The organism is Pseudomonas sp. TMP9, assembly GCF_037943105.1.
GTDB lineage: Bacteria > Pseudomonadota > Gammaproteobacteria > Pseudomonadales > Pseudomonadaceae > Aquipseudomonas.
This window is the reverse complement of sequence record NZ_CP149803.1, coordinates 2,718,635-2,832,477: the sequence shown is the minus strand read 5'-3', so window position 1 is coordinate 2,832,477 and position 113,843 is coordinate 2,718,635. Positions and strand designations below refer to the sequence as shown.

At 58.7% G+C, this 113,843-nt stretch carries 106 protein-coding genes and 1 tRNA gene (1 of these 107 cut by a window edge); 61 read left to right on the top strand and 46 right to left on the bottom strand.

Annotated features, from left to right (window positions below):
- The 10 genes from gcvT to WF513_RS13455 form a co-directional block, all read right to left on the bottom strand.
- Positions 1-26, bottom strand: partial view of a glycine cleavage system aminomethyltransferase GcvT gene (gcvT, locus tag WF513_RS13500; RefSeq protein WP_339079900.1) — the start only. The gene continues 1,099 nt to the left of window position 1, outside the view; 26 of the gene's 1,125 nt are visible here — the first part of the coding sequence; the start codon lies at positions 24-26; its stop codon lies beyond the left edge, outside the window.
- A 131-nt stretch (positions 27-157) separates the two neighbouring features.
- Positions 158-1,534, bottom strand: a complete 1,377-nt coding sequence (locus WF513_RS13495) for an L-serine ammonia-lyase (RefSeq protein ID WP_339079899.1) — start codon at positions 1,532-1,534, stop codon at positions 158-160.
- Positions 1,535-1,825: 291 nt separating this feature from the next.
- A complete protein-coding gene (gene gcvP / locus WF513_RS13490) occupies positions 1,826-4,678 on the bottom strand; it encodes an aminomethyl-transferring glycine dehydrogenase (RefSeq protein ID WP_339079897.1) in 2,853 nt (950 codons plus the stop codon).
- A 9-nt stretch (positions 4,679-4,687) separates the two neighbouring features.
- Positions 4,688-5,071 (bottom strand): glycine cleavage system protein GcvH, encoded by a 384-nt coding sequence (gene gcvH / locus WF513_RS13485; RefSeq protein WP_339079896.1) that lies wholly within the window; start codon positions 5,069-5,071, stop codon positions 4,688-4,690.
- A gap of 311 nt (positions 5,072-5,382) precedes the next feature.
- Entirely contained in the window at positions 5,383-6,186 is an 804-nt protein-coding gene (locus tag WF513_RS13480) for a transglutaminase family protein (RefSeq protein WP_339079895.1), read from the bottom strand.
- Positions 6,187-6,327: 141 nt separating this feature from the next.
- Positions 6,328-6,588, bottom strand: a complete 261-nt coding sequence (locus WF513_RS13475; protein WP_339079894.1) for a YebG family protein — start codon at positions 6,586-6,588, stop codon at positions 6,328-6,330.
- Positions 6,589-6,819: 231 nt separating this feature from the next.
- Positions 6,820-9,456 (bottom strand): DEAD/DEAH box helicase, encoded by a 2,637-nt coding sequence (locus WF513_RS13470; protein ID WP_339079893.1) that lies wholly within the window; start codon positions 9,454-9,456, stop codon positions 6,820-6,822.
- Between the two features lie 186 nt (positions 9,457-9,642).
- Complete coding sequence (locus tag WF513_RS13465; RefSeq protein ID WP_339079891.1) at positions 9,643-10,521, bottom strand: AraC family transcriptional regulator; 879 nt, start codon at positions 10,519-10,521, stop codon at positions 9,643-9,645.
- 92 nt (positions 10,522-10,613) lie between these two features.
- The gene (locus WF513_RS13460; RefSeq protein ID WP_339079890.1) at positions 10,614-10,847 is read right to left on the bottom strand and encodes a thioredoxin family protein; all 234 of its coding nucleotides are present in this window, start codon (positions 10,845-10,847) and stop codon (positions 10,614-10,616) included.
- Positions 10,848-10,862: 15 nt separating this feature from the next.
- Complete coding sequence (locus WF513_RS13455; protein WP_339079889.1) at positions 10,863-11,867, bottom strand: permease; 1,005 nt, start codon at positions 11,865-11,867, stop codon at positions 10,863-10,865.
- Positions 11,868-12,078: 211 nt separating this feature from the next.
- On the opposite strand from WF513_RS13455, the gene WF513_RS13450 reads away from it, so the two are divergent.
- The 6 genes from WF513_RS13450 (at position 12,079) to WF513_RS13425 (ending at position 17,199) form a co-directional block, all read left to right on the top strand.
- Positions 12,079-12,435: a metalloregulator ArsR/SmtB family transcription factor gene (locus WF513_RS13450; protein WP_339079887.1), complete on the top strand. Its 357-nt coding sequence runs from the start codon at positions 12,079-12,081 to the stop codon at positions 12,433-12,435.
- A 24-nt stretch (positions 12,436-12,459) separates the two neighbouring features.
- The gene (arsH, locus tag WF513_RS13445) at positions 12,460-13,170 is read left to right on the top strand and encodes an arsenical resistance protein ArsH (RefSeq protein WP_339079886.1); all 711 of its coding nucleotides are present in this window, start codon (positions 12,460-12,462) and stop codon (positions 13,168-13,170) included.
- A gap of 68 nt (positions 13,171-13,238) precedes the next feature.
- Complete coding sequence (locus tag WF513_RS13440) at positions 13,239-13,571, top strand: YnfA family protein (RefSeq protein ID WP_339079885.1); 333 nt, start codon at positions 13,239-13,241, stop codon at positions 13,569-13,571.
- 22 nt (positions 13,572-13,593) lie between these two features.
- Positions 13,594-14,598, top strand: coding sequence for an ArsJ-associated glyceraldehyde-3-phosphate dehydrogenase (locus WF513_RS13435; RefSeq protein ID WP_339079884.1), 1,005 nt, complete (start codon positions 13,594-13,596; stop codon positions 14,596-14,598).
- A gap of 159 nt (positions 14,599-14,757) precedes the next feature.
- The gene (gene arsJ / locus WF513_RS13430; RefSeq protein ID WP_339079883.1) at positions 14,758-15,978 is read left to right on the top strand and encodes an organoarsenical effux MFS transporter ArsJ; all 1,221 of its coding nucleotides are present in this window, start codon (positions 14,758-14,760) and stop codon (positions 15,976-15,978) included.
- 318 nt (positions 15,979-16,296) lie between these two features.
- Entirely contained in the window at positions 16,297-17,199 is a 903-nt protein-coding gene (locus WF513_RS13425) for a DMT family transporter (RefSeq protein ID WP_339079882.1), read from the top strand.
- Positions 17,200-17,333: 134 nt separating this feature from the next.
- Here the strand turns inward: WF513_RS13425 and WF513_RS13420 are convergent, their stop codons facing one another.
- Positions 17,334-19,697: a DNA polymerase II gene (locus WF513_RS13420; protein WP_339079881.1), complete on the bottom strand. Its 2,364-nt coding sequence runs from the start codon at positions 19,695-19,697 to the stop codon at positions 17,334-17,336.
- Positions 19,698-19,968: 271 nt separating this feature from the next.
- Between WF513_RS13420 and WF513_RS13415 the strand changes: the two genes are divergently transcribed.
- On the top strand, positions 19,969-21,966 hold the full coding sequence (locus tag WF513_RS13415; protein WP_339083581.1) for a U32 family peptidase: 1,998 nt from the start codon (positions 19,969-19,971) through the stop codon (positions 21,964-21,966).
- An 89-nt stretch (positions 21,967-22,055) separates the two neighbouring features.
- The gene (locus WF513_RS13410) at positions 22,056-22,769 is read left to right on the top strand and encodes a transporter substrate-binding domain-containing protein (RefSeq protein ID WP_339079880.1); all 714 of its coding nucleotides are present in this window, start codon (positions 22,056-22,058) and stop codon (positions 22,767-22,769) included.
- Between the two features lie 28 nt (positions 22,770-22,797).
- On the opposite strand, the gene WF513_RS13405 is transcribed toward WF513_RS13410, so the two are convergent.
- From WF513_RS13405 to yaaA, 4 genes are read right to left on the bottom strand one after another with little or no spacing between them, the layout of a single operon-like run.
- The gene (locus tag WF513_RS13405; protein WP_339079879.1) at positions 22,798-23,175 is read right to left on the bottom strand and encodes a hypothetical protein; all 378 of its coding nucleotides are present in this window, start codon (positions 23,173-23,175) and stop codon (positions 22,798-22,800) included.
- Positions 23,176-23,186: 11 nt separating this feature from the next.
- On the bottom strand, positions 23,187-24,017 hold the full coding sequence (locus tag WF513_RS13400; protein ID WP_339079878.1) for an SDR family oxidoreductase: 831 nt from the start codon (positions 24,015-24,017) through the stop codon (positions 23,187-23,189).
- Positions 24,018-24,049: 32 nt separating this feature from the next.
- Positions 24,050-24,514 (bottom strand): multidrug transporter, encoded by a 465-nt coding sequence (locus WF513_RS13395; protein WP_339079877.1) that lies wholly within the window; start codon positions 24,512-24,514, stop codon positions 24,050-24,052.
- A 3-nt stretch (positions 24,515-24,517) separates the two neighbouring features.
- Positions 24,518-25,297, bottom strand: coding sequence for a peroxide stress protein YaaA (yaaA, locus tag WF513_RS13390; RefSeq protein ID WP_339079876.1), 780 nt, complete (start codon positions 25,295-25,297; stop codon positions 24,518-24,520).
- A 292-nt stretch (positions 25,298-25,589) separates the two neighbouring features.
- Between yaaA and moaC the strand changes: the two genes are divergently transcribed.
- Genes moaC through moaE form a run of 3 tightly spaced genes read left to right on the top strand, consistent with a single transcriptional unit; the run spans position 25,590 to position 26,803 of the window.
- A complete protein-coding gene (gene moaC / locus WF513_RS13385) occupies positions 25,590-26,066 on the top strand; it encodes a cyclic pyranopterin monophosphate synthase MoaC (protein ID WP_339079875.1) in 477 nt (158 codons plus the stop codon).
- Positions 26,063-26,305: a MoaD/ThiS family protein gene (locus WF513_RS13380; RefSeq protein WP_339079874.1), complete on the top strand. Its 243-nt coding sequence runs from the start codon at positions 26,063-26,065 to the stop codon at positions 26,303-26,305. The genes moaC and WF513_RS13380 overlap by 4 nt, the downstream gene beginning before the upstream one ends.
- Before the next feature lie 36 nt (positions 26,306-26,341).
- Entirely contained in the window at positions 26,342-26,803 is a 462-nt protein-coding gene (gene moaE, locus WF513_RS13375) for a molybdopterin synthase catalytic subunit MoaE (RefSeq protein ID WP_339079873.1), read from the top strand.
- Here moaE and WF513_RS13370 read toward each other — a convergent pair.
- The 5 genes from WF513_RS13370 to WF513_RS13350 form a co-directional block, all read right to left on the bottom strand.
- Positions 26,800-27,228, bottom strand: coding sequence for a group II truncated hemoglobin (locus tag WF513_RS13370; RefSeq protein ID WP_339079872.1), 429 nt, complete (start codon positions 27,226-27,228; stop codon positions 26,800-26,802). The genes moaE and WF513_RS13370 overlap by 4 nt on opposite strands.
- Positions 27,229-27,452: 224 nt before the next feature.
- Positions 27,453-28,622, bottom strand: a complete 1,170-nt coding sequence (locus WF513_RS13365) for a GGDEF domain-containing protein (RefSeq protein WP_339079871.1) — start codon at positions 28,620-28,622, stop codon at positions 27,453-27,455.
- A 153-nt stretch (positions 28,623-28,775) separates the two neighbouring features.
- Entirely contained in the window at positions 28,776-29,699 is a 924-nt protein-coding gene (locus tag WF513_RS13360; protein WP_339083579.1) for an FAD:protein FMN transferase, read from the bottom strand.
- Positions 29,689-31,911, bottom strand: a complete 2,223-nt coding sequence (locus WF513_RS13355; protein ID WP_339079870.1) for a PepSY domain-containing protein — start codon at positions 31,909-31,911, stop codon at positions 29,689-29,691. The genes WF513_RS13360 and WF513_RS13355 overlap by 11 nt, the downstream gene beginning before the upstream one ends.
- A gap of 15 nt (positions 31,912-31,926) precedes the next feature.
- Complete coding sequence (locus tag WF513_RS13350; protein WP_339079869.1) at positions 31,927-32,394, bottom strand: DUF2271 domain-containing protein; 468 nt, start codon at positions 32,392-32,394, stop codon at positions 31,927-31,929.
- 194 nt (positions 32,395-32,588) lie between these two features.
- Here WF513_RS13350 and WF513_RS13345 point away from each other — a divergent pair, with 194 nt between their 5' ends.
- Together WF513_RS13345 and WF513_RS13340 are read left to right on the top strand one after the other, a co-directional pair.
- A complete protein-coding gene (locus WF513_RS13345; protein ID WP_339079868.1) occupies positions 32,589-32,909 on the top strand; it encodes a GIY-YIG nuclease family protein in 321 nt (106 codons plus the stop codon).
- Positions 32,910-32,974: 65 nt separating this feature from the next.
- The gene (locus WF513_RS13340) at positions 32,975-33,910 is read left to right on the top strand and encodes a glutathione S-transferase family protein (protein ID WP_339079867.1); all 936 of its coding nucleotides are present in this window, start codon (positions 32,975-32,977) and stop codon (positions 33,908-33,910) included.
- Here the strand turns inward: WF513_RS13340 and WF513_RS13335 are convergent.
- The 5 genes from WF513_RS13335 to yjeH all read right to left on the bottom strand — a co-directional run bounded on the left by WF513_RS13335 (position 33,897) and on the right by yjeH (position 39,365).
- Positions 33,897-34,760, bottom strand: a complete 864-nt coding sequence (locus WF513_RS13335; RefSeq protein ID WP_339079866.1) for a DUF4344 domain-containing metallopeptidase — start codon at positions 34,758-34,760, stop codon at positions 33,897-33,899. The two genes, WF513_RS13340 and WF513_RS13335, sit on opposite strands and share 14 nt — an antisense overlap.
- A complete protein-coding gene (locus WF513_RS13330) occupies positions 34,757-35,575 on the bottom strand; it encodes a PPK2 family polyphosphate kinase (protein WP_339079865.1) in 819 nt (272 codons plus the stop codon). The genes WF513_RS13335 and WF513_RS13330 overlap by 4 nt, the downstream gene beginning before the upstream one ends.
- A gap of 2 nt (positions 35,576-35,577) precedes the next feature.
- A complete protein-coding gene (gene yejK, locus WF513_RS13325) occupies positions 35,578-36,585 on the bottom strand; it encodes a nucleoid-associated protein YejK (RefSeq protein ID WP_339079864.1) in 1,008 nt (335 codons plus the stop codon).
- A gap of 36 nt (positions 36,586-36,621) precedes the next feature.
- Complete coding sequence (locus WF513_RS13320) at positions 36,622-37,956, bottom strand: TAXI family TRAP transporter solute-binding subunit (protein WP_339079863.1); 1,335 nt, start codon at positions 37,954-37,956, stop codon at positions 36,622-36,624.
- 146 nt (positions 37,957-38,102) lie between these two features.
- A complete protein-coding gene (gene yjeH / locus WF513_RS13315; RefSeq protein WP_339079862.1) occupies positions 38,103-39,365 on the bottom strand; it encodes an L-methionine/branched-chain amino acid transporter in 1,263 nt (420 codons plus the stop codon).
- Between the two features lie 125 nt (positions 39,366-39,490).
- Here yjeH and WF513_RS13310 point away from each other — a divergent pair, with 125 nt between their 5' ends.
- From WF513_RS13310 to WF513_RS13295, 4 genes are all read left to right on the top strand, one after another.
- On the top strand, positions 39,491-39,910 hold the full coding sequence (locus WF513_RS13310; RefSeq protein WP_339079861.1) for an Lrp/AsnC family transcriptional regulator: 420 nt from the start codon (positions 39,491-39,493) through the stop codon (positions 39,908-39,910).
- 8 nt (positions 39,911-39,918) lie between these two features.
- Positions 39,919-41,139 carry an exonuclease subunit SbcD gene (sbcD, locus tag WF513_RS13305; protein ID WP_339083577.1) on the top strand — a complete coding sequence of 407 codons (1,221 nt, stop codon included), beginning with the start codon at positions 39,919-39,921 and terminating at the stop codon, positions 41,137-41,139.
- A complete protein-coding gene (locus WF513_RS13300) occupies positions 41,136-44,573 on the top strand; it encodes an AAA family ATPase (RefSeq protein ID WP_339079860.1) in 3,438 nt (1,145 codons plus the stop codon). Before sbcD ends, WF513_RS13300 begins: the two co-directional genes overlap by 4 nt.
- Before the next feature lie 110 nt (positions 44,574-44,683).
- On the top strand, positions 44,684-46,003 hold the full coding sequence (locus WF513_RS13295) for an AarF/ABC1/UbiB kinase family protein (RefSeq protein WP_339079859.1): 1,320 nt from the start codon (positions 44,684-44,686) through the stop codon (positions 46,001-46,003).
- A 36-nt stretch (positions 46,004-46,039) separates the two neighbouring features.
- Here WF513_RS13295 and WF513_RS13290 read toward each other — a convergent pair whose 3' ends face one another.
- A complete protein-coding gene (locus WF513_RS13290) occupies positions 46,040-46,834 on the bottom strand; it encodes a transporter substrate-binding domain-containing protein (protein ID WP_339079858.1) in 795 nt (264 codons plus the stop codon).
- Between the two features lie 209 nt (positions 46,835-47,043).
- Between WF513_RS13290 and WF513_RS13285 the strand changes: the two genes are divergently transcribed.
- Positions 47,044-48,411 carry a hypothetical protein gene (locus WF513_RS13285; RefSeq protein ID WP_339079857.1) on the top strand — a complete coding sequence of 456 codons (1,368 nt, stop codon included), beginning with the start codon at positions 47,044-47,046 and terminating at the stop codon, positions 48,409-48,411.
- Between the two features lie 240 nt (positions 48,412-48,651).
- Here the strand turns inward: WF513_RS13285 and rlmF are convergent, their stop codons facing one another.
- From rlmF to WF513_RS13250, 7 genes are all read right to left on the bottom strand, one after another.
- Positions 48,652-49,692 (bottom strand): 23S rRNA (adenine(1618)-N(6))-methyltransferase RlmF, encoded by a 1,041-nt coding sequence (rlmF, locus tag WF513_RS13280; RefSeq protein ID WP_339083575.1) that lies wholly within the window; start codon positions 49,690-49,692, stop codon positions 48,652-48,654.
- A gap of 112 nt (positions 49,693-49,804) precedes the next feature.
- Positions 49,805-50,101: a winged helix-turn-helix domain-containing protein gene (locus tag WF513_RS13275; RefSeq protein ID WP_339079856.1), complete on the bottom strand. Its 297-nt coding sequence runs from the start codon at positions 50,099-50,101 to the stop codon at positions 49,805-49,807.
- 53 nt (positions 50,102-50,154) lie between these two features.
- Positions 50,155-51,528 carry a sodium:proton antiporter NhaD gene (nhaD, locus tag WF513_RS13270; protein WP_339079855.1) on the bottom strand — a complete coding sequence of 458 codons (1,374 nt, stop codon included), beginning with the start codon at positions 51,526-51,528 and terminating at the stop codon, positions 50,155-50,157.
- Between the two features lie 271 nt (positions 51,529-51,799).
- Positions 51,800-54,646 carry a valine--tRNA ligase gene (locus tag WF513_RS13265; RefSeq protein ID WP_339079854.1) on the bottom strand — a complete coding sequence of 949 codons (2,847 nt, stop codon included), beginning with the start codon at positions 54,644-54,646 and terminating at the stop codon, positions 51,800-51,802.
- 424 nt (positions 54,647-55,070) lie between these two features.
- Positions 55,071-55,454 (bottom strand): DNA polymerase III subunit chi, encoded by a 384-nt coding sequence (locus WF513_RS13260; RefSeq protein WP_339079853.1) that lies wholly within the window; start codon positions 55,452-55,454, stop codon positions 55,071-55,073.
- A 9-nt stretch (positions 55,455-55,463) separates the two neighbouring features.
- Positions 55,464-55,883: a DNA polymerase III subunit chi gene (locus WF513_RS13255; protein ID WP_339079852.1), complete on the bottom strand. Its 420-nt coding sequence runs from the start codon at positions 55,881-55,883 to the stop codon at positions 55,464-55,466.
- Between the two features lie 186 nt (positions 55,884-56,069).
- Positions 56,070-57,560 carry a leucyl aminopeptidase gene (locus WF513_RS13250; protein ID WP_339079851.1) on the bottom strand — a complete coding sequence of 497 codons (1,491 nt, stop codon included), beginning with the start codon at positions 57,558-57,560 and terminating at the stop codon, positions 56,070-56,072.
- A gap of 142 nt (positions 57,561-57,702) precedes the next feature.
- On the opposite strand from WF513_RS13250, the gene lptF reads away from it, so the two are divergent.
- Positions 57,703-58,824: an LPS export ABC transporter permease LptF gene (lptF, locus tag WF513_RS13245; protein ID WP_339079850.1), complete on the top strand. Its 1,122-nt coding sequence runs from the start codon at positions 57,703-57,705 to the stop codon at positions 58,822-58,824.
- On the top strand, positions 58,817-59,878 hold the full coding sequence (lptG, locus tag WF513_RS13240) for an LPS export ABC transporter permease LptG (RefSeq protein WP_339079849.1): 1,062 nt from the start codon (positions 58,817-58,819) through the stop codon (positions 59,876-59,878). The genes lptF and lptG overlap by 8 nt, the downstream gene beginning before the upstream one ends.
- 139 nt (positions 59,879-60,017) lie before the next feature.
- Here the strand turns inward: lptG and WF513_RS13235 are convergent, their stop codons facing one another.
- Together WF513_RS13235 and WF513_RS13230 are read right to left on the bottom strand one after the other, a co-directional pair.
- Entirely contained in the window at positions 60,018-60,512 is a 495-nt protein-coding gene (locus WF513_RS13235; protein ID WP_339079848.1) for an RDD family protein, read from the bottom strand.
- 343 nt (positions 60,513-60,855) lie between these two features.
- Positions 60,856-60,940: transfer RNA gene (locus WF513_RS13230), tRNA-Leu, on the bottom strand.
- Positions 60,941-61,052: 112 nt separating this feature from the next.
- On the opposite strand from WF513_RS13230, the gene queA reads away from it, so the two are divergent.
- The 6 genes from queA to WF513_RS13200 all read left to right on the top strand — a co-directional run bounded on the left by queA (position 61,053) and on the right by WF513_RS13200 (position 67,118).
- Positions 61,053-62,102 (top strand): tRNA preQ1(34) S-adenosylmethionine ribosyltransferase-isomerase QueA, encoded by a 1,050-nt coding sequence (gene queA / locus WF513_RS13225; protein WP_339079847.1) that lies wholly within the window; start codon positions 61,053-61,055, stop codon positions 62,100-62,102.
- Between the two features lie 14 nt (positions 62,103-62,116).
- On the top strand, positions 62,117-63,232 hold the full coding sequence (tgt, locus tag WF513_RS13220; protein WP_339083573.1) for a tRNA guanosine(34) transglycosylase Tgt: 1,116 nt from the start codon (positions 62,117-62,119) through the stop codon (positions 63,230-63,232).
- Between the two features lie 38 nt (positions 63,233-63,270).
- Positions 63,271-63,606 (top strand): preprotein translocase subunit YajC, encoded by a 336-nt coding sequence (yajC, locus tag WF513_RS13215; RefSeq protein WP_339079846.1) that lies wholly within the window; start codon positions 63,271-63,273, stop codon positions 63,604-63,606.
- A 62-nt stretch (positions 63,607-63,668) separates the two neighbouring features.
- Positions 63,669-65,537 (top strand): protein translocase subunit SecD, encoded by a 1,869-nt coding sequence (gene secD / locus WF513_RS13210; RefSeq protein WP_339079845.1) that lies wholly within the window; start codon positions 63,669-63,671, stop codon positions 65,535-65,537.
- A 9-nt stretch (positions 65,538-65,546) separates the two neighbouring features.
- On the top strand, positions 65,547-66,452 hold the full coding sequence (secF, locus tag WF513_RS13205) for a protein translocase subunit SecF (RefSeq protein ID WP_339079844.1): 906 nt from the start codon (positions 65,547-65,549) through the stop codon (positions 66,450-66,452).
- 126 nt (positions 66,453-66,578) lie between these two features.
- Positions 66,579-67,118 (top strand): glycine zipper 2TM domain-containing protein, encoded by a 540-nt coding sequence (locus WF513_RS13200; RefSeq protein ID WP_339079843.1) that lies wholly within the window; start codon positions 66,579-66,581, stop codon positions 67,116-67,118.
- A gap of 68 nt (positions 67,119-67,186) precedes the next feature.
- Here WF513_RS13200 and suhB read toward each other — a convergent pair whose 3' ends face one another.
- Positions 67,187-68,002: an inositol-phosphate phosphatase gene (gene suhB / locus WF513_RS13195; protein ID WP_339079842.1), complete on the bottom strand. Its 816-nt coding sequence runs from the start codon at positions 68,000-68,002 to the stop codon at positions 67,187-67,189.
- A 144-nt stretch (positions 68,003-68,146) separates the two neighbouring features.
- Here suhB and trmJ point away from each other — a divergent pair, with 144 nt between their 5' ends.
- The 20 genes from trmJ to WF513_RS13095 all read left to right on the top strand — a co-directional run bounded on the left by trmJ (position 68,147) and on the right by WF513_RS13095 (position 85,961).
- Entirely contained in the window at positions 68,147-68,926 is a 780-nt protein-coding gene (trmJ, locus tag WF513_RS13190; protein WP_339079841.1) for a tRNA (cytosine(32)/uridine(32)-2'-O)-methyltransferase TrmJ, read from the top strand.
- Positions 68,919-69,695 carry a serine O-acetyltransferase gene (cysE, locus tag WF513_RS13185; protein WP_339079840.1) on the top strand — a complete coding sequence of 259 codons (777 nt, stop codon included), beginning with the start codon at positions 68,919-68,921 and terminating at the stop codon, positions 69,693-69,695. Before trmJ ends, cysE begins: the two co-directional genes overlap by 8 nt.
- A 143-nt stretch (positions 69,696-69,838) precedes the next feature.
- On the top strand, positions 69,839-70,330 hold the full coding sequence (gene iscR / locus WF513_RS13180; RefSeq protein WP_339079839.1) for a Fe-S cluster assembly transcriptional regulator IscR: 492 nt from the start codon (positions 69,839-69,841) through the stop codon (positions 70,328-70,330).
- Positions 70,331-70,378: 48 nt separating this feature from the next.
- A complete protein-coding gene (locus WF513_RS13175) occupies positions 70,379-71,593 on the top strand; it encodes an IscS subfamily cysteine desulfurase (protein ID WP_339079838.1) in 1,215 nt (404 codons plus the stop codon).
- Between the two features lie 47 nt (positions 71,594-71,640).
- Complete coding sequence (gene iscU, locus WF513_RS13170) at positions 71,641-72,027, top strand: Fe-S cluster assembly scaffold IscU (RefSeq protein ID WP_339079837.1); 387 nt, start codon at positions 71,641-71,643, stop codon at positions 72,025-72,027.
- Positions 72,028-72,039: 12 nt separating this feature from the next.
- Positions 72,040-72,363: an iron-sulfur cluster assembly protein IscA gene (gene iscA / locus WF513_RS13165; RefSeq protein ID WP_339079836.1), complete on the top strand. Its 324-nt coding sequence runs from the start codon at positions 72,040-72,042 to the stop codon at positions 72,361-72,363.
- A gap of 7 nt (positions 72,364-72,370) precedes the next feature.
- Complete coding sequence (gene hscB / locus WF513_RS13160) at positions 72,371-72,892, top strand: co-chaperone HscB (protein WP_339079835.1); 522 nt, start codon at positions 72,371-72,373, stop codon at positions 72,890-72,892.
- 48 nt (positions 72,893-72,940) lie between these two features.
- Positions 72,941-74,806: a Fe-S protein assembly chaperone HscA gene (gene hscA / locus WF513_RS13155; RefSeq protein WP_339079834.1), complete on the top strand. Its 1,866-nt coding sequence runs from the start codon at positions 72,941-72,943 to the stop codon at positions 74,804-74,806.
- A gap of 2 nt (positions 74,807-74,808) precedes the next feature.
- Positions 74,809-75,150, top strand: coding sequence for an ISC system 2Fe-2S type ferredoxin (gene fdx / locus WF513_RS13150; RefSeq protein ID WP_339079833.1), 342 nt, complete (start codon positions 74,809-74,811; stop codon positions 75,148-75,150).
- A gap of 14 nt (positions 75,151-75,164) precedes the next feature.
- Positions 75,165-75,365 carry a Fe-S cluster assembly protein IscX gene (iscX, locus tag WF513_RS13145; RefSeq protein ID WP_339079832.1) on the top strand — a complete coding sequence of 67 codons (201 nt, stop codon included), beginning with the start codon at positions 75,165-75,167 and terminating at the stop codon, positions 75,363-75,365.
- A 93-nt stretch (positions 75,366-75,458) separates the two neighbouring features.
- Positions 75,459-75,890, top strand: coding sequence for a nucleoside-diphosphate kinase (gene ndk, locus WF513_RS13140; RefSeq protein ID WP_339079831.1), 432 nt, complete (start codon positions 75,459-75,461; stop codon positions 75,888-75,890).
- A 23-nt stretch (positions 75,891-75,913) separates the two neighbouring features.
- Positions 75,914-77,062 carry a 23S rRNA (adenine(2503)-C(2))-methyltransferase RlmN gene (gene rlmN, locus WF513_RS13135; RefSeq protein WP_339079830.1) on the top strand — a complete coding sequence of 383 codons (1,149 nt, stop codon included), beginning with the start codon at positions 75,914-75,916 and terminating at the stop codon, positions 77,060-77,062.
- Positions 77,063-77,075: 13 nt separating this feature from the next.
- Complete coding sequence (gene pilW, locus WF513_RS13130) at positions 77,076-77,834, top strand: type IV pilus biogenesis/stability protein PilW (protein WP_339079829.1); 759 nt, start codon at positions 77,076-77,078, stop codon at positions 77,832-77,834.
- Positions 77,834-78,817 carry a RodZ family helix-turn-helix domain-containing protein gene (locus tag WF513_RS13125; protein ID WP_339079828.1) on the top strand — a complete coding sequence of 328 codons (984 nt, stop codon included), beginning with the start codon at positions 77,834-77,836 and terminating at the stop codon, positions 78,815-78,817. The genes pilW and WF513_RS13125 overlap by 1 nt, the downstream gene beginning before the upstream one ends.
- Before the next feature lies 1 nt (position 78,818).
- On the top strand, positions 78,819-79,928 hold the full coding sequence (gene ispG / locus WF513_RS13120) for a flavodoxin-dependent (E)-4-hydroxy-3-methylbut-2-enyl-diphosphate synthase (RefSeq protein WP_339079827.1): 1,110 nt from the start codon (positions 78,819-78,821) through the stop codon (positions 79,926-79,928).
- An 18-nt stretch (positions 79,929-79,946) separates the two neighbouring features.
- Complete coding sequence (gene hisS / locus WF513_RS13115) at positions 79,947-81,236, top strand: histidine--tRNA ligase (protein WP_339079826.1); 1,290 nt, start codon at positions 79,947-79,949, stop codon at positions 81,234-81,236.
- Between the two features lie 37 nt (positions 81,237-81,273).
- The gene (locus WF513_RS13110; protein WP_339079825.1) at positions 81,274-81,918 is read left to right on the top strand and encodes a tetratricopeptide repeat protein; all 645 of its coding nucleotides are present in this window, start codon (positions 81,274-81,276) and stop codon (positions 81,916-81,918) included.
- Positions 81,911-83,062, top strand: coding sequence for an outer membrane protein assembly factor BamB (gene bamB / locus WF513_RS13105; protein ID WP_339083570.1), 1,152 nt, complete (start codon positions 81,911-81,913; stop codon positions 83,060-83,062). The genes WF513_RS13110 and bamB overlap by 8 nt, the downstream gene beginning before the upstream one ends.
- A 126-nt stretch (positions 83,063-83,188) precedes the next feature.
- A complete protein-coding gene (gene der / locus WF513_RS13100; protein ID WP_339079824.1) occupies positions 83,189-84,661 on the top strand; it encodes a ribosome biogenesis GTPase Der in 1,473 nt (490 codons plus the stop codon).
- 151 nt (positions 84,662-84,812) lie between these two features.
- Entirely contained in the window at positions 84,813-85,961 is a 1,149-nt protein-coding gene (locus WF513_RS13095) for a pyridoxal phosphate-dependent aminotransferase (RefSeq protein WP_339079823.1), read from the top strand.
- Between the two features lie 158 nt (positions 85,962-86,119).
- Here the strand turns inward: WF513_RS13095 and WF513_RS13090 are convergent, their stop codons facing one another.
- Positions 86,120-87,220 (bottom strand): alkene reductase, encoded by a 1,101-nt coding sequence (locus tag WF513_RS13090; RefSeq protein ID WP_339079822.1) that lies wholly within the window; start codon positions 87,218-87,220, stop codon positions 86,120-86,122.
- Positions 87,221-87,340: 120 nt separating this feature from the next.
- On the opposite strand from WF513_RS13090, the gene WF513_RS13085 reads away from it, so the two are divergent.
- Entirely contained in the window at positions 87,341-87,709 is a 369-nt protein-coding gene (locus WF513_RS13085) for a helix-turn-helix domain-containing protein (protein ID WP_339079821.1), read from the top strand.
- 57 nt (positions 87,710-87,766) lie between these two features.
- Here the strand turns inward: WF513_RS13085 and leuA are convergent, their stop codons facing one another.
- From leuA to WF513_RS13070, 3 genes are all read right to left on the bottom strand, one after another.
- Entirely contained in the window at positions 87,767-89,437 is a 1,671-nt protein-coding gene (gene leuA, locus WF513_RS13080) for a 2-isopropylmalate synthase (RefSeq protein ID WP_339079820.1), read from the bottom strand.
- A gap of 316 nt (positions 89,438-89,753) precedes the next feature.
- Positions 89,754-90,575, bottom strand: coding sequence for a peptidoglycan DD-metalloendopeptidase family protein (locus WF513_RS13075; RefSeq protein WP_339079819.1), 822 nt, complete (start codon positions 90,573-90,575; stop codon positions 89,754-89,756).
- A 155-nt stretch (positions 90,576-90,730) separates the two neighbouring features.
- On the bottom strand, positions 90,731-91,765 hold the full coding sequence (locus tag WF513_RS13070) for an AraC family transcriptional regulator (RefSeq protein WP_339079818.1): 1,035 nt from the start codon (positions 91,763-91,765) through the stop codon (positions 90,731-90,733).
- 110 nt (positions 91,766-91,875) lie between these two features.
- Here WF513_RS13070 and WF513_RS13065 point away from each other — a divergent pair, with 110 nt between their 5' ends.
- Positions 91,876-93,084 (top strand): alkane 1-monooxygenase, encoded by a 1,209-nt coding sequence (locus WF513_RS13065; RefSeq protein ID WP_339079817.1) that lies wholly within the window; start codon positions 91,876-91,878, stop codon positions 93,082-93,084.
- The gene (locus tag WF513_RS13060; protein ID WP_339079816.1) at positions 93,085-93,252 is read left to right on the top strand and encodes a rubredoxin; all 168 of its coding nucleotides are present in this window, start codon (positions 93,085-93,087) and stop codon (positions 93,250-93,252) included. It begins immediately after the preceding gene.
- Here the strand turns inward: WF513_RS13060 and xseA are convergent.
- Positions 93,238-94,617: an exodeoxyribonuclease VII large subunit gene (gene xseA, locus WF513_RS13055; RefSeq protein ID WP_339083568.1), complete on the bottom strand. Its 1,380-nt coding sequence runs from the start codon at positions 94,615-94,617 to the stop codon at positions 93,238-93,240. The two genes, WF513_RS13060 and xseA, sit on opposite strands and share 15 nt — an antisense overlap.
- Before the next feature lie 115 nt (positions 94,618-94,732).
- Here xseA and WF513_RS13050 point away from each other — a divergent pair, with 115 nt between their 5' ends.
- The 5 genes from WF513_RS13050 to tadA all read left to right on the top strand — a co-directional run bounded on the left by WF513_RS13050 (position 94,733) and on the right by tadA (position 100,642).
- Entirely contained in the window at positions 94,733-95,284 is a 552-nt protein-coding gene (locus tag WF513_RS13050; protein WP_339079815.1) for a sugar ABC transporter ATPase, read from the top strand.
- Between the two features lie 117 nt (positions 95,285-95,401).
- On the top strand, positions 95,402-96,871 hold the full coding sequence (guaB, locus tag WF513_RS13045) for an IMP dehydrogenase (RefSeq protein ID WP_339079814.1): 1,470 nt from the start codon (positions 95,402-95,404) through the stop codon (positions 96,869-96,871).
- Between the two features lie 153 nt (positions 96,872-97,024).
- Complete coding sequence (guaA, locus tag WF513_RS13040; RefSeq protein WP_339079813.1) at positions 97,025-98,605, top strand: glutamine-hydrolyzing GMP synthase; 1,581 nt, start codon at positions 97,025-97,027, stop codon at positions 98,603-98,605.
- A gap of 181 nt (positions 98,606-98,786) precedes the next feature.
- The gene (locus tag WF513_RS13035; protein ID WP_339079812.1) at positions 98,787-100,157 is read left to right on the top strand and encodes a multicopper oxidase family protein; all 1,371 of its coding nucleotides are present in this window, start codon (positions 98,787-98,789) and stop codon (positions 100,155-100,157) included.
- 2 nt (positions 100,158-100,159) lie between these two features.
- Positions 100,160-100,642 (top strand): tRNA adenosine(34) deaminase TadA, encoded by a 483-nt coding sequence (tadA, locus tag WF513_RS13030; RefSeq protein WP_339079811.1) that lies wholly within the window; start codon positions 100,160-100,162, stop codon positions 100,640-100,642.
- Here the strand turns inward: tadA and mltF are convergent.
- Positions 100,639-102,099 carry a membrane-bound lytic murein transglycosylase MltF gene (gene mltF, locus WF513_RS13025; RefSeq protein ID WP_339079810.1) on the bottom strand — a complete coding sequence of 487 codons (1,461 nt, stop codon included), beginning with the start codon at positions 102,097-102,099 and terminating at the stop codon, positions 100,639-100,641. The genes tadA and mltF overlap by 4 nt on opposite strands.
- A 165-nt stretch (positions 102,100-102,264) precedes the next feature.
- On the opposite strand from mltF, the gene purL reads away from it, so the two are divergent.
- Together purL and WF513_RS13015 are read left to right on the top strand one after the other, a co-directional pair.
- Positions 102,265-106,161 (top strand): phosphoribosylformylglycinamidine synthase, encoded by a 3,897-nt coding sequence (gene purL / locus WF513_RS13020; RefSeq protein ID WP_339079809.1) that lies wholly within the window; start codon positions 102,265-102,267, stop codon positions 106,159-106,161.
- Between the two features lie 391 nt (positions 106,162-106,552).
- Complete coding sequence (locus WF513_RS13015; protein WP_339079808.1) at positions 106,553-106,870, top strand: YqfO family protein; 318 nt, start codon at positions 106,553-106,555, stop codon at positions 106,868-106,870.
- A gap of 55 nt (positions 106,871-106,925) precedes the next feature.
- Here WF513_RS13015 and WF513_RS13010 read toward each other — a convergent pair whose 3' ends face one another.
- Entirely contained in the window at positions 106,926-107,429 is a 504-nt protein-coding gene (locus tag WF513_RS13010) for a L,D-transpeptidase family protein (RefSeq protein ID WP_339079807.1), read from the bottom strand.
- A 15-nt stretch (positions 107,430-107,444) separates the two neighbouring features.
- Positions 107,445-108,002 (bottom strand): NUDIX hydrolase, encoded by a 558-nt coding sequence (locus tag WF513_RS13005; RefSeq protein ID WP_339079806.1) that lies wholly within the window; start codon positions 108,000-108,002, stop codon positions 107,445-107,447.
- A 171-nt stretch (positions 108,003-108,173) separates the two neighbouring features.
- Here WF513_RS13005 and WF513_RS13000 point away from each other — a divergent pair, with 171 nt between their 5' ends.
- The 5 genes from WF513_RS13000 to WF513_RS12980 are packed head-to-tail and all read left to right on the top strand — an operon-like array spanning position 108,174 to position 111,466.
- Positions 108,174-108,779, top strand: coding sequence for a CoA pyrophosphatase (locus tag WF513_RS13000; protein ID WP_339079805.1), 606 nt, complete (start codon positions 108,174-108,176; stop codon positions 108,777-108,779).
- A gap of 21 nt (positions 108,780-108,800) precedes the next feature.
- The gene (locus WF513_RS12995) at positions 108,801-109,325 is read left to right on the top strand and encodes a gamma carbonic anhydrase family protein (RefSeq protein ID WP_339079804.1); all 525 of its coding nucleotides are present in this window, start codon (positions 108,801-108,803) and stop codon (positions 109,323-109,325) included.
- Positions 109,325-109,513: a DUF1289 domain-containing protein gene (locus tag WF513_RS12990; protein ID WP_339079803.1), complete on the top strand. Its 189-nt coding sequence runs from the start codon at positions 109,325-109,327 to the stop codon at positions 109,511-109,513. Before WF513_RS12995 ends, WF513_RS12990 begins: the two co-directional genes overlap by 1 nt.
- 34 nt (positions 109,514-109,547) lie before the next feature.
- The gene (purT, locus tag WF513_RS12985) at positions 109,548-110,729 is read left to right on the top strand and encodes a formate-dependent phosphoribosylglycinamide formyltransferase (RefSeq protein WP_339079802.1); all 1,182 of its coding nucleotides are present in this window, start codon (positions 109,548-109,550) and stop codon (positions 110,727-110,729) included.
- A gap of 26 nt (positions 110,730-110,755) precedes the next feature.
- The gene (locus WF513_RS12980; RefSeq protein WP_339083566.1) at positions 110,756-111,466 is read left to right on the top strand and encodes an SGNH/GDSL hydrolase family protein; all 711 of its coding nucleotides are present in this window, start codon (positions 110,756-110,758) and stop codon (positions 111,464-111,466) included.
- Here the strand turns inward: WF513_RS12980 and WF513_RS12975 are convergent.
- Together WF513_RS12975 and ccsA are read right to left on the bottom strand one after the other, a co-directional pair.
- Positions 111,432-112,721: an HlyC/CorC family transporter gene (locus tag WF513_RS12975; protein WP_339079801.1), complete on the bottom strand. Its 1,290-nt coding sequence runs from the start codon at positions 112,719-112,721 to the stop codon at positions 111,432-111,434. The two genes, WF513_RS12980 and WF513_RS12975, sit on opposite strands and share 35 nt — an antisense overlap.
- A gap of 9 nt (positions 112,722-112,730) precedes the next feature.
- The gene (ccsA, locus tag WF513_RS12970; protein ID WP_339079800.1) at positions 112,731-113,531 is read right to left on the bottom strand and encodes a cytochrome c biogenesis protein CcsA; all 801 of its coding nucleotides are present in this window, start codon (positions 113,529-113,531) and stop codon (positions 112,731-112,733) included.
- Positions 113,532-113,843 lie beyond the last annotated feature (312 nt).

Below are 113,843 nucleotides of genomic sequence, written 5' to 3'. Positions count from 1 at the left end.
GTTTTCGCCAAAGTTTCACTGGTCATGCAGTTCTCCATAAATGTGGTGGGTGGGGTCTACATCGCCCCTCTCCCTAGCCATCACCCCAGAGGGGCGAGGGGGATGGTTTTTGTGTGACAGTTCAGAACGCGGCAAATCGTGGGCGCACTATGGCGAATCAGCATTCGACAATATTGACGGCCAAGCCACCGCGGGCAGTTTCTTTGTACTTGTTGTTCATGTCGGCACCGGTCTGACGCATGGTGCGGATCACTTTATCCAGGGATACAAAATGCTGGCCATCGCCCCGCAGAGCCATACGCGCGGCATTGATGGCTTTCACTGAGCCCATGGCGTTGCGTTCGATACAGGGTACCTGCACCAAGCCACCAATGGGGTCGCAGGTCAGGCCAAGGTTGTGTTCCATGCCAATCTCAGCGGCGTTTTCAACTTGGTTAACGTTGCCGCCGAGCACTTCACAGAGCGCGCCAGCGGCCATGGAGCAGGCGACGCCGACTTCACCTTGGCAGCCGACTTCGGCGCCAGAGATCGAGGCATTCTCTTTATATAAAATGCCGATTGCCGCAGCGGTCAGCAGAAAGCGCACGATGCCGTCGTCGTTAGAACTGGCAATAAAGCGGCTGTAATAATGCAGCACCGCTGGCACGATACCGGCTGCGCCATTAGTTGGCGCTGTGACCACGCGGCCGCCGCTGGCGTTTTCCTCATTCACCGCCAAGGCATACAGGTTGACCCAGTCGAGCACGCTCAAGGCGTCACGCAAGCTGGTTTCCGGGTGCTTGCACAGTTGCCGGTGCAGGGCAGCGGCGCGGCGCTTGACCTTAAGCCCGCCGGGCATGATGCCTTCATTGCGGCAACCCGCTTCAACGCAGTCCTGCATCACTTGCCAGATATGCAGCAGGCGTGTGCGGGTTTCAGCTTCCGGGCGCCAAGCCGCTTCGTTGGCCAACATGACTTGGCTGATCGACAGGTTGTGTGCGCTGCAATGCGCGAGCAGCTGTTTGCCGGTCGTAAAGGGGTAGTGCAGCGTCGTGCTGTCTTCGACAACTCTGCCGGTTCCTGCCGCCTGTTCATCGACCACAAAGCCGCCGCCCACCGAGTAGTATTCGCGCGAACAGAGCTGCAAACCCGCGGCGTCAAACGCGCGAAAGATCATCCCGTTAGGGTGAAACGGCAGCGGTTTTCGGACCATGCTCAGGTGCTGTTTTTCCACAAAGGCGATGGGTTTTTCACCGAGCAATCGCACTTGACCGCTGTTGCGGATCTGCGCCAGACGCGCGGGCACTGAGGCGGTTTCGACTGTATCCGGTTGTTCGCCTTCCAGGCCCAACAGCACCGCTGTGTCGCTGCCGTGGCCTTTGCCGGTTGCGCCCAGCGAGCCGTATAACTCGACCTTGATGCGCTCGGTGCTGGCCAGCAAGGCGTCGCGGCGCAAGCCTTCGGCAAAGCGCCCGGCGGCGAGCATTGGCCCGACGGTGTGCGAGCTGGAAGGGCCGATGCCGATCTTGAACAGGTCAAAAACGCTAAGTGACATGCGTTGCTCCGGGGTGCGCCATTGCCCTAACACCAGCCTCGATTCGTAATGACCAGAGGATTCACGCTAACGGTGTCTGCAGCTTAGCAAGCTGCACTGCGAAGGATGTCTGGTTCAGGCTTATTGTTTTTGTGGGTGCAGCCGACCCGCCTCGGCTTGAGGTGAATCGAAAATACTTGGGGTTAACCGAGCGTGTAGCCCGGATGAAGTCCGGGGAAGTTTTCGAAAGCTTCTCGGATTTCATCCGGGCTACGGTTGCCGCTCACCTTCGGGGTCAGCGGCACAGGCTCCTCACGCCTCCTGGTACGCCTCGATGGACGGGCAAGCGCAGATCAAATTGCGATCGCCAAACACGTTGTCCACGCGGCCGACCGGCGGCCAGTATTTACCGTCGATCAGGCTAGCCAACGGGTACACCGCCTGCTCGCGGCTGTAGGGGTGGCTCCACTCACCCGCCAGTTCTAGGGCGGTATGCGGGGCGTTCTTCAGTGGGTTGTCGGTGGCATCCAGCTCACCGCGCTCCACCGCACGAATTTCTTCGCGGATGGCGATCATGGCGTCGCAGAAGCGGTCCAGTTCTTCCTTGGATTCGCTTTCGGTCGGCTCGATCATCAGGGTGCCGGCTACTGGGAAGGACATGGTCGGGGCGTGAAAGCCGAAGTCGATCAAGCGCTTGGCCACGTCGTCAACACTGATGCCGCTGCTGTCCTTGATGGGGCGGATGTCGAGAATGCACTCGTGCGCCACCAGGCCATTGCTGCCTGAATACAGCACAGGGTAGTGCTCTTCGAGGCGGCGGGCGATGTAGTTGGCATTAAGAATGGCCATCTGCGAGGCAAGCTTAAGACCTTCGCCGCCCATCATGCTGATGTACATCCAGGTGATTGGCAGGATGCTGGCGCTGCCAAACGGTGCGGCGCTGACGGCGCCTTCTTTACGGGCCATGCTGGCGTGGCCGGGCAGGAACGGAATTAGATGCGACTTGACCCCAATCGGGCCAACACCTGGGCCGCCGCCACCATGGGGGATACAGAACGTTTTGTGCAGGTTCAGGTGCGATACATCGCCGCCGAACTTGCCCGGTGAGCACAGGCCGACCATGGCATTCATGTTGGCGCCGTCGATATACACCTGGCCGCCGTGATCATGAATGATTGCGCAAATCTCGCGAATGCCTTCTTCGAACACGCCGTGGGTGGACGGGTAGGTAATCATCAGTGCGGCGAGGCGGTCTTTGTGCTCCTCAGCCTTAGCTTTGAGGTCGGCGATGTCGACGTTACCGCTGCTGTCACACGCCGTCACTACCACACGCATGCCGACCATGCTCGCGGTCGCCGGGTTGGTGCCGTGAGCCGATTGCGGGATCAGGCAGATATCGCGCTGATCATCGCCACGGCTCAGGTGATAAGCACGAATCGCCAGCAGGCCGGCGTACTCGCCTTGAGAGCCGGCATTCGGCTGCAGGGAAATACCGTCGTAACCGGTGGCGGCGCAGAGCATGGCCTCCAGCTCGGTGGTCAGCTGGGTGTAACCCTGGCTTTGCTCGGCAGGCGCAAAGGGGTGCATGTTGCCAAACTCAGCCCACGTCACCGGGATCATCTCGCTGGCGGCGTTGAGTTTCATGGTGCACGAGCCCAGCGGGATCATGCTGCGGTCCAGTGCCAAGTCCTTGTCGGCCAGCTTGCGCAGGTAGCGCATCAGCTCGGTTTCGCTGTGGTAACGGTTGAACACCGGGTGGGCGAGGATTGCCGATTTGCGCAGCAAGCCATGGGGCAATTGGGCGGTGACGCCGGCTGCCAACTCATTGAAAGCGGGTGTCGCTTTGCCTTCGGCGAATACTACCAGCAGGGCTGCAACAGCGGCTTGGTCGGTGGTTTCGTCGAGGGACAGGCCCAGGCGCTCGCTGTCGATTTCACGCAGGTTGATGCCGGCTGCGCGGGCTTTATTGTGCAGCTCAGCGGTTTTGCTGCCGGTGGCCAAACTCAAGGTATCGAAGAAGCCTTCCTGCTCGACGTGGTAGCCCAAGGCGCGCAGGCCCTTGGCTAAAATGGCGGTGAACTGGTGCACGCGCTGGGCGATCTGCGTCAGACCTTTCGGGCCGTGATAAACCGCGTACATGCTGGCGATGTTGGCCAGCAGCACTTGGGCAGTACAGATGTTGCTGGTGGCCTTCTCGCGGCGGATATGTTGCTCGCGGGTCTGCATGGCCAAGCGCAGGGCCGGCTTGCCGAAACGGTCAATCGACATGCCGACCAAACGGCCTGGCATGTCGCGCTTGAATGCATCACGGGTGGCAAAGTAGGCCGCGTGTGGGCCACCGAAACCCAGTGGCACGCCAAAGCGCTGGGCGCTGCCCAAGGCGACGTCGGCACCGAATTCGCCCGGCGGGGTCAGCAGGGTCAGGGCCAGCAGATCTGCGGCCACGGCAACCAGTGCATTGCCGGCGTGGAAGCGCTCAACCAGTTCGCGGTAATCGAAGATATCGCCGTTGCTCGCCGGGTACTGCAGCAGCGCGCCGAAGTAAGCGCTGGCGTCAGTAATTGCGGCTTCATCGCCAATGACAACCTCAATACCCAGCGGCTCGGCACGGGTGCGCAGCACGTCAAGGGTTTGCGGGTGACAATGCTGGGAGGCGAAGAAGGCGTTGCTGGCCTTGTTCTTTGACAGGCGCTTGCAGAAGGTCATGGCTTCGGCAGCGGCGGTGGCCTCATCAAGCAAGGAGGCATTGGCGATCTGCATGCCGCTAAGGTCGGTGATCAGCGTCTGAAAGTTCAGCAGGGACTCAAGGCGGCCTTGGGATATTTCTGGCTGGTAGGGGGTGTACGCGGTGTACCAAGCCGGGTTTTCCAGCAGGTTACGCAGGATTGGGCTTGGCGTGTGGGTGCCGTGGTAGCCCTGGCCGATGTAGGTTTTGAATTGCTGATTTTTGCCAGCAATGGCTTTGATTTTGGCTAGGGCGTCGGCTTCCGACAGGCCCGGCTGAGAGCCCAGTACGCTGGTGCCCTTGATGGTCTCGGGGATGACGTTGTCAGTCAGCGCGTCGATGCTGGCATAGCCGAGCAGGTCGAGCATGGCCGCGGTATCGGCCTCGCGTGGGCCAATGTGCCGGGCGACAAATTCGTTCTGGGTGGTCAGCGTGGTCATATCACTCTCTCAGGCGTCAGCATTGGCATTGAGCAGGCGTTCGTAAGCAGCTTGGTCGAGCAACTCGGCCATGGCGCTGGCATTGGCCGGGCGGAAACGGAAGAACCAGCCCTTACCCAGGGGGTCTTCGTTGACCAGTTCAGGGCTGGATTCTAACTCGCCATTGACCTCGACCACCTCACCGTCCAGCGGCATGGCGATATTGCTTGCCGCTTTTACTGATTCCAGCACGGCCACTTCATCGTCTACGGCGTAGGCCTGAACCTCTGGCAGCTGCACAAAAACCACGTCGCCTAGGGCTTCTTGGGCGAAGGCGGTAATGCCTACCGTAATCAGGCCATCAGCATCCTGACGCAGCCATTCGTGCTCAACAGTAAAACGCAATTCGCTCATGTGAACTCCTCAAGGGGTATGACTCGCCCTTTCTGTTGTGGGCGATGTGCGGGACGCTTACGTTTGCCGGCAAGCGTTCGAATACAGCTAAAGCAAGCTAGGTGCCATTATAAAAATAGTTAATTAAAACAATGGTTTATGTTTTTTATAGGAGGCGCTGGGTATGGCGACTGTATCGATATAAATACGCTTCAGGGGGCTGTGGCGACTTAGGCGTTGGCAGGCGCCGAGAATACTGATGCGGAGGCCTTGTATCTATTTCAATACACTGCTCGTAAATCGTTACAGTTGGGCAAGGGCAAGGGCAAGGGCTAGTGCAGCGCCGGGCCGCGTTCCAGTTGGCGCAAACGCTGACTGAGTTGCAAGCGTTGGCTGGGGTCGTCGCACAGCAACAGGGCATGGTGCAGATCAAAGCGCTCACCTTGCGGGCAATCAAGCCGCTGATAGATTTCAGCGCGCGCCAAGTGATCAGGTACGGTCGCGGGGCCAAATTGCAGCACCCGCTCGGCATCTTTTAGCGCCGCCAGTGGCTCGCCAGCGTTCAGGTGCAGTTGGCGCAGGTTGCGCGACAGGCGTTGCAGCATGCTGTGCGCATCACAGGCCTCTAGGTAGTTGGCCTGCAGTTCGCTATTGGGCCCCATGTGCTGTTGCAGCAAATCGCGGCATTCGCGGGTGTACAAGCGGCGGCCACTGCAGGGGTCGAGCAGGTGGTCGGCGCCTGGCGCACGCACTAGAAAGTGACCCGGGAAACTCACCCCGTGGAGCGCTATCCCTAAGCGTTGCGCCAGCTCCATAGCCACGATGGCCAAGCTCAGGGGCTGGCCGCAGCGACGTTGCAGCACCCTGTTAAGCAGCGCCGAGTGCGGTCGCAGTGGGTACTCATCATCTTCTTGGAACTGTAATGCGTTCAGGCGCTGTAACAAGGGCTGGGCCAGTTGCCGGCTCGGCAGATCCGGCAAGCCCTGGCGCACCTGCAGCAGCAAGTCATTAAAGCGCTGCAAAACCTCCAGCGGCTGCAAGGTAGGCTGATGCTCCGCCGCGAGCCACAGTGCAGCTTCCAAAAGCCGCGGCGTGGGTGGCTGTAAGCAGGCTAGGCAGGCGGCGCGAGGGTCCATGACAATCTCCAAGTGGCTCTGGCACTTGTAGCCAAGTGCGTGCACTTCGTCCAGCACCGTTATTCCATGGGCCAATCCTGCTTAGCCTAAAACGACAAAACCCCAGCCACAGGGCTGAGGTTTTGTTAAGCGCTGCGCGTGTTACTCGGCGGCAGGCTCGCTCAATTCACTCAGGGCATCGGGCTGATTCTTAAATGCCTTGGCGAAGATTTCGCGGTTTTTCGCCATGTAGATACCCAGCTCTTCACCTTGGGCGTCATTCAGCGAAGGCACCGCTTTTTGCAGCACCTCGGTGAGCAACTCGGCCAGTTCGAGCATTTTGTCATGACGGTCGGCTTCGGCTTTATCCATGAATAAACGCTCCAAATCCCGGCTGCTGCGGTACACCACTTCGACGGCCATTCATCACCTCTACGCCTTCACGCTAATGGGTTGCAATAAACTGTTTATTTGTACAGTGGTTGCGAGCATAAAGAACTTGCTCGCATTTGAACAGCAGCAATTGCTGTGCCGGTCAGTACCCTAGTCGAATCTGTAACCTGTGCGTGCGTATCCTCACGCTGCGCAGGTGCGTTATGGCGCGCTCGAGGCGCTAAAAAATTGCGGCCTGATGCAGTGAAGCAAGCGGCAGAATTAGTTGCTTAAAGGTGCAAGCAGGGCCTGCAAGTCATCTTCGCTAAGCTGCAGCTGGGATTGGCTGCCGCCGGATAGCACCCCACGCGCCAAGTCAGCTTTGGCTTGCTGCAAGTGCTGGATTTTCTCTTCGACGCTGCCGCGAGCGATCAACTTATAGACGAACACTGGCTTGTCCTGGCCAATGCGATAAGCGCGGTCGCTGGCTTGAGCTTCGACGGCGGGGTTCCACCACGGGTCAAAGTGGATCACCGTGTCTGCAGCGGTCAGGTTTAGCCCCGCGCCACCGGCTTTAAGGCTGATCAGGAAGATCGGCAGCGTACCGGCCTGAAACTGCTGCACCGGGGCGCGCCGGTCTTTGGTGCTGCCGGTGAGTTTGGCGTAAGGGATGTTGCGCGCGTTCAGCTCGGTTTCGATCAGCGCCAGCATTGAGGTGAACTGCGAGAACAGCAGCACGCGACGACCTTCGGTAAACAGCGCATCAAGCAGCTCCAGCAAGCCGCTGAGCTTGCCCGAATCTGCGCTGGTTAGGCGGCTGTCGGCCTCATCACCCAGCAAGCGCAGGTCGCAGCAGACTTGGCGCAGGCGTAAGAGTGCTTCGAGAATGACGATTTGGCTGCGGGCCAAACCTTGGCGGGCGATCTCGTCACGGACCTTTTTGTCCATGGCCAAGCGCAGGGTTTCATAACGGTCACGTTGCGCTGCACTGAGTTCGACATAGTGGGTGATTTCAGTTTTCGGCGGCAGCTCGCTGGCCACCTGCTCCTTGGTGCGGCGCAGGATAAAAGGTTTGATCCGCCCAGTCAGGTGCGCCAAACGCAGTTCATTCGCGTTCTTCTCAATGGGTGTGCGGTAGTCGCGGGTAAAGCTTTTGCTGTCGCCGAGCCAGCCAGGCATGAGGAAGTTGAACAGCGACCACAGCTCGCCGAGGTGATTTTCCAGCGGTGTGCCGGTCAGGCACAGGCGTTGCCCGGCCTGCAGTTGCCCGGCGGCGATGGCGGCTTTGCTGCGCGGGTTCTTGATGTTCTGCGCTTCATCAAGGATCAGCAGGCGGTAGCTGTAAGCCGAGAGCGCCTTGAGATCGCGCGGCAGCAGGGCGTAGGTGGTGAGGATGATCTGGTGTTCGGCGATCTGCTTAAACAGCGCCCGGCGTTTCGGCCCATAGAGAGCCAGCACCTTCAGCTGCGGGGTGAAACGCGCCGCTTCGTCCTGCCAGTTAGGGATCAGGCTGGTGGGCATGACGATCAGCGCGGGTTGCTGCAAGCGCCCGGCTTGATGCTCGCAGAGGATGTGCGCAAGGGTTTGCAGGGTTTTGCCCAAGCCCATGTCATCAGCCAGCAGGCCGCCCACGCCCAGCTCGGCCAGCCCCTGCATCCAAGCCAGACCTTGCAGTTGGTAACCGCGTAGCTCTGCCAGCAGGCCGGGTGGTGGTTGCAGCGTGGCACCGTCTAGACGTTGCAAGCGCTCGGCGAAGTCGCGCACCTGGCTGCCGCCTTGCCAGCTTAGGGCGGGGCCTTCTTGCAGATGATTCAGCCGCGCGGCGTCCAGGCGAGACAAACGTAGACGTTGGTTGGATTCGCCAGGCTCGCGCACAAACAGCTCGCCAAGGGTGGCCAGCAATGGTTTCAAACGGGCCAACGGTAAGGCCGCACGCTTATGGTTGTTGGGCAGGCTGACCAGCAGCACCTCTTCGTCGTCACGTTTACTCAGCGCCTCGCCGTTGAGCAGCCAAGGCTTATGACGGATGGCTTGCAGCAGAATCGGCAGCAAGCTGATGCGCTGGCCTTCGACCTCAATGCCCAGTTCCAAGTCGAACCAAGTCTGCTCGGGGTCTTCCTCGACCTCGGCGTACCAGTCATCGACCTGGGCTAGGTTGAATTGGAAGTCCGGCTGCATCCGAATCTGCCAGCCTTCTTCGCGCAGCAGCGGTAACTGCTCGCGGACAAACAGCAGCCAGGCGGCATCGTTGCCTTGCTCATAGGCTTCGCCGGCGCTTTCCGGCAGCGCCTCGCTCTGCCTAAGCGAGACCTGCAAGCCTGCCTGCTGCAGGCGTTTGCGCAGCTGCGCTTCAGCGTCGAGATCGCGCACGATCCGCAGGCTTTGGTTCGGGCTTTGTTTAATCAGCAGGTCCTTGCCTTGTTTGCCCGCTACCGGATGGCCCTGGTAGTCGAAGGCCAAGGCGGCGCGGTGCTGGGTTTGTTCCTGCATGCGGCCCTTGCGCGCGTCGAAGTGCACCCGTATCAAGCTGCCCAGACTCAGCACGGGACTCGGTTGCAAGCCCTCCAGGCGCTCCTCGCGTGCTTCTGGGTTGCTGACGATCAGCGGCGAAAGGTCGACGCCCTGCGCTTGCTGGCTTTGCAGGGTGAGCAGGGCACTGGCGACATGCTTGCAATTGAAGCCCACCGGGCAGCTGCATTTGCCGCTGACGCTCCACCCTTGGCCGAAGTGATTCAGGCTGATGCGCTGCTGATAGGTTTGGCTGCCTGAGCCCCGGCAGCTGGCCAGCAGGGTGCTGTCCTTGAGGCTGAGCAGGCGGCTGCGGCCTTGCGCGGCGTAACCTTGACCGCGCTGCAGATCGCCCACGCCGAATTCAGCGCGCCAGTCGTCCAGACGTAAATGCAGGATATCGATGGCCATCAGATGACCCGGCTGAGCGCAAAAGTGAATCGTGGCATGGGCAGCTTTCTCAAGAGCAGCCGATGATTCTTGCACAGCCAGCATGGGTTTAGCAGGCGCTTCTCGGTTGCTGGGCGCGAACCTATGCGCCCTCTATGTCTGGAATTAAGCCGTAGCGCTGTCGTTTGGCGCGCAAAGGCGAGCGTTCTAGCGACGTTGCAGCGCCGCGCGGTACTGCCCCGGTGTGGCCTTAAACGCTTGGCGGAAGCGGTTGTTGAAGTGGCTGGCGCTGGCAAAGCCGCAGTTAAGAGCCACCTCGGTCAGGGGTAGGTTGCTGTGATGGAGCAGTTGCTGACCATGGCGCAAGCGCTGAGCCTGCACATAGCGGTGGGGCGGCAAGCCGAAGCTGAGCTGGAACATCCTGGCGAAGTGGTATTCGGAGAGGGCGCATAACCCGGCCAGCTGTGCCAGGCTCAGCGGCTCACTGAGGTTGGCCTGGATAAACTCGCGCAGCTGTCGGCGCTGGCTGGGTGCAAGGCCGCCAGTCACACGCAGGCCTTCACGGCGGCTAACCTGTGACAGCAGTGCGTGGTTGATCAGGCCATGCGCCAAGGTGCTGCTGAGCAGGCGGTCGGCCGGCTCGGCCCAGTCAAGCTGGCTGAGCTGGCGAAAACGTTGGGCCTGCTGCGCATCATCAAGGAAGGTACCTTCGCGCAGTTCCAGTTCGCGCGGTTCGCGGTCCAGCAGATGAACGGCGGCGAGGGCGAACTGCTCTTGGCTGATGTACAGGTGCGCCAGTTGGATCTCACCATTGATCACCCAGGCCGACTGATGCCCGGCGGGCAGGACGCATAGTTTGTCCGACGCGCCTCTGCTGTGCGGACGTTCGCGGCGGAAGGTGCCAGTGCCGCCGGCCAGGTAGCAGGACAGGGTGTGGTGGCTGGGGGCCTGATAGTCGCGGGCGTCATGGCGGTTACTCCACTCGGCAGCCGCCAGCCCATCGCCCAGCTCGGCGCTGCGGTGCAGGCGAGTGTGCGGTGAACTGTACATGCTCTGGAAAACCTGTAAGTGCTCAAGTTGCGACATAAATCCTCCGTCGCAGCATGCTACGCCGAGCGTTGCGCGGTGCCAGCCCATGAGCGCAGAAAAGCGCAAGGTTGTGCAAGGCGGCACATGACTCAGGCACTCAGCAGTTTTTCTACATCGCTGGTGCTCAGGACCTTGCCGACTGATACCACGGTGCCGTCAATCACCAGCGCGGGTGTCGACATCACGCCGTGGGCGGCGATTTCGGCGATGTCGGTCACCTTGAGTACCTGTGCCTCGCGGCCAAGGTTGGTGAGCGCCGCTTGGGTGTTTTCGCTCAGGGTGATGCATTTCTTGCAACCGGAACCGAGGATTTTGATGATCATGCTGTGCTCCACTCGTTAGATAAACAGATAGGCGAACGCGTTAAACAAATAGCCGATCAGCACAATGCCAACCGTCACAATGCCGAAGAACAATGCCAGCAGCGGCGTCTTGACCACTTTTTTGAGCATGATCAGTGACGGCAGCGACAGCGCCGTCACTGCCATCATAAAAGCCAGCGCCGTGCCCAGGCCGATGCCTTTGCCGACCAGCGCTTCGGCAATCGGCAGGGTGCCAAAAATATCCGCATACATCGGAATGCCCAGCAGCGTCGCCAGCGGCACCGACCACCAATTTTCCTGGCCGAGCAGCGCTTCGATCCAGCCTGTGGGAATCCAGTTATGGATGGCCGCGCCAATGCCAACGCCGATCAAGACGTACAACCACACCCGGGTGAAAATATCGCTGACTTGCGCCCAGGCGAACTGGGCGCGGTCGCGGCGCGTCAGCTGCTCTTGTGGGATGTCGAGCACCGGGTTGTGCATCACAAAAGCTTCGACATAGCGCTCCATCTTCGCGCGGCCGATCAGTGTGCCGCCAAGCACTGCCAGCACCAGGCCGATCAGCACATAGGCGATGGCAATCGACCAGTTGAAGATACTCGCCAGCAAAATCACCGAGGCCAGGTCCACCAGCGGCGAGGAGATCAGAAAGGCAAAGGTCACGCCCAGCGGAAGACCGGAACTGGTAAAGCCGATAAACAGCGGGATCGACGAACAGGAGCAAAAGGGCGTGATGGTGCCGAGCAGCGCGCCGGTGAGTTTGGCCTTAAAGCCGCTCATGCCGCCGAGAATGCGCCGGGTACGCTCGGGCGGAAAATAACTCTGCACCCAGGAAATGCTGAAAATCAGCACGGCGAGCAGGATGAAAATCTTGATCACATCGTAGATAAAGAAATGCAGGCTGGCACCGACGCGGCCGGCCATGTCCATGCCGAAGCCGTCCTCCAGCAGCACACGCACCAGCCAGGCCAGCCAGTCCATGCGCAGCAGTTGGTCATTCAGCCATTTGAACAGTTCCATGCGCAGTCCTTTTTATGTGCTCACGGGTATCGGCCCTTTTGGAGATTGAGCTTACGCGCCCGGCAGAGCCTGTACGGTATCTGGGTCAACGAATACTCAAGTTCTTGCTGATTGCAGAATATTCGTTTTACAGCATATGCATATTTTCATATATTCGCCGAATCGAATTTAAGCGTCGCGGTTTTCCCCGCGCGCAAACGATGAGGTTTGCATGCTCGAAATCTTGAGACCCACCGCGGTCTTCAAATGCTTGGCAGATGAAACCCGCGCACGTATGACGCAGTTGATCGCCCAGGAAGGTGAGCTGTGCGTTTGCGAGTTGACCGCGGCCCTGCAGGAAAGCCAGCCGAAAATCTCCCGCCATCTGGCGCAACTGCGTAGCAGCGGCTTGTTGCAGGATCGCCGAGCCGGGCAGTGGGTGTATTACCGCCTGCATCCGCAGCTTCCGGCCTGGATCAACGAGGTTCTGACGCAGGTACTCAAGGCGGATGACCCGCAACTGGCGGAGGACCGCCTGCGCTTGCACTGCATGCGTGACCGTCCGGACCGCGCTTCACTGTGCAGTTAAGGCCCCTTTCCTCGGAGTAAGAGCATGATCGCCGAACTGCCTAATATTGATGCCGCTGTGCTCGATTTGCTGACGCATGAGCGACCGGCCAAGCCTGTTGTGCTGCACAAGCCGCGCATCCTGCTGCTGTATGGCTCGAACCGGGCGCGCTCCTTCAGCCGTTTGCTGACCGAAGAGGCCGTGCGTCTGCTTGAGCAATTCGGGGCCGAGGCACGCATCTTTAACCCCAGCGGCCTGCCGCTGCCGGATGACGCCCCCGAGGATCACCCCAAGGTTCAGGAGTTGCGCGAACTGGTGCTCTGGAGTGAAGGCATGGTCTGGTGCTCGCCGGAACGCCACGGCGCGATGACCGGCGTATTCAAGGCGCAGATCGATTGGATCCCCCTGACCCTGGGTGCCGTGCGGCCGACCCAGGGTAAAACCTTAGCCTTGATGCAGGTCAGTGGCGGCTCGCAATCGTTCAACGCGTTGAACCAGATGCGTGTGCTCGGGCGCTGGATGCGCATGTTCACCATCCCCAATCAGTCCTCGGTGGCCAAGGCTTTTCTTGAGTTTGATGAGGCGGGGCGGATGAAACCCTCAGCCTATTACGACCGAGTGGTGGATGTGATGGAGGAGTTGGTCAAGTTCACCCTGCTGCTACGCGCGCAAGCGGACTACCTGGTGGACCGCTACTCCGAACGCAAAGAGACGGCTGAGCAGTTAACCAAGCGCGTCAATCAGACCGCCATCTAACAGGTAACCGCCATGTTTCAGCCCTTCGATATTACCAGCATCCCCGCTGGCCCCGTTTTGAGGTTTAGATGAGCATGCTCAACACCCTCGGCCTGTTCGCGCTCACGGCTGTGGCTGAAATCCTAGGCTGCTACTTGCCGTATCTGTGGCTCAAGCAAGGCAAGACAATCTGGCTGTTGCTGCCGGCCGCCGCTTCGCTGGCGTTGTTTGTGTGGCTGCTGACCCTGCATCCGACTGCTACCGGGCGGGTGTATGCGGCGTATGGCGGGGTGTATGTGGCGACGGCAATCGTTTGGTTGTGGCTGGTGGATGGCATTCGGCCAAGCCACTGGGATTTGCTCGGGGCCGCTGTAGCCTTGTCCGGCATGGCGATCATCATGTTCGCCCCGCGTTCTGTTTAATCACTTAGCGAGACCATCACCCATGGCTATTAAAGTAGGTATCAACGGTTTTGGCCGTATCGGCCGTCTGGCATTACGCGCCGCCTGGGGCTGGCCGGAATTCGAGTTTGTGCAGATCAACGATCCGGCCGGCGATGCCGCGACCCATGCGCACTTGCTCAATTTCGACTCGGTGCATGGCCGCTGGCAGCATGAGGCCAGCAGTGCAGGCGAGACCATGTTGATCGACGGTCAGGCGATCAAGGTCACGGCCAATAAGGCCATCGCCGATACCGACTGGTCCGGCTGCGATCTGGTCATCGAAGCCAGCGGCAAGATGAAGACCGTGGCGATGCTGCAGGGCTATCTCGATCAGGGGGTGAAACGTGTGGTGGTCAGTGCGCCGGTGAAAGAGGCCGGGGCGCTGAATATCGTCATGGGCGTTAACCAGCAGCTGTTCGATCCGGCTGTGCACCGCATCGTCACCGCCGCGTCCTGCACCACCAACTGCCTGGCCCCGGTGGTTAAAGTGATCCACGAAAACCTCGGCATCCGCCACGGCTCGATCACCACCATTCACGACCTGACCAACACCCAGAGCATTCTCGATCAGCCTCATAAAGACCTGCGCCGCGCGCGGGCCAGTGGCATGAGCCTGATCCCGACCAGCACCGGTTCGGCCACGGCGATTGCCGAAATATTCCCCGAGCTGCGCGGCAAGCTGAATGGCCACGCCGTGCGCGTACCGCTGGCTAACGCTTCATTGACCGATTGTGTATTTGAAGTGGAGCGGGCGACCACGGTGGAGGAGGTTAACGCCCTGTTCAAGGCGGCCGCCACGGGCCCGTTGGCCGGGATTCTCGGCTATGAGGAGCGCCCGCTGGTGTCCATCGACTACCGCACCGACCCGCGCTCTTCGATCATCGATGCACTGTCGACCCTGGTCATCAACGGCACTCAGGTGAAGTTGTATGCCTGGTACGACAACGAATGGGGCTACGCCAACCGCACGGTGGAGTTGGCGCGGATGGTCGGAGCGGCGGATTGATCTGAAGGGTGGATGGCGCTTTATCCATCCACCATCGCTGTCTGGTGGATGGATAAAGCGCCATCCACCCTACGGTCTGGTTTGTAGGATGGGTCGGGCCGCGTAGGTTGAACACAGCGCTCCCCATCGACTTTTGCCAATCGCCATAAGGTTTCCTCGATGTACGCCTTATCCCGCCTCGCCCCCGACGTGCGCCAATACCTGCTGATCACTGGCAACTATTGGGCCTTTACCCTCACCGACGGCGCGCTGCGCATGCTGGTGGTGCTGCATTTCCATAGCCTCGGTTATTCACCGTTGGCGATCGCCGCGCTGTTTTTGTTCTATGAAATTTTCGGTGTGGTCACCAATCTGCTCGGCGGTTATCTGGGCGCGCGGCTGGGGCTGAATCGCACCATGAATATCGGCCTGGGTCTGCAGGTGGCGGCCTTGCTGATGCTGACGGTGCCAGCGGTCTGGCTGACCATCCCGTGGGTAATGGGCGCGCAGGCACTATCGGGAATCGCCAAAGACCTGAATAAAATGAGCGCGAAAAGCTCGATCAAGCTGCTGGTGCCGAACAGCCAGCAGGGCACTTTGTACAAGTGGGTGGCAATCCTTACCGGTTCAAAGAATGCGCTCAAAGGCGTGGGCTTCTTTATGGGCGGCGCGCTGTTGGCGCTGCTCGGTTTCGGTGGTGCTGTTTTGTTGATGGCCGCCATGTTGGCGTTGATCTGGCTGGCCAGCTTGCTGCTGTTGAAAAAAGACCTGGGCAAGGCCAAGGCCAAGCCAAAGTTTCGCGACATGCTGTCTAAGAGCCGTGCGATCAACCTGCTCTCGGCGGCGCGGCTGTTCCTGTTTGGTGCCCGCGATGTGTGGTTTGTCGTCGCGCTGCCGGTCTATCTGTCCAGCGTATTGGGCTGGGACGTGTGGCAGGTGGGCATCTTTCTCGCGGCCTGGGTGATCGGTTACGGCATCGTGCAGTCCTTCGCTCCTGCCATCACCGGTAAAGCCAGCGGCCAGTTACCGGATGGCCGCGCCGCGTTTATCTGGGCTGCGCTATTGGCCGGGTTGCCAGCGACGATTGCGCTGGGTTTGCACAGTGACTTATCCGCGCAGTGGGTGCTGCTCGGCGGGCTGATGCTGTTTGGCGTGCTGTTCGCTGTGAACTCCTCGCTGCACAGCTACCTGATTGTCAGCTACGCCAAGGAGGACGGCGTATCGCTGGACGTGGGCTTCTATTACATGTCCAACGCCGCCGGCCGGCTGCTCGGCACGCTGCTGTCGGGCTGGGTCTATCAGGCCTATGGCCTGGAGGCTTGTCTGTGGATTTCCTCGGCTTTTGTCCTGCTGGCGGCGCTGATTTCCATTGGTTTGCCACGGCATTCAAGGGATTGTTGACGGGTAGGTTGGGTTGAGGTGCGCAGCGCAGAAGCACCAACGGTGCGTGCCAATCTCTGTTGGGCTTCGCTTCGCACAACGCCAACCTACCCCGGCCATCAACCTGCCTTGCGCGGCGGGTTACGTTGGGCGGCGATTCTTCGTAGGGTGGGTCAGCCGCGCGCGGGATTGCCGAGCCTCAACACCACTCAGCAGGCGGCATAACCCACCATCGGCGCAACATTGTTCGTCAGGCTGGCGGATTAAAAGCGCAAGTTTGTGCAAGAACATCCAGGCTGACCTGGCGCAGACTCCTGAGCATTCAAAGGGAGTCTGTTGATGAACCTGTCGCTCTATCTGTTGACCGTACTGATCTGGGGCACCACCTGGATCGCCCTCAAGATGCAATTAGGTGAAGTGGCGATTGCCGCGTCCATCGCTTATCGCTTTGCCCTGGCCTCGCTGGTGCTGTTTACCATTCTGCTGCTCAGTGGTCGTCTACAAAAAGTCGATAAGCGCGGCCAGTTAATCTGTCTGGTGCAGGGGTTGTGCTTGTTCTGCCTGAATTTCATGTGTTTCTACACTGCCAGTCAGTGGATACCCAGCGGTTTGGTCGCGGTGATTTTCTCCACCGCCACGCTGTGGAACGCAATCAACGCGCGGGTGTTTTTCAAGCAGAAGATCGCTGCCAATGTGCTGGCCGGTGGCGCGCTGGGCCTCGGTGGTCTGGCGTTGTTGTTCTGGCCGGAGTTGGCTGGGCATGAGGCCAGTCATGAAACCCTGCTGGGAATTGGTTTGGCGGTCATCGGCACGCTGCTTTTTTCCGCCGGCAATATGCTTTCCAGCCTGCAGCAGAAAGCCGGGCTCAAACCGCTGACCACCAACGCCTGGGGCATGCTCTATGGCGCGTTGATGCTGGTGACGATTTGTTTGGTCAGCGGTACGCCGTTCGGCTTCGAGTGGAACAGCCGCTACATCGGTAGCTTGCTGTACTTGGCGATCCCCGGCTCGGTGGTCGGCTTTACCGCCTACCTAACCCTGGTCGGGCGCATGGGGCCAGAGCGCGCGGCGTATTGCACCGTGCTGTTCCCGGTGGTGGCGCTGAACATCTCGGTATTTGTTGAAGGCTACCAATGGACGGCCCCGGCGTTGTTCGGCCTGTTTCTGGTGATGCTGGGTAACGTGCTGGTGTTTCGTAAACCCAAGGCCGTGGCGCCGGTGGCTCCAGTCAGCGTGGCGTAAGCTGGGGGCTGGTTGGAGGATAATCTGGGAGGCTCTAGCCGCGATTCAGATGTAGGGTGGATGACGCTCTTTTCATCCACCATGTTGATCACCGTAGGGTGGATGGGTGAAGCGTCATCCACCCTACGGTGCGTTTAAAACAAGCCCAATTGCCCACCAATCAGGGTGGCGAAATCATCGTCGACAAACGGCAGGATGGCATCGGCTACGGGTTGCAGTTGGCGGGTCAGGTAGTGGTCGTAATCGATGGCGGCGTTGCGCGCTTCTAGCGGTTGTGGGCCAGCGGTGGTGATCACGTAGCTGATCCAGCCGCCGCGCTGGTATTGCAGCGGCCGACCGTGCGCTGCGTTGTATTCGTCGGCCAAGCGCGCGGCGCGTACATGGGGCGGCACGTTGCGCTCGTAATCGCTAAGCGTGCGACGCAGGCGTTTGCGATACACCAGCAACTCATCCAGTTCGCCATTCAAGGTGCGCTCAACATAGTCGCGCACATAATCCTGATAAGGCTGGTTGAGGAAGATGCGCTCATACAGCTCGCGCTGAAACTGTTGAGCCAGTGGCGACCAATCGCTGCGCACGGTTTCTAGGCCTTTGTAGACCATCTCGTGGCTACCGCCGGCGCGGCTGACTAAGCCTGCGTAGCGCTTCTTGCTGCCTTCCTCGGCGCCGCGAATGGTCGGCATCAAAAACCGTCGGTAATGGGTTTCGTATTGCAGCTCTAAAGCGCTGCTCAGGCCGTACTCGCTGTGTAGATGTTCAGCCCACCAGGCATTCACTTTAGCCACCAGCGCGCGGCCGATCTGCGCCGCGTCAGTGTCGTCATGCAGGCGTTGTAGCCAGACGAAGGTGGAGTCAGTGTCGCCGTAAATCACCCGATAACCCTCGGCCTCGATCAGCGCGCGGGTGCGGGCCATGATTTCGTGGCCGCGCAGGGTGATGGAGGAGGCCAGCCGCGTGTCGAAAAAGCGGCAGCCGCTGGAGCCGAGCACGCCGTAGAAGGCATTCATGATGATTTTCAGCGCCTGCGACAGCGGCGCGTTGTGCTCACGCTTGGCCGCCTCACGGCTCTGCCACACGCGCTCGACAATCGCCGGCAGGCAATGCTCGCTGCGGGAAAAACGCCCACCGCGAAAGCCCGGTACTGAGTGCGCATCGTCCGGCTGACGCAGGCCTTCGATCAGCCCCACCGGGTCGATCAGAAAGCTACGAATAATCGACGGATACAGGCTCTTGTAGTCGAGCACCAATACCGACTCATACAGCCCCGGCTGCGACTCCATGACAAAACCGCCGGGGCTGGCTTGCGGCGGGTTGTCGCCTAGGTTCGGCGCGACAAAACCACGGCGGTGCATCAGCGGTATATACAGGTGCTCGAAAGCCGCCACCGAGCCGCCGCTGCGGTCAGCGGGGAGGCCGGTGACCGTGGCGCGCTCCAGCAGGAAGTCGAGGATCGCGGTTTTGCCGAAGATGCGCGTCACCAGCTCGCAGTCGCGCAGGTTGTAACGCGCCAGGGCGGGTTTGTCCTCGCGGAACATGCGGTTGATTTCGTCCATGCGCTGGTACGGCGTGGAGATATCCTTACCTTCGCCGAGCAGGGTCTGCGCGACGTTTTCCAGGCTGAACGAGGGGAAGCTCCAGGTCGCTGAGCGAAGCGCCTCGATGCCGTCGATGATCAGCCGGCCCGCCGCGTCAGCGAAGAAGTGCCCGTTCGCGCTGCCGTGTTCGCGCCACTGCATCTCGCTGCCGTCGCGCCCCAAACGCAAGGGGATAGCCAGGCTGCGCGCGTGTCCGTGCAGCACGCGTAAGTCGAACTGCACCACATTCCAGCCGATGATCGCGTCCGGGTCATGTTGCGCCATCCACTGATTGAGGCGTTCGAGGAGCTGTCCACGGCTGGCGCAATATTCAAGCTGAAAGTCCACCTCTGGCGGCTGCTCCGGCGCACGGCCGAGCATATATACGTTGCGCTGGCCGCAGCCTTCGATGGCGATCGAGTACAACTCGCCGAAGGCATTGGTTTCGATATCCAGTGAGGCCAGCTTGAGCGTCGGGCGGTAGTCGCCACAAGGTTTGACTTGCGCATCCAGCAGCAGGCCGTTCGCATCAGCCGTGCCGGCGAACAGCACCGGTGCGGTGATAAAGCGCTCCATCAGGTAGCGCTCCGGCGGGCGCACGTCGGCCTCGTACACCGTTACGCCAGCGCGCCGCAGGCGTTTGTCGAGGTCCATCAACTGGCGATGCTGTTGGCAATACAGGCCCAGCACCGGCCGCTGCTGAAAGTCTTTGAGCGCCAACGGGCGCAGCTCAGCGCCACTTTCGTTGGCCAGCAGTGCTTCGGTCTGGGCGCGCTGCGCAGCCGGAATAAACGCCACCGAGGTTTGCAGCGGCAAGCGCAGCAGGCGCGGGCCATTATCGGTGGCCAGCCAGAACTCCACCTGCGTCCCGGCCGGCGTATCACGCCAGTGGCGGGTGAGGATGAAGCCCTGTTGTAAGTCCACCGTGTGTTTCTCGATTCAGTCTGATCGGACAATGCTAAGCGTTATGCCACTCACTTAAACGTCGGTTGGACGCTATCCGTCCCCTCTCCCTTCCGGGGGAGAGGGTTAGGGAGAGGGGGGCGCATGGAATCCAAGTGAATGGCCTGCCAATTCTACGCGGGCTTTTGTCTGTATGCCTATCCAGTGTTTTGGCCGCTGCCCGACGGCCACATATAAATTCAGCTTTAAGGGTAAAATGCCCGGCCTGATTGATTGCCCCGATGCCCACGCCATGTCCCTGCCCAAGCACCACCTCGAACTGCTCAGCCCTGCGCGCGATACCACTATTGCCAAGGAGGCCATTCTGCATGGCGCCGACGCGGTATACATCGGTGGCCCCGGCTTTGGCGCGCGGCACAACGCCAGCAACAGCGTGGCGGATATTGCTGAGCTGGTGCAGTTTGCCCACCTGTTCCATGCGCGGGTGTTCGTCACCCTCAACACCATCCTGCATGAGGATGAGCTGGAGCCGGCGCGGCAGATGATTTGGCAGCTGTACGAGGCCGGCATTGATGCGCTGATCGTTCAGGACATGGGCGTGATGGAGATGGACCTGCCGCCTATCGAGATCCACGCCAGTACCCAGTGCGACATCCGCACCCTGGAGAAAGCCCGCTTCCTCGATGGCGCTGGCTTCTCGCAGCTGGTGCTGGCTCGCGAGCTGAACCTGGAAGAAATCAGCAACATCTGCAAGAACGTCGATTCGGCGGTCGAGTTCTTTATCCACGGCGCGCTGTGCGTGGCGTTCTCCGGGCAGTGCAACATCTCCCACGCGCAGAACGGCCGTAGCGCCAACCGTGGCGACTGCTCGCAGGCTTGCCGCCTGCCCTACACCCTGAAAGATGATCAGGGCCGCGTAGTGGCGTTTGATAAGCACCTGCTGTCGATGAAGGACAACAACCAGACCGACAACCTGATTTATCTGGTGGATGCCGGCGTGCGCTCGTTCAAGATCGAAGGGCGCTACAAAGACATGAGCTACGTGAAGAACATCACCGCGCATTACCGCCAGGAGCTCGACGCCATTCTCGAACAGCGTCCGCATCTTGCCCGCGCCGCCAGCGGTCGCACCGAGCACTTCTTCAGCCCTGACACCGACAAAACCTTCCACCGTGGCAGCACCGACTACTTCGTCACCGATCGCAAGGTAGACATCGGCGCGTTCGATTCGCCGACCTTTACCGGACTGTCGGTGGGTTATGTCGAGAAAGTCGGCAAGCGTGACCTGATTGCCGTCACCGACACACCGCTGTCCAATGGCGATGGTTTGAACGTGCTGATCAAGCGCGAAGTGGTGGGCTTTCGCAGCAATATCTGCGAGCTGAAAAGCGAGTTTGAGGAAGACGGCGAGAAGCGCTACCGCTACCGCGTCGAGCCCAACGAAATGCCTGAGGCCATGCAGCGCGTTCGGCCGCAGCACCCGCTTAACCGCAACCTCGACCACAACTGGCAACAGGCCCTGCAGAAGACTTCCGCCGAGCGCCGCGTCGCCGTCAGCTGGCAGGTGGCGTTGCAGGGTGATCAGTTGCACCTGAGTGTAATCAGCGAAGAGGGCGTGGTCGCCAGCGTTAGCCTGAATGGGCCGTTCGCCGCCGCCAAGGATGCCCAGCAGTCCCGCGAGCAACTGGCCGACACCTTGAGCAAGCTGGGCACCACGATGTACTACAGCACCGCTGTGCAGATCGACTGTGAGGCCGTGCCATTTATCCCCGGCTCGCAGCTCAAAGCCCTGCGCCGCGAAGCCATTGAAGCGCTGACCCAGGCCCGTGTTGCTGTCCATCCCCGTGGCGGGCGCAAGCCGGTCAGCGTGCCAGCGCCGGTCTACCCCGAGTCGCACCTGACCTTCCTCGCTAACGTCTACAACGACAAGGCTCGCACCTTCTACAAGCGCTATGGCGTGCAGTTGATCGACGCGGCCTACGAGGCCCATGAAGAAGCGGGTGAAGTGCCGGTGATGATCACCAAACACTGCCTGCGCTTCTCCTTCAACCTGTGCCCCAAGCAGGCCAAAGGCGTCACCGGTGTGCGCACCAAAGTATCGGACATGCAGCTAATTCATCAGGACGAAGTGCTAACCTTGAGGTTCGACTGCAAACCCTGCGAGATGCACATCATCGGCAAGATGAAGGGCCATATCCTGCATCAGCCACAGCCGGGCAGTGCCGCCAGCAACAGCGGCGCGGTGGGCTATATCACTCCGCAAGATTTGCTTAAGACCATCAAGCGCTAGACCAAGTTGGGTAGAAATAGAGCGGGCTCTGGCCCGTCTTCTACACTCGCTAGAACGCCCGGCGCTCTCGCCCCTTCGGTGCTTTGATTATGCGTTATGACCACGTCTGGTCCCTCTTGCTGTGTTTGCTGATGCCGGTCGCATCGGCGGATGAGGGCATTCTGCGTCTGACTACCCATGACTTACCGCCCTACAGCTACAGGGACCCCGCGGATGAGCGCTTGCGTGGGATCGCCGTGGAGGTGGTTGTCTGTGTCCTCGACCGAATCGGTACGCCTTACGATATTCAGGTATTGCCGTGGGCGCGCGCCCAAAAGCTGGTGAAGAGCGGCGGAGCTGATGGTTTCTTTGCCGGCTCACGCAATGAAGAGCGTGATGCTTTCGCGGTATCGTCTGCGGTTATTGCTGAGCAGCAGTGGCGCTGGTACTTGTTGACAGGCAATCCGACTGACCCGCTCAGTGCAGGTTTTCGTGAAAACGGGCAAGTGAGCAGTTTTATTGGCGCCAATATGCTCGATTGGTTAGGTGAAAATGGCTATCGAGTAGCGGTTCCGCCTCGCGACACCATAGGCCTGCTCAATATGCTGCGAGCAGGACGCATTGAGGCGATCTTGGCGAACAATCTGGTGATGGATAAGCTAATTAGCGAGCAGGCACTCGAAGGCACACTGCGGAGTGTCTTGCAGCAAAATAAGCCGCTAGGTGTTTATTTTTCGAAGAAGTTTATTGTTGGTAACCCTGGGTTTCTGCAGCGGTTCAACAATGAAGTTGAGCCTTGTCGAGGGTTCAGCGAAGGCACCTGAAGGCTGGCGTTGTGTCAGGCGGCGGCCTTTATTGTTTGCCTTTGAACACCACCACCCATGCCATTAGTGGATAGCAAAAGTAATGCAGCCCAAAGATAAATAACCCCATCGGGCCGGGTTCGTCTTTGAGCCACATCATGCCCAGCAGGGCCAGGTAGAGCAGGGCGAGGATGCCGCCATACACAACGATGAGGCGCCGGCGTTCGCTGGGCAGTGGGCGGCGGCGGTGTTGCAAGTGGAACCACATCAGCATGCCGCCAGCCACCACAGCCGCCACGATAAGGGTGTTCAGTACACCGGGGAGTTTGGCGAAGCTGCGCAGCAGCAGGTTGAGCACCATAACGGCCACCACACCGCCAATGGCCAGGTGGGTGGTGGGTGCGTGGTCGACGCTGGCTTCGTGCATGTGGGCGACTCCTACAAGCTGCGATTAAGGCCGAAGCGTTTTTTCAGCAGGCTTTCCATCAAGCGCTTAGGCACCAGGGCCGCCAGCAGAGGCAGGGCACGGCTGCCGTTGCCTAAGCGGATCAGATTCGGCCGAGATTTACTTTGCACTGCGGCCAGTAGGTTGCGGGCGAAGTGGCTGGCGGGGGTGGGGTTGTCTTGGGAGGCGTTGGCGCGGGCGCGGATGCCTTCGCGGATCGGCCACCAAGGCGAAGCTTCGTCAATCAGCAGCTCGGCTTGTTGGCTGGCGTTGGCGCCGAAGCTCGACGCAATCGCGCCGGGCTGTACTTCCATCACCTCGATGGCGAAGGGCGCCAGCTCCAGGCGCAGTGCATCGCTTAAGGCGTGTACGGCGGCTTTGGAGGCGCAGTAGGCACCGGCGAACGGGGTGACCAGCACGCCGGAGACGCTGCCGATATTCACCACCAGGCCTTTGTTCTGCCGCAGCAGCGGGAACAGCGCGCGGGTGACGCCGACAATCGAGAACACGTTGGTCTCAAACTGTTTGCGCATGGCTTCCACGCCGCCATCGAGCAGCGGGCCCATGGCGCCGTAGCCAGCATTGTTGATCAGCACATCCAGCCCGCTTATTTCACCTTTCAAGCGCTGGGCCAGCTGACCCAGCGCCAGGCCATCGTTGACGTCCAGCGGCACAGCATTAAACCCCGCTGCGCTCAGCGCCGCGAGGTCTTCGGCTTTGCGCGCGGTGGCCCACACCTGATAACCGGCTTGTTGAAAGGCGTCGGCCAACGCGCGGCCAATGCCACTGGAACAGCCGGTGATCAATACGCTGGGTTGGCTCATGCACAGCTCCTTATTGTTGTTTGATAGCTGATTTATTCAGAAAAACTGCCTTGCAGGTGCTCGGCACGAAACTCCAAGGTGCTGGCGCGATAACCGCTGCGCAGCGGCGGCAACGGCAGACAGGTTTGCCATTCGGCGCCGGGCTGCAAATCGCCGGGGCCACTGTAGCGCGGTGTTTCGTAGAGGCGTTCCGCCAGGTTGGTGCTGTCGCCAGGGCGGTAGGCGGCAACCTGCCATTGCAAGGTCATGAGCACGGCGTCACTGGTGTTGTTTAGGTGCAGGGCTAGTGGGCGATTCGCTGGGCACGTGTCGGGGGCGTAGTTTAGGCGCAGCTCAAGGTGGGCCAAGTGGCGTTTCTCACGGCTCTCCTGCCACAGCACGTAGCTGGTGACCAAGCCAAGGCCGATCAGCGCGGCGAGGGAAATGGGCAGCGCCTTGCTCGGGTAACGGATCAGCAGGACCAGCCAGCTCAGTACTAGGATTGCGCCAAATAGCATGCATCAGGCCTCGGGTTGGTCACGTAGGAACACCAGACTATCAGGCTTGGAGTGCTCGGCCGAATAACCATAGCCCAGGTAGTTGAAATCCTTGAGGCCGGCCGGATCGGTCAGGCGCTCCTTGATCACATAACGCGCCATCAAGCCACGGGCTTTTTTGGCGTAGAAACTGATGATCTTGTACTGGCCGTTTTTCAGGTCCTTGAACTCGGTGTCGATGATCCGCGCATTCAGTGCTTTGCGTTTTACCGCGCTGAAGTATTCGTTGGAGGCTAAATTGAGCAGCACCTCATCGCCCTGGGCGGCCAGCGCTTCATTGAGCCAACCACTGATGCGTTCACCCCAGAAGTCATAGAGGTTATGACCCCGCGGGTTGAGCAGTTTTGTGCCCATTTCCAGACGGTATGGCTGCATCAAGTCGAGGGGGCGCAGCAGGCCATACAGGCCGGAGAGCATGCGCAAATACGTCTGGGCAAAGTCGAAATCGGCTTCGCTGAAGTCTTCGGCATTCAGGCCGGTGTACACATCGCCTTTGAACGCCAGCAGCGCTTGTTTGGCATTGGACGGCGTGAAGGGTTGCTCCCAGCTGCCGAAGCGTGCGGCATTGAGGCCGGCGAGTTTGTCTGACAGGTGCATCAGCTCGGCGATTTGCGCCGGGCTGAAATCGCGTAGCTGCTCGATCAGCACCTGGGCATGGTCGAGGTGTTGGGGTTGCGTGAAGCGCGCAGTGGCTGGCGGCGTCTCGTAATCAAGGGTCTTGGCCGGGGAAATCACCATCAACATAAACTGTACTCCTGAAGTCTGCGCCGATTCTAGAAGCTGCCGGCAGTTGAGACTACCTATAAGGATGATTAGCGCAGTTTGCCTTGCGTCACGTGACCTAGGTGCCACCATACGGTCTTGGTCTGCCCAAGCGGCATCTTTCAAGTTGCTAGGGTGGGCGCCTGTACCATTGTCGTGCACTCGCCAAATAAACAGCCCAGGCCACAGCCTTGGCAGGCCCATGCGCTATTCATGGGTGCCGAAAGCTGAACGCGGGGCATACAATCAGCCGATATTTTTTTGGAGTCTGCCCGTGTTAACCCATCTCGATTCGCAAGGTCGCGCCACTATGGTCGACGTCAGTGATAAAGCCTTGACCATCCGTGAGGCCGTGGCTGAAGCGCGGGTGCGCATGCGCCCCGAAACCCTGCAAATGATTGTTCAGGGCGAGCACCCTAAAGGGGACGTGTTTGCCGTGGCGCGCATTGCCGGTATTCAGGCGGCCAAGAAAACCAGCGACCTGATCCCCCTGTGTCACCCCTTGATGCTCACCAGCGTCAAAGTCGAGTTACAGGCCGCCGGGCTGGACTGCGTGCGCATTACCGCGCGTTGCAAATTGTCCGGGCAGACCGGCGTGGAAATGGAAGCCCTGACCGCAGCCAGCGTCGCGGCGCTGACTATTTATGATATGTGCAAGGCCGTTGATCGCGGCATGACCATCGAAGGGGTGCGCCTGCTGGAAAAAGTCGGCGGTAAAAGCGGCCACTTCATCGCAGGAGACTCAGCATGATCGCGGTGCAGTATTTTGCCCGTTACCGCGAGGCTCTAGGGCTTGATGGGGAACAACTTGACGGCACCTTCGCCACCCTTGAGCAGGTGCTCGAGCATTTGCTGGCACGCGGTGGCGCTTGGACGGTGCTGGCTGAACAGAACCTGATGTGCGCGCGCAACCAGGAACTGTGCAGCTTGAATGAGCCTCTAGAAGCCGGCGATGAAGTGGCATTCTTCCCCACGGTCACCGGTGGTTGAGTTGCCTTATCGCCTTTTTCCCTTGGGAGCATTCATATGAACATTCGCGTTCAAACCGACCCGTTTGACCCCGGCCATGAACTCAACGCCCTGCATGCGGCCAATTTAGCCATCGGTGCAGTGGTCAGTTTTGTCGGTTACGTGCGTGATTTCAACGAGGGCCGCGAGGTCGGCGGTATGTTTCTCGAGCACTTTCCCGGCATGACCGAAAAGGCCCTGGCCAAGATTACCGCAGAGGCTCAGCAGCGCTGGCCGTTGCTGGGTATCGAGATTATTCACCGCGTTGGGCGTCTGGAGCCGGGCGAGCCGATTGTGTTTGTCGGCACCAGCAGTGCTCATCGTCAGGCCGCATTTGATGCCTGCAGCTTCGTGATGGATTACCTGAAAACCCGCGCGCCGTTCTGGAAGAAAGAAGACACCGCCCAAGGTCCGCGCTGGGTTGAAGGGCGCGGCTCTGATCAGGCTGCCGCCGCGCGTTGGCAACAGCCGCCCGTCTAGGCGTGCTCGCCATGTCGGCTGTGGCTGGCTTGCACAATGCGCTTGGCTGGCACACGCAGTTGGGCTAGCAGGTATTCGGCAAACGTGGGAGTGAAGGGCTGCAGGGCAATGGCTTGGGCCATGCAGTCGAGCCAGCTCTGGCTCAGTGACTCGTTGATCACCCATTGGGCGTGAAAGGCGGGCAGCGCAATAGGGCCATAACGCTGGCTAAATAGTTTGGGTCCGCCCAGCCAGCCGCTAAAAAAACAGGCCAGTTTATCGCTCACCAATGCCAAATTTTCGCCATGCATCTGCCGCAGTTCTGCTGATTCAGGGCGTTCATCCATCAATCGGTAAAAGTCGCCAGCCAAGCGCTGCAGCCCTTCAATACCGCCGGCCGCCTGATAAGAGGCGTCGCCTACGCCGTAAGTTGCGTGTTGTTGCATACGCGGTACTCCTCGCTAAAGCCTGCAATATAAAGTGGGCAATGTTGGCCCTGACGGCAGTGCTGAACAATGGGGTTATGCCTTGAGCTGCGGCCTGTAATAAAAGCTAACCGTCAGCTTATGTAACGCTGCGCCGCTCCGGCGCGCCAAACAGCGCTTAAGCGGATGCTCTTGGCCAGTTGCAGACCGCGTTGCGCAACGCGCATCGAAACGGTGGCGTGTTGCTAGTTCGGTGCGGCAACTTTTACCCGGTTACGCCCCTCTTGTTTAGCGCTATAGAGGGCCCGATCGCTGGCCGCGTAGAGGCTTTCATAGGTGCTCGACTGGCCTGCATCCAAGTAGCTGATGCCAATGCTAACGGTCAACGCAACAGCTTTACCGTCAACCTCCCGCAACTGCGTTTCCATCAGTTCGCGTAACTTTTCAGCGATCTGCAGCCCTTGCTCGCGGTCGCAGTCAGACAACAGCAACATAAACTCTTCACCACCCAGACGCGCCAAGCTGTCGAGGCTGCGAACCTGGCTAGAAAGTAGGCTCGCGACACGTTTGATGACGGCATCGCCCAGAGGGTGACCAAACCGATCGTTAATGGCTTTGAAGTAATCGAGGTCTAGCAGCAGCAGACACAGCGGTTGTCGAGTGCGCTTATAACGGAGTAATTCGCGCTCGACGATAGTGTTAAATGCGCGACGGTTGAGCAGGCCGCTGAGGGGGTCGTGTTCGGCCAAGTAGCTGAGTTTTTGGTTCTGCTCTTCAAGCAGCAAGGCCTGGGCTTGCAGCCGCTGTTTCTGGGTATAGATTTGTATGAAGTTACGCCACTGTAACCATGCCAGCAGCAGGCCAATGGAACAGGCGGATAGACCATTGACCTGATTACTCAACAATACAATCGGGTCACCTTGGGTTTGCTGCAGGCCAAATAAAAACAGGGCTAAGGTCAGGCTAAAGAGCCACAAAGCGGAAAATGGGCGGTGCAGAAAAATCAGCGCCACCAAGGTGCAGCCCACCAACAATGGGGTGATATTGCTGGTTATTAATTGATCAATGGCACTGATCGCTGTTGCGAATCCCAGGGTGCCGACTATCGCCGCACTGACGCAAAGTTGACGTAACCGAACTCGCTCGGGACGGCGCTCGAGGTACCAAGCAAGCAGCGCTAAGGCCCCAAAGAACACGAACATTGCGCCATGCGCTACGAGAATGCCCTGACGCCATAAGGCTTCATTGGCTGATTCGGGTTGTCGTTGCCAGAACAACCAAATGTGCATCAGGTTAATGGGCGGAATCCACGGCGCAGCAAAGCGCAAGCGCCGCATATTCTGCTCAAGCAACTGTGGCGCAAGGGCACGGTTCTTATCAGCAATGGCCTGCCAGTTAATTCGCCACGCGCGCAATGTTTGATACTCCCTTAACGTTCACAATGCGGGGCCAAGTGAGGCCGAACCTATGGCAGACGTTACACAAGTTCTCCTTGGTGGGCGACTGGCTTATCTGCTTGAGTTGGATGGAGCTGTGTCTATACAGAGGCGCTATCAGCGGCATAGGTCTTAAAGTCCGACCGTCACCTCACGTAACGCGTCGCCATCGCGCAGCACAAAAATAGCGCTCAAACGTTTAGCTTTTGCTAGCTGCGCGCCACGCGCCACGCCAAACACCATCAGTGCTGTGGCCCAAGCGTCGGCGTACATACAGCTGGTGCAGAGCACCGATACTGAGGCCAGCTCAGAGAGCAGCGGCGCACCTGTGTGTGGGTTCATGGTGTGCGAAAACACCGTGCCCTCGCGCTCGCGCCAATGGCGGTAGTCCCCGGAGGTCGCGATTGAGGTATTGCTTAGAGCGAGCGAGCCGAGCACTTCGCGCTGGCCCTTGATGGGCTTTTCTAAGGCCACACACCACTCACTGCCGTCAGCCTTTACGCCGCTGACGCGCATCTCACCATCGATGCTTACCAAATAGGATGTGATGCCGTGGCGTTCCAGGCAGCGGGCCAGTTGGTCCACAGCAAAGCCTTTGGCGATGCCGTTGAGGTCCAGTGTTATCGGCATCTGCTTGCGCACCCGGCCGTTACCCGGATCAATATCCAGCACCTCACGTGCACTCGGCTGCTTACCTGGCAAGGCGCTGAGCGGCTTCTCTGGGCCAAAGCCACAGGCGCTGACCAGCGCGCCGACGCCAATCTCGAAGGCGCCCTCGGATTCTGCGCTGATGCGCACTGCGCTGCTCAGCACCCACATTAATTCATCGGGCACGCTGAGCCATTGGCCGCAGCTGGCCGCATTGAGTTGCATCAGGTCGGACTGCGGGTTCCAGGTCGACATTTGTTGGTCGACCTGATCGACCGCCTGCTGCAACTCAGTGCGGATTACCTGCAGATTGAGCCCCGCGGCGGCATACAGCACGGCGCTGTAGCGGGTGCCCATGGTTGCACCGCTTAGGCTATAGCGCTGCAGCGCTTGGGTTTCAGTAGACATCTTCACGGTAGCGTCCTTGTTGGCGCAGTTGATCGATACTCAAGCCAAGTTGCTGCAGCAGCGGCTCCAGCACATTGCGTACTCCAGCGGCCATGTCCCGCGAGCCACAGACCAACACTTGCGCGCCCTGTTGCAACAGCGCCACCAGCTCACTGGCGTCCTGTTGCAGGCGGTCCTGCACATACATGGGCTTAGCTGCTTGGGAAAATGCCAAGCCCAGCCGGGTCAGGCGGCCGTCAGCCAGGTATTCGCTGAGCTGGTTTTTATAGAGAAAGTCCGAATCGACGCTGCGGCCGCCCCAGTAGAGGTGGAGCGGGCGTTGATTAGTATTCTTGCGGACAAAACCAATCAGCGGCGCCAGCCCGGTACCCGCACCGATCAAGACGACCGGATGCTGGCCCGCAGTCGGGCGGAATTGCGGATGTGCTTGGATAACGCCCTCAATGTACTCGCCGACCTTCAGTTCATGCAGCAGTGACGAGCACAGTCCGTTGGGCTGTTTGCGCACGCAGATTTCCAGCACGGCATCTTCATCCCCACTGGCAATCGAGTAGAAGCGCGGCGGCAAGTCCTGGCCCGGATGGATCGCCAGCAGGTCGCCAGGAGCAAAGCTCGCTGCACCTTGCGGGGTAATGGCAAAACGTAAAATGGCGGCCGGTGACGCGCTATTTTCGCCATAAAGCTCGCGGTTCAGCAGCTGCAACTGCATCTGTTGCGGGCTTGCGCCAGCTGTGTGCGCCATGAAATGCAGTTTTACCCCCAGTTGCGGGCTCAGCGTTTGCGCCCACTGGTTAAGTGTACTTAAGGCGTTGCGGTCGATGCATTGTAAGGGCAGCAGGCTAGGCAAACCCTGCTGTTGCAGCGCGTGTTCGACTTGCTGGGCATAACCGCAGAAGTGTTGAAACTGTGAGTCGCCAAAGCCAAGCACGGCAACCCGCAACGCCGGGTTCAGTTGGCTGCTTTGCAGGCGGCTGAGAAAAATGCTGGCTGAATCAGGGGCCTGACCATCGCCATAGGTCGAGGTGAGCACTAACAGCTGCTGGGCTTGGCGATACTGCGGTTGCAGCTGATTCATGCTCGCGCAATATACCCGTAGACCTTGCGCCTGCAGTTGTTGCTGCAACTGACGGGCATAACCCCAAGTGCTGCCGCCCTGGCTACCCACCAGCAGAATGACCTGAGCGGTATCGGCCGTGCTATTGCTGGGCACTGCGCCAGCTAGGCGCTTACGCCGCCACCAAGAGAGCAAGCCGAAACCGCTGAGAAACAATACGGCTAGGCTCGAACCACTGAGCACCAGCGCCCACAGCGGCGAATACGCGCCGGTGTGCAGCTCGTAGAGGGTTTCATATACGCGCGTGGCGAAGCCGTGTTGCTGATAGTCGATCCATTGCCCGCTACTGGCATTGACGAAGCCCACCCCCGTTGCTGTGCGCACGGTGAAGTAGTTGGTTCGCTCCGGGTCGCTGGGGAATTCCAGTTCGCGCAGGTCTTGCAGATCAAGGTTACGCAGGGCGGCCAGGCTGCCAAGTGCGGCCGCCGGCGCGGAATAGCGAGTCTCTGGATAGGGCGGCGTCGTGTCTTGGCCGTCGCTGATCAAGCCCTGGCTGATGGCGGCGAGGTAAATCCCGCTCAGGGCGATAATCATCAGGGCCGGTAGCGTCCAGCGAGCCACCACCATGTGCCAGTGAATTAGCCCGCTGTTTGCCGGTATTGGCCGTACTAGCTGGCTCCAGCCGCCGAGCCGGCGCGCGAGCAGCCAAGCGCCGGTCAACGCCAGTAACAATAATGCCAGGGCCGCTAGACCACTGAGCCAGCGGCCCGGTTCGCCGAGCAGCAACTCACGGTGCAGGTTGCGCGTCCAGGCAAGCACGGTGGACGGCTGGTAGGGCGAGATAATAAAACCGCTGACCGGATCAACCACGACAACGGCGTTTTCGCTGGCATTGCTAAACGCCACGCGCAGTTCACCACTGGGCGCACGTTCAATACGTTCAATACGTTCAATACGTTCAATACGTTCAATACGTTCAATACCGAGTACCTGTCCGGCGATACGTGCGGCAACGTCGGCGACGTTCTCCCCGACCGCTGGCGCTGCTTGCATGTGCTCGACCAAGGTGCTGCTGGATAACAGCAAGCCCGTAGCAGCCGAGACCATTAGCAAGACGCCAAGAACCAAACTGAGTAGAACATGTGTGCGTTGCAGCATGAGTGGGCCCCTGACTTAGAACTGGTAACTGAAGCTGGCGACATAGCCCGACGAGCCAGCGTTGACCTGCGTGGGTTGCTGAGTCAGCGGTACTTTGATTTCTGCGCGGTTGTCTTGCTTGTTCTCGACGGCACTGTCGATGCGGATTTCATAGCCGGCATCAATCAGTGCATCTTCCAGTTCCACGGCCACGTTCAAGGTCTCGCCGCCGCCAACACTGGCACCGGTGAGGCCGTCGTATTCGGCGGGCTTATTACCGCCACGCGCCCAGTCTCGCAGGTGCTTGTAATACTTGGCCTTCTTGCCCGAGACCCACAGCGTCCGTTGGTAGTTACCCTGTGCATCGGTAACGTAGATAGACAGGTAGGCCGCGTTGCCACGGTATTCTTTCAGGGTGGTTTGCAGGTTGATTTCACGGGCTTGGCCAAGCGCTGGTAGCGCTGCCAAACCGGCTAAAGCGAGAGTCAAGGTCGTCTTGCTCATATAAGCCTCCGAGGTATATGGCGCAACCTTAACCTCCAAGCCTGAAGCCAAGCTGAACCGCTGAATCAGCTGGCTTAAGCACGACTTAAGAATTGTCTGAGTCGAGTTTTATGGGTTTAGGCCGGCAAAGATTGGCGCATGGCCGAACAATCGCTAAGCTCGGCGACCATATTGATTTGTGCCGACCTGCCTAGATGCCCGATCCCTCCTTAACCGCCAGTGCGCCGTTGGCTAAACCCTGGTTCGTATACCTGGTGCGCGCTGCCAATGGCGCGCTGTATTGCGGCATCAGCGATGATCCGCATAAGCGCTTTGCCAAGCACCAGCGCGGTAAGGGCGCACGGTTCTTTCACTCCAGCCCGGCGCAGGCCTTGGTCTATATCGAAGCGTGTGTGGGTAAGGGCGATGCGCTACGCCGCGAGCGGGCGATTAAGGCCCTGACCAAGGTGGCCAAGGAAGCCTTAGTTGCCGCTGCGCCTGTTATCGTCGTGATTGATAACGCGCTATCAGGCTAAGCGGGTAGGCCGCAGGTGCCGGCGCGGTTAAGCTGCTGGTCTACTTGAATCCTGCGGAGCCTGCTATGCACGAGTTGATCCTGCACCACTACCCGACTTCGCCCTTTGCCGAGAAGGCGCGCTTGATGCTCGGTTTCAAGCAGCTGTCTTGGCGCTCGGTGATGATCCCGCCGATTATGCCCAAGCCGGACCTGACCGCGTTGACCGGCGGCTACCGCAAAACTCCGGTGTTACAGATTGGTGCGGATATTTACTGCGACACCGCACTGATCGCGCGTCGTTTAGAAGCGGAAAAAAACACGCCGGCACTGTTTCCTGAAGGCCAGGAATTTAATGTCAGCTGTTTTGCCCAGTGGGCTGATGCTCAGGTGTTTATGCACGCGGTGAGCTTGGTGTTCCAGCCGGCATCGATAGCGGCCCGTTTCGGCAAGCTGCCGCCTGAGTTCCTCAAGGTATTTATCGCCGACCGCTCGACGCTGTTCAACGGCGGCATGGCGGCGCGCATTCCGCTTGAGGTGGCCAAGCATCAGTGGCCGACGCTGATGACGCGACTGCAGCAGCAACTTGAGCGCGAGTCCGGTGACTTCCTCTTTGGTCATGCCTCACTGGCGGATATCGCCATGGCGCATTCGCTGTGGTTCCTGCGCGGTACGCCGGTAACAGCGCCGCTAGTGGATGACTATCCGGCTGTCGCCACCTGGCTGGCACGGGTGCTGGATTTTGGCCATGGCTCGTTCAGCGACATGAGCGGCGAAGAGGCGATCAGCATTGCCCGTGATGCCACCCCGGCCGCGCTGCCGGAGGCGGTGTTGGTTGATCCCAATGGGTTTGCCGTGGGTCAGCAGGTGGCGATTTCCGCCATCGATTATGGCGTTGATGCGGTCGAGGGTGAGCTGGTATTTAGCGGCAGCGAAGCACTGATCTTACGCCGCGCAGACCCGCGCGCTGGCACGGTGCATGTGCACTTCCCGCGTCTGGGTTTTGCTATCAAGGCGCTGTAAGCGCGCTGGCGGCTGACCGCGACTGCTCACGCAACCTGGGCAGCTCGCAGGCCAGTTCACGAAAATACAGGATACGTTCGTAACACAGCGTCAGTTCTCCGCTGTTGCGGTTGTACCAAGCGTCGGCTTCGCCGCAGGTGGCGACGATCAGTTTCAAATCGCGGGGCAGGGCGAAGGTGCTGCTGGTTCTGGCCGCAATGGCTTCCAGCTCGCCAGAAGCACGGACCTTTTCCAACAGTTCAGTGGCGCCTTCTAGGTGCAGTGGCGGCGTCTGGTACTCCACGCGCAGGTGATGGACAGTGGGCTGGTCGGCGGGGCGGGTGAAGTGTTGCTGAATCCACGTCACAGCGTACTCGACCTGCTCATACTCTTCTGGGCAATAAAATGCGCGCTCATCCGGCAGGCCAGTCATCTGGATAATCCATTCCAAATGCTTAGGGTCGCTGCCATAGGCCAAACAGGCCAAATTAAAGAAGCGCTGTGAATCTAAGGCATGGCTGTCCCACGCCTGCACTTGCGCGGCTTCTGGGCTTTGTCGCTGCCATTCCAGCCGCCAGTAGTCAGCTACATCCAGTAACTTGGCGTAAAAGTTGGCATCACGCTGGCGCTCATGCAGCAGAAATAAACCCATAAAGCCCAGTTGGTCGGCGGCGTCTTCCTCACGGCCGAGCACGGGTAACTTCAGCTCGCTGATCAACAAGTGCCCCATTTCATGCATCAAGGTGAACTCGGCATTAGCCGTAACAAAGCGTACTTCATCGGGGTGCAGGGCTTGCTCCGGCACTGCCTGAGTGAAGACGCTGAACACCAGTAATGCCGGCAGCATCAGGTAGAAAAGGGCCGCCCTCATAACGCCTGCAAATCGCTTAGGCTGAATGGCGCCGGGGCGTCCGGCCAATCCAGCTGCAAGCGCTCTAATTCACGGGCCAGTAGGCTGGCTACCAGCCAGTCGCGTAACCAGCGGTGATCAGCTGGGATGACATACCACGGCGCTGCAGCGCTGTGGCTGGCGCTCAGTTGTTCGGCCCAGCGTCGTTGGCGCAAGTCGAATTCACGGTAGGACTGCAGGTCGCTGCTGTGCAGCTTCCAGCGCTTGTGTGGTTGCGCCAAGCGTTCTTGCAGGCGCAGTTTTTGCTCGTTTTTGGACAGGTGCAAAAAGCATTTCAACGGGGTGATTTGCTGGGCAAACAACTGCGCCTCAAAGGCCTGAATGCTCTGCCGACGCGCGGGCAGCTCGCTGACGCTGCACAGGCCGTCCAGTGGGTCGCTGATCAAGCCTTCGTAGTAACTGCGGTTAAACACAGCCAGCCTACCCGGTTCAGGCAAGCGCTGTTGGTAGCGCCAGAGAAAGTCATGACGCAGCTCGCACTCATCGGGCTTTTGAAAGCCGTTAATGCGCACCCCTTGGGGGTCAAAGCTGTTGATCACCCGGCGAATAAGCCCGTCCTTACCAGAGCAGTCGGTGCCTTGCAGGAGCAGCAGCAGGGCATTACGCCGGTTGGCCCAGAGCATTCGCTGCTGTTTATTCAGCCATGGCCGCAGTGCTTGCAGCGCGTGGTGAGCCTGCTGCTTATCGAGGCCGAAATCACGCGCAGGGTCTTGCGCAAAGGGCGCCGCTGGATCACAACGGCAGGCGTCCAGCAGCTCATCAGGCAGGCGGCTCATTGTCAGTGTTTGCGGCGCTTGAGTTGGTCGGTGAGCTGCGTCGGCAGGTTGCGGATGACCAGGGTGTCAGTGCTTTCGTCGTACTCGACCTTTGAGCCGAGCAGGTGCGCCTCAAAGCTGATCGACAGGCCTTCGGCGCGGCCGGTGAAGCGCTGGAATTGATTGAGCGTGCGTTTGTCTGCCGGGATCTCCGGCGACAGGCCGTAATCCTTGTTACGGATATGCTCGTAAAACGCCTTGGGCCGCTCTTCATCGATTAGTCCGGACAGTTCGGTCAGGGTGATTGGCTCGCCCAGCTTGGCCTGGCTGCTGGCGTAGCCGACGAGGGTCTTGGTCTTCTCGCGGGCCTTTTCCTCCGGCAGGTCTTCGCTTTCGACGAAATCACTGAAGGCTTTCAGCAGGGTGCGGGTCTCACCCGGGCCGTCGACGCCTTCCTGGCAGCCGATAAAGTCGCGGAAGTATTCCGACACCTTCTTGCCATTCTTACCTTTGATAAAGGAGATGTACTGCTTGGAGGTCGCGTTATTGCGCCATTCGGAGATATTAATCCGCGCCGCCAAATGCAGTTGGCTCAGGTCCAGGTGCTTGGCAGCGGTCACATCCAACGCATCATTAACCGCTACGCCTTCGCTGTGATGCAGCAGGGCGATGGCCAGGTAATCGGTCATGCCTTGCTGGTAGTGGGCAAACAGCACGTGGCCGCCGGTGGAGAGGTTGGATTCCTCCATCAGCTTCTGCAGCTGCTCAACGGCCTGGCGGCTAAACGCGGCGAAGTCCTGACCTTCATCAAGGTAATGCTTGAGCCAGCCGCTAAACGGATACGCCCCAGATTCCTCGTGAAAAAAGCCCCAGGCCTTGCCTTGCTTGGCGTTATAGCTCTCGTTGAGGTCAGCAAGCATGTTTTCGATGGCCTGCGAGGCCGCCAGCTCAGTCTCCCGAGCGTGCAGCACAGCGGGCGTGCCATCGGGCTTTTTGTCGATCAGGTGAACAATGCAGTGGCGGATCGGCATAGCGGCCTCGAGGTGTGTAAGCGGAAAGCAGGCATGTTACCCGACCTGCACTTCTTCAGTCGTGCGCTGCTGCAGTGCATGCAGGCGCTCAATCATATAGCGCAGGTGCATATGCAGCTGGTACAGCTCGTTGGAGTAAGACAGTGGCACTTCAACTTGGGCCAGTTCGTCTTCGAGTTTTTCTAAACGTTTTATTTCGGCGCCGATATCGCCTTTCAGTGTGCCTTTGTAAAGCTGCTGGTCAATCTCCCGCAGGTACTTGTACCACCGGTAAATGCGCGCACGGATACGCCATTGATAGATCGGGCCGATGGCCTTGAACAGCGGGAACAGCAGCACCAGCAATGGGATGGCGAGGATGATGTAGCGGTCGGCCAGCGAGGCAATACGAAACGGCAGGTAGCGTTGCAGGATCGGCAGGCCTTTGGCGTAGTAATACTCGGCCTGATCAAGAATCGGCAGCGACAGCGGTGGCCGGGTCGGGTAGCTGCCGGCTGGGTCGAGCAGGCTACCGTTCTTCAACACGGTTTTCGCCGCTTCGAGGATCAGCGGCGTCAGTGACGAATGGAATTCTTCGCCAGCGATTAGAGTGGCAACGGGGCCGAGGGTAGTGATGTCGCGCTCTGGGGTGTTCTGTGCCATATCGAGCATGCCTTCGCCTACATGCAACTGGCTCAGATAGGGCAGGCGCGCTAGGTAAGCCTCGGTGCGACGCAGGCTGACTAAGCGTATGTTGGGCGCCGATGCCAAGCGCTGAACCAGCGCGTTCTCCGCCGGGCCGATAAAAAAGGCAGCATCCAGCGTGCCGGCGATCAGCGCATCAGCCGCACGGTTACCGCCCAGTTGCTGCCAGCGCGCGGAGTATTGCGTCGGCTCGATATGATTGGCCTTAAACAATGCCGCAGTGACTGCTTGTGTGCCGCTGTCTTGTGAGCCAATTGCCAGGCGCAGGCTCATCAAGTCGGCCAGGCGTTCGAATTTGACCTGATCACCCACGAACAACCACAGCGGTTCGCGATACATAACGCCTAGGCCATTAAGCTTGCTGCGAGCATCGTCGCTCAGGGCCAGCTCTTGGCCACTCTGCACCAGCGCTAACTCCACCTCGCCACTGCCGAGTTTGCTGAGGTTGTCCCCGGACCCTGCACTCTCGACCAGCTCTAGGCTAAAGCCTTGCAGTGCCAGCTCAGCCCGCAAGCGTTCGCCGAACGCGTGGTAACCACCGCTCACCGAACCTGTTGCCATGCGCGCATGCATAGGCGGCGGTGGCGCGGCGAAATAGAACAGTGCACCAACCAGCCCGGCAATGACTGGCACCAGCCACAGGTTAGTAAGAATAAGGATTTTCAGGTCTCGGAGAATGCGGCGCATAGTCAGTCCTTGTCAGAATCTGAACTGAGAATAGCCGCAACGGCTGAGCAAACTAAATGCGATTTGCCCATGAAATGCTGCATGCAGTGTGTCGGTCTGTGGATTCGGTGTGTATCGCCGGCTATTAGTTTTACAGCCCGCACTCATCATACGGCGAGCACGCGTGCATTTCTCTGTTCGCGCCAGCGATCGAGTAGTGCAAGCACCGCCAGCAAGCCCAAGGCATACCCGGCGTCCATGCCCAACATCAGCAGCACTAGAGCGCAGAGCAGCGCACTGAACGCCGCCAGCCAGCGCCAAACGCCGCGCAACAATACCCAACCAGCCGCCATGCTGAGCAGGTAAACCAGCACGAAATTGCCGTTGGCATAGCGGATCAGGTCGTCCACCGTGAGTTCCAGCACGCTGGCCAAAACGGCGCACAACGCGCATGCCAGCACCACCAGCAACAGGGCGCGCGCAGGCACGCCATGCTGGTTGCGCTGGGCCAAGCGGGCCGGCAGTTTACCCTCGTCAGCCAGGCTCCAGATCAGCCGGGCAAAGCCCTGCATATAGACATTCATCGAGGCGAAGCAGGCCAGGTAACCGACCGTGGCGGCCAGCCAGCGGGCCTTCTCGCCCAGCAACACATCGAGCAAGTGGGGCAGGGACGCGGCATCAGTTCGCACATCGCCATAGGCATGAAAACTCAGCACCGCCACCGAGCAGGCCCAGTACACAAGCCCGGCCAGCAGCACGCCGAACAGCAAGGCCAGGGGGAAGTCGCGCGCGGGGTTCTTGAACTCTTCGCCCATGTGGGTGAAGGCCTCAATGCCGACAAAGCACCAGAACATCACGCCCAGCGCCGCCGGCAGTAAATGCCAGGAGCCGCTGATGGGTGGCAGCAGTGGTTGGCTGCTGGTGGGCAAATCGCCGACCCACCAGATCAGCGCGACGGTGCTGATAATGGCCACGGCAATCGCGCCTTGAATCAAGCCCGAGGCTTTAGCGGGGCGTTGGCCGAGCAACAGGATGGCGGCCAATGTGGCCAGCTGAATGATCAAGGCCTGGTTATGGGTGAGGTCGAACAGCGCTTGCCAGAAGCCGCTGGCGATACTCAGCGCAGCCGGTAAACCCACCGGCAGTACGGCGAGAAACAGCAGGGCGCTGAGGCGTTCCATGCGAGGACCAAAGGCCCGGCCAATCAGGTGCGGCGCACCGCCGGCATGGGGGAAGCGACGGCCCAGTTGAGCAAAGGTAAAGGCCACCGGTAAGACCAGGGCGATAAGGATCATCCAGGCCCACAGCGACGCCTCGCCGGCAGCGGTTGCCGCCAGCGCCGGAACCACGAAAATCCCGGTGCCAAGCAATGACGTACTCAGCAGGCCAATCCCTTGTAGCAGGCCTATTTCCTGGTTCAGACGACTCATGTTGTATGCTCTGCAGTTTCGTTCGCCATGTTAATACGCCCACCTGAATCAGGCAGCTGGCGAAGCGTCGGTTTTGCCCGGCGAAGTGGCGGCATTTTTCAGCACATTGCTTTTGAGAGCACCCCGTGGACAAGTTTGACCAGCAGATACTCGCCTTGCTGCGCGCCGATGCGCGCTTACCCGTCAGCCAGATCGCCCGCGAGGTCAGCCTGTCGCGCTCGGCGGTTAGCGAGCGCATACGCCAGTTAGAGCACAGCGGCATCATCAGCGGTTATCACGCTCATGTTGCGGTGCCAGGTGAGGCGGCAATCAAGGTCTATCTGGAACTGTTCTACAGTGGCGGGCGCTGCGAGCACTATGTCGAACTGATGCGCGTATTTCCCGAAGTGCGCCGCTGCAGTGGTATCAGTGGCGAGACCGATATGTTGGTGTACATCGAAGCGCCGTCGATGCTGCGCTTCAGTGAAGTGCGCGGCGAGATCGAGAACTTCCCCGGTATGCAGAAAGTGAAGACTCACATCATGGTTAAGGATTGGCAGTTTTGACTCAGCCCATACGCATTCTGCACACCTCAGACTGGCACCTCGGCCAGTACTTTATGGGCAAGAATCGCCAGGCCGAACACCAGGCCTTCTGTGCCTGGCTGATTGAGCAGGTGCACACTCATGTGGCGGATGCCGTGTTGATTGCCGGCGATATTTTCGACACCGGCGCGCCGCCCAGTTATGCCCGTGAGCAGTACAACCGTTTTATCGTCGAGTTGCGTGCAACGGGTTGCGAGCTAGTGGTGCTCGGCGGTAACCATGACTCGGTGGCCATGCTCGGCGAGAGTAAAACCCTGCTGGCGCAATTGGGTACGCGGGTGATTCCCGGCGTCTGTGAGCCGCTTGATGAGCAGTTGCTGGCCCTGCATCGGCGCGACGGTTCAGTCGGTGCGTTGCTCTGCGCTATTCCCTTTATCCGTCCGCGCGATGTGTTGCTTAGCCAGGCCGGCCAGAGCGCCCAGGATAAACAGCAGTCCTTACAGCAGGCGATCCAGCAGCACTATCAACGCCTCTATGCCCTGGCTGAAACCCGGCGCGCAGAACTGGGCGGCGACCTGTCGATTATTGCCACCGGTCACCTGACCACCGTCGGCGCCAGCGCCAGCGATTCGGTGCGCGAGATTTATGTCGGCAGCCTGGAGGCTTTTCCCACCAGCGCCTTCCCGCCGGCGGCTTATATCGCCCTGGGGCATATCCATCGTCCGCAGAAGGTCGGCGGCCTTGAACATATTCGCTACTGCGGCTCGCCCATCCCTCTGAGTTTTGATGAAGCCAAGCAGCAAAAAGAAGTGTTGTTGGTGGAGCTGGATGGCAGCGGTTTGCGCACTATTCAAGCCTTGCCGGTGCCGCGCTTTCAGCCGCTGCTGTCGCTGCGCGGCTCACTCAAAGAGCTTGAAGTGGCCATTCAAGAGGCGGCCAAGCTGGGCAGTGCCGAGCAGCCGGTGTGGCTGGAAGTGCTGGTGGGCACCGACGATTACCTAAGCGATTTACAGCAGCGTATCGCCGTCCTCTGTGAAGGCTTGCCGGTCGAGGTGCTGCGCATCCGCCGCGAGCGCGGCACTGCCAGCGCCAGCTTGCACGGCCAGGCTAAGGAAACCCTGGATGAACTGAGTGTTGACGAGGTGTTTGCCCAACGCTTGAGCAGCGAAAGCCTTGAAGGCGATGAGCAGGCACGCCTGCTGGGGCTGTATAAACAAGTGGTGAGCGAGCTGCGCGAGGGCGACCAATGAAGATTCTTAGCCTGCGCCTGAAAAACCTCAATTCGCTCAAGGGTGAGTGGAAGATCGACTTCACCGCCGAGCCGTTTAAAGACAACGGCCTGTTCGCCATCACCGGGCCGACCGGCGCCGGCAAGACCACGCTGCTGGATGCCATCTGCCTGGCGCTTTATCACCGCACGCCGCGCATGAGCACGGTGTCGGCCAGTGCCAACGAACTGATGACCCGGCACACGGCGGATTGTTTGGCCGAGGTTGAATTTGAGGTCAAGGGCGTTGCGTATCGCGCTTTCTGGAGCCAACGCCGCGCCCGCGGTAAAGCCGATGGTGCGTTACAAGCGCCCAAGGTCGAATTAGCGGCGGCTGACGGGCAGATCATCACCGACAAAATCAACGAGAAACTGCGCGAAACCGAACGCCTCACCGGGCTGGACTTCGAGCGCTTTACCAAATCCATGCTGCTCGCTCAGGGCGGCTTTGCCGCCTTTCTCGAAGCCAACGCCAACCAGCGCGCTGAACTGCTGGAAGAGCTGACCGGCACCGATATCTACGGGCAGATTTCCCAGCGGGTGTTTGAGCAGACCCGCGAGGTCAAGGTCGCGCTTGAGCAACTGCGTGCCCGCGCCGAGGGGGTTGAGCTGCTGAGCGCCGAGCAGCGCCAGCAGTTGCAGGATGAAACAGCGCAACTGAGCAAGCAGGAAGCCGCCCTCAGCAGCCAGCAGCAGGGCTACCAGCAGCAGCGCCAACATGCGCTTGATCTGAGCAAAGCGCTCAGCCAGCAGCAGCAAGCGCACACTCAAGAGCAGCGGGCGCAGCAATCTCTGCTGGATGCTCAGCCGCAGTTGCAGGCGCTCGCTGACAGCGTCCCGGCGTTCAAGCTGCAACCGCTGCATCACGCGTGGCAGCTTAGCCAGCAGCAGACAGAACAGCGTCAGGCCGACCTGCAGCGCATCACCGGCGACCTGCAGCAGGCGGATCAGCAGGTGGCGCAGCAGCTTTGGCAGGCCTGTCAGTTCAGCCAGCAGATGGTCGTGGCCAGGCAAGCCACTGTTGCCCAGCTCAGCGCTCAGCAGCAGGCCGTGCAGGCGCAGCTGGATCAACACCCCCAGCGCAGTCAACTGGGTGCGCAACTGGGCGTCTGGCGCGAGCAGTTTGCCGCACGAAATCAGCTGGTCGTGACCGTCACTGAGCAACTGGCTAAGCAGCAGCAACAGCAGGCTGCAGGTGTTCAGCTGGCGCAGCACCAGCAACATCTGCAAGGGCAACTGGTGGCAGCCGAAGCGGCTTTGGTCGCTGCGCATACGCTACAAGGCGAACAGCAAACCCTGCTTGAGCAGTTGCTGGCCGGAGAAGCCGAGCCTGCCATGCGCGAGCATGGGCAGCGTCTGGTGGAGCAGGGGCATGTGCTGCAACGCCTGGAACAGATTGCCCAACGCAGGCAGGAGTTGACCAAGCAAGCGGAACAATTGAGCAGCGCCTTGTTGGCTCAGGAGCAACAGAAAGCGGCACAGGAGCAAGCGCTGATCAGCCTGCGTGAGCAGTACCGTGATGTGCAGCAGCAGGTGCGCGACAAGGAAACCCTGCTGCTGCAGGAGCAGCGCATTCAGGCCTTGGAGCAGTACCGCGAGCAATTGCAGCCCGAGCAGGCTTGCCCGCTCTGTGGCTCGCTGGAGCATCCGGCCATTGCGGCTTATCAGGCGTTGGACAGTTCGGCCACGGCGGCCACGTTGCAGGCCAAGCGTGAGCAACTCAAGGTGTTGGGCGAGCAGGGCGAAAACCTGCGCAGTGATGGCGCCACGTTGAGCGAGCGCATCGACCAGCAGCGCCTGCAACTCCAGCAGGTTGAACAGACGCGTCTGCAGCAGGCCGAGCTGTGGCAGCAGCAATGCCAGGTGTTGGATCAGCCTCTGGCGGATGCCGCCGCGCTCAAAGCGGCGGTGCAGGAACATGCTCAGCAGCTGTCGCAGGTGCAGGTGCGCCTGGCGCAACTTGAGCAGCGCAAGCTCGCCCTGTACGCCGCGCGCGAGGCGGCTCAGCAGGCGCAAAACAGCCAGCAGCAGCAGCGCGCTGAACAGACCTTACTGCTCAGCAAGCAGGATAATCAGCAGAGCCTGCTAAGTGATATCGACAGGCTGCTGCAGCGCTTGCAGCAGCAACAGGGGCAGCAGCAAGAGCAGTTGGCGGTCACCCTCGCGCAGTTTGGCTACAGCCTGCCGGAGGAGGGCGATGAGTGGCTGCAGCAGCGTGAGCAGGAGTGGACGCATTGGCAACAACAGCAGCAACAAGTCCGCGAGCTGCTGGAGCGCCTGCGCGATGAACAGCATGGCCTGACTGCCAGTCAGGACGTTGCCACGCGTTGGCAGCAGCGTCTGCAACAGCAAGCGCTGCCCGCATTGCCCGCATTGCCCGTTTTACCGGTAGCGGCTGAAGCCCGCGCACGCCTAGCGGCTGCCGAGCAGGGGCATGCGCTTGCGGTGCAGGTTGTGAGTGGGTTGCAGGGCCAACAGCAAACCCTCAGCGAGCACCTCAGCCAAGCGCACAGCGCCTTGCAACACCAGCAGCAGGCCTGGGCTGAGGTATTGAACCTGAGCGCTTTTGCCAATGAGGCAGCCTACCTAGCAGCGCGGCTCAGTGATGAACAGCAGGCGCAGTTGAGTGCCCTCAAAGGGCGCCTGGAAAAAGCCCTGACTGAGGCTCAGGCGTTGTTGCTGTCCAGCGCGCAACAGCTGGCGCAGTTGCAGGCGTTAGGGCATCCGGCGCTGAGCCTTGAACAATTGGATGAGCAGTTGCAGGCCGTGGTCGTCCAGCTCCGGGCGGTGACTCAGCGCCAAGGTGAAATCCGCGCCCAGTTGCAAGGCGATGACGCACGCAGACTCGGCCAGCACAGCCTGTTCGCCTCAATCAGCACCAAGCAGGACGACTACGACCTGTGGCAGCAACTCAACAGCCTGATCGGCTCAGCCGATGGCGCCAAGTACCGCAAGTTTGCCCAAGGCCTGACCCTGGATCATTTGGTCTACTTGGCCAACCAGCAGCTCGAACGTTTGCACGGCCGCTACCAGTTGGCGCGGCGTAGCAGCGGCGAGTTGGAGCTGGAAGTGATTGACACCTGGCAAGCGGATGCAGCGCGCGACACCAAGACCCTGTCTGGCGGTGAGAGCTTTTTGGTCAGCTTGGCGTTGGCCTTGGCGCTCTCGGATTTGGTCAGTCACAAGACCAGCATCGACTCGCTGTTTCTGGATGAAGGCTTCGGTACCCTCGACGGCGAAACCCTTGAAGTGGCCTTGGACGCGCTGGATAGCCTCAACGCCAGCGGCAAGATGATTGGCATCATCAGCCATGTGGAGGCACTCAAGGAGCGCATTCCGGTGCAGCTGAAAGTGCACAAAGGCGTCGGCATGGGCTACAGCGGCCTAGACAAGCGTTTTGCCCTGGGCGCGGGCTAACTGGTGGGTGCTTGAGGTGCGCTCGCCTTGTTTGCCTAAGGTGCGCACTTTCCTCATTCATACCCCGTAATAAATAGCCTTAATGCTTGGTCGCAGCCAAGTGCCGGTGCATGATCACGCCTCGTTCCGATGAGTATGACCGCATGGCCAAGCCTCCCGCTGCTCCACCTTCTGCTTCTGCGCTGGGTCGTTTTCTGACGTTGGCGGGGACTGCCACACGCATCGGCACCAGCGTGCTGGGGCAGCGTTTGCGGCCGGGCCGCAGTGGGATTGATTGGCAACCGGTGGGTGATTTACTCACCGACGTACTGGGCGAGATGAAAGGCCCGGTGCTTAAGCTGGGGCAAATGGCCTCGCAGTGGCAAGGCGTGCTGCCGGAGCCGGTGGCACGCGCGTTGAGCGCGCTGCAAAACCGTGTGCCGGCATTGCCTTTCAGTGCGCTGCGCGGGCATCTGCAACAGGTTTACGGCGCGGACCTCGGGCAGTTTTTTCAGCACATCGACGAGCAACCTTTTGCCGCGGCCTCGCTGGGCCAAGTGCATCGGGCTGTCGCCTTGGATGGGCGGGCGTTGGTGCTCAAGGTGCAATACCCCGGCATTGCTGAAATTTGTCAGGCGGACCTCAAGCAATTACGCCGCTTATTGCCGTTGGGGCGCTTGTTTCGCTCGCCGGCCAAACAATTGCAGGGCCTGCACGAGGAACTGACGGCAGTCATCGAAGCTGAGCTGGATTACCCGGCAGAGATGCGCCGCTTGCAGCTTTTTCGTGCGCATTTTGCCGACTGGCCCGGCTTGCGCCTGCCGCAACCGCAGGAAGACCTGTGCCGTCCCGGTGTTTTGGCGCTGACCGAGGAGCCGGGTTTGCCCTTTGCCGATGTCGCCCAAGCCAGTAGCGAGGTGCGTGAGCGTTTAGCCCACACCTTGGTACGCTGGCTTAGTGCCCAAGCCTTTGAGCTGGGCCTGCTGCACGCTGATCCGCACCCCGGCAATTTTGCTTACACCGCTGCTGGAGAGCTGGTGGTGTATGACTTTGGCTGTGTGCGAGCCCTGCCGGCGCCATTACTGGCGGCCTACGTGCAAACCTTCAAGGCTCTGCAAGCGCGGGATGGCGAGCAGTTGGAGCAGGGCTTTCAGGCGCTCGGCACGCGCCAGCCCAAGTCGACTATCCCGTATGGTTTTTACCGTCAGTTGCATGGCTTGCTTGGGCCGCTGTTGCAGCCCGGAGTGAACTGGGACTTTGCCGCCACGCCGCTGCATGAGCAGGTGCAACGGCTATTGCCGGATGTGCTCGGCGCGTTGGGTAGCCTGCAACCGGCACCGGCGACCTTGCTGGTCAACCGCACGCTGGAAGGGCACTACTGGAACCTCAGCCGCCTCGGCGTGGCGCTGCCAGTTGCGGATCTCGTGCAAGCGCACCAGGCCGCGCGTTAAATCAGCCGCCGGCTGCGACCTATCAAGCGGCAGTCGCTACTGGCTGACGTTCACAACCGGCGGCGGCTGATTGTATTTACCCTGCTGGAGGTCATCGAAGTAACGCTGGTAGCGGCCGCTGTCACGATAAGCCTGTAAGCGCTTATTAAAGCGCTCAAGCAGCGCCGGGCTGCTGGCGAGGCTTTTCGGCAGCATCAAGTAGCTGCGATTGACCAGCAATGGCTTGGGGTGATGGGTGATGAGCGCTTGGTCGGCGGCGCTGAAGTGGCTGCGCAGCGCGGCGTAACCTACGTTAATTTCCTGTGGGTAGAGCACCACGCGCTCTTTGAGCAGCTTCTCGAAGTTTTGCTGGTCGCTGGAAACGCGCTCCATCTTTACTTTGCCTTCGGCAAGAAAGGCGTCGAACGGGGGGCCGTAACTGTACTTCAGTCCGCCACCCAGCTTCATGCCAGTGAGGTCGTCGAAGCGCTGCCAGCCGAAGGGCAGGCTTTTTAAGTGGAAAAATACGAACTGTTCATCAAGCAGCGGCGCGCTGAAGAGAAAATCAGCTTCACGCTCATCCTTATGCATCCATACGGCGGTGGCATCGAAGCGCCCGGCGGCGGCTGCCGAATAAGCGCGGGGCCAAGGCAGGAATTGAAAGCTTACGCGATAGCCTTCATCAGCCAGCACGTCGCTGATCAGGTGGGCGATTACACCATTGTGTTGCAGATCACTGGACAGATAAGGCGGCCAGTCACCGACGCTGATCTTTAATTCTGGCTGTTCGCTGGCCTGCGCGGCGGTTGTAAGCAATAAGCCCAGGGCCACAAACAGGGTTTTCCATCTCATCAAGCAGCCTCCAAAAGCGGTGCGCGGGGTCGACAGGCGCTTTATCAACATTATTAGCATTGCCAAGCGCTGAGCGACACCTGTGTGTCGCTCTCGGGTGTATTCACTGCGAGCCGCGTAGGCCGTCAGTGCGTCATCAAAGTGTCACCTGTGGCGTGAAAACTACGACCAGTCTCCACTCCCTCTGTGTCTGCATAAGGATAGTTGCTGTGCTGCGAATTCCTACACTCTGTGCACTGTTTGCCCTTGCTCCACTTGCCTCAGCGCTTGAGCTGCAACCGTTGGCGCTTTACCAGAGCGGCTTTGCCGCCGGCACTGAGATTATTAGTGTGCAGCCGTCGACCCTGCGTGTGATCGTATCCAACAGCGCCGAAGGCTTGGTGGACATTCTGCAACTGGACCCGGCCAAGGGCCTCAATCGTATTGCTCGGCATAACCTAGTGGCCGAAGGCGCAGGGGAAATTACGTCGGCGATATTCCACCCCAGCGAAGACATCTTTGCCGTGTGCATACGTAACAGCGATGGCCTTAAAAACGGCCGCGTTGAATTCCGCGCAGCCACTGATGGCACGCTGCTCAATACCGTGGAAATCGGTATTTGGCCAGACAGCTTGGCGTTTTCGCCTCAGGGCGACTTTGTGGTGGTGGCCAACGAAGGCGAAGGCTATATGCGCGACGGCGAGGGTTTTCGCAGCGGTGAAGGCTCAATTAGCCTGATCGACCTGCGCAGCGGCGTGGCGACAGCCACGCACAGCTTGATCAAGCTACCGGATCTGGCAGGCGTTGAAGGCGCGACCCAGGTCGAGCATCAACGCCTGCTGGAGCGAATGATTGAGGGTGAAGAGCTGAAAATTCCGTTCGGCACCGGCCCTGAGCATATCGAGCCGGAATACGTGACCTTCAGCCCGGATGGTGCGCGTGCCTTCGTCAGCTTGCAGGAAAACAATGCGATTGCCGTGATCGATGTGCAGCAGGGCAAACTGGACAAAGTGTTTGGCTTGGGCACAGTGCGCCATGCTGCCGATATCGTCGATGACGGTAAGTATGATCCGTCTGCCGAGCTGTTCGCCCTGCGCGAGCCGGATGCCATTGCAGTGAGCGCCGATGGCCGTTACCTGATCAGCGCCGACGAAGGTGATACCGACCCGAAAATTGCTAAAACCAAGGCAGGCTTGCCCAGTGGCGGTGGCCGTACAGTCAGCGTGTTTGATGCCATGAGCGGCGAGTTGCTCGGCGACACCGGTAGCCAACTCGACGACAAGGCTGCCGAAGCCGGTGTTTACCCGGACGCGCGCAGCCCTAACAAAGGCAGTGAGCCGGAAGGCGTGGTGAGCTTCGACGCCTTTGGTAAGCGACTGGTGGTAGCCACCTTAGAACGCGCCGATGCCTTGGCATTGATCGATTTGGATCAGCCAGCGCAGCCACAGGTGCTGCAAGTGATCGGCGCGGGTGAAGCTGCTGGTTCAGGCAATCTGGCGCCAGAAGGCTTGGCGCATGTTGAGCAAAACGGCCGACATTTCTTGGTTACCGCGCTTGAGAAAAGCGGCAACGTTGCGCTGTTTGAGTTGGTCAAATAACTGGGTGGATACAGGCCAGGCGCAGCTAATGCGTGTGGCCGACTGCTGCTTCTCAGTTCGTAGGGTGGGTTAGCCGCCAGCGCCCCGTAGCCATGTACCTATACCGCAGCGGCGTAACCCATCACGCAGCGCAAGGGGAAACAGGGGTGTTGCGGCGCTCAGTCCAAGCGCGCCAACACGCTCTATGAGCGTCCAACGCGTGCCCGGATTGCATCCGGGCTGCGGTTTGCGGGGGCTGTTTTACCAGCGCTCTTGCCGCCAGCGCTGTTGCTGCTCTGGCGTCTGGAAGGTCCACGCAACAAATCGGCTCTGTTTCTGGCCCTGAGCCATCTCCACGGTCTTAACCTGCAGTGCGCCAGCGTTTTTCAGTGCGTTGTAGACCATTGGCAGGTTGCTGGCTTTGGAGATCAGGCTGCTAAACCACAGCACCTGCTGGGCAACAGCGACGCTTTCTTTAATCAATTGGCTGACGAATGCGGCTTCGCCGCCTTTGCACCATAACTCCGCTGCTTGGCCGCCGAAGTTCAACACCGGCAGTGTGCGTTTAGGGTCGAGTTTGCCCAAATTGCGCCATTTGCGTTTGCTGCCGCTGCTGGCTTCTTCGGCGCTGGCATGGAAGGGCGGGTTGCACAGGCTCAGGTCAAAACGCTCAGCGCTGTGCAGCAGCCCTTGGAAGATGTGCGCATCATTGTTTTGCTGACGCAACTCGATGGCTTCACTCAAGCCAGGGTTGGCCTGCACGATGGTCTTGGCTGAGGCGATGGCACTGGCTGCGATATCGGTACCCAGAAAGTGCCAAGCGTATTCGCGGTTACCCAGCAGCGGATAAATGCAATTAGCGCCCACACCGATATCCAGTGCGCGCACGTTGGCTCCGCGCGGGATTTCTCCCCCATTGTTGGTGGCCAGCAAATCCGCCAGGTAATGCAGGTAATCGGCTCGGCCAGGGATCGGTGGGCACAGGTAATCTGCCGGGATATCCCAATGATTGATGCCATAAAACTGCTTGAGCAACGCCCGGTTGAACACCTTGACCGCTGCCGGGTTGGCGAAGTCGATGCTCTCATTGCCATACGGATTGATGATCAAAAAGGCGGCGAGCTCTGGGCTGGCGGTGATCAATGCGGGGAAGTCATAACGGCCTTGGTGACGATTGCGTGGGTGCAGCAAACCCTTGGCTGCACCCGGCTTAACGGCATCAGGTGTGCTTGCAGCAGCCTTGCGGGGTGCAGGGCGCGGTGCGGTAGGTTTTCGGCTCGGACGTTTTGGCGGCAGGGACATGGCAGGCGGATCGCAGGCTGGGGAACGCGGGATTTTCCCACAGCTGGGCGTGGCGTGCTTGGGGATCATGCCGCGCTGCACTCCGTGGGGCTCAGGCATGCAGCAAAAGGGGCTACGGGTAGCCGAGCACAGCCTTGATCTGCGCTAGATTCGCGGCAATCCACTGCGGGTTGATCGCGCCCCAATCACGGATCGCATAGTGACCGGCGTTGTTGCGTTCACCGCTTTGCTGGGCGAAAGCACAATCGATATCCAGCTCGCTCAGGGCGCTGAGGGTGTCCTGTGCGGTACGCCGTGGCATACCTGTCACCGCCATCAGTGCTGGCACGTCGGTAGCGCTGCCACTGTCGATCAGCCAGGCCACATACAAACGTCGGTAGAAGCTGCTGCGGGTTTTACTGATCTGCATAAAGGCTCCGACGCGAAGCGGCTGCTGGTTTGGCAGTCGCTTCGCTGCGTGGTTTAAAGAGCAAATAGCGCGATGTAGCTCAGTGCGCCAGCGATATAGCCGGCAAAGGCTAGGCCGCTGATGTACTTCACGTACCAAATGAAGTTGATCTTCTCCATGCCCATCGCGGCTACACCGGCCGCCGAACCAATAATCAAGATGCTGCCGCCGGTGCCGGCGCAATACGCCAGCATTTCCCAGAAGTTGCCATTGACCACAAAGTTACTCAGCCAGCTGACCTCTTCAGGGCTGGCCGCAGCCAGAGCCTCAGGGCTGACCAGCGGGTACATTTTCATGGCGCCGGCCACCATCGGCACGTTATCCACCACCGCAGATAACAGACCGATGGACATGGCAATGGTGTAGACATTGCCCAGGCTGTCTTTGAGGTAGGTTGCTACCTGCGTCAGGTGCCCAGCGGTGGACAGGCTGGAGACGGCCAGCAGGATGCCGAGGAAGAACAGCACGCTGGTGACATCGATACGGCGCAACACGCCGACCACCGAGAGCGGGTCTTTATCTTCGCTGTTCTTGCTGCGGTGAATGATTTCGGTGGTGACCCACAGAACACCGAGGCCAAACAGAATGCCCATGTAAGGCGGCAGGTGGGTAATGGTTTTGAAAATCGGCACGAACAGCAGGGCGCCTAAACCCAAGCAAAACACCAAGTTACGCTCGAAGGGACTGGTCGGGTCGCGACGGCTTTCGCGACTTACTTTCACTTTGGGTGGGGTGATCGTGCCCTTGAGGATGAAGCTCATAATGGTCAACGGCACCAGCAGGCAGATTATGCTCGGGATGATCAGCTTGACCACGATGCCGCTGGCTGTGACTTGGTTGCCGATCCACAGCATGGTGGTGGTGACGTCACCAATAGGTGACCACGCGCCACCGGCGTTAGCCGCAATCACCACGATGCCGGCGTAGAACCAGCGCTCTTTTTGATCATCGACCAGCTTACGCAGCAGCGAGATCATCACGATCGTGGTGGCGAGGTTATCCAGGGCGGCGGAGAGGAAGAAGGTGATCAGGCCTATTAGCCACAGCAGGTGCACGCGCTTGTTGGTGCGGATGCGGTCGGTGATGACTTTGAAGCCTTCGTGGGCATCAATAAGCTCAACGATGGTCATGGCACCCATCAGGAAGAACAGAATCTCGGAAATTTCACCGAGATGATGGCGCAACTCGCCTACCACCAGTCCTGTGTTATCCGCGGCGTGGGAGCCTGCTTCGAGCATCGGCAGGATGCTGTCAGCGCCCAACACCAAAACCGTCCACGCCAACACGGCAGTCAGCAGCGCCGAGGCTGCTTTATCGACCTTCAATGGATGTTCCAGTGCGATGCACAGGTAACCAAAGACGAAAATTAACGCCATCAACGCATACATGGTGGAGGGTTCCTGAGCCAAGGTGAGAAATAGATTACAAAAGGTTGCCAAAATTCAGGGGGCAGAAGATGCCTGATTTTTCCCGAAAAAGGCAGGGCTGTGATTGACCAGCGCGACCTTAAGCCAGATCACGGGATAAATTAATACCTCCGAGGGGTTAGCGCTGCAGGGTCCTAGCGCCGCCTTTTCGGATCGGCCGGGCGAGCGCCAAGCCCATACTAAAAAGCCCGCGCGGTATAGGGCGGCGGGCTTTTTAGTCGAGGGTTGTTACTCAAAGGTTAGCGATTTTCTCGCGTTGCTCGACCATTTTGCTCAGTGCTTGCTCGGCCTCATTCAGCTTGGCACGCTCTTTATCGAGCACTTCGGCTGGCGCTTTGGCAACGAAGCCTTCGTTGGCGAGCTTGCCGCCCACGCGCTGCACTTCGCCGGTGAGCCGGCCGATCTCTTTGTCCAAGCGCGCCAGTTCGGCGTCCTTGTCGATCAGCCCGGCCATGGGCACTAACACCTGCATCTCACCCACTAGTGCGGTGGCAGACATTGGTGCATCTTCACCGGCTTCGAGTACGCGTACCGACTCCAGCTTGGCCAGCTTGTTCAGCAGCGGTGCGTTGTCGGCTAGGCGGCGCAGGTCTTCTGCACTGGCGTTCTGCAGGATGATGTCGATGCGCTTGGCCATGGAGATTTTCATCTCACCACGGATCTGGCGCAGGCCGAGCATCAGCTGCTTGACCCACTCGATGTCGCCTTCGGCAGCAGCATCGATGCGGCTCTCGTTGGCCACTGGCCAAGCTTGCAGCATGATGGTGTCGCCTTGCTTTTCACCTTGGGAGACGCCGGCTTGCGCCTTGATGCGCTGCCAGATTTCTTCAGTGATAAACGGCATAAACGGGTGGGCTAGACGCAGTGCCACTTCCAGCACGCGCACCAGCGTGCGGCGGGTGCCGCGCTGACGTTCGACTGAGGCGTTCTCGTCCCACAGCACCGGCTTGACCAGCTCCAAGTACCAGGCGCAGTACTCGTCCCAGATAAACTCATAGAGGGCGTGCGCGGCTAGGTCGAAGCGGAAGGCGTCTAGGTGACGGATCACGTCGGCTTCGGTGCGCTGCAGGGCGGAGATGATCCAGCGATCCACCGAGGAGAGCTCGACCGGCTCACCGTTGACGCCGGTGTCCTGGCCATCGGTGTTTTCGATGACGAAGTTGGCGGCGTTCCAGATTTTGTTGCAGAAGTTTCGGTAACCCTCAACCCGGCCCATGTCGAACTTGATGTCACGGCCGGTAGAGGCCAACGCCAGGTTGGTGAAGCGCAGCGCGTCGGTGCCGTAGGCGGCAATGCCGTCTGGGAATTCCGCTTTGGTCTGTTTGGCGATTTTTTCGGCCAGTTTGGGTTGCATCAAACCGCTGGTACGCTTTGCCAGCAGCTCATCCAGAGTAATTCCGTCGACGATATCCAGTGGGTCGAGCACATTGCCCTTGGACTTGGACATTTTCTGCCCTTGGCCATCGCGCACTAAGCCGTGCACGTACACGGTCTTGAACGGAATCTGCCCGGTCAGGTGAGTGGACAGCATGATCATCCGCGCCACCCAGAAGAAGATGATGTCAAAACCAGTCACTAGAACGTCGGTGGGGTGGAAGGTCTTGAGGGCATCGGTCTGCTCGGGCCAGCCGAGGGTGGAGAAGGTCCACAGGCCGGAGCTGAACCACGTGTCGAGGACGTCTTCATCTTGGCGCAGGTTGATGTCGCCGAGGTTGTGTTCAGCGCGCACTTCCGCTTCGTCGCGGCCGACATAGACGTTGCCGGCCTCGTCGTACCAAGCCGGGATGCGGTGGCCCCACCAGAGCTGACGGCTGATGCACCAGTCTTGGATGTCGCGCATCCAGGAAAAATACATGTTCTCGTACTGCTTGGGCACAAACTGGATTTCACCGCTCTCGACCACTGCGATAGCTTTTTCGGCCAGCGGCTTGGTGCTGACGTACCACTGGTCGGTCAGCCACGGCTCGATGATGGTGCCGGAACGGTCGCCTTTCGGCACTTTCAGGGCATGCGGCTCAATGCTTTCGAGCAGGCCGGCGGCGTCGAAGGCGGCAACGATTTGCTTGCGGGCTTCAAAACGGTCGAGGCCCGCGTACTCAGCGGGCAGGCTACCGTCGAAGTCGGGGTTAACGCTGCCATCGCCGTGGAACACCTGCGCGGTAGCCAGTACGGCGGCGTTTTTGTCGAAAATGTTGATCAGCGGCAGGTTATGGCGCTTGCCGACTTCGTAGTCATTGAAGTCGTGGGCTGGGGTGATTTTTACGCAGCCGGTACCGAATTCGGGGTCGCAGTAGTCGTCCGCGATGATCGGGATGCGTCGGCCCAGCAGCGGCAGGTCAATAAAGGTGCCGATCAACGCCTGATAGCGCTCGTCATTCGGATTAACCGCGACAGCGCTGTCGCCGAGCATGGTTTCCGGGCGCGTGGTGGCGACGGTTAGGTAATTCTTGCCGTCGGCGGTTTTGTTGCCATCGGCCAGCGGGTAACGCAGGTTCCACAGGCTGCCTTTCTCGTCGTGGCTTTCTACTTCGAGGTCGGAGATGGCGGTGTGGAATTTGGTGTCCCAGTTAACCAGACGCTTGCCGCGGTAGATCAGGCCGTCTTTGTGCAGCCGGACAAAGGCTTCTTTGACCGACTCGGACAGGCCGTCGTCCATAGTGAAGCGCTCGCGCGACCAGTCCACCGAGCTGCCCAGACGACGGATCTGCCGGGTGATGGTGCCGCCGGACTGTTCTTTCCATTCCCAGATTTTTTCCAGGAACTTCTCGCGGCCAAGATCGTGCCGGCCAATGCCTTCGGCGGCCAGCTGGCGCTCAACCACCATTTGCGTGGCGATGCCAGCGTGGTCGGTGCCCGGCTGCCACAGGGTGTTGCGACCCTGCATGCGGCGCAAACGAATCAGGCAATCCATGATCGAGTTGTTGAAGCCGTGGCCCATGTGCAGGCTGCCGGTGACGTTCGGCGGCGGGATCATAATGGTGTAAGGCTCGCCCGCACCCTGCGGGGCGAAATAGTTGTTCGCCTCCCAGTTCTGGTAGAGGGCGGTTTCAATGGCGTGCGGCTGGTAGGTCTTGTCCATGCGCGGCGGGACCCTTATGACGGCTAGACGGAAAAGCCGGCAAGTATAGCGGGGAAGGCCGGTGTGGCGTAAGGGCAAGCACGGCGCGGCTGACTGGCGGGCAAACGGTTCGCCCCCTTAGCCCGGATGCAATCCGGGACCGCGATTGCTTGATGGTGTTGGGTTTATCCGGCGTTGTGGTCTCCCGGATTGCGCCAGGGCTTATCCGGGCTACGGATTGATTGCTGGCGATGGTATGGCGACGTCTTGCTTGTGGGCTAGACCCGTAGCCCGGATGCAATCCGGGACCGCGATTTCCGGATTGTGTTGGGGTTATCCGGCGCTGTGGTCTCCCGGATTGCGCTAAGGCTTATCCGGGCTACGCATTAATTGCCTGCGGCGGGCATGGCGAAGCTTTAGCCGCCGCTGCATTGCGCCTAAGCCGCTACCTGCGTGGTGGCAGCAAGCGGCTCAAGCGGGCATCCAGGCGGCGTTTGAGTTCGGCCTCGATTTGCGGCACGAAGTCGTCGATCACATCCTGCAGAATTAGCTGAGCAGCAGCTCGCAGTTCGCTGTCTAGGCGATTGACCTCGCTGTCGCGGCTGATGCTCTGACTCACTGTGTCACGCAGGCTCGGCGCAGCTCTTAGCGCTGACGCTGCCAAAGTAGGCGGTGGGGTGACGATTTCTGAGAGCAGGGGAATGCTGTCTGGGTCGAGTGAGTCGATCAGCAGCGGGGGTTCGAGGTTTTCATCACCCAGCAGTTGGCGGATCGACTCTAGGTCGTTCAGCAAGTGTGCGGGTTTTTGCGACGGGTTCGGGTTGTCCATGATGTGCTGCTAGAGTTCGACTCGTTTGGGATCATAGCCGCGCTGGCGGTAACTGCGGAAATTGTCCCGGCAGGCGCTCAGCAGGCTGGGTTCTTGGTTGACGATTTCGATCACCCGACTAAAGTGCTCGACCTGCGGTGAAAGGGTCTGGCTTAGGTTGATCAGGACGCCTTGCGTCATCAGCGGTTCTTGGTCCAGACCAATCACCACCGGCGCTTGCGCATCATCTTGCTGCAGGCTGTGCGGCACGAAGCTCTCAGCCTTAAAACGCCACAGCAGTTCATCGACCTCGCTGCATTGCTGCGCATCGCTGCCACGCACAAATACCGGCAGGCCAGCGCGCCAGGCTTTCATCGTCAGCTGGCACGCCGCACGTAGGCGGTCGCCCGGCACGGCGGTGGAGAGTACGTAAAATTCTATTCGGGGCATAACGACACGCTTGGGCGTTGTTGCCAGAGGCGGCTGGCAGGTGGCGCGCAGCTTACCAGCCAATTGCACTCAAAACCGCACCTTCACCGTGCCGTTGCTTGGAATCTGCTGCGCGGCGCCTAAGCACCAGGGCAAAGTGCGGCGCTAAACGCTAGCGCCGACCCGCAGCAGTCCTGCCTCGACGTATTAGGCGTTACTGCGATCCAGTAGGTACTGCGTCAGCATGGGTACTGGCCGACCGGTCGCGCCTTTGTCTTTGCCGCCGCTGATCCAGGCTGTGCCGGCGATGTCCAAATGCGCCCAGTGGTACTTCTTAGCAAAGCGCGAAAGGAAGCAACCAGCAGTTATGGTGCCCGCCTTCGGGCCGCCGATATTGGCGATGTCGGCAAACGGGCTGTCGAGCTGTTCCTGATATTCGTCATACAGCGGCAACTGCCAAGCACGGTCGTCGGCGGCGAGGCCTGCGTCGAGAATCTGCTGCACCAACGCCTCATTATTGCCCATCAGACCCGACACATTGCTGCCCAAGGCGACGATGCAAGCACCGGTGAGGGTGGCAATGTCGATCACCGCTTGCGGCTTGAAACGCTCGGTATAGGTCAGGGCATCACACAACACCAGACGGCCTTCGGCGTCGGTGTTGAGGATTTCCACGGTCTGTCCGCTCATGCTGGTGACGATGTCACCCGGGCGCGTAGCACCGCCGCTCGGCATGTTCTCGGCGCAGGCCAGAACGCACACCAAGTTGATCGGCAACTGCAATTCAAGCACGGCCTTCAGAGTGCCAAATACGCTGGCAGCACCGCACATGTCGTACTTCATTTCATCCATGCCACTGGCAGGCTTGATGCTGATGCCGCCGGTATCAAAAGTGATGCCTTTGCCGACTAAGGCGTAGGGCTTTTCAGATTTTTTGCCGCCCTGGTAGTTGAGCACGATCATCCGTGGCGGCTGGTCGCTGCCCTGAGCCACGGCGAGGAAGGCGCCCATGCCGAGTTCTTTCAGCGCCTTCTCATCATGGATTTCGACCTTGAGGTTCTTGTAAGCCTTGCCCAATGCTTTGGCTTCTTCCGCCAGATAACTGGGGTGGCAGAGGTTCGGCGGCATGTTGCCGAGGTCTTTGGTAAAGGCCATACCAACGGCAATCGCCTGCGCGTGGGTGCTGGCACGCTCGGTGTCTGCTAGCCCCGCTTTGTCGCTGAGCAGGGTGAGTTTCTTCAGTGCGCCGGCTTCGGCTTTCTGGCTCTTGAAACGGTCAAAGCAGTAACCCGCATCGGCCAGGCTCTCCACCATCAGGCGAGTTTTGCCATAGGTGTCGCGGTTTTTCACAAGCAAGCCATCAAGGGCTAATACCGCGTCGCTGCCGCCAAGGTTTTTCAGAGCGGCGTAAACGCTGGTGATGACTTTACGCAGTTGGCGGTCCGACAGTTCGCTGTCTTTGCCGGTGCCGACCAGCAGGATGCGTTCAGCTTTAAGGTTGGGCAGGCTGTGCATCAGCAGGGTCTGGCCGAGCTTGCCGGCCAGGTCGCCGCGCTTGAGCAGGGCGCTGATAGCCCCTGAGCTGGCGCTGTCGAGCGCCGTAGCCGCTTCACTGAGTGTGCCGCCCTCGCCGACAGGGATAACCAGAGTGGCGGTTTTTAGTGTTTCCGGGCGTGCGCTTTTGACAATAAATTCCATTACGTGGTGTCCCCAAGACAACGAGCCGCTATTGCAGGATAATGCCGGCTCTTTTTCGAGGTTCGCCTGTTGCGCGAGCCGGCAAGCAGTGTGGCTAGTGTGTGCTGAGCCAGCTGAGCCTGACAACCCTGGAGTGTCTGGTTTGATCGTCTTCCGTTATCTATCCCGTGAAGTGTTGCTGACCCTTAGTGCCGTGAGCGCGGTGCTGTTGGTCATCATTATGAGCGGTCGTTTTGTTCGTTATTTGGCCCAGGCGGCGCAGGGCATGCTCGACCCCGGCGTGCTGCTGATGATCATGGCGTACCGCATTCCTGGCTTCCTGCAACTGATCCTGCCGCTGGGGCTTTTTCTCGGCATTCTTCTGGCCTACGGCCGCATGTATCTAGACAGCGAAATGACTGTGCTCTCGGCCACCGGCATGAGTCAGCAGCGTTTGCTCGGTTACAGCATGGCGCCAGCCACGCTGGTGGCGTTGCTGGCTGGCTGGCTGAGCTTAGGCCTGGCGCCACAAGGCGTTGAGCATGTGGCGCGCATCCTTAACCAACAGAGCGCCATGACTGAGCTGGATACCTTGGTGCCAGGGCGCTTTCAGTCAATGAAAGATGGTTTGCGGGTCACTTACTCCGAAGAGTTGTCCGAGGATCGCGGCTCACTGTCTGGTGTGTTTATCTCCGAGACTCAGCTGTCGAGCAGCGGTGACAAGCCGCGTGGCCTCTCCGTGCTGGTCGCCGAGTCTGGCCGTCAAGAAATTCAAGCTGACGGCAGCCGCTACCTGATTCTGGAAAATGGTTACCGCTATGATGGCAATCCAGGTCAGGCCGATTACCGCACTATTAAATACGACACTTACGGCGTGCTGCTGCCCAAGCCGCAAGTGGCCGTGGATGTAACCGAGCGCGAGGCGATACCGACGCGCGAACTGATTGGCAGCGATAAACCCAACCTGCAATCAGAGTTGCAGTGGCGTTTGTCGATCCCATTGTTGGTGTTTGTAGTCACCTTATTGGCCGTGCCGTTATCGCGCGTTAATCCTCGCCAAGGGCGCTTTCTCAAGCTGTTGCCAGCCATTCTGCTGTATATGGCGTACCTGTCGCTGCTGATTGGCGCTCGCGGCGCGCTGGATAAGGGACAAATTCCCGCGGCCTTAGGCCTGTGGTGGGTGCATGGGCTGTTCGCGTTGATTGGGCTATTGCTGCTGTATTGGGAGCCGCTGCGGTTACGCGTTGCGGCTCGTCGTGTGGCGCTGGAGGTGGCTCGTGGTTAAGTTAGATCGCTACATTGGCGCACAAGTCTTTGTCGCTATCGTGGCCGTACTGGGCATCATCGTTGGCTTGGCCTTGTTGTTTGCGTTTGTCGATGAATTAGGTGATATCGAGGACAACTACAGCCTGCTCGATGCCCTCGGTTATGTGCTGCTGACCGCTCCGCGACGTATTTACGAAATGCTGCCCATGGCGGCACTGATCGGCTGCCTGATCGGTTTAGGCTCGCTGGCCAGTAACAGTGAATTGACCATCATGCGCGCTGCTGGCGTTTCTACTGGGCGGATTGTCTGGGCGGTGATGAAACCCATGCTGGTGCTGATGGTGGTCGGCGTGCTGATCGGTGAATACCTCGCGCCTTACAGCGAGAATCAGGCCCAAGCCAGCCGTGCTGTGGCCCAAGGTGGCGGTGAAGCGCAAAGCTCAAAACGTGGCTTGTGGCACCGCCAAGGCCAAGAATATGTGCACATCAATGCCGTGCAAGTCGATGGCGTGTTGCTGGGTGTAACCCGCTACCGCTTTGATGAGCAAAAGCGCATGCAGTCCTCCAGCTTCGCCCGGCGCGCCGAGTACCAAGATGATCACTGGCTACTGGAGGATGTCGCCACCACGCATTTCCGTGAGCGCAGCAGTGAAGTGATCAAGCAAGACCGCGAGCGCTGGGATGTTGAGCTGACCCCGCAGTTGCTTGGCACCGTAGTGCTGGCCCCCGATGCGCTGTCTATAACCGGCTTGTGGGGTTACATCCATTACCTGGCTGAACAGGGCCTCAATAACAGCCAATACTGGCTGTCGTTCTGGACCAAGGTGCTGCAACCGCTGGTGACGGCAGCGCTAGTACTGATGGCCATCTCCTTTATCTTCGGCCCCCTGCGTTCGGTAACCTTGGGTCAGCGAGTATTTACCGGCGTGCTGGTGGGCTTTGTGTTCAAGATAAGCCAAGACCTGCTCGGGCCTTCGAGCCTGGTATTTGGTTTCTCGCCACTGCTGGCGGTATTAATCCCCGCCACTGTCTGCGCCCTCGCGGGCGCTTGGTTGCTGCGCCGCGCGGGTTAATCACCCATTAAAAAGCCGGCGCGCACACTGAGTGCTCGCCGGCTTTTTTATTGCTGCCATCAAGGGTGAACACCCTTGGGGCTGTCGCTGCGCAGCATTAAAGAGGGTGCCCAGGCACTTGTACTGAGCGGCGTAAGGGTTATTTCTTATGGATATCTTTGGGCAGCTGAACCACCTGGCTGTCCGAGTACATGTCATGCCAGCTGCGTTTTTCTTTATCCCACAGCACCCAGAAAAAGCCCAAGCCAAGCAGTAACCACGAACCGATTGCTACCAGAAAGCGCAACAGTGCCTGCCACAAACTGATGGCCGTACCGTCGCTGTTTTGAATGCGCAAGCTCCACACTTGCATGCCCAAGGTTTGCCCGCTGTGACTCCAGAACTTGGCGAAAAAGCCGAACAAGCTTAGAAATAGTAAGGTCGAGAGCACGGGGTCGCCGTCCAGTGCGCCTGCGTCAGACATCTGCTTGAGCTGCACCTCACCATAAAAGCCCATCAGGATCAGCTTGTAGATAAACGTCACCACCATCAGCAGCGCAAGGCACAGCAAAAAATCATAAAACATAGCCGCAAAGCGGCGGCCCAAACCGGCGCTGGGGAATTGCCCCTGCGGGCGCAGCAAGTGTTTCGGCATGGTTGGCTCCTGGCTCAAACGAACTGGCGGAAAGTAAATAACAAAGCAGTGCAGGTGAGCATACAACGGTCTTAGGCCATTTCTTATGCCGTAAGGTTGCTATGTGTGATGTGTAAAAAGCGAGTTCTGTAAGCCAGCAGCTCTGCCCGGCAACACATTTATGCTTAAGCGTGAACTCGGTTCATCTATAAGGTTTTCTTGCCCTGAGCCCCGGTAAGTAGGGATCTGCATGCCATGCGGGCTGATAATTTAAATTATCACGGGCTGCACGCGAAAAAAAACCGGCTCAAGGCCGGTTTTCTTGGGTTCTCAGTACGTTTCGGTACGTTCTGAGAGAATCTAATGGTGCCCCGGGGGAGACTCGAACTCCCACTTCTTTCGAAAACGGATTTTGAATCCGCCGCGTCTACCGGTTCCGCCACCGGGGCACAATGGCGGCGGAGTATAGAGAGGGTATTGCGGTTGGTCAATGCACTGCGTGTTCAGAATGTGCGATTTCCGGTAAGCTCTGCGGCCCTCCTAAACGACCCCACTCCGACCATGCGTGTTGCCGACTTCAATTTTGAGCTGCCAGATGCTCTGATTGCCCGCCATCCCCTTGCCGAGCGCTGCGCCAGCCGCTTGCTGGTGCTTGATGGGCCGACTGGCGAGCTGGCCCACAAGCACTTCAATGATCTGCTGGATTATCTGCAGCCCAACGATTTGATGGTGTTTAACAACACGCGGGTTATTCCGGCGCGGCTTTTCGGGCAAAAAGCCTCGGGCGGCAAGCTGGAAATTTTGATTGAGCGAGTGTTGGACAGTCATCGGGTGTTGGCCCATGTGCGGTCGAGTAAGTCACCTAAGCCAGGCTCTAGCATTCTGATTGATGGTGCGGGCGAGGCGCTGATGGTGGCGCGGCATGACGCACTGTTTGAGCTGCGGTTTGCCGAAGAGGTGTTGCCGCTGCTGGAGCGAGTGGGGCATATGCCGCTGCCGCCGTATATTGACCGCCCGGATGAAGAATCTGACCGCGAGCGCTATCAGACGGTTTACGCCTCACGCGCCGGTGCGGTTGCCGCGCCGACTGCCGGGCTGCATTTCGATCAAGCTTTGCTCGCAGCAATTGCCAAGAAAGGCGTCGCCAGCACGTTTGTGACCCTGCATGTTGGCGCTGGGACATTCCAGCCGGTGCGCGTCGAGAAGCTTGAAGACCACCCCATGCACAGCGAGTGGCTGGAGGTGGGTCAAGATGTGGTCGATGCCGTAGCGGCTTGCCGTGCTCGTGGCGGCCGCGTTGTAGCGGTGGGCACCACGAGCGTGCGGTCGCTGGAAAGTGCTGCGCGTGATGGTGTGCTCAAGGCGTTTAGTGGTGACACGGACATTTTTATTTTCCCCGGCCGGCCGCTGCATGTGGTCGATGCGCTGGTGACTAACTTCCATTTGCCGGAATCGACCCTATTGATGCTGGTGTCGGCGTTTGCCGGTTACCCTGAAACTATGGCGGCCTATCAGGCGGCAGTTGACGGGCAGTACCGGTTTTTCAGTTATGGCGATGCCATGTTTATTACGCGTAACCCGGCCCCGCGTGGGCCAGAGGAGCAGCTATGACGCGCACCTGCCGTATGTCATTTGAATTGTTGGCAACCGACGGCAAGGCACGCCGTGGCCGCATGACCTTCCCGCGCGGTGAGGTGGAAACCCCTGCCTTTATGCCCGTGGGCACTTACGGCACGGTCAAGGGCATGCTGCCCCGCGACATTGAGGCGATTGGTGCGCAGATGATCCTGGGCAATACCTTTCACCTTTGGCTGCGTCCCGGTACTGAGGTGATCAAGAAGCACGGCGACCTGCATGACTTTATGCAGTGGCAAGGCCCGATCCTCACCGACTCCGGCGGTTTTCAGGTGTTTAGCTTGGGCGCGATGCGCAAAATTAAGGAGGAGGGCGTTTACTTTGCCTCGCCGGTAGACGGCGCCAAGGTGTTTATGGGCCCGGAAGAGTCGATGCAGGTACAGCGCGACCTGGGCTCCGACATCGTGATGATTTTTGACGAGTGCACGCCATACCCCGCTGAGTTTGATGTGGCCAAGCGTTCCATGGAGCTGTCGTTACGCTGGGCCAAGCGCTCAAAAGAGGCCCATGCCGATAGCACCGCAGCGCTATTTGGCATCGTTCAGGGCGGCATGCATGAAGCGCTGCGCAAGATTTCGCTGGATGGCCTGGAGCAGATCGGTTTCGACGGTTATGCCATTGGCGGTTTGTCCGTCGGTGAGCCGAAAGATGAAATGATCAAGGTCTTGGACTACCTGCCCGCGCAGTTGCCGGCGAACAAGCCGCGTTATTTGATGGGTGTGGGTAAGCCTGAAGATCTGATCGAAGGTGTGCGCCGTGGCGTGGATATGTTTGATTGCGTGATGCCGACCCGCAATGCGCGCAACGGCCATCTGTTTATCGACACTGGCGTGCTGAAAATCCGCAATGCCTTCCATAAGCAGGACAGTTCGCCGCTCGACCCGACCTGCGATTGTTACACCTGCAAGCATTTCTCCCGTGGCTACCTGCATCACTTGGACAAGTGCGACGAAATGCTCGGCAGCATGCTCAATACAATCCATAACTTACGGCATTATCAGGTGCTTATGGCTGGTTTGCGCGAGGCTATTCAACAGGGTACATTGGCCGCCTTTGTCGATACCTTCTATGCCAAGCGCGGGCTCCCAACGCCGCCTCTGGACTGATTTCACAACCTTTAAAGACCTTTCTACAGGAGTGTTAAATGAGCTTTTTTATCCCCGCTGCGTTCGCTGAAGGTGCCGCCCCGGCTGCTGGTCCGGTTGGTAGTGGTTTTGAATGGGTGTTTCTGGTCGGCTTTCTGGTCATCTTCTACCTGATGATCTGGCGCCCACAGGCCAAGCGTGCGAAAGAGCATAAAGGTCTGATCGGTAGCCTGCAGAAGGGCGATGAAGTGGTTACCAGCGGCGGTATCGCTGGGAAGGTGTCGAAGGTTTCTGACGACTTCGTGGTCATTGAAGTGTCCGACACCGTTGAGCTGAAGATCCAGAAAGTGGCGATTGCGGCTTCGCTGCCTAAAGGCACGCTGAAAGCGATCTAAGCCTCACACCTTTACCATTCGACGGGGCGCTTAATGCGCCCCGCGTCATAACGGGCGGCGTCATGCTCAACAAATTTCCCCTCTGGAAGTACCTGCTGATTCTGGCTGTGCTAGCAATCGGCTTCCTTTATTCACTGCCTAACCTGTACCCGGATGATCCGGCGATTCAGATCAGTGGCAACAGCTCCGCCATGCGCGTCGAGCAGGCCGATCTGGACCGCGCAAGCCGCGCCCTCGAAGCGGCCGGTATTAGCGTTAAAGCCGTTAGCTTGGCCAATCAAGGCCGTGCCGGCTTGCTGCGTTTGACCAACGCTGAAGACCAACTGCCTGCCAAAGACTTGGTGCGCAAGGCGTTGAGTGATGAGTTTGTGGTGGCCTTAAACCTGGCGCAAACCACCCCAGACTGGCTACGCAATTTGGGCGGTAGCCCGATGAAGCTTGGTCTGGACTTGTCCGGTGGTGTGCACTTCTTGATGGAAGTGGACATGGACAAAGCGTTGGATGCACGCCGTAAGGTCTACGAGGGTGAGGTTAAGAGCCTGCTGCGTAAAGAGCGCGTGCGTTATCGCAGCCTGCCTGAGCTCAATGGTGCCATTCAATTGGGTTTCGCTGATGAAGCCGCGCTGGAAAAAGCCCAGCAGCTGATCAGTAAGGAATTCACTGATTTCGATCTAACCAGCGTGACGCGTGGTGAGCAGCAAGTGCTGCGCTTGAACCTGACGCAGGCCAAGCTGGTAGAAATTCGCGAATACTCGATCAAGCAAAACTTGACCACGGTGCGTAACCGGGTCAATGAGCTGGGTGTGGCCGAGCCACTGGTGCAGCGCCAGGGGGCTAACCGCATCGTGGTTGAGCTGCCGGGCGTGCAGGATACGGCCGAAGCCAAACGCATCCTCGGTAAAACTGCGAACTTGGAATTCCGTCTAGCGGCTGAGCCGGATGCGTCTAAGGCGTCGACTGAAGCCTTTGAGTTTCGTCAAGAAGGCCGTGCGCCCGCTCAGCTGGAGCGTGATCTGATCATCACCGGTGATCAGGTGACCGATGCTCAGGCCAGCTTTGATGAGAACGGCAGCCCTCAGGTAAATATTCGTCTGGATGGCCGCGGTGGCGACCTGATGAACCGTGCGACGCGCAACAATGTTGGGCGCAGCATGGCGGTAATCTTTATCGAGCAGAAGCCGGTCTCGCGCACCGTGCGCCAGGTGGTGGATGGCGTCGAGAAAGAAGTCGAGCTGCAGACCTTCATTGAAGAGAAGAAGATCATTAGCCTGGCCACTATTCAGTCGCCGCTGGGCAGTCAGTTCCGCATCACCGGCTTAGATGGCCAGGGTGAGTCCTCTGAGCTGGCCTTGCTGCTGCGTGCAGGCGGCTTGGCTGCGCCGATGTACTTTGCTGAAGAGCGCACCATCGGCCCGAGTCTGGGCGCGGACAACATTGCCAAGGGCGTCAATGCGTCGTTGTGGGCAATGCTGTTTGTTTCGCTGTTTATCATCGCCATTTACCGCTTCTTCGGTGTGCTGGCGACGATTGCTCTGGGCTTTAACATGGTGCTTTTGCTGGCACTGATGTCGCTACTTAGCGCCACCCTGACCCTGCCTGGTATCGCCGGTATCGTGCTGACCATGGGTATGGCAGTGGACGCTAACGTGCTGATCTTCTCGCGTATTCGTGAAGAAATTGCCAATGGTATGTCGATTCAACGCGCCATTCATGAGGGTTTTGACCGTGCTTACTCGGCGATTGTCGATGCTAACCTGACCACGCTGCTGGTCGGAGGCATCCTCTTCGCCATGGGTACCGGGCCGGTTAAAGGATTCGCGGTGACGCTGTCGCTGGGGATTCTCACGTCGATGTTTACCGCGATTCTGGTGACGCGTTGCATGGTCAACCTGACGTGCGGCGGACGTGACTTCAAGAAGTTGTGGATTTAAGGGGCTGTGATGAATCGTACGATCAACTTCATGGGGGTGCGCAACATTGCGTTCGCCCTCACCGTGGTCCTGACGCTAGTGGCGTTGGGCAGCCTGTTTACCAAAGGGCTGAATTTGGGCCTGGATTTTACCGGCGGCACGCAAATTGAGCTGAGTTACCAGCAGCCAGCTGACCTCAGTAATATCCGCGCGCAACTGGCCGGTGCTGGTTTTGGTGATGCCGTGGTGCAGAGCTTTGGTGCCACAACCGATGTGGTGGTGCGCATGCAGGGCAACGACCCTGACTTAGGTAACAAAGTAGCCACGGCTTTGCGTCAGGCGGGTGAGCAGCTTGAGGTAAAAAAGGTCGAGTTCGTTGGCCCGCAAGTGGGTGAAGAACTGCGCGACCAAGGCGGGCTGGGGCTGTTGCTGGCGCTGAGCGGCGTGATGCTCTACTTAGCATTCCGTTTCCAGTGGAAGTTCGGTGTCGGCGCGATTGTTTCACTGGTCCACGACGTGATTGTTACGCTCGGCATCCTGTCGTTCTTTCAGATCACCTTCGACCTGACGGTGATGGCCGCGTTGCTCGCCATCATTGGCTACTCGCTGAACGACACCATTGTGGTGTTCGATCGGGTGCGTGAGAACTTCCGGGTGCTGCGTAAAGCGACGTTGATTGAGAACATCAACATCTCCACCACGCAGACCCTGCTGCGCACCATGGCCACCTCCATCTCCACCTTGATGGCCGTGGGTGCGCTATTGATGTTCGCGGGTGACAATCTGTTCGGCTTCTCAGTGGCGCTGTTTATTGGTGTGGCAGCGGGTACTTACTCCTCGGTTTACATCGCCAACGTGGTGTTGGTGTGGCTTGACCTGACGGTGGATGACCTTATTCCGCCCGTGGTAGAAGAAGAGGTCGACGAGCGCCCGTAAATCTGTGCGTTTAATCGCAATTGTTTGAATAAGCCGGGCGGGTGTTGAACTCGTCCGGTTTTTTTATGCTCCAAGACATGGATAAAGGTGCGTTAAGCACTAGGCAGCGGTTAAAGGAAAATAAGCATGAATAAGTCAATGTTGGTCGGTGCGGTGTTGGGTGCTGTGGGTGTGACGGCGGGTGGCGCTGTAGCGACCTACAGCCTTGTGACTGCGCCAAAGTATGCCGAAGTGCTTGCGGTGAAGCCTGTCAATGAAACCATCGAGACCCCGCGCGAAGTCTGCAAGGACGTGACCGTGACGCGGCAAAAGGCGGTGCAGGATCAGCACAAAATTGTCGGTACCGCGATTGGTGCCGTAGTCGGCGGCCTGCTCGGCAATCAAGTGGGCGGCGGCAACGGCAAAAAACTGGCGACAGTCGCTGGCGCCGCCGGCGGTGGTTATGCCGGCAACAAGGTGCAGGAAAATATGCAAAACAACGACACCTACACCACTACCGAAACCCGTTGCAGTACCATGACCGACACCCGTGAAAAATTGGTCGGCTATGACGTTAAGTACGAGTTGGATGGCAAGGTAAGCGAAGTGCGTATGGCTAACGATCCGGGTCGGCAGATTCCGGTCAAGGATGGCCAGTTAGTGTTGGGTGAGCAGTCGGTTAACTGATCACTAAGACCATTTAGTTGCCCACAAAAAAAGCGCCCGGCGGGGCGCTTTTTTGTAGCTGCAACTAATCAGCGCTTCAGCGCCACCGACAGGTGCGGCTGGATGGCTGTCAGTACGGCTTTAAAGCACTTGGTGTTGCCGGCCACGATCTGACCTTTTTCGAGAAATTCATGGCTGCCGCTGAAATCGCTGACCAACCCGCCTGCTTCCTGAATCAACAGTGCGCCGGCGGCCATGTCCCACTCGGATAGGCCAAACTCCCAGAACGCATCAAATCGACCTGCGGCCACGTAGGCCAGGTCCAGGCTTGCTGCGCCTGCGCGGCGAATGCCTGCGGTCTGGCCAACCAGGCTGCGGAACATGCCGATATAGCTTTCTAGGTTGTCCATTTGGCTGTCGCGGAACGGGAAGCCGGTGCCCAGCAGGGCGCCTTCGAGGCTCTTGCGATTGCCTACGCGCAGGCGACGACCGTTGAGTGCAGCGCCACGGCCACGGCTGGCGGTGAATTCTTCTTGGCGCACGGGGTCGATAACCACCGCGTGTTCAAGGCGACCGCGGTATTTGCAGGCGACGCTGACCGCGTAATGCGGAATGCCGCGGATAAAATTAGTGGTGCCATCCAGTGGGTCAATGATCCACAGGTAATCGGCGCCTTCGCCAGTTCCGGCGCTAAGGCCACTTTCTTCGCCAAGGATGCCGTGGTTTGGAAAGGCTTTGCGCAGCGCCTGAATGATCAGATGCTCTGCGGAGCGATCAATTTCAGTCACATAATCTTTGGCTTCTTTCTCGTCGACCGAGATGACGTCCAAGCGTTCGGTCGAGCGGAAAATCATTTCGCCGGCGCTACGGGCTGCGCGCAGCGCGATATTCAGCATGGGCTGCATGGATGTTCACCTGGGTCATTAAAGAAAGCCGGCCATTCTAGCAGAAAACCTTGGAGGTTGAAGTGCAACCTGCGCCTTGCGTGGCGTAAGCGGGGCGGCTTCTGTAAGATTTGCCCCTCAAAGCCTTGTTTGTGAGCATTTGCGTTGCTAGAAAATATTCGTGTTGTTTTGGTCAATACCAGCCATCCGGGCAATATCGGCGGTGCGGCGCGGGCCATGAAGAACATGGGCTTGTCGCAGTTGGTGCTGGTTGACCCGCTGGACTTCCCCAGCGCTGAGGCGGTGGCCAGGGCTTCAGGGGCTGCCGATATTCTTGATGCCGCCCAGGTGGTCGGCACGCTGGAAGAGGCGTTGGTCGGTTGCAATTTGGTCATGGGTACCAGCGCCCGTGACAGGCGTATCCCATGGCCGATGTTGGATCCGCGTGAGTGCGGTGTGACGGCATGCGAGCAGGCGCAGCAGGGTGGCCAAGTGGCGTTAGTATTCGGTCGCGAATATGCCGGGCTGACCAATGAAGAGCTTCAGCGCTGTCATTATCACGTGCACATCGCTTCTGATCCTGATTTCAGTTCGCTTAATCTTGCAGCGGCGGTGCAAGTGCTGACCTATGAGGTTCGGATGGCCTGGTTGGCAGCTGCAAATCAGCCAACCAAGATGTTTAAGCAAGAAGCTGCGACCGTCGAGAGTTCGCAGCCGGTAACCTCGGATGAGTTGGAGTCATTTTATCGTCACCTTGAACAGGCGCTGATTGAAATCAGGTTTCTTGACCCAGCCAAGCCACGGCACTTGATGAGTCGCCTGCGCCGCCTCTATGGCCGCAGTGAAGTGAGTAAGCTGGAAATGAATATATTGCGCGGCATCTTGACGGAAACCATCAAGGCGGCACGTGGTGAGCACCCAAGTCAGGAGAAAGTCGATGTTTGAGCGCATGCGAGAGGATATTCAGAGTGTATTTCACCGCGATCCAGCGGCGCGTAATGCCTTTGAGGTGGTCACTTGCTATCCCGGCCTGCATGCCGTGTGGTTGCATCGCATTGCTCATGCGCTATGGCTGGCGGGCTGGAAGTGGTTGGCGCGCGTGGTGTCGAATATCGGGCGCTGGATGACCGGTGTTGAAATTCACCCAGGGGCAAAAATCGGCAGGCGCTTCTTTATTGATCACGGCATGGGCATCGTGATTGGCGAAACTGCAGAGATCGGCAATGACGTGACCCTCTACCAAGGCGTGACCTTGGGTGGCACCAGCTGGAACAAAGGTAAGCGCCATCCAACCCTGGGGGATGGTGTGGTGGTTGGTGCTGGGGCCAAGGTGCTGGGACCCTTTACGGTCGGGGCCGGTGCGAAAATTGGCTCTAACGCGGTCGTGACCAAAGAGGTGCCCGCGGGCGCGACTGCGGTCGGCATTCCGGGCCGAGTCATCGTTAAAACTGACGACGAGCAAGAGGCTAAGCGCCAGGCGATTGCAGAAAAACTCGGGTTTGATGCCTACGGCTTAAGCCAAGATATGCCCGACCCAATTGCGCGCGCCATTGGCCAGCTGCTCGATCACTTGCAGGCGGTGGATGGGCGATTGGAGGGCATGTGCGGCGCGTTGAAGTCGCTGGGTAGCGATTATTGCGCCAAGGATTTACCGCAACTGCGTGGCGAGGATTTCGCGGATGTGGTTAAAGACGCCGAAAAGCCTGCAATTTGAAGGTGCGGGGTGGGTGCTGCGGTTTGCTACAATGCTCATCCTTGCTGCAGCTAAGTCCTACTAAATTACTTGGTCTTATAGTTGACTTAATTACTCGGGAATTGCATAATCTTCTGCATATTGCGACCACGCGGTAATCCATTATGCGACTAACCACCAAAGGCCGTTACGCTGTCACCGCCATGCTTGATTTGGCGCTGCACGCTCAGCGTGGGCCGGTGTCCTTGGCCGATATCTCTGAGCGCCAAGGTATCTCCCTTTCCTATTTGGAACAGTTATTTGCCAAGTTGCGTCGTGGCAATCTGGTTTCCAGTGTGCGCGGCCCCGGCGGTGGCTATCAGCTGTCGCGAGAGATGCAGGGCATTCAAGTGGCCGAGGTGATTGACGCGGTCAATGAATCCGTTGATGCCACACGCTGCCAAGGGCAGGGCGATTGCCACGCCGGCGACACCTGCCTGACCCACCATTTGTGGTGTGACCTCAGCCAACAAATACATGTATTTCTCAGTGGCATCAGTCTCGCTGACTTGGTGACACGTCGTGAAGTGCAGGAAGTTGCTCAGCGCCAGGATCAGCGCCGTTGTAATGGTAAAACGTCACACTTAGATAAGATTCAAGCCTCCGCTATTGATTAAGCGCAAAGCGTTGGCCAGCTGGCCTGATACCCGTTTAGGAGAGAACTGATGAAATTGCCCATTTACCTCGATTATTCCTCCACCACGCCGGTCGACCCGCGTGTTGCGCAAAAAATGAGCGATTGCTTGCTTGCTGACGGCAACTTCGGTAACCCAGCTTCTCGCTCCCACGTCTTTGGCTGGAAGGCCGAAGAGGCGGTTGAAAATGCGCGTCGTCAAGTGGCTGAGCTGGTTAACGCTGATCCGCGCGAGATCGTTTGGACCTCCGGTGCCACCGAGTCGAATAACCTCGCTATCAAAGGCATCGCTGACTTTTACAAGAGCAAAGGTAAGCACCTCATTACCTCGAAGATCGAGCACAAAGCAGTCCTCGACACCATGCGCCAGCTTGAGCGCGAAGGTTTTGAAGTGACCTACCTTGAGCCGGGCGAAGACGGTTTGATTACACCGGCTATGATCGAAGCCGCACTGCGTGAAGACACTATCTTGGTGTCGGTCATGCACGTGAACAACGAGATTGGCACCATCAATGACATCGCTGCCATCGGTGAGCTGACCCGCTCGCGTGGAGTGTTCTTACACGTTGATGCGGCGCAATCCACCGGCAAAGTGGCGATTGATCTGCAGGCAATGAAGGTCGATCTAATGTCCTTCTGCGCCCACAAGACCTACGGCCCTAAAGGTGTCGGCGCGCTGTACGTAAGCCGCAAGCCACGTGTACGTCTGGAAGCTCAAACCCACGGCGGCGGTCACGAGCGCGGTATGCGCTCCGGCACGCTGGCCACCCACCAGTGCGTCGGTATGGGTGAGGCTTTCCACATCGCTAAAGAAGAAATGGCCCAAGAAACCCTGCGAGTTCAGGCTCTACGTGATCGTTTCTTCAAGCAAGTTGATGGGCTTGAGGAGCTGTATATAAACGGCAGTATGACGGCGCGTGTGCCGCACAATCTCAACCTCAGTTTCAACTATGTTGAGGGTGAGTCACTGATTATGGCGCTCAAGGATCTGGCCGTTTCGTCCGGTTCAGCCTGCACGTCGGCCTCCCTAGAGCCTTCCTATGTATTGCGCGCCCTAGGTCGTAATGACGAATTGGCACACAGTTCTATTCGCTTCACTTTCGGCCGCTTCACGACGGATGAAGAAGTCGATTACGCCGCGCAGAAAGTCTGCGAGGCGGTCACTAAGCTGCGCGAGTTGTCGCCGCTGTGGGATATGTACAAAGACGGCGTCGACATCTCCAAGATCGAGTGGGCGGCGCACTAAGTAGTCGCCGAGTAAGAGCGTCTCTCTGATGAGGAAGGAATACCAACATGGCATACAGTGAAAAAGTCATAGATCACTACGAAAACCCGCGTAACGTCGGCAAGATGGACGCAGAAGACCCTGATGTCGGCACGGGCATGGTCGGTGCGCCAGCTTGCGGCGACGTGATGCGTCTGCAAATCAAGGTCAATGAGCAAGGCGTGATCGAAGACGCCAAGTTCAAGACCTACGGTTGTGGTTCGGCGATTGCTTCCAGCTCCCTCGCAACTGAGTGGATGAAGGGCAAAACCCTCGACGAAGCAGAAACCATTAAGAACACCCAGCTGGCTGAGGAACTCGCTCTGCCACCGGTTAAAATCCACTGCTCAGTGCTTGCGGAAGATGCCATTAAGGCAGCCGTGCGTGACTACCGGCAGAAGAAAGGCTTGCTCTAAGGAGGTTTGTCGATGGCTATCAGCATGACCGAAGCAGCGGCTCAGCACGTGCGCCGCTCCCTTGATGGGCGTGGTAAAGGTGAGGGCATCCGTTTGGCTGTCCGCACCACTGGCTGTTCGGGTCTGGCTTATGTGCTTGAGTTCGTCGACGACACCGCCGGCGAGGATCAGGTGTTCGAGAGTTTTGGTGTCAAGGTGATTATTGATGCCAAAAGCTTGGTCTACCTCGATGGCACTGAGCTGGACTTCGTAAAAGAGGGCTTGAACGAAGGTTTCAAGTTCAATAACCCCAACGTGCGCGGCGAATGTGGCTGCGGCGAAAGCTTCAACATCTGAGGCGCGTGTGGGCAGTCCTTGTCATTTTGCTTTGTTTGATCTGCAGCCAGGGTTTCGTTTGGATCTGGATTTGCTGGCAGGCCGCTATCGCGACCTGGCGCGGCACGTCCACCCGGACCGATTCGCCGATGCTTCAGAGCGTGAGCAACGGCTTGCGCTCGAACAGTCTGCGAACCTCAATGAAGCCTATCGCACGCTAAAAAATACACCCCAGCGCGCGCGTTATTTGTTGGCGATGAGCGGGCCCGAGCTGCCGCTCGAAGTTACCGTGCAGGACCCTGGTTTTTTGCTGCAGCAGATGCAGTGGCGTGAAGAGCTTGAGGACCTGCAAGACAGCGCCGACGTTGACGGGGTGACCCCGTTCAAGCGGCGTTTGAAAGTGGCTCAGGATGAGCTCAATGAAAGTTTTGCTGTTTGTTGGGATGATGCATCGCAGCGCGAACAGGCCGAGCGCCTGATGCGCCGTATGCAGTTTCTCGACAAGCTTTCCCACGAGGTCCGCCAGCTGGAAGAGCGCCTCGACGATTAACGCCGGTGTGCCTGTTGCACTGCACCTGATATTAAGCATTGATTAATCATGGCCTTATTGCAGATCGCTGAGCCCGGACAAAGCCCCCAGCCACACCAGCGTCGGCTGGCGGTAGGGATTGATCTGGGTACTACAAACTCGCTAGTCGCCGCCGTGCGCAGCGGTATTTCCGAGCCGCTGGCTGATGCGGCTGGGCAGGTCATTCTGCCGTCCGCTGTGCGCTATCACGCGGATCGCATCGAAGTAGGTGAAGCGGCTAAGGCTGCGGCATCAGCTGATCCACTGAATACGGTGTTATCGGTCAAGCGCCTGATGGGTCGAGGTTTAGCTGACGTTAAGCAACTGGGCGAGCAACTGCCTTATCATTTTGTCGGCGGCGAATCGCACATGCCGTTTATTGACACGGTGCAAGGGCCGAAAAGCCCGGTCGAAGTGTCTGCCGATATTCTCAAAGTGCTGCGTCTGCGTGCTGAGGCGACTCTGGGTGGTGAATTGGTGGGCGCTGTTATCACGGTGCCGGCCTATTTTGACGACTCACAGCGTCAAGCTACCAAAGATGCTGCGCGCCTGGCTGGCTTGAACGTGCTGCGTCTGCTGAATGAGCCAACAGCGGCAGCGGTTGCCTATGGCCTCGATCAGCATACCGAGGGCGTCGTCGCTATTTATGATTTAGGCGGCGGCACCTTCGATATTTCCGTTTTGCGCCTGACTGGTGGCGTTTTTGAAGTGCTTGCCACCGGCGGCGACAGTGCCTTGGGCGGTGATGATTTTGATCACGCCATTGCCGGCTGGATGGTGCAGCAAGCGGGTGTGTCGGCGGATCTTGATCCGGGTGAGCAGCGCGTCTTGTTAGAGGCTGCTTGTGCGGCTAAAGAAGCGCTGACTTACGCTGATACGGCATCGCTCAGCTATGCCGGCTGGCAAGGTCAGTTGAGTCGCGAACATTTTGATGCGTTGATTGAGCGCATGGTGGCGCGCAGCCTTAAGGCTTGCCGCCGCGCGGTGCGTGATGCCGGCATTGAGATCGAAGATGTTGAGGCCGTGGTCATGGTCGGCGGTTCCACCCGCGTGCCGCATGTGCGCAATGCTGTGGCTGAGTTATTTGCCCGCGAGCCGCTGGCTGATATCGATCCCGATCAAGTTGTAGCCATCGGCGCTGCGATCCAGGCCGACACCCTAGCTGGGAATAAGCGCGGCGACGGCGAAGAATTGCTGCTGCTCGACGTCATTCCGCTGTCGCTGGGTCTGGAGACCATGGGCGGGCTTATGGAGAAGGTGATCCCGCGTAATACGACTATTCCAGTGGCGCGCGCTCAGGACTTCACCACCTATAAAGATGGCCAAACCGCCATGATGATCCACGTGCTGCAGGGCGAGCGAGAGCTGATTAGCGATTGCCGATCCTTGGCACGTTTTGAGTTGCGCGGCATTCCGCCCATGGTTGCCGGCTCGGCGAAAATTCGCGTGACCTTTCAGGTGGATGCTGATGGCCTGCTCAGCGTTGCGGCGCTGGAGCTGGGCTCGGGTGTCGAGGCGAGTATCCAAGTTAAGCCGTCTTACGGGCTGACCGATGGCGAAATCGCCCGCATGCTTCAGGACTCTTTCAAAAACGCCGGTGATGATATGGCGGCCCGCGTTCTGCGCGAGCACCAAGTCGATGCCCAGCGTTTGTTGGAGGCTGTGGAGGCCGCATTGCTCGCCGATGGTGAGCGCTTGCTGGATGCCGACGAGCGTGTGGCTATCGATGCGCAAATGCAGCAACTGCGTGAAGCCATGACCACCAGCGATGGCTTGGTCATCGAGCAACAAACTAAACGGTTAACCCAAGTGACTGACGCCTTCGCTGCGCGTCGCTTGGACACCACGGTCAAAGCTGCACTGGCTGGCCGTAGTCTTGATGAGATTGAGGAGTAAGCATGCCGCAGATTATTTTTCTGCCCCACGCTGTGCTGTGCCCAGAAGGCTTAGTTATTGACGTTGCGCCTGGAACCTCGGTGCTTGAGGCCGCACATGAACATCACATCGAGATTGAAAGTGCCTGCGGCGGCGTCTGCGCATGCACCACCTGCCATTGCATTATTCGTGAGGGTCTTGAGTCACTGGCCGAGGCTGACGAGCTGGAAGAAGATATGCTCGACAAGGCTTGGGGGCTGGAGACCCAGTCACGCTTGTCATGCCAGGCCATCGTGGGCACTGCAGACCTGACTGTTGAAATTCCTAAATACTCACTCAACCATGCTGCCGAAGCGCCGCACTGATTTAAGGAGCCGTTATGACGCTTAAATGGGTTGATGTGCTGGAAATCGCCATTCAGTTGGCTGAGTCCAAACCCGATGTTGATCCGCGTTTCGTTAATTTCGTTGATCTACATAAGTGGATTCTGGCGTTGCCGGAATTCAGTGATGATCCGACGCGCGGCGGTGAAAAGGTCTTGGAGGCTGTACAGGGCGCCTGGATCGAAGAGGCTGACTGAGTCAGGCCGGTACGCTGTTAGGTAATCCTTATAAACCCGCGTATAATTCGCGGGTTTAATTTTTCGCTTTAACCACTGTTTCTGGAGTTTCACATGGCTGTTCAACGCACTTTCTCCATCATCAAGCCCGACGCTGTTGCTAAAAACGTTATCGGCGAAATCACCAGCCGTTTCGAAAAAGCCGGCCTGCGCGTCGTTGCTTCGAAAATGCTGCAGCTGTCCGAGCGCGAGGCTGCTGGCTTCTACGCCGAACACAGCGAGCGTGGCTTCTTCAAGGACCTGGTTGCATTCATGACCTCCGGTCCGGTTATCGTTCAGGTTCTGGAAGGCGAAAACGCTGTTCTGGCCAACCGTGATCTGATGGGCGCTACCAATCCAAAAGATGCTGCTGCAGGCACCATTCGCGCTGATTTCGCTGTTTCTATCGATGAAAACGCTGTGCACGGTTCTGACTCTGAAGCGTCGGCTGCGCGTGAAATCGCCTACTTCTTCGCTTCCACCGAAGTTTGCGCGCGTATTCGCTAAGCGAATCGAGTGAGGGTGAAGCCATGATCGCAACGACCGGTAAAACTAATCTCTTGGGTCTGACCCAGGCAGAAATGGAGCAATTCTTCGAGCATATCGGGGAAAAACGCTTCCGCGCCGGTCAGTTGATGAAGTGGATTCACCACTTTGGCGTCGATGATTTCGATGCCATGAGTAACGTCAGCAAGGCCTTGCGCGAAAAGCTCAAGGCCTGTGCTGAAATCCGTGGCCCAGAAGTGGTCAGCGAAGATATTTCCACTGATGGCACGCGTAAGTGGGTCGTGCGCGTGGCGTCAGGTAGCTGTGTCGAAACTGTTTATATCCCCCAGGGTACGCGTGGCACTTTGTGTGTGTCATCGCAGGCCGGCTGTGCGTTGGATTGCAGTTTCTGCTCGACCGGTAAGCAAGGGTTCAATAGCGACCTAACTGCGGCCGAAGTGATCGGGCAGGTATGGATCGCCAATAAGTCGTTTGGCAGTATTCCGGCCAAGGTCGACCGCGCCATCACCAACGTGGTGATGATGGGCATGGGCGAGCCGTTGCTGAATTTTGATAACGTCGTCGCCGCCATGAAAATCATGATGGACGACCTCGGTTATGGCATTTCCAAGCGCAAGGTCACGTTGTCGACCTCAGGTGTGGTGCCGATGATCGATAAGTTGGGCGAGGTGATCGACGTCTCACTCGCCCTGTCGCTGCATGCACCCAATGATGAGTTGCGTAGTCAGTTGGTGCCGATCAACAAAAAGTACCCGCTGGAAATGTTACTGGCGGCGTGTAAGCGTTATGTCTCACGCCTCGGTGAAAAACGTGTGCTGACCATCGAATACACCCTGCTCAAGGATGTGAACGATAAGATTGAGCACGCTGAGGAAATGATCGCACTTCTGCAAGATGTGCCTTGCAAGATCAACCTGATTCCGTTTAATCCCTTCCCCCACTCGGGGTACGAGCGGCCCAGTAACAATGCTATTCGCCGTTTTCAGGACCTGCTACATAAAGCCGGGCACAATGTCACGGTACGAACCACGCGTGGCGAGGACATTGATGCAGCTTGTGGCCAGTTGGTTGGCCAAGTCATGGACCGTACTCGCCGCAGTGAACGCTACATCGCTGTGCGTGAATTGAGCATCGAAGCCGAAACGCCGAGTGCCACCGCCAATCGAACCTGAGGGGAGGATACCCATGAGCCTGCGTCCCGCGTTATTGCTGTTGGTCGCTAGTCTGCTAGCGGGTTGTGTCACGACCGGTACTGTTGACCCGATGAAAACCGGCAAAGGCCGCGATGAAGCACGCGACGCCTACGTGCAGCTGGGTATCGGCTACCTGCAACAAGGGCAGACCGAACGCGCTAAAGTGCCATTGAAGAAGGCTTTAGACCTCGACTCGTCGGATGCTGATGCGCATGCTGCGCTGGCCTTGGTGTTCCAGATAGAAATGGAACCTAAGTTGGCGGATGAGCACTTTCGCAAGGCTATTTCACAGCGCCGTGGCGATGCTCGTCTGCTGAATAACTACGGCAGCTTTCTATACGAGCAGAAGCGCTACAAAGAAGCGCTAGAGCGCTACACCGAAGCGGCTCAGGACAGTCTTTACCCTGAGCGCTCTCGGGTTTTTGAAAATCTCGGCTTGACCTCTCAGCAGTTGCAGCAACGTGAGCAGGCCAAGGCCTACTTTGAGCGTTCTCTGCGTCTTAATAGTCGCCAGCCGCGCGCCCTGATGGAAATGGCGCAGTTGTCCTATGAGGACAAGCAGTTTGTGCCCGCCCGCGGCTATTACGAGAGTTACTTGACACTGGCCCCGCAGACGGCACGCAGCTTGTTGTTGGGCGTGCGTTTGGCGAAGATTTTCGAGGAGCGTGACAATGCCGCAAGCCTCGGATTGCAGTTGAAGCGACTTTATCCGGCCACGCCGGAATATCAGCAATACCTGTCGGAGCAATGATGAAAGCGGTGCATCCTGAAGTGCCAGCAATTCCCCGCATCAATCCGGGTGAGACCTTGCGCAAGGCTCGCGAGAGTCGCGGCTGGACCATCGCCGAAATCGCTGTGCAGCTGAATTTGACTGCGCAACGCTTGAGTCAGGTTGAGCAAGGTGCGTTTGACAAGTTGCCGGGGCATACCTTTGCCCGCGGGTATGTGCGTGCCTATGCCAAGTTGCTCGACCTCGATCAAGACCGTTTGGTTTTGGAGTTCGATCAGTTCACCGGCAGCGATGCCGCTGGAAGCAGCGTGCAAAGTTTGGGACGTATTGAGGGGCCGGTCAGCTACTCACAGCGTATTTTGCGTATGGTCAGTTTTCTTTTATTACTCGCGCTCGCAGGCTTTAGCTTCTTCTGGTGGCAAGAAAAAGCCGAACGTCGCGCTGAAGACTTGGCTGCCACCAGCCTTGAGCACGTCGAGGTAGATGGCGCCGACGGCACCACGCAAATTCATCCGTTGGATGAGCCCGAAGACCAAGCCGTGAATGCTGCCCAGCTGGGCCAGGACAGCACTCTACTGCCAGAGCCTGAAGAGGGCGCGGCGGCATTGCTAAGCGCCACTTCTGGTGAAAATTCAGCGGGCGATGTACCGATTCAACCGCCACAAATGGCCCCCGCCAGCGCAACGAGTGAGCCTATTGCTGCAGACGCTTTACCGGCACCTGCAACAGGTGCAGCCGCACCAGTTCAAACCGGCGCAGGCGAGTCGGTGGTGAGCTTAAATTTTATTGCGGATTGCTGGACGCAGTTGACCGATGCTGATGGCAAAGTGCTGTTCAGCGCCCTCAAGCGTAAAGGCGACAGCCTGGAACTCGTCGGTAAAGCGCCGTTGGAACTGCGCTTGGGGTATGCCCGTGGTGTACAGGTGAGCTTGAACGGTCAATCGGTCGATGTTGCACCCTTTATCTCCGGTGAAACCGCACGGCTGAAGTTAGGGGGCCAGTAATATGCAGTATCCGTCACCTATCAAGCGTCGTATTTCGCGCAAAATCTGGGTCGGCGCTGTGCCGGTGGGTGGCGATGCCCCCATTGCCGTGCAGAGCATGACCAACAGTGATACCAACGATGTTGCCGCCACCGTCGCGCAGATTCGGCGTCTTGAAGATGCTGGCGCTGACATTGTGCGTATTTCGGTACCGGACATGGATGCGGCTGAAGCCTTTGGTCGAATTAAGCAGCAGGTGCGAGTGCCACTGGTTGCAGACATCCACTTCGATTACAAGATCGCCTTGCGTGTGGCTGAGCTCGGTGTCGATTGCCTGCGCATCAATCCCGGCAATATCGGCCGCGAGGATCGAGTGCGTGCCGTTGTTGAAGCCGCCCGTGACAAAGGCATCCCGATCCGCATCGGGGTAAATGCCGGGTCGCTGGAAAAAGACCTGCAGAAAAAATACGGCGAGCCAACACCCGAGGCGTTGGTTGAGTCCGCGTTGCGTCACGTTGAACATTTAGATCGTCTGAATTTTCCTGACTTCAAGGTCAGCGTAAAGGCCTCCGATGTGTTTATGGCCGTTGCCGCTTATCGGTTGCTGGCCAAACAAATTGAGCAGCCCCTGCACTTGGGTATTACCGAGGCAGGCGGTTTGCGCTCCGGCACCGTAAAATCAGCAGTTGGCTTGGGCATGTTGTTGGCTGAGGGTATCGGCGACACGATCCGGATTTCTCTCGCGGCGGATCCCGTAGAAGAGATTAAGGTCGGTTACGACATCCTCAAGTCCCTGCGTTTGCGTTCGCGGGGCATCAACTTCATCGCCTGCCCGAGCTGTTCGCGGCAGAACTTCGATGTGGTCAAGACCATGAATGAGCTGGAACAGCGCGTTGAAGACCTGCTGGTGCCGTTGGATGTGGCCGTGATCGGCTGTGTAGTTAACGGCCCTGGTGAAGCTAAAGAGGCGCATATCGGCCTGACCGGTGGCTCGCCTAACCTGATTTATATCGATGGTAAGCCGGCGCTCAAGCTGGGCAATGACAACCTGGTTGATGAGCTGGAAAAGCTGATCCGCCAGAAAGCGGCCGATAAGGTCGCCGCTGATGCCGCTCTGATTCTGCGCAGCTAACACCGTTAAGGAATTGAATTGAGTAAGTCCCTGCAAGCCATCCGTGGCATGAACGATATCCTGCCCGAGCAGACTCCGCTTTGGCGCTATTTTGAAGGCACAGTAGCCAATCTGCTTGACGGCTATGGCTATCGACAGATGCGCATGCCGATCGTCGAATTCACCGAGCTGTTCAAGCGCTCCATCGGCGAAGTGACCGATATCGTCGAGAAAGAGATGTACACCTTTGACGACCGTAACGGCGATTCCCTGACTCTACGCCCGGAAGGCACTGCTGCGTGCGTGCGCGCTGTGCTTGAGCATGGCCTAGCAGGTGGTGGGCAGACCCAGAAACTCTGGTACATCGGGCCGATGTTCCGTCACGAGCGTCCGCAGAAAGGCCGTTATCGTCAGTTTCATCAGATCGGTGTGGAAGTCTTTAACGTCGACGGTCCAGACATCGACGCTGAGCTGATCGTGCTGACGTGGCGTCTTTGGGGAATGTTAGGCATTCGTGATGCAGTGAAACTTGAGCTCAACAGCCTCGGTACCAGCGCTGCACGCGGCGTATACCGCGAGGCGCTGGTCGAGTTTTTGATGGCCCATGCCGACTTACTGGATGAAGACAGCCGTCGCCGCATGGCCAGCAACCCGCTGCGCGTGCTCGATAGCAAGGCCCCAGAAACCCAAGCCGTTTTAGTCAACGCGCCGAAGCTGGCTGATTACTTAGATGAAGAGTCGCGCGTGCATTTCGATGGGCTAAAAGCCCGCTTAGATGCGGCGGGTGTGCCTTATGTGATCAACCCCAAGTTGGTGCGAGGCTTGGATTACTACAGCAAAACGGTGTTCGAGTGGGTCACCGATCAGCTCGGCTCCCAAGGCACTGTCTGCGCGGGTGGGCGCTATGATGGTTTGGTTGAGCAGATGGGCGGCAAGCCAACGCCGGGTGTAGGCTTTGCCATGGGCATCGAACGGTTGGTGCTGTTACTCGAAACTCTAGGTAAAGTACCGGCTGAAATCGCCCGTACCGTTGATGTTTACCTGTGCGCCTTCGGTGAGCCTGCTGAGTTAGCGGCGCTGGCTTTGAGTGAGCGTCTGCGTGATCAATTGCCGCACCTGCGACTGCAAGTCAATGCGGGGGCCGGTAGCTTCAAAAGTCAGTTCAAAAAAGCCGACAAAAGCGGTGCGCTGTATGCCCTGATTCTGGGTGAAGACGAATTGGCTCAGCAAGTGGTAGGTTGCAAGCCGCTGCGCGGTCAGGGCGAGCAACAAAGTATTGCTTGGTCGGCATTGGCCGATCATCTGGCGACCTGCGCCAATCAGGCTTGAGAGCCTGTTAAGTGATTTAGCGAATAGGAGTGTTGGGGTGGTTTCGCGTACTGATGATGAAGAACTGGCGGTAATCAAAGACTGGTGGCAGCAAAACGGTAAGCCATTGCTGATTGGTGTTGTACTGGCGTTGGTGGCAGTTTTCGGCTGGCAGGGCTGGCAGAAGTACCAAGCTGATCAAGCTCATGGTGCGTCCTTGGTTTATCAGCAGTTGTTAGAAGCAGCCCTCGACCCGAGTGGCAAGCCCGACGCTGGTAAAGTTGCCGAATTGGCCAACACCCTGAAGAACGACTACGCAGGCACTCATTACGCTCAGTACGGCAGCTTGTTCGTGGCCAAGGTGGCTGTCGAAGCAGGCAAGCTGGCTGATGCTGCCAGTGAGCTTCAATCGATTGTTGATAAGCCGGCAGATGACAGCTTGGCTGAGCTCGCCCGTCAGCGCTTGGCGCGTGTGCTGGCCGCGCAAGACAAGGCAGAAGAAGCCCTGAAATTGCTGGATGCTAAGGTGGCGCCGGCATTCACTGCTACGCGCGAAGAGCTCAAGGGCGATGTGCTGGTGCAACTCGGTCGTGCCGATGAGGCGCATGCCGCTTATGAAAAAGCCAAGGCTGCGCTCTCTGAAGAAGCGGCTGTTGGTGGTCTGCAAATGAAGCTTGATGATTTGGCAAAAGGGGATGCGTGACGTGATGCCTTGGAAGAATGCAGCACTGCTTGCCTTGGCCTTTTTGGCTGTAGGTTGCAGCAGCAATAGCAAAAAGGAACTGCCACCCGCCGATTTGCCTAAATTCGAGCAAGAGGTCAGCCTGCAGAAAGAGTGGAGCCGCTCGATTGGCGCAGGCCAGGGCGAGTCCTTCAATATGCTGGCGCCAGCGATTGATGGTGAGCAAATTTATGCGGCCGACGTCGAAGGCTTGGTCGTGGCTATGGACCGTATGAGCGGCAAAGTTATCTGGAAAACTGAGCTGGAACTGCCGGTGTCGGGCGCCGTTGCTGCCGGTTACGGCTTGGTCGTGGTCGGCACACTCAAAGGCGAAATCATCGCCCTTGATACCGCCAGCGGTGAAGAAAAGTGGCGAGCTCGGGTCACCAGTGAAGTGTTGGCCGCGCCTGCGCTGAATGGTGACGTGGTGTTGGTGCAGACTCAGGATGATCGTTTGATCGCCTTTGACATGAACACCGGCGAGCAGCGTTGGATTTTTGAAAACACGCCTGCGGTACTCACACTGCGTGGTACGGGCAGCCCAGTACTGACCAATCGTCTGGCCATCGCTGGCTTATCCACTGGCAAGGTGATTGCGCTGGATGCACAGCGTGGCATTCCGGTGTGGGAGCAGCGCGTTGCCGTGCCACAAGGCCGCTCCGAGTTAGAGCGGGTTGTTGATATCGACGGTGGCTTGCTGCTTTCGGCGGGTACGCTTTATGCGGTCAGCTATCAAGGCCGTGTGGCGGCGATGGACCTGGAAAGCGGTCGTATCCTTTGGCAGCGCGAAGCATCCAGCTCCGTCGGCGTGGCACAGGGTTACGGCAGTGTTTATGTAAACCTGGCCAACGGTACTGTTGAAGGTATCGATGAGCGTTCGGCTTCGGCACTCTGGACTAACGATTCACTGGCTCGCCGGCAGTTGTCTGCGCCGGAAGTGTTCTCCAGCTACGTAGCGTTCGGTGACCTGGAAGGTTACCTGCACCTGGTCAGCCAGGTGGATGGCCGTTTTGTCGGCCGCATACGTATCGACAGCGATGGCTTGCGTGCACGCCCCTTGGTTGCCGGTGGTTGGCTGTATGCCTTTGGCAACGGTGGCAATTTGGTGGCTTTAACCATCAAGTAACCTGCTAGTCGCTTTGGTCTTGCTGCATGGCGCATCGCGTCGTGTAGCACGGCCAGTGCAATGAATTCCGGCCGCTGCCCCTGCAGCGGCTTTTGTATTTTCTGAAATAACGAAGTGGAGAGCCTAATGGTTCCCGTAATTGCCCTGGTGGGCCGCCCTAATGTCGGCAAGTCCACCCTGTTTAACCGCTTGACCAAGTCCCGTGACGCGATTGTCGGCGACCTGTCTGGTCTGACCCGTGATCGCCAATACGGCGAGGCCAAGTGGCAGGGGCGAACCTATATCGTCATCGACACCGGTGGTATCTCCGGTGACGAAGAAGGCATTGACGCAAAGATGGCCGAGCAATCGCTGCAGGCCATTGAAGAAGCCGATGCCGTATTGTTTCTGGTAGATGCCCGCGCGGGTTTGTCGGCCTCCGATCAGATGATCGGTGAGCATTTGCGTCGTCGTAACAAGCGCAGTTTTTTGGTGATCAATAAAGTCGATAACATCGACGCTGACCTAGCCCGCGCTGAATTTTCCAGCATGGGCATGGGTGAGTCGCTGCCGATTGCCGGTGCTCACGGTCGCGGCCTGACGCAGATGCTCGAAGCTGTGCTGGGTTCCTTCCCCAAGGATGCCACCGAGCCGGAAGAGGGTGAGGAAGAGGAAGTTGTTCTTGAAGGTCAGGAAGCTAAGCGCATCCCCGGACCAAGCGAGAAAGACGGCATCAAGCTGGCAATTATCGGCCGGCCGAACGTGGGCAAGTCGACCTTGGTCAACCGCATGCTCGGTGAAGACAGGGTCATCGTTTATGACCAGCCTGGTACGACCCGCGACAGTATCTATATCCCGTTCGAGCGTGATGACGAGAAGTACACCTTGATCGACACCGCCGGCGTACGTCGTCGCGGCAAGATCTTTGAGGCGGTGGAAAAGTTCTCGGTGGTGAAAACCCTGCAAGCGATTCAGGATTCCAACGTTGTGGTGTTCGTCATGGATGCCCGCGAAGGTGTGGTCGACCATGACCTCAACCTGCTTGGCTTCGTCCTAGAAAGCGGTCGTGCACTGGTGATCGCTCTGAACAAGTGGGACGGCATGGAGCCCAGCGAGCGCGACTATGTGAAGGTCGAACTGCAACGCAGGCTGTTCTTCGTCGACTTCGCCGATATCCACTTTATCTCGGCGCTGCATGGTACCGGTGTTGGCAACCTGTACAAGTCGGTGCAGGCCTCGTTCAAGTCGGCGATCACCCGCTGGCCGACCAACCGTCTGACCACGATTCTTGAAGACGCCGTCAGCGATCACGCGCCCCCCATGGTCAACAATCGCCGCATCAAATTGCGCTATGCCCACTTGGGTGGTGCCAACCCGCCGCTGATCGTGATTCACGGTAACCAAGTTGATGCGGTGCCCAAGTCCTATATCCGCTATTTGGAAAACACCTATCGCCGCGTACTCAAGCTGGTCGGTACGCCGATCCGTATTGAGTTCAAAGGCGGCGAGAATCCTTATGAGGGCAATAAAAACTCCCTCACAGACCGTCAGGTGAACAAGAAGCGGCGGATGATGAGCCATCACAAGAAGGCTGAGAAGAAGCGTAAAGACAAGCGTTAAGCTTGACGTTAATCGCTCTAGAAAGGCACCTGCGGGTGCCTTTTGCCGTTATCTGGGTTGAGCTATCCTGCGTTTTGCAGGGCTATAGGGCGGGTTAAATCCGCTTGTCTAAGGTCTTTGGCGGGTACTACCTGCCCAACGGATTAACGCGATGATGTTGAGCAAACTGCCGAGCGTTGGCACCACTATCTTCACCCGCATGTCGCAGCTCGCCATGGAAACCGGTGCGCTTAATCTGTCTCAGGGTTTTCCTGACTTTGATGGGCCGTTGGCGCTGCGCGAGGCTGTTAGCCGTCACATTGCTGCCGGTGCCAACCAATATGCGCCGATGGCTGGTCTGCCGGCGCTGCGCGAGCAAGTAGCGGCAAAGGTTGCGCGCAGTTATGGCCGTGTTGTCAGTGCCGACAGTGAAGTCACCATCACGCCGGGGGCGACCCAGGCGATTTTCTGTGCGGTGCAGGCACTGATTCATCCGGGTGATGAGGTCATCGTCTTTGACCCGTGTTACGACAGTTACGAGCCGGCGGTCGAGTTGGCCGGCGGGCGCTGCGTGCATGTGCCGCTGGCTTTTCCGGGATTCGCCATCGATTGGCAGCGCCTGTTGGATGCACTCAGCAGTAAGACTCGCTTGATCATCCTCAACAGCCCGCACAACCCCAGCGGCGCGCTGATCTGCCGGGCCGAACTGGACCGGCTCGCTGAACTGATACGCGGTCGCGATATTTACCTGATCAGCGATGAGGTCTATGAACACCTGGTGTTTGATGGCAGCCAACACGCCAGCATCCTCACTCATGAGGAGCTTTATGCGCGCGCTTTTGTGGTCAGTTCGTTCGGCAAGACCTATCACGTCACTGGCTGGAAAACGGGTTATGTGGTGGCGCCGCCGGCCCTGACTGCGGAGCTGCGCAAAGTGCATCAGTACGTCAGCTTCTGCGCTGTGACGCCGCTGCAATGGGCATTGGCGGATTATATGGCTGAGCACCCCGAGCATGTTGCAGCGTTGCCGGCGTTCTATCAGGCCAAGCGCGATCTGTTCTGCGACCTGCTGGCCGATTCGCGTTTCAGTTTTACCCGCACTGCCGGCAGCTTTTTCCAGTTAGTTGACTACTCAGCTATTCGACCTGATTTAGATGACCTGGCCATGGCCCAATGGTTGACCCGCGAGCAGGGTGTGGCGGCTATTCCGATTTCGGTGTTCTACCAGCAGCCACCGCAGGGTTTACGTTTGCTGCGTTTTTGCTTCGCCAAACGCGAAGAAACTTTGCGTCAGGCAGCGGCGAAGCTCTGCGTGATTTAAGACAGTTGGACGATCGCAAGCTGCTTTAGTTGATTTGAGCTGCGAGCGCCAGTCATCCGCGCTGGGTGGCTCAGCGCACTACTTATGTCCGGTTGGCCGGAAGCGTGCACACAGCAAAACGCCGAGCATTGCCCGGCGTTTTGTTAACGCTGCAATGTTCAGCTCATGCTTGGGTAGTCGGTGTAACCCTCAGCGCCGCCGCCATACAGAGTATTGCCGTCAAGCGGGTTGAGTGCGGCGCCCGCTTTGAAACGGGCGAGCAGATCTGGGTTGGCGATATAGGGGCGGCCGTAGGCCACAAGGTCAGCCAAACCATCGGCAACGGCCTGCTCGCCGCTTTCTGCCGTTTGCCCGCCCGCGATAATCACTGTACCGGTATAAATCTGGCGCAGTGTGCTGAGTAATGCATCAAAGCCCTCGAAGGTGCCGCCTAACCAATCCGGGCGGTTGACATGCAAATAGGCCAACTGGCGGCTGTTAAGTTGCGCGACCAGGTAGCTGAAAGTCTCCAGCGGATTGGCATCGTTAACATCGCCGAAGGTGCCCATGGGCGAGATGCGGATACCGACTTTGCGGCTATCCCCGACGGCTGCAACCGTGGCGTCGACGACGTCTAATACAAAGCGGGCGCGGTTTTCAGCTGAGCCACCATACGCGTCAGTGCGCTGGTTACTGTCAGAGCAAAGGAACTGGTCGAGCAGATAGCCGTTGGCGGCATGCACTTCAACACCATCAAACCCAGCCTTGAGCGCATTGACGCTGCCGTGGGCATAGGCTTCAACCACGCCAGGCAGCTCATTGAGCTCCAGCGCCCGTGGCATAGCCGTTGCCGCTTTATGGTGGCTGCCGTCTGCCTCGACCACATAGCACTCGGCTTGGGCCTGAACGGCTGAGGGGGCGACTGGGGCCGCGCCATTTGGCTGCAGCAACGGATGGGAGATGCGGCCCACATGCCAGAGTTGGAGGAAAATACGCCCGCCCGCGTCATGCACAGCCTGAGTCACTTGCTGCCAACCAGCAATTTGCGCATCGCTGTGGATGCCCGGAGACCAGGCATAGCCCTGACCTTCCGGGCAGACTTGGCTGGCTTCACTGATGACCAAACCGGCGTTAGCGCGTTGGGCATAGTAGTGGGCGTTCAGCTCGCTCGGGATATTGCCCGGCAGGCTGCGCTGGCGGGTCAGTGGTGCCATTACCAGGCGGTTCGGTAGGGTGAGCGCGCCGATTTGCAAGGGGCTGAGCAGGTGTTCAATCGTCATAAAACCTCCATTAAGGTCATTCAAGTGGCTGGCATGAGCCATGGCGGCTATTATGCGCGTAGCGATCTTTTTGGGAAGTACGTACGATAAAGGCGGTAACTTACTTGGGGGTAAGCAATGATGGCCGAACAGCACGCCACACCGATCGAAAACAAGCGCGTGGTGCAGGGCGATAAGGTCTACAGCACGCCGATGGATATCACCCTGGAGGTGATTGGCGGCAAGTGGAAAGCCTTGTTGGTGTATCGCTTGCTCAATGGTCCGCTGCGGTTTTCTGAACTGAAGCGGCTCGTGCCGGACATCACCGAGAAAATGCTGACCCAGCAGTTACGTGAACTAGAGCGTGTTGGCGTGCTCACCCGCACGGTATTTGCTGAGGTGCCACCACGGGTGGAGTATTGCGTGACTGAGCATGGCGCCACCCTGCAGCCAGTGCTGGCCGCCATGTGTGAATGGGGACGCAGTCACAGTCAGCAGCAGGGTGATTGAGGGGGGGGAGCGGTTAAGTCGCCAGTGTCTCAAATCACGCGAGCGACCCTGTGTCGCTCAGGCAGCGTGCTCGGCGGCCTGGCCGATGGCGCGGTTGAGTGCGCTAAATAACGCACGGAAGCTTGCCGTGGTCAGGTTTTCATCAATACCAACACCGTGCAGGGCCCGTCCGCCGTTAACGCGCAGTTCGATATAGGCTGCAGCTTTAGCATGAGTGCCTGCACCAATTGCATGTTCGCTGTAATCCATGATTTCCACGGCCACCGGCAGGCCGGCCACCAGTGCTTCCAGCGGGCCTTTGCCGATACCGCGCCAGTGCTGGGTTTGCCCCGCGTTGTTGACCTCAACATCAACGGCACTGGTGCCATTTTCTTCCTGCAAACGATGGCCTTTCAGGGCGTAAGGCGTCGTGGCTTGCAAGTATTCGCGCTCAAGCAATTGGTGGATTTGTGCGGCGCTCATCTCAAGGCCTAAGCGATCTGTTTCTTTCTGCACCACTTGGCTGAACTCAATCTGCATGCGGCGCGGCAGGTTGATGCCGTACTCCTGCTCAAGCAGGAAGGTGATGCCGCCTTTACCGGATTGGCTGTTAACGCGAATCACCGCCTCGTAATCACGGCCGATATCAGCAGGATCAATCGGTAGGTAGGGCACTTCCCACAGCGTGCCTTGCTGACGCTGGGCGAAGCCTTTGCGGATTGCATCCTGGTGCGAGCCAGAGAACGCCGTGTGGACCAAATCGCCAACGTAGGGGTGGCGTGGGTGCACCGGGATCTGGTTGCAGTCTTCGACCACTTTGCGCACGTTGTCGATGTCAGAGAAGTCCAGTTGCGGGTTTACGCCTTGGGTGTAAAGGTTCAGCGCCAGCGTTACCAAGCACACGTTGCCGGTGCGCTCACCGTTACCGAACAAGCAGCCTTCAACGCGATCCGCGCCAGCCATTATGGCCAGTTCGGTGGCCGCAACGCCGGTGCCACGGTCGTTATGGGTGTGCACGCTGAGCAACACGCTGCCACGCTTGTCGATGTGGCGACCGAACCATTCAATCTGGTCGGCATAGTTGTTTGGCGTGGCGCACTCGATGGTGGCGGGCAAGTTGAGGATCAACGGCTGCGCTGGAGTGGGCTGGAACACCGCGATCACGGCGTTGCACACCTCGACGGCAAAGTCAGTTTCAGTGCTGCTAAACACTTCCGGCGAGTACTCAAAGCCCCACTGGGTTTCTGGCTCAGCATCGGCCAGGCGCTTGATGGTTTTGCCCGCGGCTACGGCGATGCCTTTGACGCCCGCTTTGTCCTGATTGAAAACAATTTTACGGAAGCTCGGCGCGCAGGCGTTGTAGTAATGCACGATGGCTTTCTTCGCACCCTTGAGGGACTCGAAAGTACGCTCGATAAGGTCGTCGCGGGCTTGAGTCAGCACCTGGATGGTCACGTCATCGGGGATGTGGCCACCTTCGATCAGCTCGCGAACGAAGTCGAAGTCGGTCTGCGAGGCAGACGGAAAACCCACTTCAATTTCTTTCAAGCCCACGGCCAGCAAGCACTTGAAGAAGCGCATCTTTTTTTCGGCATCCATCGGCTCGATCAACGACTGATTGCCGTCGCGCAAATCGGTTGAGAGCCAGATGGGGGCCCTGTCGATGATCTGGTCCGGCCACGTGCGATCGGCGATGGCAATTTGGGTGAACGGACGGTATTTGCTAGAAGGGTCTTTAAGCATGCTCATGGGGCAGTCCTTTTAGCGCACGGCAGTGGGCGGCCGAGCGGGCTCTTCAAAAGTGGCGATGGCTGCAGGTATTAACCCAGCAAACGCAGGCATACCCAGTAGGGGTGGTGGGTGTTCATGGCGTAAACCCTATCTATGGCGATAGGGGCTTGCAAGCTTTGCGCAATAAATGGTGTTTTCAGTCGATTTATAAATTTAAGCGAGATTTTATTGCGCTGAGTTCGGTCTCGCTGCTCATCAATTGTGCGGCCTGTGACGCGCGCGTTCGGCAGCTGCCGGGTTGCTATGGCGTTTGTGGTGCTCAGGCGTCAGCACCTCAGGGTTTGAATGCGCCAATGAAAATCGCCGGGTCCACGCGGGCGTCATTCAGGCTGACATTCCAGTGCAAATGCGGCCCAGTGGCCCGGCCGGTGGCGCCGACTTTGCCGAGTACGCCGCCGCGCGGCAGTTCGTCACCCAGTTTCACCCCGATGGCTGAGAGGTGACAAAACATGCTGATCAAGCCTTGGCCATGGTCGATAAACACCGTTTTACCGTTAAAAAAATAGTCGCCAATCAGGATCACCTTACCGGCAGCCGGGGCTTTGATCGGGGTGCCGCTGTTAGCCGCAAAATCCAGTCCGGAGTGCGGGTTACGTTCTTCACCGTTGAAGAAGCGGCGCAGGCCAAACGGGCTGGACAGCGGCCCGTTGACCGGCCTGTCGAATAACAGATTGCTTGGCTGGCGGGCGCTGAATTGCTGATAGGCATGAGTTTGCTCGCTTAGCTCCCGCTCAATGCGCGCGAGGTTCTTGGCGTTCGGGTTGACTTGCTGCTGATTTTTGATGGTGATGCGTTGCTCGGTGTAATGCTTATTACCCACTTCGAATTCACGTGTTTTACCTGCTACCAGCAACTGCTCAATGCCTGGCTTCACACTCAAAGGGATGCCGACTATGGCGATCCAGCGTTGTTGATCCTCGTGAATGACCAGCACCGGCTTGTTCTGAAAGCGAGCAGCCGGTGCGTTTGGCGCCGGCCCCAGGTCAACCACCGCAACGCCCCCGGGTACCGGTTTATTCAACAGGCGACTGATAAAGCCTTCAGCGTGGACGGGCAGGGCGAGGCAGAGGGCAATGGCGAGAGCAAGCAGGCGCATAGGGCTTCCGTTAAGTGGGTTTATCGTGGTTATGACGTGCTGCTTTGATCTGCCGAGCGCCATGTTCTGGTTACGATAACCGAGCCACTGTGACAGCAATCTGCGCCGAAATCGGCAGCGGTAACGGCATTGTTGGGTGGCTTGGCACGTGCATCTTAGCGTTTTCCGCGCCGGTATTGCCCGGGCGCGACGCCAGTCATTTGCCGGAAAGCCCGGCCGAAATTGGCGGCATCGCTGTAGCCCAATAACTGCGCAATATCGCTGACCGAGTAACGCGCATCGCTCAGCAAGCGGCAGGCGAGTTGCTGTTGCTGGGCGCTGCACAGGCTGCGAAAACTGCTGCCGTGTTCATCCAGCCGGCGGATTAGGGTGCGCGGTGATAGCGCCAGTGCGGCAGCCAAATCGTCCAGCCGAGGTTGGCTGATGGGGTCGCCGAGTGTGGTGAGTTGATCAAAGTGGGCCATCAGCCAATGCTCGGCGCGGGTCAGAATGTCTTTGGGGTGAAGCAGGCTGTTGAGTGCTTCGCGGCAGCGCATCAAGGCGGCGCGATAGGTTTTTTCGTCATGCAAGGGGCAGGGCAGGCGGCGCAGCCCTGCGGGCAGCTTAAAGGCCGTGGTGGCGGCATTGAACTCGCAGCGGCCATTGAAGTACTGGGCATACAGCGCTGCATGCGGCGGCGCAGGCCAAGCAAACTGCACAATCACCTCGCGGGCACTATGGCCCATTACGGCGTCGACATAGCTGCTGGCGATTTGCATCAGCACCTCAATCAGCGGCAGTTCCAGTTCACCCAAGGGGTAGCGTGTAGTGTCCACCGTCAGGCAGAAAAAGTTGTTTTGCTGACTGGCGCTAAAGCTGATGAAGGGCGAGCGTATCCGCGCAAACTGCACTAATACATCCAGCCCCTCACCTAAGGTTGGCGCACTCAGCGCGGCAAACCCCAGCGGGCCGTGGCTGGTGATATTCAGTTGCTGCCCGAAAATAAGCCCCCAGTCAGTTCGCCCGGTCAGCGCCATCACATTGCGGAAGATCTGCAGTTGTTGCGCCGCGCTAATGTGCGTGGTGGTCGGCGCTAGGCTGTCCCCCAGCCCGGTACCCGCCAGCAGGTTGCCCGCCTGCTCCGGCCAGCGTTGCAGCAGGAGCCGGGTGTAGGTGCTGGGGGTGGGCAGTTGGTTGAGTTCGCTGTTCATGGGCTGAGTATGGCGATAAATGACCAGTAATGCGTCATTAACTGCAATTTAAGTCCGCGCCTTACGGCCTTAGAGTGATAAGCACAATAAACGTCCATGAGGACTAGGCAATGCATCAGTTCACTCTGCAGCACCCTGAACAAGGCGAGATTACTTACCAAGACCGCAAGCGCTACCTGTGGCTGGTGTCCTTGCTCTATCCCTTGATTGCCCTCAGCGGCATCGGCTTGTTCTACCTAACAGGCAATCAATGGGTGTTCGTGGTGCCATTGCTAACCGCCTATATCGGCGTCAGCGCGCTGGACTGGTTGATCGGTGAGGACCGTAACAATCCGCCCGAGGAGCTGGTGCCCCAGCTGGAAGCCGATGCCTATTACCGCTGGTTGCCCATTCTCACGGTGCCCATGCATGTGCTGGTGCTGGTGATCTTTGCCTGGTTTATCTCCAGCCATGACCTGGGTCTACCGGCCTTCCTGATGCTGACGCTGACAGCCGGCCTGTATAGCGGCCTGGGCATCAACACCGCTCATGAGTTGGGTCATAAAAAGCCTGCCTTGGAGCGTTGGATGGCGCGCATCGCGTTAGCGGTATCGGGTTATGGGCATTTCTGTGTTGAGCATAACCGTGGCCATCACCGGCATGTCGCCACCCCGGAAGATCCGGCCAGCTCGAAGATGGGTCAGAACATTTACCAATTTGCCTGGACGGAAATACCAGCAGGCTTTCTTCGCGGCTGGGCGTGCGAAAAAGAACGCCTGACCCGCCAAGGCAAATCCGTTTGGCATCCCAGCAACGAAGTGCTGCAGTCCTATGCCCTGACCTTGGTATTGCAGGGCGCGCTGATCGTGGCGTTTGGGTGGATCATGCTGCCGTTTCTGTTGATGCAGAATTTCTACGGCTGGTGGCAGCTGACCAGTGCCAACTACATCGAACACTACGGCCTGCTGCGTCAGCGCAAACCCAACGGTGCGTATGAGCACTGCCAGCCTTGGCACAGTTGGAATGCCGATTACTTGGCCTCTAACCTGCTGCTGTTCCAACTGGAGCGCCATTCTGACCACCACGCCAATCCAACCCGGCACTATCAAAGCCTGCGCAGCTTCCCCAACTTGCCAACCCTGCCTACTGGTTATTCCGGTATGTATGCCTTGGCGATGGTGCCTGCGCTTTGGTACCGGGTTATGGATAAACGCGTGCTGGCGTTGCCACACATCGCCGGTGACTTTGACAAGGTGAATATTGTGCCCGGCCGGCGTGCCGAGCTAGAGGCGCGTTATGCCGGCGTTAGCGTGCAGCCGCATGCGGCGCAGGAGGCGTAAATGGCCAAGTACCTGTGCCCCGGTTGTGGTTACCACTACGACGAAGCGCTCGGCGAACCCCACGAGGGCTTTGCCTCCGGCACCACTTTTGCTGACTTGCCCGAAGACTTTTTCTGCCCCGACTGTGCGGTGCGCGGCAAAGAAGACTTTGAGCTAGTCGAGGAGTGACAAGGTGACCGGCGCGAGGTGGTTATCTTCCACCCGCACCACCAACTCGCCAGCGCCTAATTTAGCCTGCAGGCGTTGGCCGGGGCGGGTGTCGGCCGCGTTACGAATGGCGCGGCCGCGCTCATCCAGCAGGATGCTGTAACCGCGGCTTAAGGTCGCCAGCGGGCTGATGGCATGCAGCGTTTGCACCTGGCTGTGCAGGCGCAAGTGACGCGCCTTGAGGCCTTCGCGCATGCTGCGTTGCAGGCGTTCGCTCAGCGCGTTTAGGCGTTGATCAAGCAGCTTGAGGTTACGCTCTGGGTGCAGGCTCAACAGTCGAGTTTGCAGGCGGGCTAAGCACTCGCGGCGATTATTCAGTTGCCGCTCGAAGGCACGACTCAGACGCATCTCCAAATCATCAATGCGTTGAGCATGCTGGCGTAAGCGTTCACCCGGATGGCGCAAGCGCCGTTGCAAGCCCTCCAGACGCATGCGTTCGCGCTCCAAGCGGTGTTGCATGCGCAGGTTCAAGCGGCGCTTGAGGGTGTAAAGGCGTTGCACCAGCTCACTGCTGTCGGGGGCCAGTAACTCGGCGGCCGCTGAGGGCGTTGGCGCGCGTACGTCGGCGACGAAATCGGCGATGGAAACATCGGTTTCATGGCCCACGGCGCTGACGATGGGCGTAATGCACGCAGCAATGGCACGGGCCACCGGCTCTTCATTAAAGCACCAGAGGTCTTCCAGCGAGCCACCGCCACGGGCCAGGATCAGCGCATCAAAGCCCTTGGCATCGGCGATGCCCAGTGCGCGAACAATCTGCGCGGTGGCGTCACGGCCTTGCACGGCGGTGGGGATCAGGGTCAGTTCCACCTGCGGCGCACGGCGGCGAAAGACGCTGATGATGTCGCGGATCACCGCGCCGGTCGGCGAGCTGATAATGCCAATGCGTTTCGGGTGGGCTGGCAGGGCGATTTTGCTCTCGGCTGCGAACAAGCCTTCAGCGCTGAGCTTTTCCTTCAGCGCCTCGAACGCCAGGCGCAGCGCGCCATCGCCGGCGGGCTCCACCGCATCGAGAATCAACTGGTAATCGCCGCGGCCTTCAAACAGCGAGACCTTACCGCGTACCTTCACCGCCAGACCGTCACGCAGCGCCTGGCGGGCCTTGGCTGCGTTCTGCCGGAACAACGCGCAGCGCACCTGTGCCTGGCTGTCTTTTAGGGTGAAATAAATGTGCCCAGACGCCGGCTTGGCCAGGTTGGAGATCTCGCCTTCAACCCAGATGCCGCCGAAAACATCTTCCAGGAGCAGGCGTGCGCGGTTGTTCAACTGACTGACGCTGAGCACCTCGCGGTCGAGGTTTAGGCGTTGGAAGGGGTCTTTGATCATGGCCGGCATGATAAAGGCTTTACTCAGACTGACCATAGCGGATTGACCTTGACCGTTACAGTCAGCCGATTAAGCTGCTCATCCTTAGCATTCTTAAGCGTTAAACGAGCCCTTTATGAGCGAGCAGCAAGCCATCATCGTGCCGCAGATTTCCAGCTTTCCCGGTCATGAGGCGCGGGCGCGGTTAATTGTGCGTTGGCTGGTTAAGCAGGCCATCATCGAAGAGCAGCTAACCACCTGCGGGCGTACTTGTAAGCAAATGGGCTACGGTATTGCCGAGGGCGCGCGGCGGGTAGTCGAGCGGCCTGAGTTGTTGCCGTTCGGTCAGGCGATACATGGCCTGGAGATCATCTATAAGCGCTGCATTTACACGCCGACCATCGGCTTTCTGGAAGAGGCGGGTTGCGCAAGGTGCCGCAAGGAAGTGGGCGAGGCGCTGTTCGACAGCTTGGAAGACTGGATGCCGGGGCATACGGATAACTTTACCTGCCCGCGTTGTGGTCATGAAGATGACATCAACGGGTTTTTGTTTCTGCAGCCCTGCGGCTTCTCTAACCTGGGTTTTATCTTTAATAACTGGGCCGATGCCGGCTTTAAACCGAGCTTTGTCGATGAGTTTGCTGCGCGTTTGGGCTATCCGGTCTCTTTGGTGCGGGTCGACGTTTAGGGCCGTGCGGCGCGTGGGCGAATCTTCTGTTGGGTTTACCACTACTTTGCGTTGAGTGCGGGGGGGCGTCTGAGTATAATGGCGCGCTTCCAATTTTCCCGTCCGGGAGCCCCCGCCATGCTGCGTATCAGTCAAGAAGCTCTAACCTTCGACGACGTTCTACTTATTCCAGGTTATTCCGAAGTTTTGCCGAAGGATGTCAGCCTCAAAACGCGTCTGACCCGTGGCATTGAACTGAATATCCCGCTCCTTTCTGCTGCGATGGATACCGTCACTGAAGCCCGTTTGGCGATTGCCATGGCTCAGGAAGGCGGCATCGGTATCATCCACAAGAACATGACTGTCGAGCAGCAAGCTGCCGAAGTGCGCAAAGTTAAGCGCTATGAGTCGGGCGTGGTTAAAGATCCGATCACCATCGAAGCGGATGCCACCGTTGGCGATTTGTTCGACCTGACCCGGCAAAACAACATTTCCGGTGTGCCGGTGCTGCATCACGGTGATCTGGTCGGCATCATCACCAGCCGTGACGTGCGCTTCGAGACCAACATGAGCTCCAAGGTGCGCGAGTTGATGACGCCCAAAGAGCGTCTGGTCACGGTCAAGGAGGGTGAAGACACCCAAACCGTGCGCAAGCTGCTGCACAAGCATCGCATCGAGCGGGTGCTGATTGTCGATGACCAGTTCCGCCTCAAGGGCATGATGACCGTCAACGACATCGAGAAAGCCAAAGCCTACCCGCTGGCCAGTAAAGATGACCAAGGTCGTCTGCGTGTTGGCGCGGCGGTGGGTACCGGTGCTGACACTGAAGACCGTGTGGCCGCTTTGGTGCATGCAGGCGTTGATGTGATCATTGTGGACACGGCCCACGGCCACTCCAAAGGTGTGATTGACCGTGTGCGCTGGGTTAAGCAAACCTTCCCTGCTGTGCAGGTAATTGGCGGCAACATCGCCACCGGCGAAGCGGCCAAAGCGCTGGCTGATGCAGGCGCAGATGCGGTCAAGGTCGGTATCGGCCCAGGCTCAATCTGCACCACACGCATCGTTGCGGGCGTGGGTGTGCCGCAGATCAGTGCTGTGGCCAATGTAGCCGCTGCCCTGGCGGGTACCGGCATACCGCTGATCGCGGATGGCGGTATTCGCTTTTCGGGTGACCTGTCGAAAGCTATTGTCGCGGGTGCGTCCTGCGTGATGATCGGCTCCATGCTCGCCGGCACTGAAGAAGCGCCAGGTGAGATTGAGCTGTTCCAAGGCCGCTCCTACAAAGCCTACCGCGGCATGGGCTCGTTGGGCGCCATGGCGCAAGCGCAAGGCTCATCGGATCGTTACTTCCAGGATTCCTCTGCCGGCGCTGAAAAATTGGTACCCGAAGGGATCGAAGGTCGTGTGGCCTATAAAGGTGCCATGGGCGCTATCGTCCATCAGCTGATGGGTGGCCTACGCGCCTCCATGGGTTACACCGGTTGCGCCACCATCGAAGAGATGCGCAGCAAACCGGAGTTTGTGCGCATCACCGGCGCCGGCATGGCCGAGTCGCATGTGCATGATGTGCAGATCACCAAGGAAGCGCCGAACTACCGCGTGAGTTAAGTGCATCCGCTGGGTGGATGGAGCGTTGCTCTACCCACCCAGCGGGTCGCGAATTTGCAGCGCAGCGAGTTGAAGATTTAAAGCACGGGGCTGTTGCTGTTGTTTTGCAGTACAGCCCCTTGTCATTTGTGAATTCTGCTACGAGAGACGGCCATGGCTCATCAAGACATCCACGCGCACCGCATCCTGATTCTGGATTTCGGCTCCCAGTACACCCAGCTGATTGCGCGTCGCGTGCGCGAGATTGGCGTGTACTGCGAGCTGCATCCGTTCGACACGAGTGACGAGGACATCCGTGCTTTCGCCCCGCGCGGCATCATCCTCGCCGGTGGCCCGGAGTCGGTGCATGAAGCCGACAGCCCGCGCGCGCCACAAGCGGTGTTTGACCTTGGCGTGCCGGTTTTTGGTATCTGCTATGGCATGCAAACCATGGCCGAGCAGTTGGGCGGCAAAGTTGAAGGCTCAGAGTTGCGTGAGTTCGGCTACGCCCGCGTTGATGTGGTCGGCAAAAGCCACCTACTCGAGGGCATTGAAGACCACATTGACGTTGACGGACTATTCAGCCTCGATGTGTGGATGAGCCACGGCGACAAGGTCACCAAGCTGCCGCAGGATTTCCACATCCTAGCCAGCACCCCGAGCTGCCCGATTGCCGGCATGTTCAACGATGCGCGCGGCTACTACGGCGTGCAGTTCCACCCAGAAGTGACCCACACCAAGCAGGGCGGGCGCATTCTGTCGCGTTTTATCCTCGACATCTGCCAGTGCGAAGCGCTGTGGACGCCGTCCAAGATTGCCGAAGATGCCATTGCCAACGTGCGTGCCCAAGTCGGCAGTGCCAACGTGCTGCTCGGTTTGTCCGGCGGTGTCGATTCCTCGGTGGTGGCGGCATTGCTGCACAAAGCGATTGGCGACCAGCTGACCTGCGTATTTGTCGATAATGGCCTGCTGCGTCTCCACGAAGGCGAGCAGGTGATGGCCATGTTCGCCGAAAACATGGGCGTCAAAGTGATTCGCGCCAATGCTGCAGAGCAGTTCCTCGACAACTTGGCCGGCGAGTCCGATCCGGAGAAGAAGCGCAAAATCATCGGTCGCACCTTTATCGACGTGTTTGATGCCGAGTCGAACAAGCTGGACAACATCAAGTTCCTCGCCCAAGGCACCATCTACCCGGATGTGATCGAGTCGGCTGGCGCGAAAAGCGGCAAGGCTCACGTGATCAAGTCGCACCACAACGTCGGTGGCCTGCCGGAAGAAATGAACCTGAAACTGGTCGAGCCGTTGCGCGAACTGTTTAAGGACGAAGTACGTCGTCTGGGTCTGGAGCTCGGTCTGCCCTACGACATGGTTTACCGTCACCCATTCCCGGGCCCAGGCCTGGGTGTGCGCATCCTTGGTGAAGTGAAGAAGGAATACGCCGACCTGCTGCGTCGTGCCGACCATATCTTTATCGAAGAGCTGCGCAAAGCTGACTGGTATCACAAGGTCAGCCAGGCCTTCGTGGTGTTCCAACCGGTGAAATCGGTCGGTGTAGTGGGCGATGGCCGTCGTTACGCGTGGGTAGTTGCCTTGCGCGCCGTGGAAACCGTCGACTTTATGACCGCACGTTGGGCGCACCTGCCTTACGAGCTGCTGGAAACCGTCAGCGGGCGCATCATCAATGAGATCGAAGGCATCTCTCGCGTCACCTACGACGTGTCGAGCAAGCCACCCGCGACCATTGAGTGGGAGTGATCCCTCTGAGTTGAAACGCCACAAAGGCAGCGCGAGCTGCCTTTGTGGTTTTTGTAAGGTGCATTCTGTTTGCTTTAGGGTCGTCAGCCCTGCGTCTTAAATGAGAAGATGTTTCAATTGATGGCCCGATAACCTTCGGGCTGCTGTCTTCCCGGATTGCATCCGGGCCACAGGAAACCTTATGTCTTTTACCCGCAGGCAAATGCTGGTCGGTCTGGCTGCTGTTGGCGTCGTCGGTCTTGGCACGGGTGGCGTGCGCTATTGGTTGGGCCGTCCGGAAAATGTCGCGACTCACGACTATGAACTGATTGCCGCGCCGCTGGATATCGAGTTGGTGCCGGGGCATATCACCCCGGCGTGGGCTTACGGCGGGCAGGCGCCGGGTGTGGAGCTGCGCTGCCGCCAGGGCGAGCGTTTGCGTGTGCGCTTTATTAACAAGCTGGATGTGCCGACCACGATTCACTGGCATGGCATCCGTCTGCCGCTGGCGATGGACGGTGTGCCTTATGTGTCGCAAGCGCCGGTGTTGCCGGGGGAATACTTCGATTACACCTTCATCACCCCTGATGCTGGCAGCTTCTGGTATCACCCGCACGTTGCCAGCGGCGAGCAACTCGGGCGTGGTTTGGTTGGCGCGTTGATTGTGGATGAGCGCGAGCCCAGCGGCTTTCGCCATGAGCAGACGCTCAACTTGAAGAGCTGGCATATCGACGAGCAGGGCGCGTTTACTGCATTCAGTGTGCCGCGCGAAGCGGCGCGGGGCGGTACGCCGGGGCGCTTGAGCACGGTCAATGGTGTGCATGCGCCCACTTTGGATCTGCCGGCCGGGCAGGTGGTACGCCTGCGTCTACTCAATCTGGATAACACCCTGACGTATCGGCTCAACCTGCCTGGCGCGCAGGCGCGGATTTATGCGGTGGATGGCAATCCGGTCACGCCACGGCCATTAGGTAAAGAGTATTGGCTGGGGCCCGGCATGCGCATCGACCTAGGGCTGCAAGTGCCCGCGGCGGGTACGCAGTTGTCGCTGCGCAATGGGCCTCTGCGGTTAGCCACTCTGCGCGCGCAGCCCAGTGCCGAAGGTGCGGGTGAATGGCCGCCAGCCTTACCCGCTAATCCGATTGCCGAGCCTGATTTGGCTGCTGCCGAGACGTTGCGCTTTAACTTCGAGTGGGCCGGCGCAGTATCGGTGGGCCTGGCTCAGGGCGCCGCGCACAGCTTTTGGCAGATCAACGGTCAAGCCTGGGACATCAATGACAAGACCTGTGCCGACCGGCCAATTGCCCGCCTGCAATTGGGCAAGAGTTATATCTTCGAGCTGCGCAATCTCAGCCAATACCAACACCCGATCCACCTGCACGGCATGACCTTTAAGGTGCTGGCCTCCAACCGTAAGTCGATCATCCCGTATTTCACCGACACTTACTTGCTGGGCAAGAATGAGCGCGCGCGTGTTGCGCTGGTCGCGGATAACCCCGGTGTGTGGATGTTTCATTGCCATGTGATTGACCATATGGAAACCGGTCTGATGGCCTCAATCGAGGTGGCTTAAACATGCGCGCCCCCCTGATCATTGATCGCAGCCAAGACGCGCATTTTATGCGTGAGGCCTTGGCGCTGGCTGCCCAAGGCGCCGCTTTAGGTGAGGTGCCGGTCGGCGCGGTGCTGGTGCAGAACGGCGTGATAGTTGGGTGCGGCTTTAATTGCCCGATCACCACCCACGACCCCAGCGCCCATGCCGAGATGGTGGCGATCCGCGCTGCCGCACACGCCGCTGTTAACTATCGCCTGCCCGGCAGCACCCTGTATGTGACGCTGGAGCCGTGCAGCATGTGCGCCGGTTTAATCGTGCACACACGGGTGCAGCGCGTGGTGTATGGCGCCCGCGAACCTAAAGCAGGGGTGGCGATAAGTCAGGGCGCATTCTTCAATCAGGCGTTTCTTAACCACCGTGTATTAGTCGAGGGCGGAGTGCTTGGTGAGGAGTGCGGCGCGCTGTTGAGTGCTTTTTTCAAAGCCAGGCGCGAGCAACGCTAGAGCGGTGGGGTTTGCTCTTCGGGCTGGCGTTTGTCGATGCCCGGTACGTGCTGTTTGCTGTCGGCGATTTGTGAGCCTTCCAACTGCGGTTGGGTGACCCACGTGAGGATGTCGTAGTAGCGGCGGATGTTACGCACAAAGTGCACCGGTTCGCCGCCACGGGCATAACCATAGCGGGTTTTGCTATACCACTGTTTTTGCGCCAGGCGCGGCAATATTTTCTGTACATCCAACCACTTGTTCGGGTTCAGCCCTTCAGCTTCAGTGAGTTTGCGCGCATCTTCGAGGTGGCCGCCGCCGACGTTGTACGAGGCCAAAGCGAACCAGGTGCGGTCTGGCTCTTCAATACTTTTCGGCAGCTGGTTCTTCACATAAACAATGTATTTGGCCCCGCCATCGATGCTCTGTTTAGGGTTAAGCCGATCCGACACCCCCATGGCCTGGGCCGTACGCAGCGTCAGCATCATCAGTCCGCGCACGCCAGTTTTTGAGGTGGCAGTGGGTTGCCAAAGTGACTCCTGATACCCAATGGCTGCGAGCAAGCGCCAGTCCACCTGATTAGTCTTGGCGGCGTCGCGAAAATAGTTCTCGTAGCGCGGTAGGCGTTGTTGCAGGTGCTTGGCAAACGTATAAGCGCCGACATAACCCAGTACATCAACATGGCCGTAGTAGCGATCTTTCAAGCGTTGCAGACTGCCGTTTTGCTGGGCGCGCTGGAGAAAACTGTTTACTTCATCGAGCAGGCTGCGGTCTTCACCCGGCGCAGTGGCCCACGCTAAGTTCTGCGCATCGCCCAAATCAAACGCCACGCGCACGTTGGGGAAGTAAACCTGGTTCATCGCCAGCTCGTTTGAGTCAACCAAGGTCAGGTCCAACTGCCCGTCATCGACCATGCGCAACAGATCGACCACTTCGACGGCGGCGGACTCTTCATATTGCAATTCAGGCAGTTGCAGCTTAAGGGCGGCCAGCTGCTCCGCATGGCTGCTGCCTTTGAGTACCAAGATGCGCTTGCCGAGCAGATCATCCGGGCGGGTTGGGCGCTGCTGGCCGTTGCGGTAGATCACCTGCGGGGTGACTTCGAGGTAGGGCAGGGAAAAACGCGCATGGGCTTGCCGTCCGTCGCTTTCTACTAAACCTGCAGCAGCCAGTACTGGGCCATTGGGCTTACTAAGGCTAGCGAACAGCTCATCGAGGCTGTCGGCAGTCTCAATTTTCAGGTCTACGCCCAGATCATCGGCAAAGCGTTTCACCAGCTCGTATTCGAAGCCGGTCTCGCCATTGCGGTCTTGGAAGTAGGTGGCTGGGCTGTTACGGGTGATCACCCGCAGCACACCCTCCGCCTGAACGCGCTCGAGTGTGCTGGGTTCTTCAGCACAGCCGCCGAGCAGCAGGAGGATTCCGATCGCCGACAGCCAGCAGGCGCAGCGCACACGGAACACAGATTGGGCAAACATCGGCGCAGTATACGCAAAGCATGGCGTGCGCCATATCTCGACAGCGTGCGGCTTCTCTGCTAGCACCCAGTGCACGGTTTGCCTCGCCTTCACGGGTGCCGTTGGCGGCACTTTAGGCTAGAATGCCCGCCCTCAAAGTACACCCCTTCTCAGAGGCTGTTCTCCATGTTGATCCTGCGCGGCGCGCCCGCTCTCTCTGCTTTCCGTCACGGCAAACTGCTTGAGCAACTGACCAGCAAGGTGCCTGCGGTCACCGGCCTGTACGCCGAGTTCGCGCATTTTGCCGACGTCACTGGCGTGCTTAATGCCGAGGAAGAGCAGGTTTTGGCCCGTTTGCTCAAATACGGCCTAAGCGTGCCGGTGCAGGAGCCAAGTGGTCGTTTGTTTCTGAGCATCCCGCGTTTTGGCACCATCTCGCCTTGGTCGAGTAAGGCCAGCGATATTGCCCGCAACTGCGGCCTGGCGAAGATTCAGCGCATTGAGCGCGGCTTGGCGTACTACGTCAGCGGTGAGCTGAATGCCACCCAAGTGCAGCAGGTGGCTGATTTGCTGCATGACCGCATGACCCAGCTGGTGCTGGATAACCTGCAAGACGCTGGCGCACTGTTTAGCCATGCCCAACCGAAACCGCTGACCGCCGTGGATATTCTCGGTGGCGGCCGCGCTGCGCTGGAACGCGCCAACGTCGAGCTGGGCTTGGCCTTGGCTGAAGACGAAATTGATTACCTGGTGACCAGCTTCAACGGCTTGGGGCGCAACCCCCATGACATCGAATTGATGATGTTCGCCCAAGCTAACTCTGAGCATTGTCGGCACAAAATTTTCAATGCCAGCTGGGATATTGATGGCCAGAGCCAGGAAAAATCCCTGTTCGGTATGATTAAAAATACCTATCAAATGCACAGCGAAGGCGTCTTGTCGGCCTACAAAGACAACGCCTCGGTGATCGTCGGCAACGTCGCCGGGCGCTTTTTCCCGGACCCTGAAACCCGCCAATACGGTGCGGTGCAGGAGCCGGTGCATATTCTGATGAAGGTTGAAACCCACAACCACCCAACTGCCATTGCGCCGTTCCCCGGTGCAGCCACCGGCTCGGGCGGTGAAATTCGTGACGAAGGCGCCACGGGCCGTGGTGCTAAGCCAAAGGCAGGGCTGACCGGTTTTACCGTGTCCAACTTGCAGATTCCGGGCTTTGAACAGCCTTGGGAAGTGCCCTACGGCAAGCCCGAGCGCATCGTCACGGCACTGGACATCATGCTTGAAGGCCCGCTGGGCGGCGCGGCGTTCAATAACGAATTTGGTCGTCCGGCCCTGACCGGTTATTTCCGCACGTTTGAGCAAACGATCCAAACCCCGCGCGGCGAAGAAGTACGCGGTTATCACAAGCCGATCATGCTGGCGGGCGGCATGGGCAATATCCGCGCTGAACACGTGCAGAAAGCTGAAATCACCGTCGGCGCCAAGCTGATTGTGCTCGGCGGCCCAGCCATGTTGATCGGTCTGGGCGGCGGTGCGGCCTCATCAATGGCCACCGGTACCAGCTCTGCTGATTTGGATTTTGCCTCGGTGCAGCGCGAAAACCCGGAAATGGAGCGCCGCTGTCAGGAGGTCATTGACCGCTGCTGGCAGCTCGGTGAGCACAACCCGATTGCTTTCATCCATGACGTCGGTGCCGGCGGTTTGTCCAACGCCTTCCCCGAGCTGGTCAATGATGGCGGCCGCGGCGGGCGGTTTGAGTTACGTAATGTGCCCAATGATGAGCCGGGAATGGCGCCCCATGAAATCTGGAGCAACGAATCCCAAGAGCGCTATGTGATGGCGGTGGATGCAGCTGATTTTGAGCGCTTCAAAGCCATTTGTGAGCGTGAGCGCTGCCCGTTTGCGGTCGTCGGTGAGGCCACCGAAGAGGCTCACCTGACCGTGACCGACAGCCATTTTGGCAACAACGCCGTCGACATGCCGCTCAACGTGCTGCTGGGCAAGGCCCCGCGCATGCACCGCTCGGCCGTTCGCGAAGCTGAGTTGGGCGATGATTTCGATGCCAGCAGCCTGGCCATCGACGAATCTGTGACCCGCGTGCTGCATCATCCCGCCGTGGCCAGCAAAAGCTTTTTGATCACCATTGGCGATCGCAGCATCACCGGCCTAGTGGCGCGCGACCAGATGGTCGGGCCGTGGCAGGTGCCAGTGGCCGATTGCGCCGTGACCGCCACCAGCTTTGATGTGTACACCGGTGAAGCCATGGCCATGGGCGAGCGCACCCCCCTGGCGTTGCTGGATGCAGCAGCGTCCGGCCGTATGGCGATTGGCGAAACCCTGACCAACATTGCGGCGTCGCAGATTAACGCGCTCAGCGATATCAAACTGTCCGCCAATTGGATGGCCGCTGCCGGTCATCCGGGTGAAGACGCGCGGCTCTATGACGCGGTAAAAGCGGTCGGCATGGAGTTGTGTCCGCATTTGGGTATCACCATCCCGGTCGGTAAAGACTCGATGTCGATGAAAACCCGCTGGCAGGATGAGGGCGCTGAAAAGAGCGTGACCTCGCCCATGTCGCTTATCGTGACCGGCTTCGCTCCGGTCAGCGATATCCGCAAAACCCTGACCCCGCAATTGCGCATGGACAAAGGTGAAACGGACTTGATCCTGATTGACCTGGGCCGTGGGCAAAACCGTATGGGCGCCTCGATTCTCGCTCAGGTCTACGGCAAGCTCGGCAGCCAAGCGCCGGATGTTGATGACGCCGAAGACCTCAAGGCCTTCTTTGCGGTGATCCAAGGCCTGAACGCCGATGGTCATCTCTTGGCCTATCACGACCGTTCCGACGGTGGCTTGCTGGTTACCGCGTTTGAAATGGCCTTTGCCGGCCACTGCGGGCTTAACCTGAACTTGGATACCTTGGCCGACAATCGCGCTGAGATGGCCGCGGTGTTGTTTAACGAAGAGCTGGGTGCGGTCATTCAAGTGCACCGGGACGCCACGCCGGATGTTCTCTCGCAGTTCAGCGCCGCCGGCTTGGGCGACTGCGTGGCGGTGATTGGTCAGCCGATTAACAGCGATGACGTGGCGATTAGTTTCAACGATCAGCCAGTCTTTGTCGGCCAGCGCCGCCTGCTGCAGCGTCAGTGGGCACAAACCAGTTATCAGATCCAACGCCTGCGCGATAACGTGCAGTGCGCTGAGCAAGAATTCGACACCCTCCTCGATGAGGACAACCCCGGCCTTTCGGCCAAGCTTAGTTTCGACGTCAATCAGGACATCAGCGCGCCGTTTATCCGTAAGGGTGTGCGGCCGCAGATCGCTGTGCTGCGTGAGCAGGGTGTCAACGGTCAGGTGGAAATGGCCGCTGCCTTTGACCGCGCCGGTTTCAACGCGATCGACGTGCACATGAGCGATATTCTCAGCGGCCGCGTTAGCTTGGATGAGTTCAAGGGCCTGGTTGCCTGTGGCGGCTTCTCCTATGGTGACGTGCTCGGGGCCGGCGAAGGTTGGGCCAAGTCAATCCTGTTTAACAGTCGCGCCCGTGATGACTTCCAAGCGTTTTTCGAGCGCAAAGACAGCTTCAGTCTCGGCGTGTGCAATGGCTGTCAGATGATGAGCAACCTGCACGAGCTGATCCCTGGCAGCGAATTTTGGCCGCACTTTGTGCGTAATCGCTCCGAGCAATTCGAAGCGCGTGTGGCCATGGTCCAGGTGCAGGAGTCAGCCTCAATCTTCCTGCAGGGCATGGCTGGTTCGCGTATGCCAATCGCCATCGCCCACGGTGAAGGTCATGCTGAGTTTGAGAATGAAGAAGCCTTGCTTGAAGCTGATTTGTCAGGCTGCGTGGCCATGCGCTTTATCGACAACCATGGCAAAGTCACCGAAACCTACCCGGCCAACCCTAATGGTTCGCCGCGCGGGATTACTGGCCTGACCAGCCGCGACGGCCGCGTGACCATCATGATGCCGCATCCGGAGCGGGTATTCCGCGCGGTGCAGAACTCTTGGAAGCCAGATGACTGGCAGGAAGATGCCGGCTGGCTGCGCATGTTCCGCAACGCTCGTGTGTGGGTGGATTGATCCGTATGGTGCAGGCTTATGCTGAGTAAGCCTGCGCCGGCTCTACCTGAGGTGCGCCAGGTCAAACCTGGTGACACTTTGTTGCTGTGCCGCTGCGGACGTTCGTCCCAGCTTCCCGATTGTGTTTCTGCGTGCCCAGGCGCGCTGGCACTAAGCCCTGAACGTGAGCAATTTCTGTTGCTCTGCCGCTGCGGTCAATCGCAGGGTTTGCCTTATTGCGATGGCAGCCATAACCGCCCGGCTGAAGGTTTTAAAGCCCGCTGGCAGCGCTTTTGGCGAGGCGTTTAACGCTTACTGTGCTAACAACCTACGCGGCAGCTAAGGTGAAAGGCTGTTGCTGTGTGGCATGCTTTGGGCGCGATGTACCCATCAGCCGTCGTGGGAGGCTTGGATGTATAAATTTTGTTTTTTCGTACCTGAAACGCACCTAGAGCAGACCAAACAGGCCGTTTTCGCCGCCGGTGGCGGCCGTATCGGTCACTACGACCAATGCGGCTGGCAAACCTTAGGGCAGGGCCAATTCCGGGCGTTGGCGGGCAGTCAGCCATTTATTGGGCAAGTTGGACAGGCTGAGTCGTTGGCTGAATGGAAAGTCGAGATGGTGGTAGCTGATGAGTTGATTCACGCCGTGGTAAAAGCCCTGCGGCACGCCCACCCCTACGAAACGCCGGCCTTTGAGGTCTGGCGTCTATCCGATATTCAGTTCTGAGTAATGCCGACAAAAAAGGCACCGCGGGTGCCTTTTGCAGGATTGAGGTTTGTGCTTAAGGACGAATTTCGATCAGCGTGCCGTCTTTAACCAAGCTCCAGATCTCGCGCATGTCCGTGTTCTTCATGGCGATGCAGCCTTCGGTCCAGTCTAGGGTGTGGAAAAACCATTCGGGGTATTCCTCATCCAGTGGCGTGCCGTGGATCATGATCATGCTGCCGGCGGACACACCCTTGTCGCGTGCCTGCGCTTGATCGCGGGCGTTGGGGTAAGAAATGTGCATGGACAGGTTGTACTTGTCGCTGGTCTTGCGCCAGTCAAGCCAGTAAAAACCTTCCGGGGTGCGCAGGTCGCCTTCGCGTTGTTTGGCGCCGTCCGGCTGCTTGCCCAATGACACCCGGTAGGACTTGAGTGTGTCGCCGCGGCTCATCAAGTGCAGGGTGCGTTCGGATTTAACCACCAGCACCTTATCGATGGTTTTACCACTAAGAGTGGCCGTGGTGCTGGCGTGGCCAGTCATAACAATGGTCAAGCAGAGGAGGGCGAACAACCAGCGCATCGTAATATCCAGGATTCAGAACGTTTTTTTGTAATGCGCGCGCATGGCTTCGAGCGGCTCATTGCGCACCGGGTAGTGCTGCTCGCGGCGGTCCGCGAAGTAGCATTCTAGGGTACGACCCACGGCGGGGAAAGCCAGCTCTGCCCAAGGAATGTCGGGCTCGAGGAACAGCGCCACCTCAAGGCTTTCTTCGCCAGGGGCAAAGTCCAAGTCGACCAGCTCTGCGCGAAACAACATGTACACCTGGTTGATGTGGGGCAGATCAAACAGGGTATAGAGGTTAAGGCTGCGCACTCGCGCGCAGGCTTCTTCATGGGTTTCACGGGCCGCGGCCTGCTCAAGGGTTTCGCCGTTCTCCATAAAGCCAGCGGGCAGTGTCCAATAGCCTCGGCGCGGCTCGATGGCGCGGCGACACAACAGCACCTGCTCACCCCATATCGGCAGGCAGCCCGCGATGATCCTTGGGTTTTGGTAATGCACGACTTGGCACTGTGCACAGACGTGGCGCAAGCGGTTGTCACCCGGCGGAATAAGGTGGCTAATCGACCCGCCGCAGTTACTACAGAATTTCATGCCAGACCCTCAGTGCGTGTCGGCTATCTTGGCGCGGGTGTTGCGTGCTCGGCAAGCGCTGTTAATAACCCGCATTGACCGCCTGAATGATTCGGGTCGCTGGTTCAGGGCTATGGCCATGCACTGCTTTCATGCAATGATCGAACGCAGAAAAAAACACCGAGAATCCTCATGCTGGATGAGTTGCTTCTTCGCATGCGTGGCTACAGCCCGCAGGATATGCAGATCGATACCCGCTACCCTGAGGCGGCTGTGTTGGTGCCCATTACCCGCAGCGATGAGCCGGAAGTGGTGCTGACTTTACGCGCGAGCGGCTTGTCCACACACGGCGGCGAAGTCGCCTTCCCGGGTGGTCGGCGTGACCCGGAAGACACCGATTTGGTGCAAACAGCCCTGCGCGAGGCGCAAGAGGAGATTGGCTTGCCGCCTGGGCTGGTTGAGATTGTCGGGCCGCTCAGCACGCTGGTCTCGCGACACGGTATTCAGGTCACGCCTTATGTCGGCCTTATCCCCGACTTTGTTGAGTACACGCCCAACGACGGTGAAATTGCCGCCGTGTTTGCCGTGCCGCTGGCGTTCTTTCGCGATGATCCACGGGAAACCACGCACCGTATCGATTACCTTGGGCGCAGTTGGTACGTGCCGAGTTACCGCTACGGCGAGTACAAAATTTGGGGGCTGACGGCGATCATGTTGATCGAGCTGGTCAACTTGGTGTTCGACGATGTGCACATCGATTTGAGCCAGCCGCCCGAACACTTTATCAAGCTCCCATGATGGTGGGATGAGGATCAACGCATGAAATATCGTCTGGGCCAGTCCCATGTAGAAGCCCATGCCGACAGCTGGGTTGCGCCCAATGCCACATTGGTGGGTAAGGTCAAGCTGGAGCCGGGGGCGAGCGTGTGGTTTAACGCGGTGTTGCGCGGTGACAATGAGCTGATTCATATCGGCCTCAACAGCAACGTGCAAGACGGCACGGTGATGCACACCGACATGGGTTTTCCGCTGACTATCGGCACCGGTGTGACCATCGGCCATAACGCCATGTTGCACGGTTGTACGGTGGGCGATTACAGCCTGATCGGCATCAACGCGGTGATCCTCAACGGCGCAAAAATCGGTAAGTACTGCATCATTGGCGCTAACAGCCTGATTGGTGAAGGCAAGGACATACCCGATGGTTCGCTGGTGATGGGCTCGCCCGGCAAGGTGGTGCGCGAGCTGACCGAAGCGCAGAAAAAAATGCTTGAGGCCAGCGCCGCTCATTACGTGCACAACGCCCAGCGTTATGCCCGTGACTTGGCCGTGCAGGACGACTAATGGAGCAAGAACGCCCCGTTGCCTCACCTTGCGTGCATGTCTGCGCCTTGGATGACCAAGACCTGTGCATTGGCTGCCAGCGTTCGGTCGCCGAAATTACCCGTTGGGGGCTGATGGACAATGCTGAGCGCCGCCAGGTGCTGCAACGTTGTCATGAGCGTGCTCAGGCGCAAGGCATCTTGCTGTAACGCCGCTTTATATCCATTCGTTTGAGGAAGGCTCATGCCCCGTATCGGAACCCCTTTGTCGTCGAGTGCGACTCGTGTGCTGTTGTGCGGCTCTGGTGAGCTGGGCAAAGAAGTGGTGATCGAGTTACAACGCTTGGGTGTTGAGGTGATCGCTGTTGATCGTTACGCCAACGCCCCAGCCATGCAGGTGGCGCACCGCAGTCATGTGGTCGATATGCTTGACGATGCGGCGCTACGCGCAGTGATTGAACGGGAGCGGCCGCACTACATCGTCCCGGAAATTGAAGCCATCGCCACCGCCACGTTGGTTGAGCTTGAGAATGAAGGCTTCACCGTAATCCCCAGCGCCCGTGCCGCGCAGCTGACCATGAACCGCGAAGGCATCCGTCGTCTCGCGGCTGAAGAGCTGGGCTTGCCGACCTCGCCTTACCAGTTCGCTGACTCCTTCGAGCAGTGCCGTGCGGCGGTCGACCACATTGGCTTTCCCTGTTTGATCAAACCCATTATGAGCTCTTCAGGGAAAGGTCAGTCGCTGCTCAAAAGTCGGGATGATCTGCAGGCGGCCTGGGATTACGCCCAGGCCGGTGGCCGCGCCGGCAAGGGTCGGGTGATCGTGGAAGGCTTTATCGATTTCGATTATGAAATTGCCTTGCTGACTGTGCGCCACAGTGGCGGTACAACCTTCTGCGCGCCAGTTGGTCATCGTCAAGTTAAGGGCGATTATCAAGAGTCCTGGCAGCCGCAACCGATGAGTGTAAAGGCACAAGCTGAAGCCGAACGCATTGCTCTGGCAGTAACTGACTCACTAGGCGGGCGCGGACTGTTTGGCGTCGAGCTATTTGTTAAGGGTGATCAGGTGTGGTTCTGCGAAATCTCGCCGCGCCCCCACGACACCGGTCTGGTCACCCTGATTTCCCAAGACCTGTCTGAGTTCGCCTTGCATGCGCGGGCCATTCTCGGGCTGCCCATCCCGCTTATTCGTCAGCTAGGGCCGTCTGCGTCAGCGGTGATTTTGGTTGAAGGTGAATCACAACAGGTCAGCTTCGGTAACCTCGGTGTTGCGCTGGCTGAACCAGATACGGCGCTGCGCCTGTTTGGCAAGCCGGCGGTCAGTGGTCAGCGCCGCATGGGTGTGGCGTTGGCCCGCGATCAGTCGCTGGCAGCGGCGCGGGCTAAGGCCGCGCGTGCGGCGCAGGCGGTCAAGGTCGAGCTGTGAGCGTGGGGCGTGCCTATGCCTGGTGGATGGGCTTGTTGCTGTTAGCACCGTTAGCGCTACCGCTGGCACTGCGCACCCGGCGCCGCGCCTTACGCTTACCGCCCGCTGCTGGGTTGTTGAGCGGTGTGGCAGGTGAAGGTTTGCCCGGAGCGCCATTGCGCCTGTTGGTGCTGGGCGAGTCGACCGTGGTGGGCGTCGGTGTGGATGACATGCAGCTGGCGCTGGCGGGGCAACTGGCAGGCGCGTTAGCGGTGCATTACGCTCGCCCGGTTGCCTGGCGCGCATGTGGCGAGAATGGCGTAACCGCTGCGCAGGCCCGGGAGCGGCTGTTGCCGCAGGCGCTTGAACAGCCTGTTGACTTGGCGCTGCTGGTGTTTGGTGTTAACGACACCACACGCTTAACCTCACTCCTGCGTTGGGAAACAGCGTTGGGTGGCATGGCGCAGGCGCTAACAGCACGTGGTGCTCAGGTGGCCTTTAGCAGCGTGCCGCCGCTACAGCATTTTACCGCGCTGCCCTGGCTGTTAAGGCGCTTGCTCGGTTGGCGCGCCACGTTGCTGGATGCACGCCTTAGTCAGTTGGCGCGGCGCTTGGGCGCGGGGCATCACTCGGTTGATTTGGAGTTTTCCCCAGCCTATCTGGCGCGTGATGGCTATCACCCCTCAGCGCTGGGCTATCGCGTTTGGGCAGAAGGCTTGGCCGTCAGCCTTGCGCCGTCGATTCCGGGTGCGCCTTAGGCTTGCCGTGCCAGGCGCGTACGCTTTTTACCCGGTTGTCCGAAGACTGCAGAATTTCTAACCGATAAGGGCCGATTTTCAGGCACACAGCGCTGTCGGGGATGCTTTCCAGCGCCTCCGTCACGAGGCCGTTAAGGGTTTTTGGCCCATCACAGGGCAGATGCCAGCCCAGTGCTTTGTTGATTTCTCGGATATAAGCCGCGCCATCAATCACCTGGGTGCCATCTTCCTGAGGATGAATATCCGGGCTGCGCAAGGTGTTTTGACTGCTGAAATCACCGACGATTTCTTCAAGGATATCTTCCAGGGTGACGATGCCGATCACATCCCCGTACTCATCAACTACGATGCCAATGCGGCGTTTTTGTTTTTGGAAATTGATCAGTTGGGTCGACAGCGGCGTCCCTTCGGGGACGAAGTACGGCTCACTGCAGGCCACCAGCAGTGCCTCTTTACTTAATTCGTTATGCGTCAGCAGGCGCGCGATTTGACGCATGTGCACGATGCCTTCGATCTGATTGATGTCAGTGCGAAATACTGGCAAGCGTGTGTGGGTGGTGTTGGTCAGTAGGTTAATGATGCTTTCGAGGTCGTCATCAAGGTTGATGCCGGTGACTTCATTGCGCGGGATCATGATGTCATCCACCGTCACCCGCTCAAGGTCAAGAATACCGAGCAGCATGTTCTGCCGATTTTTCGGCATGCCCGCACCGGACTCGCGCACCACGCTGCGCAGCTCTTCGGTGGAGAGGCTGTCGCTGGCTCGCAGTGCGGGATCGATGCCCAGCAGGCGTAGCAACACATTACTGATGGTGCTGGTAGCCCACACCACCGGGTAGAGCAGCCGTTGCAGCACGAGCAGCAAGCGACTGGCAGGGAAAGCCACCAATTCCGGGCGCAAGGCCGCAAGGGTTTTCGGGGTTATTTCGCCAAAAATCAGCACCACAATGGTCAAGCCTGCCGTGGCAATGGCGATCCCGGCTTCGCCCCAGATATCCACAGCCAATACGGTGGCGATGGAGGCGGCGAGAATATTAACCACGTTGTTGCCTACCAGAATCGTACCCAGCAGGCGATCTGGGCGGCTCAGTAGGCTGGTTACACGCTTGGCGCCGTTATGCCCTTCCTTGGCCATGTGTTTAAGGCGATAGCGGTTAAGGCTGAGCATGCCGGTCTCCGAACTGGAGAAGAAGGCCGAGCAAATAATCAAAAAGATCAGCAAACCAAACAGGTAGCCGGAGTGAAGGTTGTCCACGTAAGGGTCTCAGATGTGCAGGATAAATTCGCGAACAAGCTTGCTGCCGAAATAGGCCAGCATCAGCAGGCAAAAGCCCGCCAGCGTCCAGCGAATGGCCTTATGGCCTCGCCAGCCGAGTTGGTGGCGACCCCACAGAAGTACGGCAAAAACCACCCAAGCAAAGCACGACAAAATAGTTTTGTGCGCCAGGTGCTGGGCAAACAGGTCATTGATAAACAGCGCACCTGAGAACAGCGAAAGTGACAACAGCACCCAGCCGGTCCAAAGGAAGCTGAACAGCAGGCTTTCCATGGTTTGCAGGGGCGGGAAGTTCTTGATCAGCCCCGAGGGTTGTTTATTTTTTAGTTGATGGTCCTGCAGCAGCACCAGCAGTGATTGAAATACCGCAATGGTGAGCATGCCGTAGGCAATGATCGAGAGCAGGATGTGCAGCAAAATACCGGGTTCTTCATCGATCAGTTGCGTTGTTCCGCTGGGCATAAAGTGCGCAAGAACCACAGTCAGTGCGCCTAAGGGGAAGAGCAGCAGGAGAAGGTTTTCAACGGGGATTCGCAGGCAGGCAATCAGCGTCAGGGCGATGACTGCAAAAGCGATCAGGCTGGCGGCATAGAAAAAATCTAAGACCAAGCCGCCTGAGTGGTACATCTGGGCAAACAGACTGGCGCCATGGAATAGCAATGCGACACCGCCCAGCAAGGCCAGCAGGCGTTTGTCGGCGACCTTGCGCTGAGTGATGCGTAAAACTTGGTAGGCCGTGGCGCTTGTGTATAAGCAAGCAGCAATAAGGCTCGGTAGCAGAGGGTGCATAAATCCTTGTCAAGCAAACCCGGGAGGGCCGCAGTGTGGCATACAACCCGCGTACCACGAAAGCGTCTGGCGGTGTCGGTATCTCGGATATGGTGGCGTTTCAGCGCCAGCCGCGTTGCTGCGCAAAATCTCGCCAGGCTAGGCGGAGGGCGCAGGTAATGGTTGTTCCCTTGCCAAGTCCTCCAACAATGCATGGCGAGATTTTGCGCGCAACCCGAAGGGCTGGGCCTGTTTTAGCGCGATACGACGTTTCTCGACACTCATTTGGAACAACCAAACTTCGTGTCTCGTGCCTTGTCTCGCGCTAAAGCG

Bases quoted from the DNA above. Each gene is read 5' to 3' on its own strand.
- WF513_RS13035 (WP_339079812.1), top strand. From the start codon at position 98,787: ATGTCTTTTACCCGCAGGCAAATGCTGGTCGGTCTGGCTGCTGTTGGC.
- yajC (WP_339079846.1), top strand. From the start codon at position 63,271: ATGAGCTTTTTTATCCCCGCTGCGTTCGCTGAAGGTGCCGCCCCGGCT.
- hscA (WP_339079834.1), top strand. From the start codon at position 72,941: ATGGCCTTATTGCAGATCGCTGAGCCCGGACAAAGCCCCCAGCCACAC.
- WF513_RS13495 (WP_339079899.1), bottom strand. From the start codon at position 1,534: ATGTCACTTAGCGTTTTTGACCTGTTCAAGATCGGCATCGGCCCTTCC.
- WF513_RS13075 (WP_339079819.1), bottom strand. From the start codon at position 90,575: ATGCGCCTGCTTGCTCTCGCCATTGCCCTCTGCCTCGCCCTGCCCGTC.
- WF513_RS13320 (WP_339079863.1), bottom strand. From the start codon at position 37,956: ATGCGCCGCATTCTCCGAGACCTGAAAATCCTTATTCTTACTAACCTG.
- gcvP (WP_339079897.1), bottom strand. From the start codon at position 4,678: ATGACCACGCTGACCACCCAGAACGAATTTGTCGCCCGGCACATTGGC.
- WF513_RS13440 (WP_339079885.1), top strand. From the start codon at position 13,239: ATGAGCATGCTCAACACCCTCGGCCTGTTCGCGCTCACGGCTGTGGCT.
- xseA (WP_339083568.1), bottom strand. From the start codon at position 94,617: ATGATCAAAGACCCCTTCCAACGCCTAAACCTCGACCGCGAGGTGCTC.
- WF513_RS13330 (WP_339079865.1), bottom strand. From the start codon at position 35,575: ATGAGCCGCCTGCCTGATGAGCTGCTGGACGCCTGCCGTTGTGATCCA.
- tadA (WP_339079811.1), top strand. From the start codon at position 100,160: ATGCGCGCCCCCCTGATCATTGATCGCAGCCAAGACGCGCATTTTATG.
- WF513_RS13435 (WP_339079884.1), top strand. From the start codon at position 13,594: ATGGCTATTAAAGTAGGTATCAACGGTTTTGGCCGTATCGGCCGTCTG.
- pilW (WP_339079829.1), top strand. From the start codon at position 77,076: ATGAGCCTGCGTCCCGCGTTATTGCTGTTGGTCGCTAGTCTGCTAGCG.
- WF513_RS13425 (WP_339079882.1), top strand. From the start codon at position 16,297: ATGAACCTGTCGCTCTATCTGTTGACCGTACTGATCTGGGGCACCACC.
- WF513_RS13000 (WP_339079805.1), top strand. From the start codon at position 108,174: ATGCTGGATGAGTTGCTTCTTCGCATGCGTGGCTACAGCCCGCAGGAT.
- WF513_RS13470 (WP_339079893.1), bottom strand. From the start codon at position 9,456: ATGGCCATCGATATCCTGCATTTACGTCTGGACGACTGGCGCGCTGAA.
- der (WP_339079824.1), top strand. From the start codon at position 83,189: ATGGTTCCCGTAATTGCCCTGGTGGGCCGCCCTAATGTCGGCAAGTCC.
- WF513_RS12995 (WP_339079804.1), top strand. From the start codon at position 108,801: ATGAAATATCGTCTGGGCCAGTCCCATGTAGAAGCCCATGCCGACAGC.
- purL (WP_339079809.1), top strand. From the start codon at position 102,265: ATGTTGATCCTGCGCGGCGCGCCCGCTCTCTCTGCTTTCCGTCACGGC.
- WF513_RS13250 (WP_339079851.1), bottom strand. From the start codon at position 57,560: ATGGAATTTATTGTCAAAAGCGCACGCCCGGAAACACTAAAAACCGCC.
- suhB (WP_339079842.1), bottom strand. From the start codon at position 68,002: ATGCAGCCCATGCTGAATATCGCGCTGCGCGCAGCCCGTAGCGCCGGC.
- WF513_RS13395 (WP_339079877.1), bottom strand. From the start codon at position 24,514: ATGCTATTTGGCGCAATCCTAGTACTGAGCTGGCTGGTCCTGCTGATC.
- guaA (WP_339079813.1), top strand. From the start codon at position 97,025: ATGGCTCATCAAGACATCCACGCGCACCGCATCCTGATTCTGGATTTC.
- WF513_RS13050 (WP_339079815.1), top strand. From the start codon at position 94,733: ATGAGCGAGCAGCAAGCCATCATCGTGCCGCAGATTTCCAGCTTTCCC.
- yaaA (WP_339079876.1), bottom strand. From the start codon at position 25,297: ATGTTGATGGTGATTTCCCCGGCCAAGACCCTTGATTACGAGACGCCG.
- secF (WP_339079844.1), top strand. From the start codon at position 65,547: ATGAATCGTACGATCAACTTCATGGGGGTGCGCAACATTGCGTTCGCC.
- WF513_RS13175 (WP_339079838.1), top strand. From the start codon at position 70,379: ATGAAATTGCCCATTTACCTCGATTATTCCTCCACCACGCCGGTCGAC.
- iscU (WP_339079837.1), top strand. From the start codon at position 71,641: ATGGCATACAGTGAAAAAGTCATAGATCACTACGAAAACCCGCGTAAC.
- WF513_RS13005 (WP_339079806.1), bottom strand. From the start codon at position 108,002: ATGAAATTCTGTAGTAACTGCGGCGGGTCGATTAGCCACCTTATTCCG.
- iscA (WP_339079836.1), top strand. From the start codon at position 72,040: ATGGCTATCAGCATGACCGAAGCAGCGGCTCAGCACGTGCGCCGCTCC.
- guaB (WP_339079814.1), top strand. From the start codon at position 95,402: ATGCTGCGTATCAGTCAAGAAGCTCTAACCTTCGACGACGTTCTACTT.
- WF513_RS13460 (WP_339079890.1), bottom strand. From the start codon at position 10,847: ATGATCATCAAAATCCTCGGTTCCGGTTGCAAGAAATGCATCACCCTG.
- WF513_RS12990 (WP_339079803.1), top strand. From the start codon at position 109,325: ATGGAGCAAGAACGCCCCGTTGCCTCACCTTGCGTGCATGTCTGCGCC.
- WF513_RS13345 (WP_339079868.1), top strand. From the start codon at position 32,589: ATGCCCGATCCCTCCTTAACCGCCAGTGCGCCGTTGGCTAAACCCTGG.
- WF513_RS13070 (WP_339079818.1), bottom strand. From the start codon at position 91,765: ATGAACAGCGAACTCAACCAACTGCCCACCCCCAGCACCTACACCCGG.
- WF513_RS13265 (WP_339079854.1), bottom strand. From the start codon at position 54,646: ATGGACAAGACCTACCAGCCGCACGCCATTGAAACCGCCCTCTACCAG.
- WF513_RS13255 (WP_339079852.1), bottom strand. From the start codon at position 55,883: ATGCCCCGAATAGAATTTTACGTACTCTCCACCGCCGTGCCGGGCGAC.
- leuA (WP_339079820.1), bottom strand. From the start codon at position 89,437: ATGAGCATGCTTAAAGACCCTTCTAGCAAATACCGTCCGTTCACCCAA.
- WF513_RS13455 (WP_339079889.1), bottom strand. From the start codon at position 11,867: ATGGAACTGTTCAAATGGCTGAATGACCAACTGCTGCGCATGGACTGG.
- WF513_RS13370 (WP_339079872.1), bottom strand. From the start codon at position 27,228: ATGCAACAACACGCAACTTACGGCGTAGGCGACGCCTCTTATCAGGCG.
- moaE (WP_339079873.1), top strand. From the start codon at position 26,342: ATGAACATTCGCGTTCAAACCGACCCGTTTGACCCCGGCCATGAACTC.
- rlmN (WP_339079830.1), top strand. From the start codon at position 75,914: ATGATCGCAACGACCGGTAAAACTAATCTCTTGGGTCTGACCCAGGCA.
- WF513_RS13015 (WP_339079808.1), top strand. From the start codon at position 106,553: ATGTATAAATTTTGTTTTTTCGTACCTGAAACGCACCTAGAGCAGACC.
- rlmF (WP_339083575.1), bottom strand. From the start codon at position 49,692: ATGTCCCTGCCGCCAAAACGTCCGAGCCGAAAACCTACCGCACCGCGC.
- iscR (WP_339079839.1), top strand. From the start codon at position 69,839: ATGCGACTAACCACCAAAGGCCGTTACGCTGTCACCGCCATGCTTGAT.
- WF513_RS13350 (WP_339079869.1), bottom strand. From the start codon at position 32,394: ATGAGCAAGACGACCTTGACTCTCGCTTTAGCCGGTTTGGCAGCGCTA.
- WF513_RS13380 (WP_339079874.1), top strand. From the start codon at position 26,063: ATGATCGCGGTGCAGTATTTTGCCCGTTACCGCGAGGCTCTAGGGCTT.
- gcvH (WP_339079896.1), bottom strand. From the start codon at position 5,071: ATGAGCGAATTGCGTTTTACTGTTGAGCACGAATGGCTGCGTCAGGAT.
- WF513_RS13360 (WP_339083579.1), bottom strand. From the start codon at position 29,699: ATGTCTACTGAAACCCAAGCGCTGCAGCGCTATAGCCTAAGCGGTGCA.
- WF513_RS13290 (WP_339079858.1), bottom strand. From the start codon at position 46,834: ATGAGATGGAAAACCCTGTTTGTGGCCCTGGGCTTATTGCTTACAACC.
- mltF (WP_339079810.1), bottom strand. From the start codon at position 102,099: ATGTTTGCCCAATCTGTGTTCCGTGTGCGCTGCGCCTGCTGGCTGTCG.
- arsH (WP_339079886.1), top strand. From the start codon at position 12,460: ATGATCGCCGAACTGCCTAATATTGATGCCGCTGTGCTCGATTTGCTG.
- yejK (WP_339079864.1), bottom strand. From the start codon at position 36,585: ATGCCGATCCGCCACTGCATTGTTCACCTGATCGACAAAAAGCCCGAT.
- iscX (WP_339079832.1), top strand. From the start codon at position 75,165: ATGACGCTTAAATGGGTTGATGTGCTGGAAATCGCCATTCAGTTGGCT.
- WF513_RS13480 (WP_339079895.1), bottom strand. From the start codon at position 6,186: ATGGACCCTCGCGCCGCCTGCCTAGCCTGCTTACAGCCACCCACGCCG.
- WF513_RS13340 (WP_339079867.1), top strand. From the start codon at position 32,975: ATGCACGAGTTGATCCTGCACCACTACCCGACTTCGCCCTTTGCCGAG.
- secD (WP_339079845.1), top strand. From the start codon at position 63,669: ATGCTCAACAAATTTCCCCTCTGGAAGTACCTGCTGATTCTGGCTGTG.
- nhaD (WP_339079855.1), bottom strand. From the start codon at position 51,528: ATGTATGCGTTGATGGCGTTAATTTTCGTCTTTGGTTACCTGTGCATC.
- WF513_RS13060 (WP_339079816.1), top strand. From the start codon at position 93,085: ATGGCCAAGTACCTGTGCCCCGGTTGTGGTTACCACTACGACGAAGCG.
- WF513_RS13085 (WP_339079821.1), top strand. From the start codon at position 87,341: ATGGCCGAACAGCACGCCACACCGATCGAAAACAAGCGCGTGGTGCAG.
- WF513_RS13125 (WP_339079828.1), top strand. From the start codon at position 77,834: ATGAAAGCGGTGCATCCTGAAGTGCCAGCAATTCCCCGCATCAATCCG.
- tgt (WP_339083573.1), top strand. From the start codon at position 62,117: ATGTCATTTGAATTGTTGGCAACCGACGGCAAGGCACGCCGTGGCCGC.
- purT (WP_339079802.1), top strand. From the start codon at position 109,548: ATGCCCCGTATCGGAACCCCTTTGTCGTCGAGTGCGACTCGTGTGCTG.
- ndk (WP_339079831.1), top strand. From the start codon at position 75,459: ATGGCTGTTCAACGCACTTTCTCCATCATCAAGCCCGACGCTGTTGCT.
- fdx (WP_339079833.1), top strand. From the start codon at position 74,809: ATGCCGCAGATTATTTTTCTGCCCCACGCTGTGCTGTGCCCAGAAGGC.
- WF513_RS12980 (WP_339083566.1), top strand. From the start codon at position 110,756: ATGGGCTTGTTGCTGTTAGCACCGTTAGCGCTACCGCTGGCACTGCGC.
- WF513_RS13300 (WP_339079860.1), top strand. From the start codon at position 41,136: ATGAAGATTCTTAGCCTGCGCCTGAAAAACCTCAATTCGCTCAAGGGT.
- WF513_RS13010 (WP_339079807.1), bottom strand. From the start codon at position 107,429: ATGCGCTGGTTGTTCGCCCTCCTCTGCTTGACCATTGTTATGACTGGC.
- WF513_RS13400 (WP_339079878.1), bottom strand. From the start codon at position 24,017: ATGAGCCAACCCAGCGTATTGATCACCGGCTGTTCCAGTGGCATTGGC.
- WF513_RS13260 (WP_339079853.1), bottom strand. From the start codon at position 55,454: ATGGACAACCCGAACCCGTCGCAAAAACCCGCACACTTGCTGAACGAC.
- WF513_RS13295 (WP_339079859.1), top strand. From the start codon at position 44,684: ATGATCACGCCTCGTTCCGATGAGTATGACCGCATGGCCAAGCCTCCC.
- WF513_RS13235 (WP_339079848.1), bottom strand. From the start codon at position 60,512: ATGCCGAAACACTTGCTGCGCCCGCAGGGGCAATTCCCCAGCGCCGGT.
- WF513_RS13405 (WP_339079879.1), bottom strand. From the start codon at position 23,175: ATGCACGAAGCCAGCGTCGACCACGCACCCACCACCCACCTGGCCATT.
- WF513_RS13090 (WP_339079822.1), bottom strand. From the start codon at position 87,220: ATGACGATTGAACACCTGCTCAGCCCCTTGCAAATCGGCGCGCTCACC.
- WF513_RS13465 (WP_339079891.1), bottom strand. From the start codon at position 10,521: ATGTCGCAACTTGAGCACTTACAGGTTTTCCAGAGCATGTACAGTTCA.
- ispG (WP_339079827.1), top strand. From the start codon at position 78,819: ATGCAGTATCCGTCACCTATCAAGCGTCGTATTTCGCGCAAAATCTGG.
- WF513_RS13475 (WP_339079894.1), bottom strand. From the start codon at position 6,588: ATGGCCGTCGAAGTGGTGTACCGCAGCAGCCGGGATTTGGAGCGTTTA.
- WF513_RS13415 (WP_339083581.1), top strand. From the start codon at position 19,969: ATGTCCCTGCCCAAGCACCACCTCGAACTGCTCAGCCCTGCGCGCGAT.
- WF513_RS13275 (WP_339079856.1), bottom strand. From the start codon at position 50,101: ATGCAGATCAGTAAAACCCGCAGCAGCTTCTACCGACGTTTGTATGTG.
- WF513_RS13335 (WP_339079866.1), bottom strand. From the start codon at position 34,760: ATGAGGGCGGCCCTTTTCTACCTGATGCTGCCGGCATTACTGGTGTTC.
- WF513_RS13355 (WP_339079870.1), bottom strand. From the start codon at position 31,911: ATGCTGCAACGCACACATGTTCTACTCAGTTTGGTTCTTGGCGTCTTG.
- yjeH (WP_339079862.1), bottom strand. From the start codon at position 39,365: ATGAGTCGTCTGAACCAGGAAATAGGCCTGCTACAAGGGATTGGCCTG.
- bamB (WP_339083570.1), top strand. From the start codon at position 81,911: ATGCGTGACGTGATGCCTTGGAAGAATGCAGCACTGCTTGCCTTGGCC.
- WF513_RS13095 (WP_339079823.1), top strand. From the start codon at position 84,813: ATGATGTTGAGCAAACTGCCGAGCGTTGGCACCACTATCTTCACCCGC.
- ccsA (WP_339079800.1), bottom strand. From the start codon at position 113,531: ATGCACCCTCTGCTACCGAGCCTTATTGCTGCTTGCTTATACACAAGC.
- queA (WP_339079847.1), top strand. From the start codon at position 61,053: ATGCGTGTTGCCGACTTCAATTTTGAGCTGCCAGATGCTCTGATTGCC.
- WF513_RS13065 (WP_339079817.1), top strand. From the start codon at position 91,876: ATGCATCAGTTCACTCTGCAGCACCCTGAACAAGGCGAGATTACTTAC.
- WF513_RS13450 (WP_339079887.1), top strand. From the start codon at position 12,079: ATGCTCGAAATCTTGAGACCCACCGCGGTCTTCAAATGCTTGGCAGAT.
- arsJ (WP_339079883.1), top strand. From the start codon at position 14,758: ATGTACGCCTTATCCCGCCTCGCCCCCGACGTGCGCCAATACCTGCTG.
- WF513_RS13200 (WP_339079843.1), top strand. From the start codon at position 66,579: ATGAATAAGTCAATGTTGGTCGGTGCGGTGTTGGGTGCTGTGGGTGTG.
- WF513_RS13410 (WP_339079880.1), top strand. From the start codon at position 22,056: ATGCGTTATGACCACGTCTGGTCCCTCTTGCTGTGTTTGCTGATGCCG.
- cysE (WP_339079840.1), top strand. From the start codon at position 68,919: ATGTTTGAGCGCATGCGAGAGGATATTCAGAGTGTATTTCACCGCGAT.